The organism is Shewanella sp. S1-49-MNA-CIBAN-0167 (genome assembly GCF_040310145.1).
Taxonomy (GTDB): Bacteria; Pseudomonadota; Gammaproteobacteria; order Enterobacterales; family Shewanellaceae; genus Shewanella; species Shewanella psychromarinicola.
The window spans coordinates 57,672-143,294 of sequence record NZ_JBEOPO010000006.1 but is presented as its reverse complement, the minus strand read 5'-3'; the positions used below and the strand labels follow the sequence as shown (position 1 = coordinate 143,294).

Genomic DNA, 85,623 nt, shown 5'->3' with positions numbered 1-85,623 from the left:
GTCTTAGGGGCATCTGGTGATACAGATGGTTCACTCTTATCGCGGTGAACAGCGCTTCATACGACCTCAGGTCGCACGGGCATAAACGCTTTAGGACTATGACTCTAATCATGCTTGTTTGGGTTAGACGAAGTATGGCTGTTTTAAACTTTAGTAAAGCTTAATTCTAAAGTCCAGACGTCCTTTTTAGATGGATATTTTGCAATTCCTTGATAGTTATTTCTTCAAGCCAAAACTCAACTTCCCCTTGTGACTTGAGTATTTCATCTTCTGACAACAAAGTCTTAATGTAAGATAGGTATTTATCTACAGAAGTATTGCCTAGTTCTTTCGATACGATGAAGAGACTATAGGCTTTCATTATATTTTTCTCAACGCCCCATCCTCTATAGAAATGATTGGCTAATCTTTGCGTTGCTTCCGCATTACCATTTATTGATGCTCGCCTACAATACTCAAACGATTTTTTGTAGTCTATTTTCGTTCCCCAACCATTTGTATAATAATCACAGACTTTGAGCTGTTCTGTATCGTTATCTTGTGCGGCGGCCAAATGCCACTTAAGAGCTTCTTTATAGTTAATCTTAACGCCTTCTCCAGTTTCATATGCTGATGCCAAAAAGATCTGCGAAGGGCGATCTCCTAAACTAGCTCCAGAAGAAAAAGCTTCAAATGCTTGTATAAAATCAATCTTACCGGCTATCGAGCCATCTTTATGCATAATTCCGATATGAAAATGTGCACTACCAATGTCATATTTTGCAGCAAAAGAAAAAAGTTCAAATGCTGCTTGATAGTTTTTCTCTACTCCCTTCCCATATAAATAGAAAACCCCTAAAGATAATGAACAATAAGGGTTTGTTCCCGCACAGACTTTTAATTTTTCAATATCTACCAGCTTGGAAGCAGCCTCAACAGTAATCGAAGCTGTGATTCCTTGACTGGACTCCTCAGCAGGAGGTTTATAGTCAGCTTCAACAACAGCGCTAAAAATGACTAAAGATAAAATAATATTTAAAACTTTGATTTTATTGTCTCCTCACGAAGTTAACAGGCTATCATCCAGCGTCTTGAATAAATATCTACTTCACTTTCATTAAATATATCAATGTAACCTATTGATGTAAATAGACTAATCCATCATCATCATCTAAGAATTCCAGGTTGGTCATTCCGCAAAATTGGACAAGAATATTTATAGGGTCTATTGCTACTACACATGGAAAATTAAGTTGTTGAAATATAGATGTTATATTTTTACACGCTAATTTATCGATGCCATTTGAGCTGATTTTTGCATCGCTAATAGTGGCCAATTCTTAGGGAATAATTATAACTGTACATTTACAGCTTGTAGGGAGTATGTCTGTAGCAGGATTTATTGAATAAATTAGTGACATTTAAAATCGGCTACTAACACATTTTGGGGCATAAACGTGTCAGATATACTGACTTTAAAAGGGACAAATTCAACTCTGAACTTGAGGACGTTGAAGAAAATAGCGTGAGCCTGACAGGACGTCAGGCTAGCTTTCGTTGGCCAAGGATGGCCTATCGGAAGCGTTAGCATTTTCGAATAAGACCGAGGCAAGATTCAAATGAGGTTAAAAGCTGGATCTGACCCCATGGCGACCTTTTCGCTGTTTGAAAATGTTGCGGGGCGGCTGGGAGTTCCAAGAGGGAATAGCCGTTGATTTCCTCTTGGTCTGGTGTGGGCGAAGCGCCACGACGTTGATGTTATTTTTTAAATTGAATGATTACGACCAGTTAATCGAAGTATAAAATGTTGCCACCCAAAAATAGACAAACAAAAAGGGCTTAGCATTGCTGCTAAGCCCTTCTATAAATTGGTGGAGGCGGCGGGACTTGAACCCGCGTCCAGAAAGCCTACATCCTCGGCACTACATGTTTAGTCTCTCTTTTATTTAACCAAGCAGTCTCCGAAAGACAGGATGCTACTTGGTGAGTCCGGTACTGTTTCGCGGTTCACCCCCGGACGGAGTTCCCTCGCTAGCACACTGTAATATGACCATCAGAATCCACTGTCCACGTGCGAAACGTGTGGTTGATGGCTAGCTAGCCTAAGCTGCTAGAGAGTAGTTAGAGTCGTTTGCAACTATAACGGTGCGGCTTTTTACGAGGCCAACCGCCCCTCGACATGCTCCTTGGGTTTCGTGAATCCTGTCGAATCCAGAATCGCCCCCAATTGAGTTAACTATAGCGTGTTGTTAGATGAATACCTAGCGTCCATTAACAAAATATAATCGTTTGTTCACTATCTGTTCGTAATAGGCTCAACTTCGTAATAGAGCTCTGTTAGTTAAAGACTTATCAGTGTTATTCACTTCAAAGGTCTATTGATGAGATTAAGCGTTCTCTTTGTCTTTTTTCATGACACGCGCTTTTTCAATTTTCCATTCGCGTTCTTTGGTGTCTTCACGTTTATCGTGATCTTTTTTACCTTTACCTAAACCTATTTCTACTTTTACCCAAGCGCCTTTACGCCAGTACATTGATAATGGCACTAAGGTGTAGCCTTGACGTTCAATTAGGCCGGCAAGTTTGTCAATTTCTTTGCGCTTTAATAGCAGTTTTTTTGTTCTGATGGGATCACATATTACATGTGTTGAAGCGGTATTAAGTGGTTGAATAGTACAACCATGCATAAAGGCTTCACCCTCTTTAATATATACATAACAATCAGATAAGTTGACTTTCCCCATACGAATGGACTTAACTTCCCAGCCCATAAGTTGTAATCCCGCTTCGACCTTTTCTTCGATGCGGTATTCAAAGGTCGCGCGTTTATTACGTGCGATGCTCGCTGAGGAATTTTTTGCTGATTTCTTTTTTACCATAGTTATTACCGTCTGATTGCCGTTATTGACCTGAAGGATGGTGCTGGACAACCCGCAGTGAGCCCATTTGATAAACTCTATTAAGTTAATCTATTAACTAATAGATATGGGGGAGATTTTTGATCTTTCAACGATTATACCCAGTTTCTTAGTGATTGTGTTATTTCCAACGTGATTTAACACTCTCAAAGATGCCTTTTTTGTTTAACGTGATAAAATCGGGCTATTGTATTAAGGATAGTGATGTCAGATGCCCAAGATTTCCAAGAATGTACTGGTTAGATTTAGTGCCTTACAGATGTATGATTTAGTCAATGATGTTGAATCGTATCATGCTTTTCTACCCGGATGTGTTGGGGGGAAGGTGCTTGAGTTTGATGGTAAAACCATGGTGGCTTCGGTTGATGTCAGTAAAGCGGGGATCAGTAAAACATTTACCACGCGCAATCAAGTTGTTCGCGCCAAATCGATTTCACTTGAATTGGAAAATGGCCCGTTTAAGTATATGCATGGCTTGTGGACATTTACCGAGCTGACTGAAGATGCCTGTAAAGTTGAATTCGATTTAGACTTCGAATTTTCTAGTGTGCTTGTTGATATGGCGTTTGGTAAGGTATTTAAGGATTTAATGTCGTCGATGGTGATGGCATTTACCGACAGGGCAAAGGTGATTTATCGTGATTAATGCAACAGAAAAATTCTCGGTAGATGTTATTTATGCATTGCCAAAACAACAGAAAATTATTCCGATTATGGTGTCGCCAGGAACCACATTTATTGAAGCCGTTAAGCAAAGTGATATGGTGCTATTTTTTCCTGATATTAACCTTGAAGAGGTTAAGCTTGGGGTATTTAGCCGTCAGGCTAAACATGATGAAGTGCTCGTTCCTGGGCAGCGTGTCGAAATTTATCGCCCGTTAATTGCAGATCCTAAAGATGTGCGTCGTAAGCGCGCCGAAAAGGCCAAAGATGAAGGTCGTATTAATAAAATTACCGGTGCCAAAGTCAACTAACCTTCGCTTAGGATACTAAACGGTTATCAAACCGCCCTTATGCCGAACTAAGGTTAATCAATCTCAACTCGGGCTAAGAGATGAGCTATATAGCAAAAAAAAAGCAGGCTCCTCAATAGAGGTCCTGCTTTTTTTTGCTTAAATCACATGGTGGCATTTGACTTATAACGCTTCATTATCGGTTTTAGCTTGATTTTTTAACGTCGGACGTTGCTCTTCAACCAAAGGTTTCGCATCTGGGCGAACTTCAGGTAATAAAGGCTTAAGATCAGGCTGGTTGACCGAGGGTAATGAGCTTTGCCCAAGCGGGGTATTAAAATCGTTACTGAGGTCATAATCACCCACAACACTGGAAACTTTGTCGCCATTAAAGTGAATAATCAATTCTTTATGGGTAATGCTAGCATCTCGACCACTTTTGAAATGATACACATAATACCAAGTGTCATCGGAGAAGCTGTCGCGCAATACTGGGCGACCTAAAATATATTCGGTTTGCTCTTTAGTCATGTCGATACGAAGTTTATCGACTTGCTGTGTTTCCATGTAGTTGCCTTGCGGCACGTCTGGTTTATAAATCAACCAATCAAACACACTGCATCCGCTAAGAGATAATGAAAGCGCTACTGCGCTTACAAGGGTAAGACTTTGTTTTTTGTTTATCATTGTCTGCGCTACTTCCTAAATTCTGTCGGTCATCATACCCAAGCTGTCCCTATGCTGACAAGGGGCTATTAGAAGATGTTGTGGCTTTGAGTCAATTTAGCGCGCTAAGTTCCATTTTTCGGAGAAATAAATTTATAGTAAATTTTCATTTTTATTTATCGTTACAGCAGAAATGTTGGTAAGATGTTGTTAAATTGTTCGATTTAAAACGCTCGAGCTAATATTTGTCGATATCAAATGCTATTTATGTATAAGTCACTGATAATTTATATTTTATATAAGTTGTAGTGATTACAATAATAAGAAACCACCATGACTATTCATCCATCGCAGGTAACAACATTAGCTAGTGCAAACCAAGGTAAGCTTATTTGTGTTGGAACCGGGTTACAGCTTGCTGGGCAAATAGGCTTATTAAGTTTGAGTTATATTGAACATGCTGATGTGGTGTTTTCGTTAGTGCCCGATGGTTTTTCTGAACGGTGGCTGATGTCGCTTAATGCTGATGTGCGTTCACTACAAGTTTACTATGCTCAACACGATGAGATAAAAAATCGCCGTGATACTTATGCTGAAATGATCAATGCCGTTTTAGATGAAGTGCGCCTAGGGAAATTAGTTGTGTGCGCATTATATGGGCACCCAGGGGTGTTTGCTTGTGTGGCGCATTTATCCATTAAACAAGCCCGTGCTGAAGGTTACGACGCGAGCATGTTACCGGGGATTTCAGCCGAAGCGTGTTTGTGGGCCGATTTAGGCATCGATCCTGGCAATAGTGGTCACCAAAGCTTTGAGGCTACTCAATTCATGCTTTATCACCATGTCCCTGATCCTACCACGCACCTGTTACTTTGGCAGATAGCCCTTGCTGGCGAACACACCTTGACTCAATTTAGTACCACTGAAGCGAGATTGCAGGTTTTGGTTGAACATTTATCTCAGTGGTATCCGCTTAACCATCAAGTGATTATATATGAAGCAGCAAATTTGCCATTTCAATCACCAGTGATAGAGCGTATATCGCTGTCGGCATTGCCAGAGGCTAGGTTAACGACGATTAGCACATTATTGATCCCTCCTGCGAGCCAAATCACTCTTAACCATGAAATGTTGGCTAAATTAGGCATAACAGCATTAGATATGGGGTAAGTGACTGTTAAAATTAAAAGATTATACGATACAATAAGAGAGTTATTATGGTTAACATGACGATTTTTTTATAAAGCTGGATATGGATGCAGCAATGATGGAATACCCTTTTGCCAATGTTAATCGGCACATTTAGAATATGGCTCATTGAAATTGTCAGCTAATGTAAGGGTAACAACTAGCACCGTTTGTTGTTAATTCCACTGGAGTGTAAAGTACACTCCAGCTTATGAACGCTAGCTAAATCAGTAGCATGCTCTTTAGGTGTTGAGTTGCAACCTGTTATGTCATTATGATTATGAATTAACAATAAAAAACTATAATAAATTCTTAAAATAGAGAGCAATAACATGTCGAACATAAGTACATTTTTTACTAAACTGGGGACTAATGCTGCGCTATTAGAAGCATATAAGCGTGATCCTCGCGGCGTAATGAAATCAAATGGATTAACAGAAGAAGAGATTGAAGCGGTAATGTCTGGCGACAAAACGCGCATCAGCCAGTTGTCCGGCGACAAAGAAATGGCGATGTATTTGATTGTGCTAAATCCAACAGAGTAGTTATTTTGTTAAAAAAATTACCCTACATATTTATAATCTTTGTATCGTTTTTGAGCTGTACGGCGATTGCCGCTAGCATTGATTATGATAAAGGCTTAGATGCTATTGAAAAGTCATTGCAGACTGATATTAATCAAGCCATTGAACAAATTGATGCTGCATTATCTTCTGAGTCATTGTTAACGGCTCAACAACACAGTCGTTTGTATGGGTTATTAAGTGCAAAGTATATTTATTTGGGCGATTTTGTTGAAGCGGATAAGGCATTAGATAAAGCGTTAACGTTTAACCCAACAGGGGAAGTTCTGACAAATATTTATTTATTTAAAATTACCGTAAATATAGCGCAGCGAAACTATCAACGAGCTTTTTCTCTCTTAGAGGAAAATTTTTCTCGTATCGAAAATTATCAAGATAACAGCATAAAAATAAAGTCTTATAATCGCTTGTCGAACGTGTACTTACAACTCGGTGCTTATGACGAAATGCTACGAATTTCACAATTAGCACTGAGTTTAAACCAGGGTGCAGATCCACGAAATCAATGTTTTTCAATGCTACTCCTTTCTGTAGCGCATTTAAAATTACAGCACTTTGATCAAGCTGAAACATTATTCAAAGACACCCGAGTGTATTGTAAAGATCATGGCCTTCCTTTAATTGAGATTATGTCTATTAAGGGGCAAGGCAATGTGCTGTTTGATAAAGGACAATATGCGGCAGCCGAAAGTTTGTACCTAGTGGCTTTAGAACGCTACCAAAAGTTTAAATTTAAAGTTGAAATAAATGAAATACAGTCTTATTTAAGCGTTATTTATTTTCATTCAGGCGATTACCAACAAGCTAAAATGTTTGCCCAATTAGTCAATGCTTTACCTAATAAACCCAGTAACATGCAAGTAAAAAAGCGTGTTAATGAAGTCCTTTCTTTGATTGCAGGTAAACGTGGTCACTTTGATAAAGCGTACCAATATCAAGTTGTCGCTTCTGCACTGGCTAAGCAATTGCTTGATGAACAGAAAGTAAAAGAAAATGCTTATCAAATGGCCCGCTTTGATAGCGTTGAAAAAAATCGTGAGAATACCAGTTTGATCCAAGATCACGAGTTACTGATAAAACAAAAAGATTTAGTCATGAAGGAAAAAAGCTCCTCCATCATGATCTCAACGTTACTTGTGGGTCTTTCTGTTGGTTTATTATTGTTATTGGTATCTGCTTGGTTGCAACGTAATCAATTTATGAAACAAGCGCAGCGAGATGGATTAACGGGGATTTTTAACCGCCGTACAGGACAAGAGATGGCGGAAAATGAATTCATTCAAGCTCAAACGCTTGGCGAGTCATTCTCAGTTATGTTGATGGATTTGGACTTATTTAAAAATATTAATGATCAATATGGCCATGCCACCGGTGACTGGGTATTAAAAAAGGTGACTCATGTGATTGGTGATATGTTGAACTCTACTCATATTTTTACTCGAATGGGCGGGGAAGAGTTTGCTATCTTTATGCCCAAGCAGACTGAAAATATAGCTGCTGATTTAGCCGAACAGATCCGCAGTGAAGTTGCCAATATTAACACTCGTTTCTCTGGCCACGATTTTACGGTTACCATCAGTTGTGGCATTAGCAGTGTCGATAAAAATGATTTAAGCCTTGATCCATTAATTCACCGTGCCGATTTAGCCCTTTATAAGGCCAAACATAACGGTCGAAATTGTGCGGTATGTTACAACGACACCATGAAACCGCCGTCATCAGACAAGCTGACAATAATCGAATCAGGCTTATGATAGCACCCCATGTCATTGCGGCTAAAATCGGCCCCCAGCTGTTGTGGTTAAGAGGGTAAAGTCTCTGCCCCAAGTTGCTTAAAGCAAAATCCTATCAAGCCCCCTTGTAGCAAACATTAACCGCCCACCTTATGACTCTCTTTGTTAGCTCTTTCTCAACGCTTTCTCAATTTTTCCCGCCACGTAGCGTATAAGCATGACTCTGTTCACGCTAGAAATGGTTGATGAATTATCGATAAGTCGATAACTGCCATGCAGTGAGCGTAGCGTTGCGATCACCGCTGTTTAATACTTTCGACTGCACCATTTTGGTTCTCTATTGCCCCATTCGTGAACTTTTTTCATTTTTTAAAAAAAAATTTAATTTTATTTAAAACAGACCAATCTGCTTGATCTTGTTGATCGGGTGACGTAACTCACACTTTTAAACGTCCTAATGTCTTTTTTTATAACGTTTACGTGAACGTAAATTTAAAACGGTTGTTTAAATTTTTGAGTTGACTGCTTTAGTTTAGTATCCTGTTTTTAAACAATAAAATGCAGTTACGTATAGGTAAGTTAAAAACGTTATCAAATTGTTTAATTCAACAATGTAGACTAAAGTTATGTAAATTTATATTTACATCAGGTAATTAAATTACAAGCTTTTATACTATTTCAGTTTGCTGGTCAATTGGTAAGATGAATTTATACCCACTCATTTAAAGTATAAGCTCTAATTATTAAAGTTAATATTAATCATTAGCTTAATTGGTTTTAATTCTTTGGTATTACCAATTTGTGTGATCGTCGACACTGTGTTTAAGGCAGTTTGGTAAAGTATTAACTGTTGCAATTACAAACGTTTTTGGTTAGTTTTTAGTACGAAACAAACATTTGAACGTTTGTATTATTAACTTTCAGGTTAACCATCAGCTTCAGTTAACTATTATTTGCATACTCTTTATTGAACTTGATTTGAAACATTTAAGCGTAAGCCGTGATAGTGGTGCTTAGCTTTACGATTCAATGTGAGTGATAGCAATAACTAGCCTGTTTAAGTAATGAAGCATGACAACCAACATCAACACATATAGCACTATCAACACTGATAGCACTTAGGGAGCCAAATATGACGGCAGAACAATTGGTAGCTCAACACAGTAAGTCCACAGCAAATGCTGATGATTCGCTTAAAACCGATCTCACGTTTATTGGTCCCACTGTCAACGGCCAAGACGAGGTCTTTAACTCTGGCGCCGTGACTTTCCTTGATTCGTTATGCGCAAAGTTTGTTGATGAAGTACCTGAGTTGTTAAGTAAACGTCAACATAAACAAGCCCGTATTGATGGCGGTGAGTTGCCAGACTTTTTACCTGAAACTCGTGCGATACGTGATGGTGATTGGACTATTCGCGGCATGCCTGAAGATCTAACTGACCGACGTGTTGAAATTACTGGTCCCGTTGACCGTAAAATGATCATCAACGCGATGAACGCCAATGTAAAAGTGTTTATGGCTGACTTTGAGGACTCCTTAGCACCAAGCTGGCTAAAGATTGTAGAAGGTCAAATTAACCTTCGTGATGCCGTACGTGGTGATATTGATTTTACCGCCCCAGAAACAGGTAAGCATTATTCGCTTAATCCAGACCCAGCAGTATTAATTGCACGTGTACGTGGTTTGCATCTTATTGAAAAACACATTGAATACAAAGGTAAACCTATTCCTGGTGGTTTAGTTGATTTCGCAATGTACTTTTATCATAACTATCGCCAACTGTTAGCTAACAACTCAGGACCTTACTTTTATATTCCTAAGCTAGAAAGCCATCTGGAAGCGCGTTGGTGGGCGAAAGTCTTTGCCTTTGTGGAAGAGCGTTTTTGCTTACAGCCTGGCACGATTAAATGTACGTGTTTAATTGAGACTTTACCTGCGGTGTTTGAAATGGAGGAGATCCTTTATGAGCTTCGTTCGAACATTGTCGCGCTTAATTGTGGTCGTTGGGACTATATCTTTAGCTATATTAAGACATTAAAGAAATACCCTGATCGTGTGTTACCAGACCGTCAAGCCGTGACCATGGACACTAAGTTTTTAAGCGCCTATTCACGCTTACTGATTAAAACCTGCCATAAACGCGGCGCATTAGCGATGGGTGGTATGGCGGCGTTTATTCCAGCCAAAGATGAAGCGACTAACGAACTCGTATTGCAAAAAGTACGTGGCGATAAAGAGTTAGAAGCCCGAAATGGTCACGATGGTACTTGGGTTGCTCATCCAGGTTTAGCCGACACCGCAATGAAAATTTTTAATGATTATATTGGTGGCGATAGAACCAATCAATTGCATATTACCCGTGATGTGGATGCGCCGATTTTAGCCAGCGAATTACTTGAGCCTTGCGATGGAGAGAAGACGGAAGCGGGAATGCGTTTGAACATCCGCATTGCTTTGCAGTACATCGAAGCATGGATCCAGGGTAATGGTTGCGTACCGATTTACGGTTTGATGGAAGATGCTGCTACAGCAGAGATATCGCGCACTTCAATTTGGCAGTGGATCCAACACGGCAAGAGCTTATCAAATGGCAAATTAGTCACCAAAACATTATTTAAAGACATGTTGAAAGAAGAAATGGCCAACGTGAAGAAAGAGCTCGGTGCTGAACGTTTTAATGCTGGCAAGTTCACTGTAGCAGCAGGGCTGTTCGAGCAAATTACCACTTCAGATGAGCTAGTCGATTTCTTAACATTACCAGGATATGAACTGCTAACGGCTTAATACGCCAGTTATCAGAATATTAATTACAACACTACTGAATTAGGCAAAGTCGAAAAATTCACTTTGCCGACCCATTACACAGGAAGGAGCGACATTATGACTACACAACTAACTCGTCAGCAACAGGTTGATGCTATTAAGAAAGATTGGGCTGAAAATCCACGTTGGAAATCGGTTAAGCGTCCTTTTACCGCTGAAGAAGTCGTCGCATTACGTGGCTCTGTCGTGCCAGAAAATACGATTGCGAAACTGGGTGCCGCAAGATTGTGGGCTCTGGTTAATGGCGGCGCTAAGAAAGGCTACGTTAACTCTCTTGGTGCACTTACAGGTGGTCAAGCTGTACAACAAGCAAAAGCGGGTATTGAAGCGATTTATTTATCAGGCTGGCAGGTTGCTGCGGACGCTAACTTAGCGGGCACTATGTATCCTGACCAATCACTATACCCAGCTAACTCTGTACCAGCAGTAGTAAGCCGTATTAATAACTCATTCCGCCGCGCTGACCAAATTCAATGGGGCAAAGAAGTCAATCCTGGTGATGACAATTACACTGACTATTTCCTACCTATTATTGCAGATGCAGAAGCGGGTTTTGGTGGCGTACTAAATGCTTTCGAACTAATGAAGTCGATGATTGATGCTGGTGCTGCTGGGGTTCACTTTGAAGACCAACTCGCGTCTGTTAAAAAGTGTGGTCACATGGGCGGTAAAGTTCTAGTGCCAACCCAAGAAGCAGTACAAAAGCTTGTTGCTGCCCGTTTAGCTGCAGATGTGAGCGGTGTAGATACGTTAGTTATTGCACGTACTGATGCTAATGCTGCCGATTTAATGACTTCAGATTGTGATGAATATGACCGTGACTTTGTGACAGGCGAGCGAACTAACGAAGGTTTCTACCGCGTTAAAGCTGGCTTAGACCAAGCGATTTCTCGTGGTCTTGCCTACGCACCTTATGCTGACTTAATTTGGTGTGAAACCGCTAAACCTTGTCTTGAAGAAGCGAAGAAGTTTGCTGATGCCATTCATGCACAGTACCCAGATCAACTACTTGCTTATAACTGTTCTCCTTCGTTCAACTGGAAGAAGAACTTGGATGATGTAACAATTGCTAAATTCCAGCAAGAGTTATCAAACATGGGCTACAAGTACCAGTTCATCACGTTAGCAGGCATTCATAACATGTGGTACAACATGTTCGATTTAGCCTATGACTATGCACGTGGCGAAGGCATGAAGCATTATGTTGAAAAAGTACAAGAACTTGAATTTGCTGCAGCTAAGAAAGGTTACACTTTCGTGTCGCATCAGCAAGAAGTGGGTACTGGTTACTTCGATCAAGTAACAACATGTATCCAAGGCGGTAAGTCTTCAGTAACTGCACTAACGGGCTCTACTGAAGAAGAACAGTTCTAAGATAGTTGCCTGACCATTTTACAAGCTTAGTCACTTTGTGACTGTTGTAACCCCGTGCGGCTCACCTACAGGTCGTACGGGATTTTTATCCAAGTATGATGGATTATAAGTATATGCTTAGTTGTTGATCCTGATTGTTTGGGTACTTCCTCCCGGTAAGCTTTTTTAACCACATTATTTGTGATTGCGGCTCTTGCGAGCCGTTTTTTTTTACCTACTCATTTATCCAAAAATCCCACGGATTGACCTTAATATGGCATTGGTGGGTTGCACCTCAGACCACTCCTAAGCAAAAAGATAAGCAGAGCCTAAATAAAGTGATTAATCACAATATAAATTGTCGTTTATTCAGTGTGCTAGAGTCAATTTTGTTAACTTGCCAGTCAGTATGATTGAGGATGCCGAAAGTGTTGTTTTTGCGTTGATACGTGAGCTAGCTTGAGCGAGTAACAATATCTACAAGACACTGTGATGAAATTGAGTATACTGAAAATAATATTTGTTACATTTAGGCTGTTTTTTTGAAACCTATGACTCCGCAAAAAGGGGCTGATTACTGGACTAAACGGATCAGTGATCAAGAAATGCCTGCATTATGTTCAACCGTGCTTGATTTAGAAAGGCTGGCAAAAGACGATGTGTCTTCGTTATCTTTATTAGGTCGAAGTGTGATGCACGATAACGCATTAACGTCACGTATTTTACGAGTGGCTAACAGCGCCATATACAACAAAGGCATTAGTCAAGTCTCAACGGTTAGCCGCGCGGCTGTGGTGCTAGGTTTTGATACTATTCGCAATATCTGTCTTACCGCTAAATTACTGACCAGCTTATTAGAAAATAAACACCTTTCAGAAGGTGTTTACCAGCGTTTATTAAAGCTGATGGCGCAGTCATTTCAAGCGGCGATGTTGGCTCGAATGATGATGAGCGACAAGGGCGAGTCGTTGCGTGAAGAAGTGTTTATTGCCTCTTTGTTATATCGGATAGGTGAAAGTGCTTTTTGGAGTATGGGTGGTGAGCAGACCGAGCAACTGGATAAAAAATTATTAACCATTGAGGATAACATTGAGCAAAAATCACTGATCCGAGCTGAACTTGGCACCTCATTTCCTCAGCTTACCCAAAGTATTGCCAGAAGTTGGGGTTTAGGTGAAGTATTGATTAAGTCTTTAGCACAACCTGATGAGCGCATGCCTGAGATCCGTTGTATATTTTTAGCGAATAAGTTATCAGAAATTGTTTCTCAGCCTAACGTTAATGCTGAAGAATTACATAAGCGCTTATCCCAAGCCGCAGACATGTTAGACATCAGTGTGGATGAGTTTACACAACGATTCATTGATTGCAGTGACATCACCCATAAGTTAGCCATTGAATATGGTGCCAAAGCCATAGTGTCTTATTTACCTAATACTGGCGACGTATTAGAAAAAGCCGATTCTCCGATTGAGCCCACAGAGATACGACAAACCAACCAAGGTTATCAATTAAGCAAATTGAGGCAACTCACTCATTATGCGGTGGAGAAAACTGATTTTAATCAAATAATGCACACCACATTAGAAGGGATGCTAACCGGTGTTGGCTTGGATCGTTGTGGCGTGTTGTTACTATCACCGAGCCGTAAATTATTACAACCCAGAGTGATGATGGGTGATGGTGCAGAGTTATTAAAACAAGCCTTTGTGATTGAACTTGATGATCCAACATCGGTTTTCACTCAATGTGTGGGGCAAAAAAAGAGCTTTTGGGTAAATACACCAACCAGTAATGAATGCAAAGTACAAGTTGATGATGTGCTAGTTGAACGTTTTTCTCAACATGGTTTTTTATTAGCGCCACTCTGTGTAGGTCATAAAGTGTTAGGGTTATTCTATGCCGATAGGCAGGGTTCTGAACGTCATTTTGAGCAAGAAGATTTCGACAGTTTTACACACTTTAGTGAACTAGCGAATGTGTGTTTTAGGGTGTCAATGACATAGAAGGATTATTGATTCTTGAATGCTGAATGTTGTGCAATTACCGACAATCTTAAAAGCTAAGCTTTAGATATTAGGTATTAGGTATTAGGTATTCAGTTTTATGGTGGTCATGATAATCGACAATGGCCACCATATCCTTAAATCCTTATTGCATAATTAAGCTGGTAATACGTTTAGCTTTGTCGTTTGGGATTGGGAAACTCAAATGATACTGAGCAATTTTCCAACCATCAACTGTTTGTACTAACGCGCCAGTACCACGGCTGACGCCATAAGCTGGGCTGTAGAGCTGTTCGTCAAATACAATCGTATCGTCAATTTGTAACAAGTGACGCGATTTTACATCGTAGTGCCAACCTTGAGTGGGTTTAGCATAGCGCTCAAATTCAACCATATTCCAACGCTCTGATGCATCGGTGCCAATAAACACGGCTTGTGGGTGATAAAGACTAAAATAAGTACTCCAGTCTGCTGCAGCAGCACTTTCATGTAATTGATTTAATAAGCCACTAACAGCTTGGCTGTCTTTTGCAGATAAACCTTGGCTGTCAATTAACTCGTTTTTTTGATTGATGTCTTTAATCACAGCTTCGCTTTCGGAGCTCACTTGTTGACTCACGTGTTCATTTTTCGGCTCGGTTTGACTTTGTTCTGTGGTTAATTCTTCCGCCTGCGTTGCGTGTAAGTCAAAAGCCGTCACTGTGGTCATTAACACGGCAATAAAACCGAGTCGGTGGATAATTGATTGCATAGTATCCCTTTTCATATTGTGAATTATTATGATGTTTTTACTATTAGTATTCTAGTGCCAATTTATGGGATCTAGCTGATAAAATTGGCTCAATTCTTTATACAATTGTTGATGTTGTTGATAAAACTCTACAGGTCGTTCGAAAAAAGTTTCACTGATCACCGCAAAAAACTCCGCCGGATTGGTCGCGCCATAATAATTGAATAATGACGGGATATGATGCTGAGCGCAATACTGAAGTTGCTGAAACTCTTGCCCCAGTGTTGTTGACCATGAGCGATATGAAGTGATATCTCGCAGTGGAGGAGCGCCATTGGCGCTGCCATCTTCTTGATCAAGTTGATGAGCAAATTCGTGTATGACCACATTACTGCCATCAAATGGATCTGCCGCGCCTTCTACAGTGCTGTTCCATGATAAAACAACTTTACCATACTCCCATGATTCACCTAGCAAGACATTACGTTGGGTCGATTGTACTCCCCCGAGGCCAGTTCGGTTTTGCTCAACAATAAATGCACTTGGGTAGACTAAAATTTGCTTCAGTTTAGGGTAATAGTCGGTTTTACGGTTGAGTAATAATAAACAGGCTTGGGCTGCGATGGTGACTTTTACTTCGTCATTAATTTCGAATCCGTTACAACCCACAAATTGTTTTTCATCGATAAAGATTTGAATATGTTTTTTGAGCTGAAGCTGCAAATCCGTCGGCATGGCTTTAAAGTATGGAAAGCGGGTTTTCAATATGTTACGCCATCGTGTGGGAAATGGCTGACGGGTGACGATATTACGTTGACGGTTGATACGCCATTGACTACTGACGATCCACCCCACGGCTATCATTGATATAACGAGCAATATTATAATCGCGATCATAGACATGTCCTGGTGGTCGAAGGGGAGTTAAATTATTGTCTCGAACCCATCATTATTGATTACTGGAGCTTGCCGATGAGTGCATTGCTCATTTTTTCATACTGTGAGTATTAATAATTAATGGGGTAGCGATTGAACAAATTCAAGCTTTAGTGAAAACTAAATAGTGATCAGGGTGTCGGCTATTAACTTTTTGGTTGGAATGAAGGCATTAAACTTTAAAAAAAAGCACTGACTAACAAATATTAACCTCATATTTGTTGCCAGCAAAAGGGTGGGGAGAAAAGAGTACTTATTTGCAATTATTAGGTGTATTTAAGATGTATTACTGGTCTGAAAAATTAGCCTCTAACATTTTTTGTTGTTGTGGTGATAGACTGAAATGTTGTGAAATCAATTGCCTGATGAGTTTTGATTTTGCTATGACTCCTTGTTGGCTCAGTAATGTTAGTTCATTTATTGCCGTTTCACTTAAGGTAAATGTACAGTGTTTGTAAGGCTGTTTTTTGCTTTTATTCGCAGACACCATTGGTTCAAGATACTGTGGATATTTACGCTGTAGAAAATCGATTATATTGCTCTGGTTATCGGCATTGGTTGTCGTAATTGTTTGCTTTGCATCATGTTGAGGACGGTCTTGACCCGCAGCATATAAATCGGCTGCCGCAATAAAGTCATCAATCGATACCGCAATGTTAGTGGTATTTTTACATAACGAAGCGTTTTTCTTGAGATCGGCTAGTCCCATAATTTCCTCTCAATGTGGTCACATTTGATGCAGTATTGCGCTGTTCGATGAGTTGTTTTGCATCAGTAATTTCGAGTAATTCGCAGGCAATACTGCGCATTTCTAATGCCGCTTTACCTTTTGGCTCTAATTCAAATACAGATAATCCCGATTCTTCACTATCGTCGTAAATATTACGACTGTAGTTAACCGCATCTAACACGTTAATGTCGTAGGTACGACAAACATCTTTTGCTTCTATAATTCTGCTTGCCTGATTAGGTAAACTTGGGCACTGCGTGATCACGAATGACGCTTTCATTTTTGGGTTAATCATCAAACAAGTGGCGACGATATCGTCTAAATGACTGACGGTTTTTAAGTCGCGTCGTTTGGGGCGTAATGGCATTAACACATGGGATGCCACTGACATGGTTGCTCTAAGGGCTAAATTATCTTGGCCACCGCAATCGACAATAACGTAGTCGTAATGTTGCTCTAAGCTGAGTAAGTCATTACGAATTTTTCCATAGAGTTGCACGCAGTTAATAGCAGGTAATTTAGGATTATTGTTACGGGCTTGGATCCAGTCTGATGTGGTTCGTTGTGGATCACAGTCGACCATAATCACGCTTGCATTCGCCTCTTTGGTCAGGAATACCGCAATATTTTGCGCAAGACAGCTTTTACCACTGCCGCCTTTTTCACCACCAACTAATATGATCATGGACGTTGCCCTCCCAATATAAATTAACTTACATCGTTAAATGTAATTGATAACTCACTGTAATTATGGATGCGGGTTTAGTCAATTAGTTGATTTTTGACAGTTTTTTATTAATGTCATCTGGGCGGTTATTTGACTGTGTTGAGTGTTTAGACAGAAAATTGACGGCGCTAGTTTACATGCGTCAATGTTACTTAAAGGTTAAATTTAATAATGACTTACGCCAGTTAAATACGGTTAACAATCCAGTGTGCTGACACCGTTTTAATATTGGCAGCAACGAGATAACCAATTTATATACATTAAATGACTATAGGATGATTTTAATATAGCTAATTGATATAACTTGATGATGCAGCTAAATGGGTTATTTTTAAGCTAAGGGCTGTTTGATAAGCGTTTATTAACCAGAATTGAGGTCAAATAGGGTATTTAACTTTAGCATTTACTTTAGCAGTGGCTTTATTAGTCGCTTTATTAATGCTCGATATTGTCACTTGAGCTTGTTTTTGAAGTGAACTTGGTGCTGATTTGACATGAATGGCCATTAACTCGACATCCGTCAGTTATGCTATTCCGTTGCTGGTGCCTTTACGGCCCGCTATAGCAAACAGATCCATTATCTGTTGATTTGGCGTAGCCTAAAGCAGTTTTGAAAATGACTCTGAGCTGATAAAATAGTTAATGTGATGGGTAATACAATAACCTTATTGATAATCAAAGGCCTGGAGCCATAGTGATGAATGAGCAGCAATTGTTAGAAGCGATTAATCAAACCATGCCATTTGGTAAATATGCTGGACGTAAATTATTGCATTTACCTGAACCGTATTTGGTCTGGTTTCATTCTAAAGGTTTTCCAGAGGGCAAGCTCGGTGAGCAACTCGCATTAATGTATGAAGTGAAACTCAATGGATTGGAAGAAATGCTACAACCGCTGTTAAAGCGTTGAAGCGGGTAACAAGCGATGACAAGCGATAACAGCCTAGAGGCTAGGGCGGACTGCGTCCTGCTAGATCGCTACGCTGCTAAATAAAGCAGGGAAGAGCGATAACAAGCGTAACAGCCTAGAGGCTAGGGCGGACTGCGTCCTGCTAGATCGCTACGCTGCTAAATAAAGCGGTCAAAGCGTTCGCTCGTTAGCGCCCTTTTTGAGGCCACGCAATGGCGTGCAGTTATCGTTCTAGCTCTAGTTCTACCGCTGTTATAGGATCTAGCCGCGAAGCGTCCTAGCACCTAGGCTTTTAGAATAGGTTTTTTCATGTAAAAGCCGGTAAAGGTTTGACCGCGTTTTTGCTGATAGCTTGTGTGTTGCAAGATAAAGCCCATGGTTTCAAACAAGGGCTTAGATAAGCATGATGCATCAACACTGAGGTTGGAATATTGTTGCTGTATTGCCCAATGCTGTAAGTGACTGTATAAGGCGCTGGCGATGCCTTGGTGTTGGTAGTTGGGGTGCACATATAAGCAGTCTATGTAACCTTGATATTTAAAGTGTGTTTCCACACTAATAAAGCCAATAACGTGCTGGTTATCAAGCGCTAACCATGCTTTATTTCGTTTGTATCTTAGTTGCCAAAATTTAGCGGAACGGGGTGCTGAGGACCATGCATTGAGTTTTAATTTTGGGTATCTTGGATGAATAATACCTTGCACGGCACAATGGTACAATTGACTGATTTGAGTTGCATTTGACGCAGAAAAATCCACGATTTGATAAGGATGAGGAAATGAATTTTGCATAAAAAAGACCAATCGATAAGATTGGTCAATTATGTAAGGTTTTAGCAATAAAACGTACTATTTTTTATTAATATCACCAACAAACATGATTTTATCAAATGTTCTGTTGAGGCTTGAGCTTTTAAAGTCACTCATCCACATTTGCTCTGACACTTCGACCTTGTCACCTTTGCTTACTTCAGTTTGCGGACCTGCTGCCCAGTATGTTTTGTCAGCTTCTTTTAACTGAACATAGGTATAACCACCGCCATTCATGGTGTCGAGAACTTCAGCTTGATGTAAAGCGCCTTGTGCCCATGCTGAAGATACACCTATAGCCAAGGTGGCCGCTGCTGCAAATGCGATTAATTTAGCTTTCATGTATGTATTCCTATTTTTTATCTACAGATGATAATGGATAACGAGATTCGCTCAACTTTATGCTATTTAACCATCTCTGTTCACTGAGGTCTGTGATCTACTACGAATTATTGCGGTCTCCCAGCTGTTAGGCATGCTGGTTTAATCGCGGTGGCTAATATAATGTACATTGGCCAATAGTAGTCCGTTAATGAGGTGTCCATATTGACTGACAAAATCGATAAACGCTTCTGGTAATGTTTGATCCGTTATCGATTGTTGCCAATGTGCCAGCAACAATGCCTCATATCCTTCTTTACCCGCAGCGGTATAAGAACTTGATACCCCGAGATACAGCTTTTTAGGATCAAGGGTTTGCCATTGATCTTGTTTGTAAATTTCGACTTGGGTGATCCGTTGCCCTTTAATTTGCTTACCATCATAGAAGTAACGCAATCCGTAAGGATAAGGAAAACTACCTGCGCCAGTACCCATAATACCATTATTGGTTGCCGAGTTAATTGAAGACTCAAGCGCTTCAATGACATATTTCCCTTGGATTTGGTACAAGGTCAGGGGTAACTCAAAAGGTAAAATCCGTCCTACTACATCCGCTAATGACAATTGGCCTTTATTCAACGACTGTCTAACACCGCCAGCATTATGGAGGGCAAAATCAATATTCGGTTCAATATTTTTTGCGGCTTTATACATGCTTCTACTGACCCAAGGCGCAATTTCACTGCCGTGAGGAAAATGTTTACTGGGCAGGCGAGTATGGACAAAATCGCGCGGGATATGGGTTAGAATTTGATTTTCTATTGCGTCTAATGATGGTCTATATTGGGTGTGAATGACCGAGTGGATCTCTTCATCATGTTGGGCATCTTTAATACAAGGGTGACTAAAAAGTTGTTCAATTAATGCCGCTGAAGTATGACTGTCAGCAACAGTGCCTTGTTTTGTGGTTACGGTAATCTTGTTATCGAGCATAAAGTAATTGTTACCCAACAGTTCGACAACCTTACCTTGTTGGTCAAAACATATTTCAGCTAAACCAACCGTTTCAGCATATTTACCGGCATGTAAAATCGGCGTTGAATTAATTGTTTCGCCATAAGGGATATTACTCAGGCCAATATCACTCAGCTCGCCTTGGAGCGTATGCGAGTGACCACCTACAATCAGGCTTATGCCATCAACTTTTGCGGCCAGTTCCCTATCTTGATCTAAGCCTAAATGGCTCAGGACGATAATGTGATGAATACCTTGTTGGTGCAAGCGTTGTATTGTTCGCTCCGTGGTCTCGATGGCATTGACAAAGTGGGTATCAGGATCCGGTCTGGCAATTAAGCGCATTTGATCAAGAGTGATGCCAATTATCGCTAGCTTGGTATCATAAAACGGCTTAATTAATACTTTGGCCGTTTCAGTTGAGTCATCAAAGTCGTATAGCATTGGATGGCCATAAAGTCGGCCTGTTTTCTGGCGGTCTTCCTGACTTAAATCCATATTACCGGCTAATATCGGAAAATCGATACGATTTAAAAACGCTTGAACAGGGCTGTTACCCGCATCGATTTCATGATTACCTATGACCATAGCATCGGGCTTTAGCAGGTTTAGTAAATGGGCATTGGCTGCACCTTTAAACTCTCTAAAATATAAAGTGCCTTGAAAGCTATCGCCGCCATGTAAAAATAGAAATGGAGTTTGCTGGGCCGCGGCTTGCTGTCTTGCCTGTTCTATTTGATAACCTAAACGCGCATAGCCACCAGAATGGGCTTCTAGTTTATAAGTGTGCTGTTGGGCTGTCAGGCTAAAATGGACTGGACTAGGTTCGAAGTTAGAATGAGTGTCATTAATGTGAGCAATAGATAAACGATAAATATTTGGCATTTTTTCCCTCAATTTAATGTCGGTATATTATACCCATTTCATTAAATATGTAATCACTCAGCGTTTCCCCTGGTCTTTCAATTTAAGCTTGTTGGCGCAAGAGTTGCCATGTAACGCAGAAACAGAATACCTAAGAGTCTTTTATTGATCGTACTTAACTTCAATTCTGGTATAAGTAAGATAAAGTGATATAAATTAGCGTGTTGTCTGGTTTATTAACCTTGCCTTTTGTTTTGCGAGTAAAGGCGATAATAGCGCTGTTGTTGCAAGTCAATGCCACTTCGATCGCGGGACAAAAAGCGATTTGAGAACGGTTTATTATCTTAAGGATTGTCCAGAGATGAGGTTATAGATAATAATGCGACATATTTACACTGTACTATGGTATGGATTGAGGCTAACGCAGGATTGACTATTAGCCCCGTGATCACAACAAGTTTAGTGGGTTAACAATGGTAAAACACCTTTTTTAACAATTAGTTAATCGAATTGCTGTTAACATTGTTAATGATTAAGATAAATTTGAATATACATCATTCAGTTGGTATAAAAAAGGCTATAAATTGAATGTTAATAATTGGTTAGTCTGATTTTATAGCCAATAACGGAGGCTCAATTAACCCATATTATTTTCATCGTATATGACTAAACCTTTACTTTTTATCCGTCGTTGCCAAAGTTTGCGCGCCAATGCTTGCATATTGGGCGTTAAATCCTTTGAGTCAACGATTTCTAAACCAATTAAGGTTTCGATGATATCTTCAATCGTCACAATGCCTTCGCTTGAACCGTATTCATCAACCACCAAGGCGATTTTTGAACTACGATTGATCATTAATTGAAACAGCGGCAATACTCTTACGGAAGAGGGGACGACGAGTAAATTTTTTAAATGCTCTCCAATTTCAGTATCTGGGGCTTGGCGAGACTGAAGTATAATATCATTACGATTGACATAACCAATCACATTGTCACGATCACCTTGATAAATCGGGATCCGGGTAAAAGTACTGGACAAATACTGGTCGATAAATTGCTCATTAGTGATGTGAGTTGGTAATTTAAAAATCACTGTGCGGGGGGTCATGATGTCACTGACGTGCATGTCTTTCATCGACAACATTTGCGTTAACATCTGTGATTCTTGCTCACTTAATTCGCCACTGTCTTTCCCCATTTGGGTCATTGCGCTGAGTTCTTGACGAATGTATTGACCTTTTTCGCCTTTGCCGAAGAGATTGGTGACTTTTTGAGTCATCCAAATTAAAGGCATCGTCATCTTTTCCATCCAATATAAACATAGTGATACCGATGGAGCCAATTTGCGCCAGTAATTAGCCCCTAAGGTTTTAGGAATGATTTCTGAGAAGAATAAAATTAAAAAAGTCAGAACAGCAGAGAATACGCCAAGCATTTCACTACCAAATATGATGGCCGCCTTTGCACCAGCAACAGAAGCCCCCATGGTATGTGAGATGGTATTTATCGTTAAGATAGAGACTAATGGAGAATCAATATTTTGCTTTTGCTTATCGAGGCGTGCAGCAATAAAGGGGTGAGTTTCTTTGAGGGTTTCGATATAACTTGGAGTAACAGATAAGAGGACTGCTTCAAAAATACTGCATAGAAATGAAATGAAAATAGCAAAAAAGACAATCAAAAAAAGAGTTAACATAAATGTAAGTAGAAACTTCCTCGAGGTAGACTAAATAAACTGTATCAATTCTATCATAACATCCGATGCACTCGCTACAGTGGCTAAAACACGACATGAACACGACAATAGCGATACTGAGTAAACATCCGATTCACTCTCTACAGTAACTAAAACACTATACTAGCGATACAGAGTCAACTCGATGGACTCGCGACAGAGGCTAAAACACGACACGAACACGACAATAGCGATATTGAGTAAACTTGATGGACTCGCGACAGTGGCTAAAACACGACATGAACACGACAATAGCGATATTGAGTAAACTCGATGCACTCGCGACAGTGGCTAAAACACGACACGAACACGACAATAGCGATATTGAGTCAACTCGATGGACTCGCGACAGTGGCTAAAACACGACACGAACACGATACTAGATATATTGAGTAAACTCGATGCCCGAGATACTGGCTAAAACGTGATGCTAACTGTATAATTCGCCGCCCTGTTACAGGTTTTGGTGTTTTGAGGTTAGGCAGATGAGTGTAAAAAAAATCAATTTATTAGATTTTAATCGTAAAGGACTACGTGCGTTGTTCAGTGAAATGGGCGAAAAACCGTTTCGTGCCGATCAGTTAATGAAGTGGATTTATCACTTTGGGGCCACTGATTTTGAAGAAATGAACAACATAAACAAAGTTCTACGTGGAAAATTGGCTGCGAAATATGAAATTGTTGCGCCTGAAATTGCTAATTTTCAAGAGTCTGCTGATGGCACCATTAAATTTGCGATCAATGTTGGTCAGGGTCAAGAAGTCGAAACGGTATATATTCCAGAAGAGGACCGCGCGACGTTATGCGTGTCGTCGCAAGTGGGTTGCGCTTTAGAATGTACTTTCTGCTCTACTGGTCAGCAAGGTTTTAACCGTAACTTAACGGTATCGGAGATCGTCGGTCAAGTCTGGAGAGTATCGCAATTTTTAGGTTTCCATAAAGACACCGGCGATAGACCCATTTCTAACGTAGTGATGATGGGTATGGGTGAGCCTTTGCTTAACCTTGCCAATGTGATCCCTGCGATGGATATTATGCTTGATGATTTTGGCTTTAGTTTATCTAAACGTCGCGTGACCTTATCAACCTCTGGTGTGGTACCTGCGCTTGATAAACTCGGTGACGTTATTGATGTGGCATTAGCGGTTAGTATCCACGCCCCTAATGATGAACTGCGCGATGTGTTGGTTCCGGTTAACAAAAAATATCCATTACAAGAATTTTTAGCGGGCATTCGTCGTTATTTAGCAAAGTCTAATGCAAATCGCGGCCGCGTAACGGTTGAATATGTGATGCTTGATCATATTAATGACAGCACAGACCAAGCGCATGAACTTGCAACGTTAATGAAAGATACTCCATGTAAGATTAACTTAATTCCGTTTAACCCGTATCCTGGTTCTCCTTACGGCCGTTCATCTAACTCACGCATAGACCGTTTTTCTAAAGTATTGATAGAACATGGCCTCACCGTTATTGTGCGTAAAACCCGTGGGGATGATATTGATGCTGCTTGTGGCCAGTTAGCGGGTGATATTCGTGATAGAACAAAGCGTTTAGCAAAAAAACAAATGCAACAGAATCAGATTTCAGTCACAATGGAATAACTCGTTGTTTACATAGATAATAGGCTTATAAATGATGCACGGAATGCAAAAGGTTGGTCTGATTACCTTATTGGCTTTGTCTGTCACTGCTTGTGTGACTGAGCGTACCTACAGTGGTACTGATATCCCTGTAGCTGAACGTCAGTTTGATAAGCAGGGGGCCGCTAGAGAGCGTATGCATCTCGGACTTACTTATCTAAATCGTGGTAATAGCGAACAAGCTAAGTATAATTTAAATAAAGCAGTTGAATATGCACCCAATACCAGCGAAGTTCATATGGCAATGGCTTATTATTACCAAACCGTAGGTGATTTAGAGCGAACCGAAGCATCATACGAAAAGGCCATTAGCTTTAGTGATGTCACTGGTGATGCGCGGAATAACTTTGGGGTGTTTTTGTGTCAACAAAATAAATTTGTCGAATCTGAGAAAATGTTTCTTGCTGCGATTGAAACACCTAAATATACCCGCACAGCATCGAGTTATGAAAACTTAGGGGTGTGCAGTCGCAAAGCAGGTGATAAAGAAAAAGCGCGACAGTATTTTAATATGGCGTTAAAGTATGATAAAAGACGGCAAGTAACGTTGTTAGAACTAACCGAGTTAGCCATGGAAGATGCTGACTACGGCAATGCGCGCGAACAACTCGCAAGATACCATCGAGTTGCTAGTGAATCAGCAGAAAGTTTAGCCTTAGGGATTAAGATTGAGCGGGCGGCGAACGATGTAGAGGCCGTAAAACGATTTGGCATTTTATTAATTGCGAAGTTTCCTGCATCTCCACAAGCCAAAAATTATAGAGCTAACTTGAATTAATGACTAATGAATTCGAAGTAGAACAAGACGCAGAAAAAGCGGATTTGTTAAAAGACGTAGTGACAGCCGGCACCATTTTAAAAGCGGCTCGCGAAGCAAAGGGGATCTCGATTGAGACCGTTGCAACCCAATTGCATTTACGTCCCAAGATCATCGATGATCTTGAAAATGATATTTTTATTAATATAGCTTCTATCACTTATGTGAGAGGCTATATTAAGAATTATGCTCGTTTTGTTAGCGCCGACATGGCTGTAATACAGCAATGTTTAAGCCGTCAAGTGCCTGAAATCGTGGCACCGGTAATGCAAAGTTTTTCACGTAAGACGATCCATCAAGCTCGCAATAGTCGGCTTAATTTAGTGACTTACCTTATTGTTGCCATATTAATAGCGATGCTGGTGTTATGGTGGGTTCAAAAATCATCGTTACTGACAAATGTTGATTTATCACAGCCAACCGTTGAAGAAATTGCCGCGGAAAGTAGCATGCTTGATCCGCAGCAAATCATTCGCAGTGAATCTGGACAATCGCAAGCTGAAAACACCACCAGTGAGTCAGATTATGTGACTGAAGGCATCGATAGTTCAACTGATGCAGCTAGCAGGGCTGCGATCGAAGCTGAAGATAATCTTATCCAAACAGCGCAAAACGCGGCGAGCTCAACTCAGGCATTAACTCAACCGAGTACGCCATCGTCAACCATAATAGAGACGAGCGTATCAAGTTCTGAGAGTGTGTTAACGATTGAACTTTCGGGTGACTGTTGGGTTAACGTAACTGATGCCAATGGCAAAGTGATGGTTGATGGTGTGAAAAATGCGGCACAAAGAATAGAAGTCCGTGGTACAAAACCTTTTAAAGTGATCCTGGGTGCGCCTCAAGTAGCCAGTATCAGTCTCGATGGTAATAACGTCAGTTTAGCTGCGTTTTCCGACGGCCGAGTAGCAAGATTAACCCTGCCTAAAGCGTCATAATGCTTTAGCATAGCAATAGAGCATATTCGCATGTATAACGAATCCCCAATTATTCGCAGACCATCTACACGTATATATGTGGGCAATGTGCCTATTGGTGATGGTGCGCCGATTGCTGTGCAATCGATGACGAACACTAATACCAACGATGTTGAAGCAACCGTTGCGCAAATCCGGGCGTTAGAAAAAGTCGGTGCTGATATTGTGCGTATTTCTGTACCGACGATGGACGCAGCTGAAGCCTTTAAAATGATTAAACAGTCAGTGAATGTTCCCTTAGTGGCCGACATTCATTTTGACTATCGTATTGCCCTTAAAGTGGCAGAATACGGTGCAGATTGCTTACGTATTAACCCGGGTAATATTGGTAATGAACAACGTATTCGCAGTGTTGTTGAGTGCGCGCGCGATAACAACATTCCAATCCGTATTGGAGTGAATGGTGGATCGCTTGAAAAAGATTTAATGGACAAATATCGCGAGCCAACGGCTGAAGCCTTATTAGAATCAGCAATGCGTCATGTAGATATTTTAGACCGTTTAAATTTTGATCAATTTAAAGTCAGCGTTAAAGCCTCAGATGTTTTCCTTGCTGTTGCATCATACCGCTTACTGGCGAAACAAATTCGTCAACCCTTGCATTTAGGCATTACCGAAGCTGGCGGCCTGCGCGCAGGCTCAGTCAAATCAGCGGTCGGTTTGGGTCTGTTATTGGCAGAAGGCATCGGTGATACCATACGTATTTCGTTAGCGGCCGATCCCGTTGAAGAAATTAAAGTGGGCTTTGATATTTTAAAGTCTTTACGCATTCGTAGCCGTGGGATTAACTTTATTGCTTGTCCTTCTTGTTCGCGCCAAGAATTTGATGTGATTAGTACCGTCAATGAACTTGAGCGTCGTCTTGAAGACATTACCACTGCAATGGACGTGTCCATTATTGGTTGCGTGGTTAATGGTCCAGGTGAAGCACTGGTGTCAGATATTGGCTTAACTGGCGGCCATGCAAAGAGCGGTTATTATGATGGCGGAGTGCGTCAAAAAGAGCGCTTTGACAATAAAAATATTATCGATGGCTTAGAAGCCAAAATCCGTGCTAAAGCAAGCATGATGGCAAATCGCATCGCGATCACCGACAAAACTGAATAATCATTAATCCTGTGCATGACAACCTAAGTGTTGTCTATGTTGAGGGTATATTTACATTTTATTAGTGCAAGCTAATTCAAGAATTGGGCAAGTTAACAGTGGCAAAGCAAATCCAAGCTATTCGCGGTATGAATGATATTCTGCCAACGCAAAGTCCTTTATGGCAAAAAGTCGAAGCCGTATTGCGCTCATCAGTTAGTGCATTTGGTTATAGCGAAATTCGCACTCCTATTGTTGAAAGTACTGATCTTTTTAAACGCTCTATTGGTGAAGTGACCGATATTGTTGAAAAAGAAATGTACACTTTTGGCGATCGTAACAATGACAGCTTAACCTTACGCCCTGAAGGCACCGCCTCAACCGTTCGCGCGGGTAATGAGCACGGCCTTCTGTATAACCAAGAACAACGTTTATGGTATATGGGACCCATGTTTCGTCATGAGCGTCCACAAAAAGGTCGTTATCGTCAATTTCATCAGTTTGGTGTTGAAGTTTTCGGGATCGGCAGCGCCGATGTTGATGCTGAAGTATTAATGTTATCTGCCCGTTTATGGGACCAGTTAGGCATTAAAGAACATGTTGCGCTGGAGCTTAATACCCTAGGCGATCCCGCTGAGCGTGCTGCTTACCGCGATGCGTTAATTGCTTTTTTAGAGCAACACAAAGACAAATTAGATGAAGATAGCCAACGTCGGATGTATTCAAATCCATTACGTGTGCTAGACAGTAAATCGCAACAAGTGCAGGCTATTTTAAGCGATGCACCAGTATTGATGGAATACCTTGGTGAAGAATCAAAGACACATTTTTCAACTTTGTGTGAACTCTTAGACGCTGTTGGCATCCAATACACCATCAATCCGCGTTTAGTCCGTGGTTTAGATTACTATAACCGTACTGTATTTGAATGGGTTACCACTAGTTTGGGCTCGCAAGGTACGGTATTGGCAGGTGGACGTTACGACGGTTTAGTCGGTCAACTTGGTGGTAAAGATACCCCCGCTGTTGGTTTTGCTATGGGTCTTGAGCGGATTGTACTATTGCTTGAAACGCTCGAGTTAACCAGTGACATTGCCGCTGAAGTGGATGTTTATGTCACAGCAATGGGCGATAACTGCGTAGTAGAAGCCATTAAAGTGGCTCAAGAGTTGCGTCAACATTTACCAAGGCTTAAAGTCATGAGTCATTGCGGTGGCGGTAACGTTAAAAAGCAAATGAAGCGTGCCGATAAAAGCGGTGCTCAGTTTGCGTTAATTATTGGTGAAAATGAATTGGCCAGTAATCAAGTCGCTATTAAGCCATTACGAACTAACAACGAACAACAATTGGTTACGCGTAGTGAACTCGTAACTAAAATTGCAGAACTGATTTAAAAGGGGAAGTGCCAGTGGAAATTTATAGCACAGAAGAACAACAAGTAGATGCTATCAAGCAGTTCTGGAAAGATTATGGTACCTCGATTGTCGTGGGTGCCGTGGTAGGCCTTGGTGGCTTATATGGATGGAATACTTATTCAGACATGCAAGTGACGGCGGCTGAAGAAGCTTCAGAGTCATTTCAGTCTATCGTGACACAGGTGAATAATCCTGCTGCATTATTGGTTCAGGCAGAAAGCTTTGCATCAGAACATGATCAGCAAGGTTATCAAGCGCTACTCGAATTGATAATAGCAAAATCGGCAGTTGAAGCGGGTGATTTGGCTAAAGCAGAAGTTTCATTTACCAAAGTGATTGCGGCGCAACCTGGTGCTGGTTTGGGCATGGTCGCGATGATCCGTTTAGCGCGTATTCAAGCTGAGCAAAATAATGTAGGCATGGCGTTAGCCACGTTAGATCAAGTGACTGATAAAGCATTTGCTTCTCAACGTGAAGAATTAAAAGGTGACTTTTTAGTGCGTCAAGGTGACTTGGATAAAGCCAAATTAGCTTATCAAGCAGCAGTGGATAATGGTGGTGCGTTAACCAGTCCAGCGCTGACCATGAAGTTAGATAATCTAAATAAGGCATAAGGAACTTAGCCGATGAAGTCGTGGTGCAAAAATTTACTTGCCGTTGGGTTAAGTGTTGCTCTTATGTCTGCTTGTTCTTCAAGTGATGTTGAAGAAGAGCCTGTTAGTGAATTAGTTGATATACAAGCAACGGTGTTTCCTGAAATTATTTGGGATACCAGTGTTGGTGATGGCGTCGGCGATTATTATTCGCAACTTCGTCCCAGCGTCCGTTATGGCAAAGTGTTTGTTGCTGATCGCAACGGTATAGTTGTCGCTTTTGACGAAACAAGTGGTGATGAGCTTTGGAAGCAAGACTTTAATGATGTCTTCGAACAGCAGCTTGGAACCAAAACTAAAGGCATTCGTTTAGCTGCGGGTGTTACTGCGGCACGCAGTAAAGTGTTTATTGGTGGCGAAACGGGCTTATTAGTCGCGCTTGATGAGGCAACGGGTGACGTTGTGTGGTCTACGCAAGCTAATGGCGAATTATTATCGGCACCCACAGTGGCAGAAGATGTTGTCGCAGTGAATACCAGTAAAGGCACATTTGAAGCATTTAATGTCGATAACGGCGAAAAGTTATGGAGCTATGAGATGCAACTGCCAAACCTCACTTTACGGGGTACGGGTTCTGCGGTTTATGAAGCGGGCGGTTTCTTTTTAGGTTCTGCAGATGGCAAAATAGCTGTTGTTGTTAAAAGTAATGGTCAAGCAGCGTGGGAACAAACCGTTTTTAGTCCGACCGGTGCCAATGAGTTTACCCGTATGGCCGATATTGATATGACACCATTAATATTGGGTGAGAATCTGTATGTTGCTAGTTACAATGGTAATTTAGTCTCTATGGAGCTTCGCAATGGTCGCGTAGTTTGGTCGCGTAAATACTCAAGCTTTAATGATTTGGCCGCAGCAGGTATCAGCCTGTTTTTAGTGGACGATCATAGCCGTATTTACTCAGTCGATCGCCGTAATGGTTTAGAGCTATGGAGTAATTCTGAGCTTAAAAATCGTCAGTTAACGGCTCCAGCAGTAATAGATAACTATATTGTTGTCGGTGACTTCGAAGGTTACTTGCATTTTATTGACCGTATTAGCGGTGAGGTTGTTGGCCGCATTGAAGTTGACAGCGATGGCTTATATGGCCAACCTTTAGTGGTGGATGACAAAATTTATGTTCAAGGTCGCAGCGGCAAAGTCGCCATTGTGAGTTTGAACAAACAAGAGCAAAAGAATCTTGAGGAAGATACCGAAACAGATGCGGAATAAGTCCTAGCACTATTGTTGCGTTAATTAAGGTATAATATCCTTACTAGAGCCCCTGGAAGCGTTCCGGGGGCTTTTTATTGAAAAGTTTTTTAGAGGCAAAATCATGATCCCTGTTGTGGCCCTTGTTGGGCGACCGAATGTCGGCAAATCGACATTATTTAACCGTCTTACTCGTACTCGTGATGCGTTAGTCGCTGATTTCCCTGGCTTAACACGTGACCGTAAATACGGCCGTGCATTTTTAGCTGGCTACGAGTTTATCGTTGTTGATACTGGCGGTATTGATGGCACTGAAGAGGGGATCGAAACTAAAATGGCTGAACAGTCATTGGCTGCGATCGAAGAAGCCGATGTTGTATTATTTATGACCGATGCCCGTTCCGGTCTTACCGCTGCTGATTTAGCGATTGCTCAGCATTTACGTAGCCGCGACAAGGTGACCTTTGTTGTTGCCAACAAAGTTGATGGTATTGATGCTGATTCAGCTTGTGGTGAGTTTTGGTCTCTTGGTTTAGGCGAAGTATATCAAATGGCTGCGGCACAAGGCCGTGGTGTCACCAACATGATCGACTATGCGTTAACGCCTTATGCTGAAGCTATGGGTATTGTTCGTGAATTAGACGAAGAAGGCGAACAAGTTGAGCGTGAATATACTGAAGAAGAAGCTGAAGCGGAACAAGAACGCCTACAAAACTTACCGATTAAGCTTGCCATTATTGGTAAGCCTAACGTAGGTAAATCAACGTTGATCAACCGTATTTTAGGTGAAGAGCGTGTCGTAGTTTATGACGAACCCGGAACCACCCGTGACAGTATTTATATTCCAATGTCGCGTGAAGGTAGAGAGTACGTGTTAATTGATACAGCAGGTGTTCGTCGCCGCAGTAAAGTCAATGAAGTTATCGAGAAATTCTCGGTGATTAAAACCTTAAAAGCGGTTGAAGATGCTAACGTAGTATTGTTAGTGATCGATGCGCGTGAAGGGATTGCAGAGCAAGATCTGGGTTTATTAGGCTTTACCTTAAACGCAGGTCGTGCATTGGTTATTGCCATAAACAAGTGGGATGGTATTGATCAAAAAATCAAAGACCGTGTTAAAAGTGAACTTGATCGCCGTTTAGGCTTTATCGATTTTGCGCGTATCCACTTTATTTCGGCGTTACATGGCACCGGTGTTGGCCATTTATATGAGTCAATTGAAGAAGCATACGACAGTGCGACACGTCGTGTGAGTACTTCAATGCTAACTCGCGTTATGCAAATGTCTCAAGATGATCACCAGCCACCATTGGTTAATGGTCGCCGTGTGAAATTGAAATATGCTCACGCTGGCGGTTATAACCCTCCGATTGTTGTTATCCACGGTAACCAAGTTAAGAAGCTACCTGATTCGTATAAGCGTTATATGATGAATTACTTCCGTCGTTCATTAAAAGTTGTCGGTACGCCCATTCAGTTACGTTTCCATGAGGGTGCTAACCCGTTTGAAGGTAAAACGGTGAAATTAACCGTAGGTCAAGAGCGTCGTCGTAAGCGTGCAATGAGCCATATTCGCGATCGTACTAAATAACCCGCGCTAAGGTTAAGTAATCTAGCATGTAGTTAAGTTATTTATTGCTCAAAAAGCCTGACTCGTTCAGGCTTTTTTGTGGGTGTTATCGACATGGTATGGGCTATTTATTGAGCCAGCAGAAATATAATCCATTGTGTCGCAATGTAATACATTAACCATTGGGCTAACCAATATGCAGCAAAAAATTATCGGTTATCATTTGGATAAAGAGCATCATTGGGTGGCAGAATTGGACTGCGGCCATTTTCAACATGTGCGCCATAATCCGCCGTGGACCGTTCGCCTGTGGGTAACAACTGTTGCCGGTCGGCAACAGAAATTGGGTATGGTTCTCAGTTGCAAAAAATGCGATGTCGCGGCACCGCCAGATAGTATCGGCTAAATTAAGTTTGCTTAGCTTAAGACGTTAAATCAGCAGTGGCTCGGCAAAACCATAAATAAGCGGCTATGTAAGCACATATAATACTGTCCATTATCATTGATAACCAAAAGCCATCGACAAAAGATTGATTGGCATTGCTCAATACTAGGCTAATAAAAAACAGCTTTTCAATTAGCGCAATGCAAAACAGTGGTTTTATCCAAGTTGAACGGACCATGGCAATAAAAAAACTGCATCCGAGCATTAATACCATAGCCCTCCAATGCTGAATAAATATCGTATCGTCGACCACATAGATTAGTTGGTTCATATTTTCGACGGCCCATAGGGGGAACACAGTATAAAGTCTACCTAATGAGGTTCCTGTACTTGCAGAAATAGGCCACAAGCAGGAATATGGCCACTTGTCGGCTTTGATTAAAAATGTATGTCGGGTGTGACTCACTTCAAGGTTATTTTAGCGCCATAATGTCATGTTTTAGATTATTGTTCGATTAATGTTCGATTACTGTTCGATTAATGCTATTCATAAGTAATTGTTAAGATTCGGGCGTGATAATGGCGCCATCATCGCAATCCTATCGAGGTTTTTTATGCAAACACAAACAACTTATCCACTGCTACACCGTTTACTCCATTGGGGACTTGCCTTGACCATGATGGTCATGTTGTTAACCATATTATTGAGGCTTGGCTGGATGGAGAAACACCATATGGCCGCCATTATTCATCAAGGTCTGGCCAAAATAGATCTCATTATTAGCGATCAACAATCGGTGAGCATTGCAAAAAGTATTCGTGGAGTGATGTTCCAGTGGCATATTTATTTTGGTTATGCCGTGGGCGTATTTTTGTTGGCTCGTTTTGTTTATATGGCTAAATTTGGTCTGCACTATCTATCCCCTTTCTCGCGCCAAGCTAGTACAAAACAAAAGTTTCAAGCGTGGGTGTATTGGGGGTTTTATGCGGGTGTTGCGCTATCTGTGATACTCGGTCTGTTGCTCAAGTTTGGCCCTGAAGCGATAGAAGATCAGGTTGAAACAATTCACAAGCTAGCACTTTGGTATTTCGTCCCTTTTATTGGTTTACATTTAGCGGGGATTTTAGTGGCTGAGTCGGGAAACGATAAAGGCCTAGTGTCTAAAATGATTGGTGGCTAGTGTTAGTGCCTGTTGATCGTTAAAGATTAATGTTGCAGTAGTTTGTAGTGATGTTATCAAGGCGGAGTTTATGACGTATGGCTGTTCTCCATCAATAAGCATAACCTAATAGAAAGAAGCCACAAAAGCTGCCCATAAGATATGTTGCCATTGCTTAAGTAAATCTTAAGATTGGTAGCTTATGTTGTGGGCAATCTGTTCATTAGGTGAAAATATGATGTCAATTGGGTTATTTTCTCATTTTCGTAAAATCAAGTTTATAGCGTTAAGTTTAGCTGTAGGGTTAGGTGTTAACACCCAAACTCAAGCGGCTCCCTCATTAGAACACAATGTATTGAATCAACAAGGCGCAAGCGTTAGTTTGCAAGAGTTTGCTGGCAAAGTGGTTTATGTCGATTTTTGGGCATCATGGTGTGGCCCATGCCGTAAATCATTTCCTTGGATGAATGCAATGCAGGCTAAATATCAACAGCAAGGTTTAGAGGTGGTAGCGATTAATCTTGATGTTGATAGCGCATTAGCTCATGAGTTTTTGAGTAAGCTGCCGGCACAATTTAATCTTCGTTTTGATCCAGAGGGTGATGTTGCGCACGCCTTTGAATTACAAGGTATGCCAAGTAGCTTTTTGTTTAATCGCAAAGGTGAATTAGTGCAAAGCCACGTGGGATTTTATCAACAAAATATTCCCGCATATGAACAAGAAATCCAAATGTTGTTACAGGAGTAATCATATGACAAAACCGTGGTGTCAACAATTAGCCAAGACAGTTGCTGTTATCGCTGTCGTGAGTAGCCTGGTAGGGTGTTCGAGCCTAGGTGTACAACCTTGGGAGAAAGATCAATTAGCCCGTGCAGACATGGCCTTAAACAGCGAAAAGCTCGATCTCGCGTTAGATGATCATATTTATTTTAGTAAAGAAGGCACCAGTGGTGGTCGTTCATTAGCGGGCGGAGGTTGTGGATGCAACTAACATCTAAGCAAAGTATTGCCAGTGCATTGGCGTTAGCAAGTTGTAGTTTATTGAGCCAACAGGTCAGCGCTGCAGATTCGGCAGAGTCTGGTGCTGTGAATGATGATTGGAAAGTCGACGCCGCCATTATGTATTATGGTGAGCAAGATAGAGTTCAAGCTGCTGAAGCGATTGGTAATGTGCAAAAAGCGTTTGGTGACAGTTCGCTATTGGACATGAAAATTGTGGTCGACAGTTTGACCGGCGCATCTGCCTCAGGTGCGGTTGCACAAAGCGAAAGCCAAACCTTTACTCGTCCTTCTGGTGACGGCCAATATAACGTTGCCACAGGTGATACACCGCTTGATGATACTTTTCATGATACTCGTGTTCAGCTGAGTGCGAATTGGCAAGAAGTGATTAATCAAGATTGGACCGGTAATATAGGCGTTTATGGCTCCAAAGAGTTCGATTACCTATCGATGGGTATTAACGGTGGCCTTGAGCGTAGCTTTAATAAAAATAACACCACGTTGTCGTTATCGGGTGCATTTACTAATGATGTGGTTGATCCTGTCGGTGGACGCCCTGTGGCAATGTCTGAAATGGTGTTTCGTGGTGATTATGGCAACGATGCCGATTATCAAGCTGCCTTTGATCAAACTCGTTTAGCGGGCGATGATACCAAACAAACTAGCGATATCATGTTTGGCGTGACACAGATTATTAATCGTAATTGGTTGATGCAGGCTAACTACGGTTTATCCAGTGTGTCAGGTTACATGACTGACCCGTATAAAATTCTCAGTGAAGTCGATATCAACGGTAAAACCCAAGCTTACCGCTACGAGAATCGTCCTGACTCACGTCTTAAGCACAGTGTGTTTTTACTCACTAAAGGTGCCTTGGATTCTGGTGTAGTCGATTTTTCATATCGTTATAGTACGGATGATTGGGATATTCAGTCACAGACTTTAGAAACTCATTATCGATACTATTTTAGTCCAAGCATGTACGGGCAATTGCATTTGCGTTATTACCAGCAGCAAGCGGCTGAGTTTTATCAACCCTTTTTGATGAGCGGCGATGCCATACCTGAGTATGCCAGTGCTGATTATCGTATTAGTGATATGACGGCTTATACTATTGGGCTTAAGTTTGGTCAGCGTTTATCGGGTGGCCATGAATTGAGTTATCGTCTTGAGTATTACCAGCAAAATCCTGAAAATAATGGCACAGAGATACCTGGTCAGTTGCAAAATTACGATTTATTCCCTGCGGTAAAAGCAATCATAGCCCAAGTGAGTTATTCGTTTTAAGATGAGAGTATCATCAATAAACAGAGTGATTTAACTTGCTTAAACCACTAACTAAAGTGTCAAAAGCCCCAACAGTGATGAGCTTACAGCCTCGTCCTTGGGGCTTTTTAGGTTCATTTAACGCCATGGCAAGTCCGTGTGAGTTGTTAATGGCGGTTAATGACGAGCACATTGCTAGGCAAATGCTAAATCTTGCTTATGATGAGGCAAAGCGTATCGAACATAAATTTAGTCGTTTTATTGAGGGTAATGTGGTGTGGCAGTTAAACCATGCTCAAGGTGAAACGACACCGATTGATGCCGAAACGCTTCATTTACTAACGTTCGCCCAGCAATGTTTTCAATTAAGTGAGGCGGCGTTTGATATTAGTGCTTGCCCATTAATGGCATTATGGCGCTTTGACGGCAGCCATCGTGTGCCTAGCCAAACTGATATCGATGATGCCTTGCAACATGTCGGTTTTGCTCATATTGAATTGACTGACACGACGGTTTTTATGCCTGCAGGTATGAGTGTCGACTTTGGCGGTATTGGCAAAGAATATGCGGTCGATCGCACCGCGCAATTATTGGCTCTACGTTGGCCAAAAACGTCGGTGCTAGTCAATTTTGGTGGTGATATTGCTTGCCCTATTAGCAAGGATGATGGCTGGCAAGTGGGCATTGAAAATCCGCAGAAGCTTGATAACGCTGCAGCATTATTAACCATTCGCCAAGGTGCATTAGCCACCAGTGGCCATACCCGCCGCTATATTGAGGTCGCTGGTAAGCGTTATGGACATATTATTAATCCTAACAATGGTTACCCGGTTGAACAGGCGCCATTATCTGTCACAGTGCTGGGGCCCAATTGTGTCATGGCGGGAATGTTAGCCACCATGTCGATGTTAAAAGGACCTGATGCTGAAGACTTTTTACAGCAACAAGGTGTCGATTTTAAGGTGTTTCGGTAAATAATAAGGACAATCAATGCGGGTATTGTTAGTTGAGGATAATAAGCTTTTAGCGCAAGGCTTAATGATGGGCCTTGCCAAAGAGGGTATTCAAGTCGATCATTTACCGTCCTATAAGCAGGCGCAGGTAGCGTTAGAGAATGAAGATTTTAGTGCGATTATTTTGGATCTTGGTTTGCCCGATGGCAATGGTGCTGATTTATTAAAACAGTGGCGTAGAAACGGTATCTCATTACCGATTATTGTGTTGACCGCCAACACGGATTTTGACACGCGCTTGATGTGTTTAGACATTGGCGCTGATGATTATTTAAGTAAGCCCTTTGACGTAAGGGAATTAATTGCCAGGCTCAAAGCGATCATTCGTCGTCAGCATGGTTTAGATCATAACCAATTCAGTTATGGGGCGTTAGCGATTGATTTTACCCGCTGTGACGTGCATTTTCGTGATCAATTAATTTCATTGTCTCGGCGTGAATATCAACTCTTGTTAGAGTTTGCTCAGTCAGCTGGGAGAGTGTTAACTCGCAGTCAACTCGAACAATTAACGTATGGCTGGGATGAGGTGGGCAGCAACTCGATTGAAGTCCATATTCATCATCTACGAAAAAAAATGGCCACTGAATTGATTAAAACCGTGCGCGGTATTGGTTACATTTTAATGGAAATTGTATAATTTACACGTTAAGCTAAACCATTAAAAATAATAAGATTATGTCAATATCATAAGGATGTTATGTTTTCGCTGCGACTATTATCAAGCTTGCTTATGTTGGTAGGTATTATATTAACCGTCACATTTTCGAGTCTATTAAGCACGCGAGATTCTATCTATGAAGTGGAAGAATTATTTGACGCGCAAATGGTTCAAACAGCCAAAATGCTGGAACAGTTTTATGTGGATCAGCTGACCGAAGAGCAACTAGCACAACTGATCTCAGTGCCAATCTTGTTTCATGTCGATGATTCCAATATCGAAACCTTTGCAGATCAAACTAACCCTGAAACATTATCCTATGAACATAAGCTCTCATTTCAATTACTGTCTGCAACGGGGGCGTTGCTGGCTTATTCTGATAGTTCAGGTAAAGAGCTACTGACAGACTTTACCCCAGGTTATGCCATCAAAATTATTCAAGGCGATAAATGGCATGTTTACAGTCTGTTCTCTAAACCTAATCAAGTATGGATAGTTACAGCGCAACGGGATGATGTTCGCCGAGAGTTAGTATCATTAATCATCAGTAACACTTGGCGATCGCCATTAATCATTACCCCCATCATAATGTTTTTTATGTTGCTGCTAACCTATTATTTATTTAAACCGGTTAAGTTATTAGAGCGCCATTTAGATAATCGTGCGGTTCAAGATCTCACCCCCATTGATATCAAATTACCGAAGGAATTAATTTCAACGCAATATGCATTAAACAGTTACTTATTACGCATTGCTGACACCATGATCCGTGAACGCCGTTTTAGCGCAGATGCTGCCCACGAATTAAAAACCCCTTTGGCGATTATTAAATTGCACAGTGATGGATTACGTGATGTGTTAATGGGGGCAGATGATGCAGTGCAACAAGAAGCTTTGCCTTATATTCAGGCCATGAGCGAAGGTATTAATCGTGTAAGCCATACCGTGGAGCAACTGTTGCTGTTGTCGCGTGTTGATGCCATTGAGGCGTTAAATATAACCGATTGTAAGCTGCAAAATATTATGGAGAACGTGATTAATCAGCTATTACACGTGATTGCAGATTACGAATGGCATATCGTTATTCCCCCAGAGATGACCATCAATGCCGATCAATTTTACCTCGAATTGGTACTGAAAAATATTATCGAAAACGCCTGCAAATACAGCCCTCTAGAATCATTAATTACCATTAAGGTTTCTGAAGATGATAAGCAGACGATGATTTGTGTGATGGATCAAGGTTGCGGTATGTCTGATGAAGAAATCAATTTAGCAAAAAACCGATTTTATCGTGTTGATGAAAATGCCTCACAAGGAGCCGGTTTAGGCTTGTCTATTTGCCAGCACATTATCAGCTTGCATCATGGTGAGCTAACCTTTAATCGGCTAGAACCTGATGGACTAAAGGTGTGCATTGTATTACCTCACACTCAGGTTTAGCTTGTATCTCCTCTGCCGCACTGATTTTCAATCAAAAAAAACAGCATGAGAGGGGGATACTACTCATGCTGTTTTTACGCGAGTGTGTTATTGAGCTACTGTCTTTCTCTTGAGTGTTTACTGTCTCTTGATTGGCTTGCATGGCGTGATGATGAATTATCTCGTTGCTGACTCTTCGAGCGTGAAGCGTGTTGAGGCGCCGATCTCGTTGTTGAGCGAACTTGCTGGTTTTGCGGTTCGCTTCTGCGTGTTTGTTTAGCTTGCTTTTGCTGATGGCGCATGGCGTTAACTTGTGGCTGACGCGCTTTTTCAACTCGGGTATTACGTTGAGCTTGTTGTAATGCTTGAGTGCGTGGTTTATTTGTCACATTAGCCACGGGTTTCGCATTATATTTACGGCCTGTTTGAGTCACGTCGCGTTGACGGCTGTAGTGGGATTTTGTTGGCTCGCCTTTACGATCAAACGATTTACCCTGTGCCGTCGGGTGGCGCTGCTGACTTAACTCGCGCTTTAGCTGAGTACTTCTGTGTTCAAGTGGCTCATTACGGTTAACGCCTCTTACCACTGAGTTATGGCTGCGCTGGTCCTGTTTGCTGTTATGGTTTACCTGTTTACGCTGATCGTTAACCTTGGTTGAGTAATGACGAGATCCATTGGCTCGCTGACGTTTAGGCTCACGGGAATAACTCACCGGTTTATTACGTTTTTCATAATGGCCATTGTAACGTTTGCTGAGCACTTGGCTGCGATAGGCGACGCCTTTGCGATGCTTAGGCTTATGTTGCCAATGCTGTGCACCATGGCTGTAGGTTATTTTTCGTGGCGTGTAGTAACGGTAGTGTTGACGCACTGGCACCGCAATCACACGACGATCATGCCAATGAAAACCGCTAAAAAAGTAGTTAAAGCTAATCTGTATTCCGCTGTTCCAAAAAATGGCACTGTGGTTAGGGCGATAATTCACATAAGCAGGCGCATGCCAATAAACGGGTGGATAACGGTTCCAGCGCCAGTTTCCGTAAACAATACGGCTATCGTAATAAGGCACATAAACAATTTCAGGGCGAGCCGATTCAATAATGATCTGCTGCTCAACCCGCGAGACTTTTACTTGCTCAAGGTTGGCCAAGTTATTGGCTTCATCAGCTTGCTGTCTTAGGGATTGAATGGTGTCTAACATGCGACCTTCGTCTTGTAAAAAGGCATCACCTATGTTTTGTGTCCAAGCTAAATCATCATTTAAACGCTGCAATACATTTGGAAATGCCACCAAGGCTTTAACGCTTGGGTCCCAGTCTTGCGACTCTACCTCGGTCATGATTTGGTTAGTGTCGCGATCACCTTGGTTTGATGACCAACGTTTGGCTTGGACAATTTCTAACGGATACGTTGACGCAATTAAGATGTGGGTTAATAAGCTGTCTGGATATAGCGCAATGGGCGCGAGCATTTGTGCCAACTCAGCATCACTGACCACATCCGCTTGGGCGGTGTCAGTGTATGCGTTTGTTGGCTGCGCCGCTTGCACACTCGTTAATGGCATAAAGACCAATACTAAGGCAAGTAGCGCCTGAGCGGGTGCGTGAATGGCTTTTTTCATGTTATCTCCAGTGTCATTAATGACTGTTAACTCGATAATAACGGGTTGAAGATGAACATAAGCTGAAAGCGGATAATTGAAATTCACCGAGTGGGCAGTTAATTTACCGCGCAGCCTAAAGCCGATTTTTACTGTTCAAAGGTAAACTCGAACTTGGCCCCCTGTAATGACGCTGATTGACCGACGGTTAAGTTGCCATGGTAACTGTCGACAAGATCTCTGACGATGGCCAGTCCGATCCCGTGACCTTGGGCATAAGTGTCTGCACGGATCCCACGCTCAAAAATATGTTGCTGTTTTTCTTCAGGAATACCCTCACCATCATCTTCAATGGTCATCCACAGCTGATTGTCTTGCTGTTTAAGGGTGAGTGTTACCCTTGTTTTAGCGGCTTTACAGGCATTGTCGAGCACATTGCCAAGCATTTCGGTTAAGTCTGCTTCATCGCCTTTAAAACGGGCTTGTTTGTTTGGATGATACTCGATGGTAAGATTTCGATGTTGGTAAATCTTACTTAACGTTCTGACTAATCTGACGGCAATGCTGTCAACACTGATCCCTATATGCCAACCGCTACCAGCGGCACTTTGTGCCCGCCTGAGTTGATAGGCAATAATCTGGTTGATGCGATTAATTTGTTCGAGTGATGCTTCGCTTAAATCGGCTTGGGTTTGAATGACCGCTAAAGGTGTTTTTAAACTGTGGGCTAAATCAGCTAAGGCATTACGGTAGCGTTTACGTTGATTTTGTTCGGTTTGTAATAAGGTGTTTAATTGTTTGGCTACTTTTTGCAGTTCCACAGGGTAGTGGGTGCTCAGCTGCATCGACGTGCCTTGTTCTACTGCAGTGAGTTCTTGGCTAAACTGACCTAAAGGCTTTAGAGTCCACAATAACCAACTTAGCTGCACTATGACCAATAAGGCGGTTAAGATCAGTAACCAAGTCCACAAGGTATTGGAGAACTTTTGGATTTGTTGCAGGTATTCTTGTTTGTTTTTTATAATGTGCAGCGTCATGGTAAAGGGCTGTTCGCTAGTGGCAAAACTGACGCTAAAACTATATATCAACAGAGGTTTATCATTAATCATTATCGAGTCGAACGTGCTTCTGCCCGTCGCGGGTTTAGGCAAGTTAATGGGTGTGTTGAGACCGAGAAATGAATTGGAAGTCCACAGTAATTGATTGTCTTTGGTGGTGATCAACGCATAAAGGCCAGAACCAATCACATTGAACTGATTTTCAAGTAAATGTGACGGCATTTGTAACTCATTATCTTCCACTTCTGCCATGGCTAAAACAGAGTAAACATACGCCTTTAACTGGTTTTTGGCGGCAACATTTACCTGTGTCTCAAAGGCATTGTTAAGGGTAATGCCAATAATGGGCAGCAACACCAAAATCAGCAATAAGGCACTGACAACAATGCGAACTTTAAGCGAACTCAGTAGGTTATGCATCTTGGTCTAATTGGCGCAGACGATAGCCTTGACCACGCAAGGTTTCAATCAATTGGTATTGATTATCTGGGTCGAGTTTTTTACGTAACCGACGAATGAAAACTTCAATCACGTTGGAGTCTAAATCAAAATCTTGATCATAAATATGTTCGATTAAACTGCTTTTTGAATGCACAGATCCCGGATGTAACATCAGATATTCAAACAACTTATATTCTGAGCCACTTAAATTAATCACTTGCAAGTGCTTTTTAATTTCAAAACTGCGGGTATTAATACTAAATGGCCCGTTGTGGATTACTGGGCTGGCTTTACCTGCCGAACGTCTAATTAAGGCATTAACACGGGCGACAAGTTCTTCTAGCTGAAAGGGTTTACTTAAGTAATCATCTGCGCCGGCATCTAAACCAACCACTTTATCTTGCCAACTGTCTCGAGCGGTTAAAATGATAATCGGGTAGCTGATGTTTTGCTGACGTAACAGGCTGATTAATGATAAGCCATCGAGCTTGGGTAAGCCTACGTCGATAATCGCCACATCATATTGATATTCTTGAGCCTGAAATAAACCTTCTTCACCATCACTGGCGACATCAACGGTATATTGCGCCTCGATAAGATGGCGTTTGATGTTATCTTGCAAAGCTAAATCGTCTTCGACGAGTAATAATCTCATGGGTTAGTTCCTTGTGACCGCGCCATTAGTAGCATCCACTGACACATAAAAAATCACCCCATCATTGGTGAGTAATTTAATCCGATAACCCGGGTGTCCATTGACGTTAGCTGATTGTACTTTTAACACTTTACCCGAATAGCGACGTTGAGCTATCTGTACGGCTTTTTGGGCGCTAGTGACCACCAGATTATTATTTTGATTATTGTTCTGACGACTATTGTTGAGGCCGGGGGAGAAGTTAACGCCTGTGGAATAAGATAAAACAGAAGCGTAAGACGAAACTGAACACGTCAGTGACAGTATCGCTAACATCAGGCTTAACATGATGGCATTTACGTTGAGCATACGCTGCATATTGTGATCCCTAATAACCTCATTGTTGCCAGTGTAAAAGATCCCTTTCGATATAGAAACATCTACTTAACTCAACCTAATTGAGAAAAGCCTCTACAAGTATAGATAAACGTAAATTTTTGGATAATTTGCCATTGCAGTATACGTTCCAGCAGATGAACATTAACTGAATGGTTTTCAGGTTATGCTGAGCCTCAGCTGTATCGGTTTATGGTAGGGGCGTTAATCGGTCGGTGTTTTCAAGGTAGTCAGCCTCGTTGTTATGATCAGCTTATGTTCAGCTTATGTTCATTTTGAGTAGGTTTTAATGGCCTTAATATCAAGACTGTGAGGAATGAACATGAAACATAATACTGCGAAAACAGCTAACGTATCGACACTGAATACCCAAGTGAAATGGGGGCTAAGTTTGTGTGTTGCCAGTGCGCTTTGGTTAAGTTCGCCAGCAGTACATGGCGCTGAGCGGTTATCTGAACAAGCTTTGGGTACATACAGTCAGGCAAGAGTCATTAATCTCCAAACACCCGAATCTGAAGCCGATAAATTGGCTAGGGTGGATGCGTTGCATAAGCAAGCTAAGTTGCTAAGCAGCGCCGACAATGTGACTAAAAAAGTCACCCGTGAACAGGTGATGGCCAAAAATCAAAAAGTCGCTGCCACTGCAGCAAACCAACAACAGCGGGCATTAGCTCTGCAAAACCAAGTTGTTTACTACGATTTTTCATTCTATGGTGCCGATTCTCGCTTATATGATGACTACGATTACGATGGCTTTTATCAAACATTTAGTGTGACTTTTGATGCAGACATTAATAGCAGCTCGGGTGACATTCAGGCCGATGTATTTGCCGAATTATATTTAAGCCAAGATGGTGGACCGTGGATCCATTATTACTCGACGGATGTATTCACCTTAAATGCAGACGCTAGCAATGATGATTATGAAGTGCTTACGACATTGGCCAATGGTTATCAAACTGATCATTACGATGTATTGATCGATTTATATGAATTAGGTTATGCCGATCCTGTTGCGACAATCAGCAGTGATGAATCCAATGCACTATACGCTCTGCCACTTGAAAGCAGCGATCGTGATCTGGTTTATGTCGAAGAGGTGTATATCGAAACTGAACATTCAGGTGGGGCGTTATCTTGGTTAAGTGTAGGCTTGCTTGCGGGATTTGCGAGGTTGCGTCAACGTTTGATTAATAAAAAATAACGTCATGTTTAGGCTTATGTAAGTTATAATAACTATATTATTACGTCATCTTTTTTTAATTTCATCATTTTTTGATTTTGGCAGTTTTTGCTTATTCATCAGGGATAAGTATTTAGGAGTGTGTATGTTAGTAAAGTTAAATGCATCATTGTTATGCAGTTCATTAATTGGTTCGGTGCTGTTGTTGTCAGGTTGCCAATTACCTAATCCCTATACAGGTGAATCAGAAAATTCTAAAGCCACTAATGGCGCCATGATTGGCGCCCTTTCAGGCGCTGCCATTGGTGTTCTGTCATCAAGCAAAAGCGACCGCGGTAAAGGTGCTTTGATTGGTGCAGCATCTGGTGCTGCCGTTGGTGGCGGTGTTGGATATTACATGGATGTGCAAGAAGCTGAGTTGCGTAAGCAGTTAAAATCCACTGGCGTCAGTGTGACCCGCAACGGTGACACGATTGTACTGAATATGCCTAATGAAGTGACCTTTGCAGTTGATCAAACGGTATTAAGTGGACGGGCTAAATCAGTATTAAACAGTGTGGTATTAGTGGCAAAAGAATACGATGACACCCGCTTAAATGTGATTGGTTATACCGACAGTTCGGGTTCTGATTCTTACAACTTACGTTTATCTCAAGTACGAGCAAGCGAAGTTGCGCAGTATCTTACCAGCCAAAAAGTCAGTGGCTCACGAGTGTCATCTACTGGCATGGGCGAATCAAGCCCGATTGCGAGTAATGCTTCCGAGCAAGGTCGTTCGCAAAATCGTCGCGTTGAAATTGTACTCACGCCAATGGGTAAATAACCATTAGTCAGTAGTCAGTCGATGAATAATAAGTATTCGGTTTATATCACTGAATACAAAAAAAGGCACTAAGTGAGATAATCACTTAGTGCCTTTTTTATGATTATGGCTGACGTTAGGCTGAGCCGTGGTGCTATGTTTTGGCTTGCGATGGCTTGCGATGGCTTGAGTTGCAATTGACGTAGCGTAAGTCATCACCTCACTATTTGATAACCGTCACTTATCCCGAGTTGAGGTTATTTAACTACCGAGGCGATGTGACCTCGGGCAAGTTGGGTCTGAATTTCATCCCCAGATTTTACACTAGCGCCATCAAATAATACTTTGCCATTATTGTCTTTGGTGATCGAATACCCACGACTTAATGTGGCTAACGGGCTCACGGTATCAAGCTGATGTGCGGTGTTAGACAGCTTTTGTTCTGATTGGGTCAATTTGTGCTGTATCGCATCCATTAAGCGTGTATTGAGGTATGACAATCGATTAGTTTCCAGCTTTAGGGTATTAATGGGCGAGCGCTGCTGTAAGCGATTATGTAATTGCTGGTGGCGTAAGGTTAAGCGACTGAGTTTATGCTGTAAGGCGTTTTCTAGGCGCATTTGCATTTCGTCAAAACGTTGTTCAAATTGCTGTAGTTTGCGTTGAGGTTCATGGCGTTGCAGTTGATGTGATAGCTGAGTTAATCGTCCATACTGCTGCAATTGGTAATGTTTCATGCCCTGTTGTAAACGCGATAATAATAGCGCTAACTTTTCTGCCTTATTGCCTTTATCTTTTGATAATAGTTCAGCGCCAGCAGAGGGGGTCGGTGCGCGAACATCGGCAACATAATCGCTGATAGTGGTATCAATTTCGTGTCCTACAGCGCTGATGACCGGCAGTGCACTGTTGTATATTGCATGGGCAAGATCTTGGTGATTAAAACACCATAAATCTTCTAATGACCCTCCTCCACGAGCCAGTAACAACACATCGACTTCCATGCGTTGATTAGCGGTGACAATAGCTTGGCAAATTAATTGATAAGCTGCTGCGCCCTGTACCTGAGTGGGGTAAACAATCACTTCGATAGAGGGATCTCGACGTGCTAATACATGTAAAATATCCCGCAGTGCAGCCCCCGTTGCCGACGTAATAACACCAATACGTTGAATATTGTCTGGGATAGGGCGTTTAGTTTCTAATGCAAATAAGCCTTCAGCGGCTAATTTTAGCTTTAATGCTTCAAATTCTTGTGCCAGTAATCCATCACCTGCTGGCTGCATGGACTCAAGCAGTAATTGATAGTCGCCACGGGGCTCGTAAACACTGATAGCACCTTTAACCAATATTTGCTGGCCATTAATAGGTTTAAAGCGTACCGATTGATTACGGCCTTTAAACATCGCACAGCGAATTTGTGAATGAGCGTCTTTTAAGGTGAGGTACCAATGGCCAGAGCTGGGTGACGAAAAGTTTGATATTTCACCGTTTAACCATATTTTACCGACTTGACCTTCAAGAATATGCTTAACTTCGCTATTCAATTGCGACACGCTGTAAACATTGTTTTTTGTGGCACTCATGAATATTCTCATTCTAACGTTAATAAAAATCTATTTTCCATTTACCAACTGCAATATGCAAGGTATAATCTCGCCGCAATATTTACCTCAAATCCTACTTAACTAGGGGGATGTTGCCATGCTACGTTTACTGAAAGATGCACTCACTTTTGATGATGTTTTGTTAGTGCCTGCCCACTCGACCGTACTCCCAAATACCGCGGTTCTTAAAACTCGTTTAACGACTAAAATCGAATTAAATATTCCACTTGTGTCTGCGGCTATGGACACTGTGACTGAATCTCGCCTTGCTATCGCGATGGCGCAAGAAGGTGGTTTAGGGTTTATTCATAAAAACATGAGTATTGAGCAACAAGCCGAAGAAGTTCGTAAAGTTAAAAGTTATGAAGCCGGTATTGTTCAAGATCCCGTCACCGTCACGCCTACAACAAGCTTAACTAATTTACGTTTATTAACTGAACGTAATGGTTTTGCCGGTTACCCAGTGGTCAATGAAGCGCACGAACTTGTGGGTATTATTACTGGCCGTGATGTACGTTTTGTCACCGATTGGAGCAAAACCGTCGCTGACATGATGACCCCCAAAGATCGTTTGGTTACTGTGACTGAAGGCACTAAGTTAGATGAAGTGCAAAAATTAATGCATTCTCATCGTATTGAAAAAGTCTTAGTGGTAGACAACAACTTTAAACTCAAAGGCTTAGTCACCGTTAAAGATTTTGAAAAAGCTGAGCGCAAGCCAAACGCATGTAAAGACGAATTAGGTCGTTTACGTGTCGGTGCTGCGGTTGGTGCAGGCCCTGGTAATGAAGAGCGTGTCGATGCCCTCGTTAAAGCCGGTGTTGATGTGTTATTGATAGACTCATCACATGGTCACTCAGAAGGCGTATTACAACGTATTCGCGACACTCGAGCCAAATACCCTGATTTACAAATTGTGGGCGGCAACGTAGCAACAGCTTCAGGCGCACTAGCGTTAGTTGAAGCGGGTGTTAACGCGGTTAAAGTGGGTATCGGCCCTGGCTCAATTTGTACTACTCGTATTGTGACGGGTGTCGGCGTACCGCAAATTACCGCCGTATCAGATGCTGCAGAAGCAGTACTGGCATTAGGTATTCCAGTGATCGCAGATGGCGGCATTCGTTTCTCTGGTGACTTAGCTAAAGCATTAGCCGCGGGTGCATCATGCATCATGGCCGGTTCGATGTTTGCCGGTACTGATGAGGCGCCGGGTGAAACTGAACTTTACCAAGGCCGTGCTTACAAGTCTTACCGTGGCATGGGATCACTTGGTGCAATGGGCCAGACTCAAGGTTCATCTGACCGTTACTTCCAAAGCGATAACGCTGCTGACAAATTAGTCCCTGAAGGTATTGAAGGTCGCGTACCGTACAAAGGTAAGTTGAAAGAAATTATCCATCAGCACATGGGCGGCTTACGCTCATGCATGGGCTTAACGGGTTGCGCCACCATTAAAGAGTTAAATGAAAAAGCACAGTTTGTGAAAGTGACGTCTGCAGGAATGGGTGAGTCGCATGTGCATGACGTAACCATTACCAAAGAAGCACCAAACTATCGTTCTGGTTCATAATTTCTGTGAGGGTAACAACTGTCGCCCTCCTGTTATTAACGTTAATTTGCCCACATCGATTTGATGTGGGGTATTACACTTAATCAATATGTAAAGGTTACCCATGAGTAATATTCACGATCATAAGATTCTAATCCTCGATTTTGGTTCTCAGTACACTCAGCTTATTGCGCGTCGTATCCGTGAAATTGGTGTGTATTGTGAGTTATGGGCCTGGGATGTGAGCGAAGCGCAAATTCGTGAGTTTGCCCCAAATGGTATTATTTTAGCGGGTGGTCCTGAAAGCGTCATTGCAGATAATTCACCTCGCGCCCCTGAATATGTATTTACTGCAGGTGTACCGGTATTAGGTATTTGTTACGGCATGCAAACTATGTCAGAACAGCTTGGCGGTAAAGTGATTAAAGGTATTGGTGAAGGCGAGTTTGGCTATGCCCAAATTGAGCTGCAAACCACATCAACTTTATTTAAAAGTATTGAAGATGCCGTCAGTGCTGAAGGCAAGCCATTGCTTGATGTGTGGATGAGTCATGGTGACAAAGTGTCGGTGATCCCAGAAGGGTTTGTGACAGTTGCGACCACGGCAACGTGTCCTTTTGCTGCTATGGCCAATGAAGAGAAAGGTTTTTACGGTGTGCAGTTCCACCCTGAAGTCACTCATACTCGCCAAGGCCAACGCATGCTAGAGCATTTCGCTTTAGACATTTGTGGTTGTAAAGCCAATTGGAAACCCTCATCAATTATTGAAGATGCGATTGAGCGTTTAAAAAAGCAAATTGGTGATGATGAAGTTATTCTTGGTCTGTCTGGCGGCGTTGACTCATCGGTTGTGGCTATGTTGCTTCACCGCGCTATTGGCGACAAGCTAACGTGTGTGTTTGTTGATAACGGCTTATTACGGTTAAATGAAGCTGACCAAGTATTAGACATGTTTGGCGATCACTTTGGACTTAATATTGTTCATATAGATGCTGAAAATCGTTTCTTAGATGCGATGGCCGGCGAAGCAGATCCTGAGGCTAAGCGTAAAATTATTGGTCGGGTGTTTGTTGAAATCTTCGACGAAGAATCAAAGAAATGCGCTAATGCTAAATGGTTAGCTCAAGGCACTATTTACCCAGATGTGATTGAATCAGCGGGCAGTGCAACCGGTAAAGCGCATGTGATTAAGTCGCACCACAATGTGGGCGGATTACCAGATGATATGAAGATGGGCTTAGTTGAACCATTACGTGAATTATTTAAAGATGAAGTGCGTAAAATTGGTTTAGAATTAGGCCTGCCTTATAATATGCTTTATCGCCATCCATTCCCTGGGCCTGGTTTAGGCGTGCGCGTATTGGGTGAAGTGAAAAAAGAGTATTGTGATTTATTGCGCAGTGCAGATGCCATCTTCATTGAAGAATTGCATAAAGCAGATTTATATAACAAAGTCAGCCAAGCTTTTACCGTATTTTTACCGGTTCGTTCTGTTGGCGTAATGGGTGATTGCCGTAAATATGATTGGGTAGTATCGCTTCGCGCCGTGGAAACCATCGACTTTATGACCGCGCATTGGGCGCATTTACCCTATGATTTCTTAGGTCATGTTTCAAACCGAATTATCAATGAAGTCGACGGTATTTCACGTGTTGTTTATGATATTTCAGGTAAGCCACCTGCTACAATTGAATGGGAATAACCCAGTAGGGTTACACTTAGTTTGAAGTAAAAAAAGACGCTGCGGCGTCTTTTTTATTTGCTAGAATACTTAACATGACAATTACCTAGGTTAATAGAGTGACAGATACCCCAGAGGCACACGTTTCAAACGATACTTGCCCACCCCCTGATGTTGATAATGATCCAGTGAATGAGGTTCAGCAAGCCATTGATGAAAAGTGGATGCGTTTAGCGATGCAACTTGCCGAGCAAGCTGAGCGAGAAGGCGAAGTACCTGTTGGTGCCGTGTTGGTTAAAGACGATGTGTTAATTGCCAGTGGCTGTAATTTAAGTATTGTAAATCATGATCCAACGGCTCATGCCGAGATGGAATGTATTCGCCAAGCAGGCAAGGTGTTAGAGAACTATCGTATGCTCGACACCACTTTATATGTCACGTTAGAGCCTTGTACTATGTGCGCCGGTGCGATGATCCACAGTCGAATTGCGCGGATAGTCTATGGTGCAGATGATTTAAAAACGGGTGCAGCAGGCAGCGTGATCGATTTATTTGCACATCCAGCCTTTAATCATCAACTTGACGTTACTTCTGGCGTGCTAGCAGATCAATGTGGGCAGCAATTAAGTGCATTTTTTAAGCGCCGCCGTGCAGAAAAAAAAGCACTCAAACAGTTAGCGAGAAAGTAGACTGATTGAGTGGCATGCTTTTATGGGGCTAATATGGAATTATTCTTCAATTTGTGTCAGTAAAAAATGGGCGCGTATACGATTTCGAATGCGGTTTTTGTGTACTTTAAGCATGACTCGACGACGTGACATGGTATTGCTTATAGCTCTTCTTCTCATAAACCTGATCCCTTAATATTGGCTAACTTCACCGAGGTACTGATAAATAACACATTTAAGCAGTATGCTTTCTAACGATATATTCTGCCTATAATACCCTATATTGGTGACGATTATCCGTCAGGATTATGACGAAAAACGGTTGCGCACATTTATCACTCTGCCGATACATGAACATCGGTTGAGACTTCTTCAGCAATGACGTTAATTTGTTCAGTAACTTCAATAGTCTCTAACTTTTTAGTTTGATTATCGACCCAGACTAAGGTGTCATAGTAGCGACGGATACTGTCGACATAATGAACCGCTTCACTGCCGCGAGCATAGCCATAGCGCGTCTGCTTGTAATATTTAGATTGTTGTAGTAAGGGTAATACTTTTTTAACATCACGCCATGCACTGGGATCCATTCCCATTGACTCTGTTAATCGCCGCGCATCTTCAACATGGCCTAAACCGATATTATAAGAAGCCATTGCGAACCAAATTCGTTGAGCCTCAGGAATCGTGTCTGGCAATCTCTCTATCATATCTTTTAAATAAAATGCCCCACCACGTATGCTTTGCTCTGCATCTAAGCGATCATCAACACCGACATAAGCGGCTGTAGGTTGGGTCAGCATCATCATACCTCTAACCCCAGTAGGGGAACGCGCTCTAGGGTTCCAGTGTGATTCTTGATAACTGGCAGCCGCTAATTTACGCCAATCTAACTCGCCGGAATACTGTTCGAAAAAACTGCGGTATTCGGGGAGAATATTGTCAATTGCGCGGATAAAAGCACGCGTATCGACATAGTCAAAACGTTTTACATGGCCAAAATATTTTTCGTTTAAATGCTCAAGCGTACCCGCACGTCTTTCTTTATGCCAAAAAGCCAGTAATTGACTCATTAAACGATCGCTGTTTTTAGGCGGCAATAGCCACACCACTTCGACTTTTTCTTCTAAAATCATTCCTGCGCGTAATTCGGGTAAAAACCGCTGGTTGATCAATAAGCTATTTGAATCTGAAATGGTGTAGATCAGTTCACCGTTGGCAATTAATGCAAACAGCTCTTCATTATCTTTGTTGTTGACTTGGTTCCACATCAACTCCGGATAGTCTTTCTGTAGTTTGGTTAAGGTATTGACTGAAGATGAGTTAGCCATGACGGTAATTTCACCCGACAGAGTGCTAATGTCCTTAGGCTCCGGGGTGCCTTCCTTATAAACCAACACTTGATTGACTTTATATAAGCTAGGTCCGAGTTTAAATTGTTGACCGCGGTTTGGCGTTTTAGCAATACCAGCAGCGATAATATCAATTTTATTTTCTTTTAATGCGGCAAATAATTGTTTGCGATTGGTGTACGGGATCATCTCTAGGGGGAGGGCTAAATAATCAGCAAAACGCTGCGCCATTTCAAAATCGAATCCGCTTTCACCCAATTCTGAATTAAGATAAATCTGTGGGCCATAGAGTGTCCCTACCTTTAATACGGTACGCTTAGGTGCAGGTGCTGCAATATCAACTTTATGAATATCAACAGGTTGACAGGCAGATAGTATCCCGCAAAGTAAAATGATGAGTAAGGTTTTGATCATATTTATTAATTGGTTATCTTAAGTTGTTTCGTTAATGTCACGAGAGTAATACGTAAGAAACAAATGTAATACCGATTGAATAGCCTTTAAATATGTAGGGGAGATAGCGTCTTTTTTGCTTACTTTATCAGGTGTTTTCCTAAACGCCTATAGTTGAGCAAATAAGCAGCATTTGGTGGTCGTTTTTTGTTAAAAGGTAAAGTGTTTATGTTATTCATTTTAGCATTACTTGAATGGGATATTTTCCCTATCAGGAAACACTGTTTTCACCGGTGCTTAAAGGTGATTTGTAGTGTGCAATTCCCTATAATAGCGCCAATTCTGACCCTGCTATTATATTATAAGGTGAATAGACGTGATTGAGATCATTCGCGGAGCCCCAGCACTATCTGCATTTAGAGTTCAAAAACTCATGGAGGCGTGCCAAACTGCAGCGCTTCCAGTATCTCAAATTTATGCTGAATATGTTCATTTAGCCAATTTGAGTGAACCACTAGATGAAAATGAGCGTCTACAGTTAGAAACCATTCTTACCTACGGGCCGGCAATTGAGTCCCATGCTCCACAAGGTACCCTGTTATTTGTTACTCCCCGTCCTGGTACTATTTCTCCTTGGTCATCTAAAGCAACCGATATTGCCCATAATTGTGGTTTAGGCAAAGTTAACCGTCTTGAGCGTGGTATTGCTTATTATGTTGAATCACCAACGTTAACCCTAGAGCAACAAAAACAGCTGCAAGGCTTATTGCATGACCGCATGGTTGAAGTCATGCTGCCTGCGTTTGAAGCCGCAGAAGTGTTATTTTCCCATACACAACCGGCAAAATTTAGCAGTGTCAATATTCTTGCTGAAGGGCGCCGCGCACTTGTAGAGGCAAACATTAACTTAGGCCTGGCACTAGCTGATGATGAAATTGACTATTTAATTGAAAATTTTGTTCGGTTAAAGCGTAACCCTAATGACATCGAGTTAATGATGTTTGCTCAAGCAAACTCAGAACATTGTCGTCATAAAATTTTTAATGCTGATTGGACCATCGATGGCGAAGTACAGCCAAAATCCTTGTTCAAAATGATTAAGAACACCTTTGAAGTGACCCCAGATTATGTATTATCAGCCTACAAAGATAATGCCGCGGTGATGACGGGTTCGGTTGCGGGTCGTTTTTTCCCTGATCCCGATGGTGTTTACAACTATCACACAGAACCAATGCATATATTGATGAAAGTTGAAACTCACAATCATCCTACTGCCATTAGTCCATATCCAGGTGCTGCTACCGGTTCAGGTGGTGAAATCCGCGATGAAGGCGCTACCGGCCGAGGCTCTAAACCTAAAGCAGGCTTATCCGGATTTACGGTATCTAACTTAAAAATCCCTGGGTTTGTGCACCCATGGGAAGGGGATTACGGTAAGCCAGATCGTATCGTCACCCCACTTGAAATTATGCTTGAAGGCCCACTAGGTGGCGCGGCATTTAATAATGAATTTGGTCGTCCTGCTATTAACGGTTATTTCCGTACTTACGAGCAATTAGTCTCTAGCCACAATGGGGTTGAAGTGCGCGGTTATCACAAGCCGATTATGATTGCTGGTGGCTTAGGTAATATCCGTGAAGATCATGTTCAAAAGGGCGAAATCACCATTGGCGCTAAGCTAATTGTGCTTGGCGGACCAGCAATGAACATAGGTTTAGGCGGCGGCGCTGCATCTTCAATGGCATCAGGTCAGTCTAACGAAGATTTAGATTTTGCTTCTGTACAACGTGAAAATCCAGAAATGGAGCGTCGTTGTCAGGAAGTGATTGATCGTTGCTGGCAGTTAGGTGACACCAACCCGATTCAATTTATTCACGACGTGGGCGCGGGTGGATTATCAAATGCGTTCCCTGAGTTAGTTAATGACGCCGATCGCGGCGGGGTATTCAATTTACGTAATGTTCCTTCTGACGAGCCAGGCATGAGCCCGCTTGAAATTTGGTGTAATGAATCACAAGAGCGTTATGTATTATCGGTCGCGCCAGAGAACTTACAACAGTTTGCTGATATTTGTGCCCGTGAACGTGCTCCATTTGCGGTAGTTGGTGAAGCGACTGCAGAGATGCATTTAACGCTTGCCGACAGCCACTTTAACAACAAGCCGATTGATTTACCGCTTGAAGTGTTATTAGGTAAAGCGCCTAAAATGAGCCGTGATGTAGTGTCTACAAAAGCAATATCACCTGCGTTAGATCAAACTAAGATTGAGCTAAAAGATGCGGTTAAGCGCATTTTAACCTTGCCAACCGTGGCAGACAAAACCTTCCTTATCACCATTGGTGATCGCTCTGTGACTGGCTTAGTTAACCGCGACCAAATGGTTGGCCCATGGCAAGTGCCCGTTGCCGATTGCGCGGTAACGGCATCAAGTTATGACAGTTACTGCGGCGAAGCGATGTCGATGGGGGAGCGTACGCCACTAGCCTTACTCGACTTTGACGCCTCTGCCCGCATGGCAGTTGCCGAATCGATTATGAACATTGCTGGTACTGATATCGGCTCGTTCAAGCGCATTAAGCTTTCAGCTAATTGGATGTCGCCAGCGGGTCATCCAGGCGAAGATGCAGGTTTATACCAAGCGGTTAAAGCGATTGGTGAAGACCTTTGTCCCGAACTCGGTATTACGATTCCTGTCGGTAAAGACTCTATGTCAATGAAAACCGCATGGGAAGATAATGGTACTCACAAATCCGTTACATCACCTATGTCGTTAGTGATCACCGCTTTTGGTGTGGTGCAAGACATTCGTAAAACGGTAACGCCACAGCTTCGCAGTGATAAAGGTGACAGTGCATTATTAATGCTCGACTTAAGCAATGGCCAAAACCGTCTAGGCGGTTCTTGTTTAGCGCAGGTTTACAGTGAGCTAGGTGATATAGCGCCAACATTAGATAACACCGCCAACTTAGCGGGTTTCTTTGAAGTGATGCAGAAATTAGTAGCTGAGCAAGCTGTGATGGCTTATCACGATCGTAGTGATGGCGGCTTATTTACCACCTTAGTGGAAATGGCATTTGCGGGTAATACCGGCTTAGTGATTGATTTAGCCAGCTTGAATGGTACTGATTTAGAACGTTTATTTAACGAAGAACTTGGTGCGGTTATTCAAGTCAGTGTAACTGATGCCAAAGCCATTGCCGCGCAATTTGAAGCTAAAGGCGTAACGTGTCATCACATTGGTGGCCTACAAGCGGCAGACAAGATTAGCATTCACGATGGTGAGCGAGTGATATTTGCTGATAGCCGTACGGCGCTGCGTACCTTGTGGTCAGAAACCACCTACCGTATGCAAGCACTGCGTGACAACCCAGAATGCGCCCGTGAAGAGTATGAACTTAAACAACAAGCTGATGCACCCGGTTTAACGGTTAAATTAGGCTTTAATCCAAGTGAAGATGTTGCTGCACCTTATATTCTTAAAGGCGCTGCCCCTAAAATGGCTATTTTACGTGAGCAGGGTGTTAACTCTCATGTTGAAATGGCAGCCGCTTTTGACCGTGCCGGTTTTGAGACGCGTGACGTGCATATGTCAGACATCTTATCTGGGCGAATTAGCCTTGAAGAGTTCCAAGGCCTTGTGGCTTGTGGTGGGTTCTCTTATGGTGACGTGTTAGGTGCTGGTGAAGGTTGGGCAAAATCAATTTTGTTCAATGATCGCGCTCGTGATGAGTTTAGTCGTTTCTTCGAGCGTGACTCAAGCATTGCCCTTGGTGTGTGTAATGGCTGTCAGATGTTATCTAACTTGAAAGAAATCATTCCAGGCAGTGAGCATTGGCCGCGTTTTGTGCGTAACCGCTCAGAGCGTTTTGAAGCACGATTCAGTTTAGTTGAAGTGCAACAAAATCCATCGGTATTTTTTGATGGCATGGTAGGTTCTCGTATGCCTATCGCGGTATCCCATGGTGAAGGCTTAGTTGAATTTGCTAATGCCCAAGCGTTAGCCAATGCTGAAGCATCGGGCACTATTGCATTACGTTACGTTGATGGTCATGGTCAAATTGCCACTCAGTACCCAGAAAATCCCAATGGTTCAGCCAATGGCTTAACCGGTATTTGTACTACTGATGGCCGTGTGACGATTATGATGCCGCACCCTGAGCGTGTGTTTAGAACCGTTGCCAACTCATGGCACCCTGATAACTGGGGTGAAGACAGCCCATGGATGCGTATGTTCCGTAATGCTCGAGCGAAAATTGGTTAAGCAGTAGTGATTATTATACTCATCATATTAAGCTCATGAACTCTTTCACTCGAAAGCGCTGATAGGTAAAAGGTGGGGATCAAGGGTCTAGGAATAGAGCGCCTGCGGCTGCTAGGACGACCTGAGGTCTTCGAGGACGCTACGCTTCTAGATCCTAAAACCTAGCACCTAGAAGGAGCGAAGCACCGCCCTCTGGCGAGCTTGCGAGTTCCTAGAATCTATCAGTCGCGAAGCGACGCTCTCGGTAAGGCGTCATCATTCTCTTCAATCACTGCCTGGTTCAGTTATCCTACGGGAGCGCTGAAACGAGCATATTGAAGTGGTTTGGGTATACAACGCAGGATCAGTTACCGCAAGTCATGATGTTTTCAAGCAGATTATTTGCCTAGTCAACGCTACTCCCACTGCGATCTTCGACAATGAGCCTCTCTGATTTTAGCCAATAAAAACCCCATCACTAAGGATGGGGTTAATAAGCTGCTGTTGCCAAGGTGGCTAAAAAAACAACTTCAACGAGCAGATAATATTTTGCGCTAACAAAACATCAAATCAAATAGTTAAGCTTATTTCATTTCATGAGCCGTATACATTTCAACAAAAACACGTTTGTATAACTTGGCAATATGTTGGTAAAACTGAGTCATAGCACATTCTCTTTAGGTTAGGTCACTGGAATTAAGACGACGACTCATCGTACAACCACGTTCGTTTTCTTAACTGTGTCTAAATTATACAGTTGCTTCAATTTGCTCTCAAACTAATAAAAATGATATTTGTCATTAGTTAATCTAATCAGTATATTTTAATATTATGTTTTTACGTTGGCTTCGTTTTTATTAAGATTATGTTAATTATGATTATTTTATTTTTTCTATTATTATTTAATATTAAATTATTTTATTCAATATTAAGCAGTTGTTCATTTTATTACTTTGAATTAACAATGCGCATGAGTGATGCATTTTGTCATTTTATCAATAAGTGTATTTTACCTTCCTAGCAATTAAGCGGTTTTTGTCAATATCTCAAATAGAGGAGAGGAATAGATGCGCTAATACCATCAAATTTAATGCGGCAAGTTTGTTTAAAAGTGGGATCAATCTGACAAAAAATGGATTAAAAATAAGAGTGGTATTTTCGCTAACGAACTGATTTTTTGAGTCAAAAAAATATTCATGCGGAAAATCTTATGCTTGTCACATTATTGAGTAAAAAAGGTGATCAATCTAAAGCATATGCCGTAAGATATACGGCGTTAAAGATTGGGCTTGAAAACATAGGCAAACAGGTTAATTTATCATTTTGAACACTTTGGTGAGTTGTCTACTGCTTCAATAATACCGTTTTCAGGTATACATCATCATTATGGCAGCCGGGTGTTGCTGTGTCGTATTTGGTCGTACTGAAGTAAGGAGTCGCCAATGATTATCGAAGAGGTCGTTGAGCTATCGCGTTATCAATTTGCGTTTACAGCCATGTATCATTTTCTATTTGTTCCACTCACCCTAGGTTTAGCTTTTATGCTTGCCATTATGGAATCACTGTATGTGATGACCAATAAGCAAGTCTATAAAGACATGACTAAATTTTGGGGAAAATTGTTCGGGATTAATTTTGCCATAGGTGTGGCGACGGGACTCGCAATGGAGTTTCAGTTTGGCACTAACTGGTCATATTACTCTCATTATGTTGGGGATATCTTTGGCGCTCCACTTGCCATTGAAGGTCTAATGGCATTCTTCCTTGAGTCGACGTTAGTCGGGATGTTCTTTTTTGGTTGGGATCGTTTCAGCAAGCGCCAACATTTAGCGGTCACTTGGCTCGTCGCCATCGCCTCTAATATGTCAGCCTTATGGATATTGATCGCCAATGGTTGGATGCAAAACCCTGTGGGTTCGGTGTTTAATTATGAAACCATGCGAATGGAAATGACCGATTTTGCCGCTCTGGTGTTTAACCCTGTTGCACAAGTTAAGTTTGTCCACACTGTCGCATCTGGTTATGTTGCCGGTGCCATGTTTGTGTTATCTATTAGCGCATACTACATATTGAAAGGCCGTGATTTACCTTTTGCTCGTCGCTCATTTGCTATTGCAGCAAGCTTTGGTATGGCATCTATTTTATCGGTCATCGTGTTAGGCGATGAGTCAGGCTATGAAGTGGGTGAAGTACAGCGGGTAAAATTGGCAGCGATTGAAGCTGAGTGGGAAACTGAGCCTGCTCCAGCAGCCTTTACCTTGGTAGGATTGCCTAATCAAGAGACCATGGAAACCGATTACGCCATTAAAATCCCCTATGCGATGGGCATTATTGCCACACGCTCTTTAGATACAGAAGTGACGGGTATTAAGGAGCTTGTAAGCGATCACGAAGTGCGTATTCGTAACGGTATGGTGGCGTATGCACTGCTTGAAAAACTACGTGCAGGCGATAAATCGGCAGAGGTTAGAGCGCAATTTGAAGCAACTAAAGTTGATTTAGGTTATGGCTTCTTGCTTAAGCGTTATACCGATAAAGTGGTTGATGCTACCGAAGAGCAAATTATAGCAGCGTCTTATGACTCTATTCCTACTGTGGCGCCGATGTTTTGGACCTTCCGTATCATGGTTGGCGCTGGGGTGATTATGTTATTAGTGTTTGCTGCCGCCTTCTGGGAAAGCACTCGTCACCAAATTGCCGAGAAAAAATGGCTACTGCGTGCTGCGCTTTACAGTTTGCCACTTCCTTGGGTTGCCATTGAATGTGGTTGGTTTGTGTCAGAGTTTGGTCGTCAACCTTGGACCATTTCTGAAGTACTACCCACCTTTATGTCGGCGTCAAGTTTAACGACGACGGATCTGTGGTTTAGTATTATTTCGATTACGGTGTTCTACACCATTATGTTGGTGATAGAGGCTTACTTGATGCTTAAGTTTGCTCGTCTTGGCCCAAGTAGCTTAAAGACGGGTCGTTACCATTTCGAAACCCAAGATGCCTAAGCGGAGGACCTAATTATGTTTGATTATGAAGTATTAAGATTTATCTGGTGGGCATTAATCGGTGTGTTATTTATTGGTTTCGCTGTCACCGATGGCTTTGACATGGGCGTAGGTGCGTTATTACCGATTATTGGTAAAGACGATACTGATCGCCGTATTATGATTAACACTATCGCACCGCACTGGGACGGTAACCAAGTATGGTTAATCACTGCCGCCGGCGCATTATTTGCCGCTTGGCCTATGGTGTACGCCGTATCATTTTCAGGCTTTTATGTGGCGATGATGCTAGTGTTATTTGCATTATATTTGCGCCCAATTGGCTTTGATTATCGTTCTAAAATTGAAGACCCAAGATGGCGTAAGACATGGGATTGGGCTTTGTTTGTGGGCGGTTTTGTGCCACCGCTAATCATTGGCGTGGCATTTGGTAACTTGCTGCAAGGTGTGCCTTTTAACTTTGATGAGTTTTTACGTGCAACTTATCATGGCGGTTTCTTTGGTTTATTAAATCCGTTTGGTTTATTGGCCGGCCTTGTGTGTGTCACTATGTTTATGATGCAAGGGGCTTCATGGTTACAAATGAAGACAGATGGCGAATTAAGAGTCCGCAGTGTTAAGGCTTCGCAAGTTTGCGCAGGTTTATTATTTGTGTTCTTTGCTGCCGCAGGAGTTTGGTTAGTCAACGGTATTGATGGATATGTGCTTACCTCAACCCTTGATCTTGCTGGTCCGTCAAATCCAACCACCAAAACAGTCGCCATTGAAGCGGGTGCTTGGTTAACTAACTATGACAAGTATCCTATTTCGATGTTATTCCCGGTATTAGGGTTACTCATGCCATTATTAGTGATTTTAGCCAGTCGTTTTAATCGCAGTGGATTTGCATTCTTGTTTAGTTCACTTGCTATTGCTGGTGTGATTTTTACTTGTGGTGCCGCGATGTTCCCGTTTGTTATGCCTTCATCATTAGAACCTAATGTCAGCTTAACCATGTGGGATGCTACCGCCAGCAAAATGTCACTTAAAGTGATGACAGTTGCCGCGGCTATCTTCGTACCGACAGTATTAAGTTATACTATTTGGACTTATTACAAGATGTTCGGCCGCTTAAATCGTGAGTTTATTGAAAACAATAAAAACTCACTTTACTAAATTAAGGAGCAACGTCTATGTGGTATTTTGCGTGGATTTTAGGGGTGTTGTTAGCGTGTGCATTCGGTATTATCAATGCGTTATGGCTAGAAAATACTGAAAATATGGATCGTAATAACGAACTCTAAACGTTATATAGTTCGAAAAAAAACCGCTTTGGTAACAAAGCGGTTTTTTATTAGGTAAACCTAGACTAGTTAGTTAATTTTTTCAAATGATTTTTTGCAGTTTGATTTATTGGATCTATATTGAGTACCTGTAGAAATACGGATTTTGCATTTTCCTTTTCACCTAACCTTGCTAAGAATGCACCTAACTTCAATAATATTGGAATATCTTCGGGATACCTATCAAGGTAATCTAAATATAAATTCAGTGCGATTTGGTTTTGACCTTGCAAGCTCATTATATGTGCATATTGAGGGATGTACTCATCATTATATTGGATGATACGAGATAAACACTCTTGGGCTAAAGCTGGTTTGTTGAGTTTGAGAGCCAAGGTGATGATATGACGAAGTTCGTGTTCTTCTTTTTGATCATCTTTAATCTGTAATATTGTAGTTAATGCATCATCAAATGAGTTTGTCAAAAATTGATGATAACTCTTTGCTAAATAATATAACCTTTCAATTTGAATATCTTGAGTTATAAACGGTTCGACATATTGCACCATTTTTGCGATAGCAAGTGTATGTTGATGTTGTACTAATATACTCAGTTTTTTGAATGCATTATCCAAGTTTTCGACTGGAGAGTTGCTCTTATTGACATTGGTTTTTTTATTAAATAGGTCTCTATAATCATCAGTAAGTTGGCTGAGGATAAGTTTATCTTCTTTAGATAAACACATTACTGCTTCTGGGTGTTCTCGTTGCCAAATTATAGCTCTACCAAAATGATGGTCATTCTTCCATTGAGGAATAAAAGCATTAAGATCCGTCAATGAAGTATGTTCTGCAATCCTACTGAGTAAACGTTCTTTTGCGGTTAAGGTTAAATCGTATAATTCACTTGTGATAGTATAAAATACTTGGTAGTAAATGTTATTTTGATTATTAACGTCTTCTTGTGTCCATGTATCACTACTCTTCGTAGATAAAAATTGCGAAAACTCGTAAAAGCCATAAAATTTAATCAGATAACAGAAGGTTGTGTATTCACTATTAAGCTCATTTTCTATGGTGTCCAATGCTTTTATCATTGGTATGAGTAACTGATTTGATGTGTTTGTGCTGCTTATTTTGTCACAAATAGATATCGCTTTTTTTAACTTGGACATCATATGTTTAAATAAGTTAAGCGTTTTATCAATTTCTAGGTTTGTTTTCTTTAGTTTAGATAGCTTCTTTTCCGGCGTTAGCATAAATTTGTGGGGCGAAATTAGTGCTAACTGTGCGCTGTCGATACTTGTTAATTGAATATCGGATGTTTTCTTATAAGCAACATTGTCTACTTTTGCAGCATTGATAGAAAGGTTGATGTAAGCAATATCTGAATGATATTTGGCCGTAGCTGAAAGAGCGTTAATTGCATGAAGCAGCTGAATTGGTGTTTCGGCCATTTCGCCTTTATAAGTTTCTACCCACTCATACATTGTACCAATGTTAGGACCTAAATTGGCTTGATAAGTATCAGATGTGTGGGTTTGTCCTAATTGAGAATGGCAATAATCAACGCCGCATAATAAAATTCGTTTAAACCCCATTTCTGCGGCGATATTCATAGCACTATTGGTGACGGTAGGGCCTTCAGTTTGTATATTAGTATTTTTACTTAAATCTTCCCAGGGAGCACGTATTCCGGTATAGAGTAAGCTGCCATTCCATTGAGCAATGATGTCAGAACAAGTATGATATGCACTTATAAGTAAACTTTCTTGACTTAAGCTCATCATTGCATCGTTAACTTCAAAACTATGATCTTGTGGGTCAACTGTCACTATTATATCTGATTTGATACCCGCTTTTGATAGTTTACCTGCGACTCTGGAAACAGAAAATATAATTAGCTTTTCTCTATGTGCTTTTATCCAGCTTAAATGTTCATTTAAGCTGGGGCCACCACCAAGAATGATGCAAGTCTTACCCGTAAAAGTATCTTTTATTAGCTCTGCTGGAAGTAAGTTTTCTGATAAGTTATCTAATTGCCTTTGAAAGAAGTTTTTTTGAGTAAAGCCTATACTACTTTCAAAGTATTCATGTTCTATTGTTTTTTCGACATCGTGACTTAATAATGCATAATCAACATGATTATTACCGGTTGATGCAATCGAATAATGTAACTTAAAGTTATGTTTAACAATAAAAAGATTAAACTCTGTTTGTTGCAGAATATTTTTAAATTGAGTAGCAGAACAAATCGAAACTGTTTTTTGTAATGTTTCCGGAATGTCTACATTCAGTAAAGCTAACACCTCATTTAACTCGACAAAGAGATATCTAGAACCTACCGCTAAGTTATACTCCAGAACATAATTAGCCAATAGTCCTGAATCCATCCCTACAAAAATATGTAACGTATTTTCTTGAGATAAACTCGAGTGGAACTTTTCCTTAAACAATGTCATAGAATCGATTTTATCGAAAGTATGCTTGTTAACGCTTGGTAAATAATATTCATTAAACTCATTGATAGCGAACACATTTATAATGTTAGACGGTTGTGGTGTCATTCTGTCTTCGATCCTATATTCTGCTACGCGTCAATCTAGGGGATCCCCAGGTAATTCTGTTGAAATTCAAAATAGTAGACACGCATGATGCTATCTGATCTAATCAATTTCGCCAAAAACCTACTAGATCCAACACCATGCGTGATATCCACATACTACATGATTTACTCAAAAAACAATGCCTCAAATACATCAAAAACGGATTAATTCGCTCATGGTGGCTACTGAGTCAATACACGATTGTAATCAACTGTCATTAATTCAGCTAGACCGTGACATCATCGGTACGATTGCCCCAAAGCACAATATCAAACGCATAGACCGTCTATTGGGTAACGTGCACCTAGCTCAAGATAAAATGCCTATATATAGTGGTATGCTCGTTATTTATGCAGCACCAATCCTATGCCCATCCTCCTCGTTGATTGGTCTGATGTTTGTGAACAACTGCGTATAATGACACTTCGCGCATCGATTAGTGTTCAAGGTCGTTCTGTAACTCTTTACGAACGGACTTTCTTGTTTGAGGGATACTACGCTCCGCGTAGTCATAATGCTTTTCTCGCAGAGCTTGAATAAGTCTTACCCAAAGGCTGTTGTCCACTCATCGTGACCGATGCGGGTTTACTTGGATCAGAGAAGTTGAACACTATGGCTGGTTTTGGCTAAGCAGAGTGCGCGGAGATGTGAGTTTCTCCCTCTGGAGAAAACGTTATAGCATTCAAATAAATCACTTTACCCAAAAGCAAATTCAATAACCAAATACATAGGTAATGTACAGCTTGCATTAAGTCACCGTTAAGTTGTGATTTACATCTGTTTAAAGCTAAGCCCAAGTTACGTAAAGATAAACGCTCCTCGAAAGCAGGTCGAATCCATACGGCTCAAAAGAGCTATCGCTTAGGCAGTAAGAAGCCTTGGCTACTGGCAACTAATCTGCCGCCAGCTTATTTTAGTTCCGAAAAAGTTGTTGAGCTATACGCTAAACGGATGCAAATAGAAGAGACATTTCGTGAATTAAAAAGCCTACAATATGGCATGGGGCTAGGATAAAGTCGCAGCCGCTGTCCAAAACGTTATGACGTGTTATTGCTGATAGCCATGCTGGCTGAAATTGTATTGTGGTGTATATAAATTGCGGCGCAACATCTTGGATGGCAGAAAAACTTTCAGGCTAACAGCATCAAATATCGTGCTTATAAGGGGCTCCGCCAGCGCGTCAATATATTGTCGGTGAGCTAAGCATAGTCGTTACATCAAATGCCAATATTTTGATTTTATAAACAATCAACCATGAAGTAAACGCAGTTTTAATGCCAAAAAATCAATTTTAATCCAAAACTCTTGTCAGGAATTCTAGTGAGGATTGATTTAAGTACCTAATCTTGTGATAGTTTATAAGTTAACATGATGTTTGTACATCAATAGCACATGTAATGGGTTTTAATTAAGATAAACTACTTTTGTTGGTTTAATTTTTGCATGTACTCTATATACCTTTAAGTAGGGTAATGGACAAGAAAGCATATGGTCATCGGGTGACACTGTTGAGCCAAATAAAATAGGGGCGAAATATGTTTGACAACAAATCTATACTTATTACAGGCGGTACAGGGTCATTTGGACACAAGTATACCAAGACAATTCTTGAACGTTATAAGCCTAAGCGCTTGATTATTTTGTCTCGAGATGAACTAAAGCAATATGAAATGCAGCAGAAGTTTAACGACCCTTGTATGCGCTACTTTCTTGGTGATGTCAGAGATGGTGATAGATTAATGCAAGCTTTTAGAGGGGTTGATTATGTGATCCACGCTGCAGCATTAAAGCAAGTTCCTGCAGCAGAATACAACCCTATGGAATGCATTAAAACTAATATTTATGGTGCAGAAAACGTTATAAAAGCGGCAATTGCGAATAACGTCAATAAAGTCATTGCGTTATCGACAGATAAAGCTGCTTCACCTATTAATCTTTATGGTGCAACAAAACTGGCGTCTGATAAGTTATTTGTTGCTGCTAATAATATGGTGGGGCAAGGACAAACACGTTTTTCTGTTGTTCGTTACGGTAATGTAGTTGGCTCTAGGGGATCAGTTGTTCCTTTCTTTAAACAGCTCATCGCCAACGGTAGTGACCATTTACCTATTACTCATAAAGACATGACTCGTTTCTGGATTACCTTGCAGGATGGTGTGAATTTTGTGCTAAAAAACTTTTCTCGCATGTATGGTGGAGAAATTTTTGTTCCTAAAATACCTTCCGTTAATATCATTGATTTAGCAAAAGCTTACGCTCCAAATCTAGAGCTAAAATTCATCGGAATTCGTCCAGGGGAAAAACTTCATGAAGTTATGTGTCCTGCTGACGATTCGCATTTAACCATTGAGTTTTCCGATCATTATGTCATTTGTCCGAGTATAAAATTTTATAATGATGAGCATAATTATTCTCATAATTTAATTGATGAAGTAGGCAAACCGGTAGAGCAGGGATTTGAATATCATTCAGGTACAAACCCCCATACTTTGACGGGACAAGAAATCTTGGAATTTGATAAGTTAGCAGAGCTATAGTGAGTATATAAATGATCCCATATGGCAAACAGGATATTGTTCAACATGATATCGATGCTGTTGTTTCGGTATTGAAGTCAGATTTTCTGACACAAGGGCCTCAAGTACCTCTGTTTGAAACTTCGTTGACCTTTATTACACAAGCCACCCATGCTGTGGCGGTCAATAGCGCGACTTCAGCACTACATATTGCCTGTTTAGCTCTTGGGCTTGGAGTTGGTGATTGGCTATGGACATCACCCATCACCTTTGTTGCCTCGGCAAATTGTGGTTTATATTGTGGTGCTCAAATCGACTTTGTTGATATTGATGCCGACACTTACAATATGTGCCCTCAAAAATTAAAGCAAAAATTGATCAAGGCTAAGGTTGAAGGGCGTTTACCTAAAGTAGTAATTCCCGTTCACTTATGTGGTCAATCCTGTGACATGCAAGCCATATATGCATTAAGCCAAGAATATGGTTTTCATATTATCGAAGATGCATCACATGCAATAGGTGGTAGATACCAACAACAACCTATTGGCAACTGTAAATACTCTGATATAACGATTTTCAGTTTTCACCCAGTGAAGATAGTGACAACTGCGGAGGGGGGGGCAGCATTAACTAATGATCCTTCTTTAGCTGAGAGAATGCGTTTGTTGCGGAGTCATGGTATTACTCGTGAGCCAGATAACATGCAAGGGCAGCCACATGGCGCTTGGTATTATCAACAAATTGAGCTTGGTTTCAACTATCGTATGACCGAATTACAAGCCGCTTTAGGGGTCTCTCAATTAAACCGTCTCGAAGAGTTTGTTCGTCAGCGTCATTATTTTTCAGATCGTTATAATAGGCTATTGGCTCATTTACCTATAACTCGCCCTTATCAACTTCCAGATACATATTCTGGGTTACATCTTTATGTTATCCGTCTAAGTCTGGGTCAAATATCTAAAAGCCACTCACAAGTATTTGATGAGTTAAGAGCCAATGGGATAGGGGTTAATCTGCATTATATTCCAGTGCATTTTCAGCCTTATTATCAGAATATGGGTTTTAAAATGGGTAATTTCCCTGACGCAGAGCATTACTATCAAGAGGCTATTTCATTACCTATGTTTTCTGCCATGACAGACAACATGCAAGATGAAGTGGTGAGTGTATTGACTCGTATACTTGAATCGGAGGCATAATGCGTATAGCTTTCATTCCAGCTAGAGGCGGCAGCAAGCGCATACCTCATAAAAACATTAAACATTTTTATGGAAAACCAATTATTGCTTATTCAATTGAGGCTGCTATAGCATCTGGATGTTTTGATAAGGTAATTGTATCAACAGATGACTTGGAAATTGCTGAGGTGTCAAAACAATTTGGTGCTGAAGTTCCTTTTATGCGTCCAGTAGAACTCGCAGATGATTTTGCTACTACTATGGTGGTGATCCAGCATTGCATCTCATGGTGTGAAGCAAAAGGGTGGCCTCTTGAATCTGCATGTTGTATTTATGCTACGGCGCCATTTATTCGGCCACAAGATTTACAGCAAGGTTTGAAACAGCTTGAAGCTTCTGGTTGTGATTATGTATTTAGTGCAACCTCGTTCGAATTTCCGATCCAAAGAGCCATCGCATTGTCTGCAGACGACAGAGTGTGTATGTTTCAACCTCAATATATGAATACACGCTCTCAAGACTTAATCGAGGCATTTCATGATGCAGGGCAATTTTACTGGGGGAAAGCGTCTGCATTTAAGTTGGGACTGCCTTTTTTTTCAGAAAGATCTGAAGTCGTTAAACTTCCTCGAAAAAGAGTTCAGGACATCGATACCCCTGAAGATTGGGAGTTTGCAGAAGCGTTGTTTTCGCTAATGTATAAAACATCATGAATAGCGTAGTCATTCGCGTAGACGCATCAGTATGGATTGGAAGTGGTCATGTTATGCGATGTTTAGTGTTAGCCGATTCACTCAATCGATTTGGTTATTCAGTGCGTTTTGCTTGCCTCGAACAAGAGGGGGATATGATAGGTTATATAGAGCAGCGTTGTTATAAAGTTATTAAGTTGACTCCACCTGATATGTTTCAAATTCCTAAATACAGTTCGGATTATGAGGCTTGGCTTCACAAATCACCTTTAGAAGATGCCAGTGATTTTCTTAAAAGTATTAAAAATACTGATTTAGTGATTACTGATCATTATGGAATCGGTAAATCATGGCACAACATTGTGAAAGTTGAATTAAGTTGTCTCATTGTAGCTATTGACGACTTAGTGAGAGAACATAATGCCGATCTAATTATCGATCAAACTTTAGGAAGAGTTGCTGATGAGTATAAAACAAAAGGGCGAGTGCTGTCAGGAACTAAATATGCACTATTAAATGACTCTTTCGCGGTAGCTCGACCTCAAGCAGAAAAACGACGGTTTTGTTTAACAAAACCCAAGGTGATGATTTCGATGGGTGGAATCGATAGACCCAATGCAACAATTTCGGTGTTGAAGTCATTAGTTGGTAGTGTTCAAGCGGAGTTCACCATATTACTCAGTAAACGAGCTCCACATTATCAAGAAGTTACCGATTGGTGTTCTCAATATGATGATGTTCATCATATTGAGTTTGTCGAAGATATGGCTGCAATTATGTTAGAGCATGATATAGCAATTGGTGCCCCTGGAAGCACTAGTTGGGAAAGAGCATGCTTGGGCTTGCCAAGTATTATTATTTCACTTGCTGATAATCAGCGAGAAATCTGCAAACAATTAGTTCATCATGGTGCCGTGATAGAAGTAAAGCTCGATGACATAGCGGAACAAATACCTGGTGCTTTTAATATGATTAGTACTAATTGGACAGAATTTAGCCGTAGAAACCTTTTTTTGTGTGATGGTAAAGGTACTGCAAGAGTAACGGCAGAGATTATGAGGCTTATGAATGGAAATAACCATTATCTGCAGTGATCCACAACATCCTGTTTATACATATTTAGAGTTGTGGAAAAATGAAAATAGTGATGGGTATCATATTGAATTATTAACAAGTATAAGGGATATTTCCAAGCAAGGAGATATCTTATTTCTTGTGTCTTGCTCTGAAATTATTCCACAGTGTACAAGAGATTTTTTTCGCTACAATTTAGTGTTGCATGCCAGCGACCTGCCTGAAGGAAGAGGTTGGAGCCCACATATATGGGATATTATTAATGGGAAGAATACGCTAACGTTGAGTTTGTTGAGTGTTGTAGATCGCGTTGATCAAGGCGATATTTGGCAGAAAAAAACAATTCAACTCACTGGTGATGAACTGTTTAATGAAATTAATCACCGGATTTTTATTGCAGAGTTAGAGTTAATGACTTGGGCTTGCAATAATATAGATACATCGATTGCACATCCTCAGAAAGAAGCTAAGCAAGTTAACTATAATCAAAAACGAACACCAGAAGATAGCAAGCTAGACGCAGATGCATCTATTCGTTCGCAGTTTAATTTGCTAAGAGTATGCGATCCTGATCGTTTTCCTGCATACATATTAATTAATGGTAAACGATATAACATACGATTAGAGAAAGTAGATGATTAATAATTACATAGAAATAAATGGTCGAAATATTGGTGCAGATTACGAACCATATATCATTGCTGAATTATCTGCCAATCATAATGGTGATATAAATACTGCTTTTAAAATAATTGAGGAAGCAAAAAAATCTGGGGCAGATGCGATAAAACTACAAACTTATCGAGCTGATACTATTACCATTGATTGCGACAAAGAAGACTTTCAAATTCATGGAGGTTTGTGGAATGGCCGAAGCTTATATGAACTTTATGAATGGGCGCATACACCTTGGGAATGGCACCAAGAGCTCTTTAATAAAGCAAAAGAGGTTGGGATAACTATATTTAGTTCACCATTTGATTCTACTGCCGTGGATTTACTTGAAGAATTAAATGCGCCAGCTTACAAAATTGCTTCATTCGAGCTGGTTGATCATGCTTTGATTGCTCTAGTCGCAAAAACCGGTAAACCGATTATTATGTCTACGGGTATGGCAAATCAAGAAGAAATTAAAGAAGCCATTAATGTTGCTAAAGTTAATGGCTGTAAAGAGTTAGTTATTCTGCACTGTGTCAGTGGTTATCCCGCGCCTGCAAGTGAATATAACTTAGCAACCATTGCTGATATGTCACAGCGTTTTGACGTTATTGCTGGGCTGTCTGATCATACCATCGATAATGCAACCGCTGTTGCTGCTGTTGTATTGGGCGCGTGCATTATTGAAAAACATGTCACTCTCGACCGTAACGGTGGCGGTGCAGATGATAGTTTCTCAATTGAACCTTTAGAGCTGGCACAGCTTTGTAAAGATACAAAAACGGCTTGGTCTGCATTAGGTAAAGTCAATTATGAAAGAACACCAGCTGAATTAGGCAACATTAAATTTAGACGTTCATTATACGTGGTAAAGGATATTGCTAAAGGGGAGCTATTAACTCCTGACAATATCAGGAGTATTCGGCCAGGTTTTGGTCTTGCACCTAAATATTATGAACAAGCTTTAGGGTGCCAAGCTAATCAAAATATATTAAGTGGAACCGCATTATCGTTTGATTTTTTTGATTAAATGATCAATTGTTTACGCACCTGCATTAGGCAGGCTAGGAGAGTTATGTGACTTATAAGACTGAACAGGAAGTATTTTGGGCGGGTGAATTTGGTGATGAGTATTTAAAACGTAATCAAGGAAAGTATACAATTGCGGCGAATGTAGCGTTATTTTCCAAAATACTTGCCAGTGTACATAATCCTGAGTCAATTATTGAGTTTGGTTCTAACATAGGCTTAAATCTTGAAGCATTATCTATACTATTGCCTAATATTAAATTATCAGCGATTGAGATTAATCAAAAAGCGGTTGAAAGTTTACAGCGTTTCGATAACCTTACTGTTCACCACTCCTCTATTTTAGATTATACCCCGCAGATAACGCATGATATGGCATTGATTAAAGGCGTGTTAATCCATATTAATCCTCAAGAATTACACAATGTATATGAGCGCTTATATCAATCTAGCCATCGTTATATTTGTATTGCAGAATACTACAATCCATCACCAGTAGAGATAAGCTATCGAGGCCATGATGGAAAGTTATTCAAACGTGACTTTGCAGGTGAAATGTTGGATAAATATCCAGACTTAGCTTTGGTTGATTATGGCTTTGTATATCATAGAGATATTAACTTCCCACAAGACGATACCAATTGGTTCTTACTAGAGAAAAAAACGCTAAGCTGACATTGTATAGCATGAAATGAGAAGTGATTTGATAGGTGAATAACTAGAATCATTGAGTCTGGAATATGGTGAACCACCAAGGTTTTCTGACTAGTCAGATGAATACATTTATTCTTATTTAATTTCGCCGTTTTGAGTTGCTTCTAAGGCTTAGTACGTTGATGAAAAAATACAACAAGGCAGGCTTTTGTAGTCACAATATCAACCTTATTTATTCATAAAAATTCTTCTATTTAAGCCTAAATGCTTCAATTTTGAGCTGGCGTTGTTAATTCAATCGCATCCTTAACGGTTTTGATGGCTCTTTCATCATTATTGGATACTAACGATGAGTTAGTATGTAAATTATTTGATACTTCGTCAGAGACTGTGCTTTTCTGATTATAATGAATCTATTATGATAAAAATAGGATATTGATTACGACTGTACTAATAGTGGAACGAATATAGCGATCCTCCCAGCTTGCCGCTTGCTCATTTAGCGATTATTGCTGTTCATTTACGCACTAGCTAGCCTTTATGCGACCCTAACCCAATCGTTGAGTCTGATCTCTGCAACAAATTTCACTCAGTTAAACGACTTTATATCTGCTCAACTCAGGATAAAAGAGAGGATAAACAGATAGAAACTAGTCTATTTCTACGTCATCAATATCAAGCTTGCTTTCACATAGCGAACAAGGTGTGCTCACAAGGCATATTGACGAGCCTATAGCGTGTTAATAGCGTATCTAAAGCAAGTCAGTTAAACGATGATAGCGGGGTGGGGAAGGGCTGGAGAATAAACGGGATGAGAGATAAATAAACGCCGTTGAATGACTCAGAGTTCAAGTCTGTAATCTCATACTTGAACTCTGAGCATATAACATGACGATTTTATGCGTCAGTAGCGCACCTATAGCAAGTCAATATGTGCAAATGGCTGTATTTTATTAATTTACGATCCCTAACTGAGATTAAATACAGCTATCTGTTGTTTGATACTGACCGCAAGCGCGGTTAATTGCTCTGCATCACTCACCGCTTTTGTGGCTCGTTCATCACTATTTTGTGCCAGCGTAGCGATGGTATGTAAGTTGTGAGACACCTCATCTGCCACTGTGCTTTGCTGTTTGGTGGCACTGGCTATACTGGATGAAAATATCGCCATTTCGCCGATATTCTGATTAATCTGACTGAGTTGGTTATTAACAGTATTAGCTTGTTCAGCTGACGATGCCCCCAATTGCTGGCATTGGTTCATTTGTGTGGCGGTGTATTTTACTTGTTGTTGTAATGTGCTGATAGTCGAGCTTATTTCACTAATTGAACGCTGCGTTCTTTGTGCCAGTGAGCGTACTTCATCAGCAACAACCGCAAAACCACGGCCTTGTTCACCCGCTCTGGCGGCTTCAATCGCGGCATTCAAGGCGAGTAAGTTGGTTTGTTCTGCAATACCATTAATGACCTCTGTCACTTGACTAATGGCTTGGCTCTCATTGCTGACACTTTCAATATTTTTTTGACTTTGAATGAGTTGCTCACTCAAGGATTGAAGCGCGGTAACCTCTTGGGTTAACTGAGCATGTCCTTGAGCGGATGCGCTATCAATTTCTTGCGCTTGTTGGGCTCCTTGACTGGCATTTTGTGCCACATCTTTAATCGAAGAAGACATCTCTTCGATAGCGGTCGCAATTTGCTCTGTTTGGTTTAACAGTGCCTTTGCCTCATTACCATTCAATTTTGACGTTTCTTGACTAAGGTTTGCTTGGGTTTCTAAGCTGATGACAGACTGTTTTAATAACTCAATTAATTCAGCTAAATTAGCCGCCATTTGGGTGACACTTATAGTGATTTGGTCAACTTCATTGCGACTGTCTTCGGGGCATTGGACAAAACTTTGCGAAAGATCGCCTTGGCCTAATTTAGCGATTTGGCCCTGTAGGAGCTTTAATGGCTTCATGGCACGATTAATCACAGTAAACAATAAAATGGAAATAAACACTATCCCAAGTAACGCCAATATTGCGTTGGTTTTTAACATTGCTACGCTTTCATTACTTAATTGTTTTTCGGGAACAAAACCGACCAAAGTCCAATTCCAACCGGGAATATTGACTGAATGAGAATACATCTGTTGATCAGACAATGAGGTGTAAACCCAGCTGCCTCTATCCGTAAGGGCCTTTTCAAGTGATAGACCATCAAACAATGCTTCATCGAAAGGCGCTTGGGTGTTTAATTCACGATGAGAGATCACGTAATTATCGGCATTACGGATAATGGCATAAGAACCTGATTCTTCAAGTGTCAGCTGTTTAAGCGAGCTTTGAATTTGTTCAACCGATTGGGTGATATCAAAACCGATAAAAAGGATAGCGTTGACTTTACCGCTGTCATCTTTTAACGGACGATAAATGGTCATGTAGTCTTTGCCAAAAAGCTTGGCATAACCTTCAAATTCTTCACCGTTAATCAACCCCTGATAACCTGGGTGATTGACACCCAAATAAGTGCCTAATGCACGGTTACCGTCTGTTTTTTTCAGCGATGTTGACACGCGAACAAAATCATCATTATCGCGAGCAAATATCGTGGCAACGCCGCCGGTAAGTTGTGAAAAGCGATCGACGTTATTGTTTGAATTATTAACTTGCTCATTATCATGGACCAGTACAGGAGTCTTAACCCCTAACACTTCAACGCTGCGATCTTCTATTGAGAATGTTCCTGGATATAAGGTGCGAAGAATATCGGCATTTCGTCTGGCTAAGGACTGCATACTGTTGTACTGCAGTTCAATTAAATGAGCATTACTCTGCATTTGCGACTTGATGGCTTGAATCGCTTTGTCATGTAATACAGTGGTTGCCGATAGATAGGAAAACCAAGACATGGCGCTAAAGATAATGATAGATAACAATATGACAAGAGAGGCTATCTGTTTTGATATAGGCCAGTTTTTATAATTCATATACTCTTTCTTATAATTATATTGGTGATTAATCTAGAATAGATATGATCCCTGCAACGTAATTTACATTGAAAGTGTACTGATTATCGAGTATTTAGCATAAAGTGTGACACGGATAGATATTAATATTTTATAAATAAACTTATTCCGTTACACGATTTTGATCTTGAAATTTAAGCTGTTTTTTGGGCTTCATTAATAAGGTATACATTACCGGTACCCAAATTAATGACAGCATGGTGGCCAATAATGTGCCGCCGGCAATCGCAATGGCAAACGGTGGCCAAAATCCACCACCGGCAATGATTAACGGTAAAAAACCGCCTATGGTGGTGATGGTCGTGGAGCCAATATGACGCCCACAAGTGCTCACGGTACTAATGATTAACGGTATGTGTCCATTTCGGGCTTGAGGAACATCTTCCAGTTCAGCCAAAATAACAATCGCCGCATTAATGGCTAAGCCCATTACCCCTAGTAACCCGATTATCACGGTAAAACCAAACGGATAACCAAATACATACACAGACAGTAAACCTAAACCGGCCGATTGAAATGCACTCAGTAGAATGATTGCCGTTAATCTAAACGAGTTAAACGACAACACGACAGTGGTGAGTAACAAGGTCACCACTACCACAATGTTGGATAATAAATTACCCACAGCTTCATTACGTTTGGCGCTTTCACCACCTATTTCAATATGATATCCCGTCGGAATGGTTAACTTATCGATAGCATCTTTGACGTCGGTTAATACCTGAGCTGGCAATACACCACTGGTGATATAAGCCTCGATGGTATTGACTCGTTCGCCGTTTCTGCGCGGTATTGCCCCCCGACTAACGTTGATTTCGTTATAAGATAAAGCGGATAACGGTATACCTGAGCCCGAAGGGGAAACCAGATTTATTTCAGCTAAGCGAGTCGCTTGTTCACGGCTGTTATCACCTAAACGAACGCGAATTGGCAGCGATTCCGTTTGTTCTAAAATACTGCCACCAATAATACCTGTGGTCGCCATTTGAATTTGATTGGCAATATCGGTCAGGCTTAACCCGCTCATTAAGCTGGCGTCTTCATTGACCTGTAACCACACTTTTGGCGCACCTGAACTGAGCGTTGCCCGGGTGTGAATGACATCGGGGGTCGCGGCGAAGATCCCGCGCACTTCTTCACCCAATATTTTCAGGGTATCAAGATTAGGGCCGTAAATACGCAGTTCAACAGGGGCGTTAAAGGGTGGGCCTTGTTCAAGTTTAAGGACTAATATTTGTGCTTGCGGAAATTGCGCATCTAACTCTTTTTGCAATTGTAAAATTAATCGATTTGCCGCGGCAAAATCGGTCACTTTAATCATTGCTTGGGCGTAATTGGTTGCCCCTTGTTGTCGCTGAGTTAAGTTGTAATAAAAAGAGGGTGTATTGCCGCCAACAACCCAGGTGGCCTCAATAATTTCCTCAATTTGTTGCAGTTTATGATCAATCTGTTTGACCTGTTCGAGGGTGTTCTCGATACTGACATGAGGCGCCAAATAGACTTCTATTTGAAACATATCGCGATCAGAGGGTGGGAAAAATTGTTCAGTCATTTTCCCTGCGGCAAAAAAGCCTGCCATAGGCAATATACCAATAACGATGGCGGTCAGTATTGGCCGAGTTAACGCAAACTGTAAACTGGCGATATACGCACGGCTTATCCGCGGAAACGCCATGCCTTGCTGATACCAAGCCGTTGGTTTTTCACTGCGACTGAATCGACCCGCAAGTCCTGCAATAATGGTATGAGAAATAATGTATGAACCCAGCAACGCAAACATCACTGAGATCGCAATACCCCCCACAAACTCACCCGCTGCCCCTGGCATTAATACAATAGGTGCAAAGGCTAGCATGGTGGTAATGGTCGACCCCGCCAAGGGTAGCCATAAATGGTGTAGCGTTTTAGACACCGCTTCAAGTTTACTCAACCCTTGTTGACGACGTTGGGCTATCGCATCAACAATCACAATCGCATTATCGACCATAATGCCCAGCGCAACCACCAAACCTGTCACCGACATTTGGTGAATAGGCAGTCCGGTATATTTCATACAGGTGAGGGTAAAGAGTGCCGTTAGTGGCAGTGATATAGCCACAATCATCGCATTGCGAAGTCCTAATGTGAGCATCAATACTGCTAAAATAATCACAAATCCCTGTAACAGGTTAATCACCAAACCGCCTAATCGGTCACTGGTATAGCTTTGTTGGTCAAATAGCCATTGCACCTTAATATTAGCCGGCAAGTTAGTTGAAAACGTATCTATGGTCTTGCTCACGTGCTGTTGCCACACATCGACTCGATTATTATTCAACATGCGCGCAGACACTAATACGCCTTGTCGGCTGTCGATCAAAGCGATACTCGACGCGGGGGTTTTGGCTTGGCGAGTAATGTTGGCCACATCACCTAAGCGAATAATTTGACCGTAATCGTCTACTTTTAATGGCACTTGGCGGATACGGTTTTGTGAGTCTAATTCGCCAGAAACCTCAACTAAGGCTCTAAATTGACTATTGTTGATTTCACCGGCTGAAATTTTGCTATCGGCATTATTTAAAATTGCCGCAATTGCGGCAGGAGTAAGATGCAATTGACTGATTTTATTGCCATCTAACTCAACTAAAATTTCTTCTTCAGGTGCGCCATAAAGTTTGACAAAGTCAGTGCCGCTGAGCAGCCTTAACCGGCTTTGTAATTCTTTGGCGTAACGATTCAAAATATCGGCTCTTACCGGGCTGTCATCTGCCCAAACAAGCCCTAAAATAGCAGTGTTGGCATAACCGAGTTGATCATCTAACACACTATTTTGTGCCTCTACAGGCAGCAAGGATTTACTGTCGGCGATAAGATCCCGTGCTCGAGACCACACCGGATCGGTCTCGGTGACAGTGTCTTTTAATTCTAATTGAATCACCGAAATCCCAGGGCGAGAAGTCGACTGGACGAGCTTTAAATCTTCTAAACGGCGTAATTGATTTTCGATGACTTCGGTGACTAATGCTTCTACTCGTTCAGCGGACGCCCCTGGGTACTGAGTGATAACCGATGAAAAGCGATTGGTTATATGCGGATCTTCGGTGCGTGGCAAGCTTGAAATAGCACCTAACCCAGCCACAATTAATAACGCAATAAATAAGCTCGTTAGGCGGCCATTTTCTAAAAATGCTTTAATCATAACGCTCCCTCGTGCTCAGTTTGAGCAAGGGTGACTTTTTGGCTTACCACCAGTTTATGCAATCCTTGCGACACAATCATATCCGTTGCTTGAATGGCGCCCTGAATATACGCTTGTTGTTCATTGGTATAGATAATGTCTACATCCCGGCGTTCAATCAGATAGTAATCTTGCTCTGCTTTGGCTAATAAAAATACGTTCCATAAGCCGCGCACGCCATCAGTTAATGCCGACATGGGCACCCAGTAACCAGGTTGTTGCACATCTTGTTGATAAGCGAGATAGGCTATTTCGCCATTGATCACTCTGGCTGAATCAGGCAAAAGGATCCGTAACTGAACCGTGCGGCTAATGGTATTGACTTCGGCACTGATCCCCGCAATTTCAGCGCTAAAGGTTTGTTTGCCTACACGGACATCCACCATTTGTTGGGTGGTTAATTGCTGAGCAATATCAATCGGCACACCAATATACGCTAACGGCTGACTGTTACCGATTAAGGTAAAAACCGGACTGCCTAATGCAATAACTTCGCCGACATTATGAAAACGTTGACTGATTTTTCCACTGAACGGGGCAAGTAATGTTGATTTTTCAAGTTTCAACGTAGTGGCTCTTAAGCTTGCTTCTATACGTTTCTGGTTGGCTTGTAAGCTAATAACTTGTTGCTGGGTTTCATCGAGTTGCTGCTCAGAAACATAGTTTTGTAGCTTCAACTTTTGAGTGCGTACTAAGGTATTTTTGGCTAAATCTATATCCGCTTGGGTTTGTAATAAACTGGCTTGTAGCTGTTGTTTTTCTGCAGTTAATAAATCGGTATCAAGCTGCGCTAATGTTTGGCCTTTTGTCACCGTATCGCCGCTGTCGACCAGGATATTATTGAGCTTACCCGCCAACTCGAAACCAATCCCGGTGGTATTTGCCGAGCGAATGGTACCGGTATAGGTTTGCATGTGCTGATAATGGTCATTTAGCACTAAGGTCTGTGACAATACCGTTTGATACTCAATTGTTTGCGAATGTTCTTTTACCTCAGAGCCACAACCGCTTAACACTATTAAGCTTAACCCTAGCGCCCAGTATCGAATAAATGGGGTGAATGTCTTTGACGCGTACATAAGTTTATTCCTTGAAAAGCAACAGATTGTGTCAATGTTGATTTATCTTCTGAGCAGAGGTTAACATCAATAAGTGAATGCATTAACAACAACCGCAAGATGTAATTTAAATGTTAACTAGACTCGGTAGTCTAATTTTATAAAACTAGACTGTCCAGTCTATTTTTGGTTACTATGACACTAAATAGTGAGCAGTACGCAGACACTCGATATGGCTTAATGGCTAACTTACGGAAAAATCATGACAAAAGATCTTATATCGCTTAATAACGACGGACAGATTCATTTGAGCTGCAGTGAGCAAAAGCGGGCTCAGATACTCGAGTCTGCCATTACACTTTTTTGTCATCAGGGTTTTCCTCATACCAGCATGGATGAAGTGGCAAAGCATGCCGGAGTGTCAAAGCAAACCGTGTATTCTCACTTTGGTTGCAAAGATGATTTATTCGTTTCCGCGATTGAGTCTAAATGTGTTGTGCATCAACTCACTAACAATGCTTTAATTGATGCAAGCCAACCTCAACAAGTTATTTTGCTGTTTGCTCTGCAGTTTGGTGAGATGATTGTCAGCAATGAAGCCATGACCGTATTTAAAACCTGCGTAGCTCAATCTGATACGCATCCTGAAGTGTCTAAACTATTTTATGACGCGGGCCCAAAGCATATATTAGGCTTGATCAGAAACTATTTAATAAAAGTCAATGAGCATGGGGTATATCTGTTTGAAAACCCCCATGAAAGCGCGGTAAGATTGTGTTTGATGTTATTTGGCGAACTAAAATTACGCTTGGAGTTAGGCCTAGAAATAGGCGACCTACTGCTCACCAGACAGCAGTACTTACACGACACAGCTGACATGTTTTTACGGGCTCATAAAGTCGGCTTAAAATAAACTCAACTCAAAATTGAACTTAATTGGCCAGATCACAGTATCAGTACAGCAACTAAGCCAAAGTAATATTGAGTTTATCTTATTATTTGAAGGGAAGCAGATTGATATGACACGTTATAACGCTAAGCTAGATGATGTTAAGGAAATCGGGTCTAAATCACTAAAATTATCATTATTATCAATAATGTGTGCATCTGGCCTGCTGTTAAGCCAGCAAGTGATTGCCGCACCAGATCGTTCACCGTTTTCATTCACCGTGGCTCGTACATCAACCGCCACCGCTAATGTTGGGGCCGATAATACCAACCCAAATGAATTACAACGAGATGCATGGAAAACCAGCTTTTCGGCAAGCATGCCACTCAATCGTCAGTGGTCTATCGGTGCCAACCTTGGCTACGATAACCTCGATTATGATTGGCGCATAAACCAAAATACCCCGCTACGCAGCAGTGCTCAACCTTGGTCGAGCATAAATCAGTACAGTGGCGGTTTATCATTATCTTATCGTCCTGATAATCATTGGATGTTTTTAGTCGCGCCTAAACTGCAATATGCTTATGCCGACACCGCCTCAGCGTCAAATGCGCAAAGTTACGGTGTGGTCGCATCGGGAATGTATCGTTTCGACTCCGGCAATATGCTCGGCCTTGGGGTTGCGTATTTAAATGATATTTCAGAAGTGCGTACCATTCCTTATTTAGCGGTTCGCTGGCAGATAAGCGATAAGTGGGTACTTGCTAACCCGTTCCAAGCCGGTTTTAGTGGCCCAGCAGGTTTGGAGTTAAGTTATCAATACAATCGTGATTTAAGTTTTGGTGTTGGCAGTTCACGTCGCACCGAGCGTTTTTTAATTGCCGATGATGATCAAACTATCGAAGTGACTGAGTGGGTCGGATTTTTGCGCACCGGATGGCAAGCTACCAACAATGTCAGCCTTAATGTTTATGCTGGTTATTATTTTGGTGGTGAAATGGAATTAAGCAATCCTGATCTTACTGACGATATAGAGAATCAAGCGGCATTCGGCTTAGTGTTCGGGGTTAAATTTTAATTCCAACCACACTCGCTAAAAGACAGATTAAATCTTCATTGTGGTGTTAAAAACCTCGCAAAGTCGGCTCAAACATAAAAACATAAAAACAAAAAATGCCGCTGATATTCGATATCAGCGGCATTTTTATTACTATTTCGTAGACGAATTTGGCTTAATGTCTGTCAATCAACAATCACTAGTTACCTATCATAACTAATAACGCTTAACGCTAAAGTCCGAAGTCTAAATCTTGGATCTTAAGCTTGAAGCTGAACCTTAAAAGTAAGTCACATTTTTCAAGCGTGTAGGGCGATTTTGTTGCGCGTACAATTGCCATACTTGTTTAAAATCCAGTTCGAGTTCAGTGACATAAAATTCACCTGCAGGGTAGGTCTTTACCACCTTTGCGCCGCGGATAATGCCGCTAACACTGGACTTAACCTTGTCATCAGTTAATAACCACTCACTAACGTTACTGCTAGCAGATATTTGTTGGCCATAAACTTGTTCCGCTAACTCACGGTAGGCGGCAATTTTTGATGCCTGCATCGCCATTAAAATACGGTGTGATGGCTCCTTGCTGGGCTGCGTTGCCAGTGGTGCATACCCAATAGCGGTTAAGGTTGGAAACGCAGCCGGCGCGGGGTTTTCCAACTGAACATTTTTACCATGGCTCATACAGCCCGTTAGCAGCAATAACATAACTAACATCATAGATTTCATTGCTTATCTCCTAATACGGTGTAACGACTGTCGCCTCGTTTTTGGTGGCGATACAGCAAACCATCGCGCGACTCGATTATTTCAGAAGGCTGCAAATAACCTGACAAGCTCGATGCCGTCACAAATGACTGCACCGCAGAAAGGACCCTATTATTGGTTATATTTACCACTCGGGCGTTAAATACAATCCCTTCAGGTGTTAGGGTCATGGTTGACACTAATACGTGTGACACGGGCAAATCTGTTCGCAATAGCTCCCAATTTCGGCTCAGCATAAACTCGCCTTGTTCGGTTGCGCGTAAATTAGTCGCCACGTTTAAATCGACTACATTAAATTCATGAGCGTGAAACGCTGTGAGTAATCCTTGCTGTAACTGTAATGCTAACTCATTGGTTACATTTAAATCGCTGGTCATTACCGGCGTGGTAATTAACAGTGGTTGATCAGGGCGTAATACGTCATTTTGTAACACTAATTCGTTGACGAGTTTTTCTGCCCATACATTCACCTGGCCTTTAGGTGATAATCCTGCGGCTTGAATATCATAAGTGAGCTTATCCCGATAAACCTCATCTTCATCGGCCACTTTGATATAGCTACCATTGTTACTAAAGGCAAGGTTACTGGCAGCATTAGGCGTTTGGGTACATGCCGCTAACGACAACGACGCCAGCATGACAGTGGGGATAAAAAGCCTGTTAATCATAATAATTCCTCTAACAAATCATGCTGCAAGTCTTAATATAAATGAGTCATTTAATCGCCTTTGACATCGATAACTAAGGTCAATTGTTTACTCTTTATTATTTGTACCCTTATATCGGCAAATGCGCTAAAAGCTTTACTGTAATTGAACAACATAGATAATACCCACCAAGATAGGTAGTCGGCATAATTCTTGCTTTAAATAAACATAGAGTAAGCTTAATTTACACAATTGTGCAAAATTGACGATTTTTTGACATTAGGACAAAGTATGTTGATCCGACACCGCCCTGTTAACCGAACTAAAAGCTTCAGTCATCTTGCTGCAATAGCCATGCTATGGCTGAGTGCCTTGTGTGTTTCTCCGTCGGTATTGGCAGAGCAAATGGAAGTTACCGGCAAGGCTAAAATCGTTAATGGCGATATTGATAAAGCCCGCGAAGAGGCCATCAGTCAGGCATTAAACTATGCCAGTTTAAAAGCCGGGGTTAACTTTTCCAGCGAACAACAAGTCAATCAAGGGCGACTCACTCAAGATAGCTTTCAAATTCAGCGCATGGGATCGGCTAATAACGTTGAATTAATGAGTGAAATGATCAGTGAACACATGATTACAGTGGTTTTACAGCTTGATCTCAGTGAACAAGCATTCGATGGACAATGTAAAAGCCAATCCCTCAAAGCCGCCATTATGTTGCCGCAATCCTATTTACAAGAGCGTGAACAGCTACGTTATGGCCAATTAGCACACTTTGAACAACGGATCACCGAACAATTAGGCAAGGTTATCAACGCGCAATCGCGATACAGTTTTGTACGATTACATGCCGATGAAAAAATTGATAACACCAATCAGTTGGTTAACTTTAAAGGTTATCGCATACCCAGTTGGTTAGGCGAAATCACCGACAGCCAATATGTGCTGCAACCCGAAATTATTGATATCTCCACCGAGCCTGTGCAAAGCAGTTATATGGGGTTGATCGATGATGATCCGCAAAGGCAATTTATTTTTAAATTAACCCTTTACCATGGCATCAGTGGTGAAAAAGTATGGACAGAATCTTTCGCAACATCAGCACCTTGGGAATTTGAAAGACAAGAAACAGTATCACCTGCTAACCAACGTTTTTGGCGTTCATCTTATGGTCAGGCTATCAGTGATATTTTTCAACAAAGCGTGATATCACTGGATAAACAACTAAACTGTCGGCCATTATTAGGCCAAATTGTCGCCAGGCAAGGGGACCGCATTATCATTAATTTAGGTCGAAAAAACGGCGTTAAAATGGGTGATAAATTCCAAATCGTACTGCAAAAAAATATCCCAGATAGATTTAATTCCATGCGCGCCATCGCCACTAAAAGTCGTGCCACTGTGGTCATCGAACAAGTCACCGAAGACAGTTCAACGGCAATGCTTGAGGGCATAGACAGTGCAGATAACATTCAACTGAATGACATTGCGATTAAGAATTAGGCCAATAAGCATTAAAGTCTAAGAGAAGTGACTTTTAATAAAGAGACTTTTAATAAATCGATAGTTAAGACATAGCTTGTTAATAAATAGCTCGTTAATAAATAGATGTTTGATAAATAGATGCTGAATAAATAGACCAGAACAAAAGGGATGGTTAAGAATTAGTTGGTTATTAATCAAGCAATTAAATTTAAAAGGTTTAATTCGACTCTAAACTCAGTATAATCACTGAGTCTCTCTATAGCTCAACAGGATAGAGCAGCCGCCTCCTAAGCGGCCGATCGGGGTTCGAGTCCCTGTGGGGAGACCATATCAACTGTTTGCAACCTCATTTTATGGTCATTTTTAAGCTTTAGTTTTATCGAATTAAGGCTTTGCTGGATTTAGATATTTACCCTCAGTCGTCTTTTTAGCTTCAGCTTTAATATTCTTATTATTGTCGTAATCATTTATCTCTGTTGCTATCGCAGTCTGATCCGCTTTAGCGCTATAATTGCGTTTCATTTTTAGTTGCTAGGAGCAATTGTTTGTCACATTCATATATTCCGTTTGATCTTTATAAGCGTAAGTGGATTTTTAACCATAAAGATTTGCCTGTGTCAGATGATGATAAGGCCTTGATTAAGCCATTGACCGATAAAAGTGCCATGGAAGTGTGGGATAAGTGGATAAGCAATAAAAGCAGCCGTGCGGAACTATTCGAGAAAGGTGATTGGCCAGCAAAGCAAGATGCTTGGACTGCAACGGATCATTGGCAATCGGCGTGGGACTCTGATGATATTGCGATGCCTGAAGCTATGACTAAACATATTCAATGGCCTGATGATACGGTTGTATATTTTTGCTATGAAAAGTATCAAATCATTGAAACGCGCTGGTGTGTGTTTGTGCGCAATTGGAAGAGCTTTTTATTTTTTGATGATGGTCCTATTTTAATGGCGCCAAAGCACAAGCAAGCATTGATGTTTCAACAAAATGGCCAATATAAGTTAGGCGTTCGTGGTTAGTTTATGAGTCGTTAATCTAAGCGTACTTAAGCTAATAATTGAGCTAATAATTGAGCAAGTTAATGGGATGAATGGCAGATATTGCAGTCGTTCATGTTGTAATGGTTTATACAGTGGTTATTTATATTGCTGTTTTTTTAGAGAGTTTAGATGAAGTTATTAGCTTTAATTGGCTGTTTAGTGTTGACGCTGCCGTTGTTGGTGCAAGCAAGAATGATTGCCGATGTTGATGTTGCTGAGCAAATGAATGTTGCAGAGCAACCATTAATATTAAATGGTGCGGGCGTGCGCAGTAAATTTTTTATGGATATTTATGTAGGCAGTTTGTACTTACCTACCAAAGTTTATACGCTTGAAGATGTGCTCGCTCAGCCTATAGCGGTAATCCAATTAACAATTACTTCTACGATGGCCACCTCAGAGAGAATGCGTGACGGCATTACGAAAGGTTTTGAGACTGCTACCGACAATGACACCCATTTTATTGCCAAAGAGATTGAACATTTCACTCAACAATTTGCTTACGACGTTGTCGACGGGGATCAATTTACTTTTGTGACCCAAAAAGGCAAGGGCGTGAGCAGCATTAAAAATGGTCAAGTTCAAGGTGATATTGCTGGAGAGGCTTTTCGTCAGGTATTGCTTAAAATTTGGTTAGGTGAAGAGTCTGCGCAACAAAGTTTACGCCAGGCAATGCTAGCTCAGTAGCTCACCTGCTAGGTTCTAGGGCGGACTACGTCCTGCTAGGGTCGCTTCGCTGCTAGGGCGGACTACGTCCTGCTAAGAACAGCTTCGCTGTTAAGACTTTATAGCCTCTATGCCTTCCGCTTTATTTTTTCCGTTTATTCGCTTGTTATCGGATGCGGCTCAGATTTTATAGTCTCTAGCCGCGAAGCGTCCTAGCAGCGAAGCGCTCTAGGCTGTTGCTCTATAGGCTTTATTAGGCTGTAAAGTCA

The 85,623-nt window shown here is 41.4% G+C and carries 72 protein-coding genes, 1 tRNA gene, 1 other RNA gene and 2 pseudogenes (1 of these 76 cut by a window edge); 48 read left to right on the top strand and 28 right to left on the bottom strand.

The features are described 5' to 3' along the window. Positions 1–166: 166 nt before the first annotated feature. The 4 genes and pseudogenes from AAEZ00_RS04500 to smpB all read right to left on the bottom strand — a co-directional run bounded on the left by AAEZ00_RS04500 (position 167) and on the right by smpB (position 2,858). Positions 167–721, bottom strand: coding sequence for a tetratricopeptide repeat protein (locus AAEZ00_RS04500; RefSeq protein ID WP_351088395.1), 555 nt, complete (start codon positions 719–721; stop codon positions 167–169). A 48-nt stretch (positions 722–769) separates the two neighbouring features. After that, a pseudogene (locus tag AAEZ00_RS04495) lies at positions 770–889 on the bottom strand (SEL1-like repeat protein); the annotation flags it as partial. 959 nt (positions 890–1,848) lie between these two features. Beyond that, positions 1,849–2,204: a transfer-messenger RNA gene (gene ssrA / locus AAEZ00_RS04490) on the bottom strand. Positions 2,205–2,366: 162 nt separating this feature from the next. Next, positions 2,367–2,858, bottom strand: coding sequence for an SsrA-binding protein SmpB (gene smpB / locus AAEZ00_RS04485; protein ID WP_101032420.1), 492 nt, complete (start codon positions 2,856–2,858; stop codon positions 2,367–2,369). Between the two features lie 250 nt (positions 2,859–3,108). Between smpB and AAEZ00_RS04480 the strand changes: the two genes are divergently transcribed. Both AAEZ00_RS04480 and AAEZ00_RS04475 read left to right on the top strand, forming a co-directional pair. Continuing rightward, positions 3,109–3,543: an SRPBCC family protein gene (locus tag AAEZ00_RS04480; RefSeq protein ID WP_101032419.1), complete on the top strand. Its 435-nt coding sequence runs from the start codon at positions 3,109–3,111 to the stop codon at positions 3,541–3,543. Continuing rightward, entirely contained in the window at positions 3,536–3,871 is a 336-nt protein-coding gene (locus tag AAEZ00_RS04475; protein ID WP_101032418.1) for an RnfH family protein, read from the top strand. The genes AAEZ00_RS04480 and AAEZ00_RS04475 overlap by 8 nt, the downstream gene beginning before the upstream one ends. A 162-nt stretch (positions 3,872–4,033) precedes the next feature. Here the strand turns inward: AAEZ00_RS04475 and AAEZ00_RS04470 are convergent, their stop codons facing one another. Continuing rightward, positions 4,034–4,537, bottom strand: coding sequence for an outer membrane protein assembly factor BamE (locus AAEZ00_RS04470; protein ID WP_101032417.1), 504 nt, complete (start codon positions 4,535–4,537; stop codon positions 4,034–4,036). Between the two features lie 312 nt (positions 4,538–4,849). On the opposite strand from AAEZ00_RS04470, the gene AAEZ00_RS04465 reads away from it, so the two are divergent. The 6 genes from AAEZ00_RS04465 (at position 4,850) to AAEZ00_RS04440 (ending at position 14,204) form a co-directional block, all read left to right on the top strand. Continuing rightward, entirely contained in the window at positions 4,850–5,686 is an 837-nt protein-coding gene (locus AAEZ00_RS04465; RefSeq protein ID WP_124012000.1) for an SAM-dependent methyltransferase, read from the top strand. A 350-nt stretch (positions 5,687–6,036) separates the two neighbouring features. After that, positions 6,037–6,249 (top strand): hypothetical protein, encoded by a 213-nt coding sequence (locus AAEZ00_RS04460; protein ID WP_101032415.1) that lies wholly within the window; start codon positions 6,037–6,039, stop codon positions 6,247–6,249. A 50-nt stretch (positions 6,250–6,299) separates the two neighbouring features. Next, on the top strand, positions 6,300–8,042 hold the full coding sequence (locus AAEZ00_RS04455) for a tetratricopeptide repeat-containing diguanylate cyclase (protein ID WP_124011999.1): 1,743 nt from the start codon (positions 6,300–6,302) through the stop codon (positions 8,040–8,042). A gap of 1,111 nt (positions 8,043–9,153) precedes the next feature. Further along, a complete protein-coding gene (gene aceB, locus AAEZ00_RS04450; protein ID WP_351075357.1) occupies positions 9,154–10,806 on the top strand; it encodes a malate synthase A in 1,653 nt (550 codons plus the stop codon). A gap of 96 nt (positions 10,807–10,902) precedes the next feature. After that, positions 10,903–12,219, top strand: a complete 1,317-nt coding sequence (aceA, locus tag AAEZ00_RS04445) for an isocitrate lyase (protein ID WP_124011997.1) — start codon at positions 10,903–10,905, stop codon at positions 12,217–12,219. 521 nt (positions 12,220–12,740) lie between these two features. Then, the gene (locus AAEZ00_RS04440) at positions 12,741–14,204 is read left to right on the top strand and encodes an HDOD domain-containing protein (protein ID WP_502959317.1); all 1,464 of its coding nucleotides are present in this window, start codon (positions 12,741–12,743) and stop codon (positions 14,202–14,204) included. Positions 14,205–14,349: 145 nt separating this feature from the next. On the opposite strand, the gene AAEZ00_RS04435 is transcribed toward AAEZ00_RS04440, so the two are convergent. The 4 genes from AAEZ00_RS04435 to AAEZ00_RS04420 all read right to left on the bottom strand — a co-directional run bounded on the left by AAEZ00_RS04435 (position 14,350) and on the right by AAEZ00_RS04420 (position 17,285). After that, a complete protein-coding gene (locus tag AAEZ00_RS04435) occupies positions 14,350–14,955 on the bottom strand; it encodes a nuclear transport factor 2 family protein (RefSeq protein ID WP_351075355.1) in 606 nt (201 codons plus the stop codon). 51 nt (positions 14,956–15,006) lie between these two features. Then, positions 15,007–15,831, bottom strand: coding sequence for a M90 family metallopeptidase (locus AAEZ00_RS04430; RefSeq protein WP_101032410.1), 825 nt, complete (start codon positions 15,829–15,831; stop codon positions 15,007–15,009). A gap of 325 nt (positions 15,832–16,156) precedes the next feature. Further along, entirely contained in the window at positions 16,157–16,579 is a 423-nt protein-coding gene (locus AAEZ00_RS04425; RefSeq protein WP_101032409.1) for a hypothetical protein, read from the bottom strand. Beyond that, on the bottom strand, positions 16,539–17,285 hold the full coding sequence (locus AAEZ00_RS04420; RefSeq protein WP_124011995.1) for an AAA family ATPase: 747 nt from the start codon (positions 17,283–17,285) through the stop codon (positions 16,539–16,541). The genes AAEZ00_RS04425 and AAEZ00_RS04420 overlap by 41 nt, the downstream gene beginning before the upstream one ends. 739 nt (positions 17,286–18,024) lie before the next feature. Between AAEZ00_RS04420 and AAEZ00_RS04415 the strand changes: the two genes are divergently transcribed. Continuing rightward, positions 18,025–18,237: a DUF3820 family protein gene (locus AAEZ00_RS04415; RefSeq protein ID WP_101032407.1), complete on the top strand. Its 213-nt coding sequence runs from the start codon at positions 18,025–18,027 to the stop codon at positions 18,235–18,237. A 284-nt stretch (positions 18,238–18,521) separates the two neighbouring features. Here the strand turns inward: AAEZ00_RS04415 and AAEZ00_RS04410 are convergent, their stop codons facing one another. The 4 genes from AAEZ00_RS04410 to AAEZ00_RS04395 form a co-directional block, all read right to left on the bottom strand. Beyond that, complete coding sequence (locus AAEZ00_RS04410) at positions 18,522–19,028, bottom strand: GNAT family N-acetyltransferase (protein WP_124011994.1); 507 nt, start codon at positions 19,026–19,028, stop codon at positions 18,522–18,524. 57 nt (positions 19,029–19,085) lie between these two features. Next, positions 19,086–19,388 (bottom strand): NrfJ, encoded by a 303-nt coding sequence (locus AAEZ00_RS04405; RefSeq protein WP_101032405.1) that lies wholly within the window; start codon positions 19,386–19,388, stop codon positions 19,086–19,088. A gap of 141 nt (positions 19,389–19,529) precedes the next feature. Next, positions 19,530–21,266 (bottom strand): bifunctional metallophosphatase/5'-nucleotidase, encoded by a 1,737-nt coding sequence (locus AAEZ00_RS04400; RefSeq protein WP_351088394.1) that lies wholly within the window; start codon positions 21,264–21,266, stop codon positions 19,530–19,532. Positions 21,267–21,882: 616 nt separating this feature from the next. Then, positions 21,883–22,941: a hemolysin family protein gene (locus AAEZ00_RS04395; protein ID WP_124011992.1), complete on the bottom strand. Its 1,059-nt coding sequence runs from the start codon at positions 22,939–22,941 to the stop codon at positions 21,883–21,885. Positions 22,942–23,465: 524 nt separating this feature from the next. Here AAEZ00_RS04395 and rlmN point away from each other — a divergent pair. The 9 genes from rlmN to AAEZ00_RS04350 all read left to right on the top strand — a co-directional run bounded on the left by rlmN (position 23,466) and on the right by AAEZ00_RS04350 (position 32,738). Then, complete coding sequence (gene rlmN / locus AAEZ00_RS04390; RefSeq protein ID WP_351088393.1) at positions 23,466–24,587, top strand: dual-specificity RNA methyltransferase RlmN; 1,122 nt, start codon at positions 23,466–23,468, stop codon at positions 24,585–24,587. A gap of 31 nt (positions 24,588–24,618) precedes the next feature. After that, entirely contained in the window at positions 24,619–25,404 is a 786-nt protein-coding gene (gene pilW / locus AAEZ00_RS04385) for a type IV pilus biogenesis/stability protein PilW (RefSeq protein ID WP_101032401.1), read from the top strand. Beyond that, positions 25,404–26,381, top strand: a complete 978-nt coding sequence (locus tag AAEZ00_RS04380; protein ID WP_351088392.1) for a RodZ domain-containing protein — start codon at positions 25,404–25,406, stop codon at positions 26,379–26,381. The genes pilW and AAEZ00_RS04380 overlap by 1 nt, the downstream gene beginning before the upstream one ends. 30 nt (positions 26,382–26,411) lie before the next feature. Next, positions 26,412–27,527 (top strand): flavodoxin-dependent (E)-4-hydroxy-3-methylbut-2-enyl-diphosphate synthase, encoded by a 1,116-nt coding sequence (gene ispG / locus AAEZ00_RS04375; protein WP_101032399.1) that lies wholly within the window; start codon positions 26,412–26,414, stop codon positions 27,525–27,527. A gap of 98 nt (positions 27,528–27,625) precedes the next feature. After that, on the top strand, positions 27,626–28,900 hold the full coding sequence (gene hisS / locus AAEZ00_RS04370) for a histidine--tRNA ligase (protein ID WP_101032398.1): 1,275 nt from the start codon (positions 27,626–27,628) through the stop codon (positions 28,898–28,900). A 14-nt stretch (positions 28,901–28,914) separates the two neighbouring features. After that, a complete protein-coding gene (locus AAEZ00_RS04365; RefSeq protein ID WP_101032397.1) occupies positions 28,915–29,535 on the top strand; it encodes a tetratricopeptide repeat protein in 621 nt (206 codons plus the stop codon). A 12-nt stretch (positions 29,536–29,547) separates the two neighbouring features. Continuing rightward, positions 29,548–30,783 carry an outer membrane protein assembly factor BamB gene (bamB, locus tag AAEZ00_RS04360; protein WP_124011989.1) on the top strand — a complete coding sequence of 412 codons (1,236 nt, stop codon included), beginning with the start codon at positions 29,548–29,550 and terminating at the stop codon, positions 30,781–30,783. Positions 30,784–30,886: 103 nt separating this feature from the next. Continuing rightward, positions 30,887–32,353, top strand: coding sequence for a ribosome biogenesis GTPase Der (der, locus tag AAEZ00_RS04355; RefSeq protein WP_101032395.1), 1,467 nt, complete (start codon positions 30,887–30,889; stop codon positions 32,351–32,353). A gap of 175 nt (positions 32,354–32,528) precedes the next feature. Beyond that, positions 32,529–32,738, top strand: a complete 210-nt coding sequence (locus tag AAEZ00_RS04350) for a DUF3565 domain-containing protein (protein WP_351075343.1) — start codon at positions 32,529–32,531, stop codon at positions 32,736–32,738. 16 nt (positions 32,739–32,754) lie between these two features. Here AAEZ00_RS04350 and AAEZ00_RS04345 read toward each other — a convergent pair whose 3' ends face one another. Further along, positions 32,755–33,048, bottom strand: a complete 294-nt coding sequence (locus tag AAEZ00_RS04345) for a hypothetical protein (protein ID WP_351075341.1) — start codon at positions 33,046–33,048, stop codon at positions 32,755–32,757. Positions 33,049–33,331: 283 nt separating this feature from the next. Between AAEZ00_RS04345 and AAEZ00_RS04340 the strand changes: the two genes are divergently transcribed. The 7 genes from AAEZ00_RS04340 to AAEZ00_RS04310 all read left to right on the top strand — a co-directional run bounded on the left by AAEZ00_RS04340 (position 33,332) and on the right by AAEZ00_RS04310 (position 39,260). Further along, on the top strand, positions 33,332–33,898 hold the full coding sequence (locus AAEZ00_RS04340; RefSeq protein WP_351088391.1) for a cytochrome b/b6 domain-containing protein: 567 nt from the start codon (positions 33,332–33,334) through the stop codon (positions 33,896–33,898). Positions 33,899–34,112: 214 nt separating this feature from the next. Further along, positions 34,113–34,625 (top strand): TlpA disulfide reductase family protein, encoded by a 513-nt coding sequence (locus AAEZ00_RS04335; RefSeq protein ID WP_232772063.1) that lies wholly within the window; start codon positions 34,113–34,115, stop codon positions 34,623–34,625. Between the two features lie 4 nt (positions 34,626–34,629). Beyond that, positions 34,630–34,869, top strand: coding sequence for a DUF4266 domain-containing protein (locus tag AAEZ00_RS04330; RefSeq protein ID WP_164839513.1), 240 nt, complete (start codon positions 34,630–34,632; stop codon positions 34,867–34,869). Next, positions 34,860–36,167, top strand: a complete 1,308-nt coding sequence (locus tag AAEZ00_RS04325; protein WP_351088390.1) for a DUF3570 domain-containing protein — start codon at positions 34,860–34,862, stop codon at positions 36,165–36,167. The genes AAEZ00_RS04330 and AAEZ00_RS04325 overlap by 10 nt, the downstream gene beginning before the upstream one ends. Positions 36,168–36,244: 77 nt before the next feature. Continuing rightward, on the top strand, positions 36,245–37,120 hold the full coding sequence (locus tag AAEZ00_RS04320; RefSeq protein WP_351088397.1) for an FAD:protein FMN transferase: 876 nt from the start codon (positions 36,245–36,247) through the stop codon (positions 37,118–37,120). 16 nt (positions 37,121–37,136) lie between these two features. Continuing rightward, positions 37,137–37,796 carry a response regulator gene (locus AAEZ00_RS04315; RefSeq protein ID WP_101032389.1) on the top strand — a complete coding sequence of 220 codons (660 nt, stop codon included), beginning with the start codon at positions 37,137–37,139 and terminating at the stop codon, positions 37,794–37,796. A gap of 60 nt (positions 37,797–37,856) precedes the next feature. After that, positions 37,857–39,260, top strand: a complete 1,404-nt coding sequence (locus tag AAEZ00_RS04310) for an ATP-binding protein (RefSeq protein ID WP_351088389.1) — start codon at positions 37,857–37,859, stop codon at positions 39,258–39,260. Between the two features lie 95 nt (positions 39,261–39,355). Here AAEZ00_RS04310 and AAEZ00_RS04305 read toward each other — a convergent pair whose 3' ends face one another. The 4 genes from AAEZ00_RS04305 to AAEZ00_RS04290 form a co-directional block, all read right to left on the bottom strand. Further along, entirely contained in the window at positions 39,356–40,861 is a 1,506-nt protein-coding gene (locus AAEZ00_RS04305; RefSeq protein WP_351088388.1) for a DUF3300 domain-containing protein, read from the bottom strand. 128 nt (positions 40,862–40,989) lie between these two features. Further along, positions 40,990–42,318, bottom strand: a complete 1,329-nt coding sequence (locus AAEZ00_RS04300) for an ATP-binding protein (RefSeq protein ID WP_124011980.1) — start codon at positions 42,316–42,318, stop codon at positions 40,990–40,992. Further along, positions 42,311–42,994 carry a response regulator transcription factor gene (locus AAEZ00_RS04295; protein ID WP_124011979.1) on the bottom strand — a complete coding sequence of 228 codons (684 nt, stop codon included), beginning with the start codon at positions 42,992–42,994 and terminating at the stop codon, positions 42,311–42,313. Before AAEZ00_RS04295 ends, AAEZ00_RS04300 begins: the two co-directional genes overlap by 8 nt. 3 nt (positions 42,995–42,997) lie before the next feature. Beyond that, the gene (locus AAEZ00_RS04290) at positions 42,998–43,351 is read right to left on the bottom strand and encodes a PepSY domain-containing protein (RefSeq protein WP_351075328.1); all 354 of its coding nucleotides are present in this window, start codon (positions 43,349–43,351) and stop codon (positions 42,998–43,000) included. A gap of 340 nt (positions 43,352–43,691) precedes the next feature. On the opposite strand from AAEZ00_RS04290, the gene AAEZ00_RS04285 reads away from it, so the two are divergent. Further along, on the top strand, positions 43,692–44,573 hold the full coding sequence (locus AAEZ00_RS04285; protein ID WP_351075326.1) for a choice-of-anchor H family protein: 882 nt from the start codon (positions 43,692–43,694) through the stop codon (positions 44,571–44,573). Between the two features lie 124 nt (positions 44,574–44,697). Further along, complete coding sequence (locus tag AAEZ00_RS04280; protein ID WP_351075324.1) at positions 44,698–45,375, top strand: YiaD family glycine zipper/OmpA-like lipoprotein; 678 nt, start codon at positions 44,698–44,700, stop codon at positions 45,373–45,375. A gap of 236 nt (positions 45,376–45,611) precedes the next feature. Here AAEZ00_RS04280 and xseA read toward each other — a convergent pair whose 3' ends face one another. Continuing rightward, positions 45,612–46,940, bottom strand: a complete 1,329-nt coding sequence (xseA, locus tag AAEZ00_RS04275; RefSeq protein WP_335688477.1) for an exodeoxyribonuclease VII large subunit — start codon at positions 46,938–46,940, stop codon at positions 45,612–45,614. Positions 46,941–47,058: 118 nt separating this feature from the next. On the opposite strand from xseA, the gene guaB reads away from it, so the two are divergent. From guaB to tadA, 3 genes are all read left to right on the top strand, one after another. After that, positions 47,059–48,531, top strand: coding sequence for an IMP dehydrogenase (guaB, locus tag AAEZ00_RS04270; protein ID WP_101032382.1), 1,473 nt, complete (start codon positions 47,059–47,061; stop codon positions 48,529–48,531). A 103-nt stretch (positions 48,532–48,634) separates the two neighbouring features. After that, positions 48,635–50,212: a glutamine-hydrolyzing GMP synthase gene (guaA, locus tag AAEZ00_RS04265; protein WP_124011975.1), complete on the top strand. Its 1,578-nt coding sequence runs from the start codon at positions 48,635–48,637 to the stop codon at positions 50,210–50,212. Between the two features lie 188 nt (positions 50,213–50,400). Further along, entirely contained in the window at positions 50,401–50,880 is a 480-nt protein-coding gene (tadA, locus tag AAEZ00_RS04260; RefSeq protein WP_502959318.1) for a tRNA adenosine(34) deaminase TadA, read from the top strand. A gap of 314 nt (positions 50,881–51,194) precedes the next feature. On the opposite strand, the gene mltF is transcribed toward tadA, so the two are convergent. After that, positions 51,195–52,625 carry a membrane-bound lytic murein transglycosylase MltF gene (mltF, locus tag AAEZ00_RS04255; protein WP_101032379.1) on the bottom strand — a complete coding sequence of 477 codons (1,431 nt, stop codon included), beginning with the start codon at positions 52,623–52,625 and terminating at the stop codon, positions 51,195–51,197. A 358-nt stretch (positions 52,626–52,983) separates the two neighbouring features. Between mltF and purL the strand changes: the two genes are divergently transcribed. The 4 genes from purL to cydX all read left to right on the top strand — a co-directional run bounded on the left by purL (position 52,984) and on the right by cydX (position 61,126). Next, on the top strand, positions 52,984–56,865 hold the full coding sequence (gene purL, locus AAEZ00_RS04250; protein WP_124012142.1) for a phosphoribosylformylglycinamidine synthase: 3,882 nt from the start codon (positions 52,984–52,986) through the stop codon (positions 56,863–56,865). A gap of 1,421 nt (positions 56,866–58,286) precedes the next feature. Next, positions 58,287–59,843 (top strand): cytochrome ubiquinol oxidase subunit I, encoded by a 1,557-nt coding sequence (locus tag AAEZ00_RS04245; protein ID WP_351088387.1) that lies wholly within the window; start codon positions 58,287–58,289, stop codon positions 59,841–59,843. A gap of 15 nt (positions 59,844–59,858) precedes the next feature. Then, a complete protein-coding gene (cydB, locus tag AAEZ00_RS04240; RefSeq protein ID WP_351088386.1) occupies positions 59,859–60,998 on the top strand; it encodes a cytochrome d ubiquinol oxidase subunit II in 1,140 nt (379 codons plus the stop codon). 17 nt (positions 60,999–61,015) lie between these two features. After that, positions 61,016–61,126 carry a cytochrome bd-I oxidase subunit CydX gene (cydX, locus tag AAEZ00_RS04235; RefSeq protein WP_101032376.1) on the top strand — a complete coding sequence of 37 codons (111 nt, stop codon included), beginning with the start codon at positions 61,016–61,018 and terminating at the stop codon, positions 61,124–61,126. Positions 61,127–61,191: 65 nt separating this feature from the next. Here cydX and AAEZ00_RS04230 read toward each other — a convergent pair whose 3' ends face one another. Continuing rightward, a complete protein-coding gene (locus AAEZ00_RS04230; protein ID WP_351088385.1) occupies positions 61,192–63,672 on the bottom strand; it encodes a 6-hydroxymethylpterin diphosphokinase MptE-like protein in 2,481 nt (826 codons plus the stop codon). Positions 63,673–63,809: 137 nt separating this feature from the next. On the opposite strand from AAEZ00_RS04230, the pseudogene AAEZ00_RS04225 reads away from it, so the two are divergent. The 8 genes and pseudogenes from AAEZ00_RS04225 to AAEZ00_RS04190 form a co-directional block, all read left to right on the top strand. Then, positions 63,810–64,869, top strand: a pseudogene (locus tag AAEZ00_RS04225) (IS4 family transposase); the annotation flags it as partial. Positions 64,870–65,246: 377 nt separating this feature from the next. Then, a complete protein-coding gene (pseB, locus tag AAEZ00_RS04220) occupies positions 65,247–66,248 on the top strand; it encodes a UDP-N-acetylglucosamine 4,6-dehydratase (inverting) (RefSeq protein WP_351088384.1) in 1,002 nt (333 codons plus the stop codon). A gap of 11 nt (positions 66,249–66,259) precedes the next feature. Further along, positions 66,260–67,426 carry a UDP-4-amino-4,6-dideoxy-N-acetyl-beta-L-altrosamine transaminase gene (pseC, locus tag AAEZ00_RS04215; RefSeq protein WP_351088383.1) on the top strand — a complete coding sequence of 389 codons (1,167 nt, stop codon included), beginning with the start codon at positions 66,260–66,262 and terminating at the stop codon, positions 67,424–67,426. Then, positions 67,426–68,118 carry a pseudaminic acid cytidylyltransferase gene (gene pseF / locus AAEZ00_RS04210; RefSeq protein ID WP_351088382.1) on the top strand — a complete coding sequence of 231 codons (693 nt, stop codon included), beginning with the start codon at positions 67,426–67,428 and terminating at the stop codon, positions 68,116–68,118. Before pseC ends, pseF begins: the two co-directional genes overlap by 1 nt. Beyond that, positions 68,115–69,191 carry a UDP-2,4-diacetamido-2,4,6-trideoxy-beta-L-altropyranose hydrolase gene (gene pseG / locus AAEZ00_RS04205; protein ID WP_351088381.1) on the top strand — a complete coding sequence of 359 codons (1,077 nt, stop codon included), beginning with the start codon at positions 68,115–68,117 and terminating at the stop codon, positions 69,189–69,191. Before pseF ends, pseG begins: the two co-directional genes overlap by 4 nt. Continuing rightward, entirely contained in the window at positions 69,166–69,813 is a 648-nt protein-coding gene (locus AAEZ00_RS04200) for a formyltransferase family protein (RefSeq protein WP_351088380.1), read from the top strand. The genes pseG and AAEZ00_RS04200 overlap by 26 nt, the downstream gene beginning before the upstream one ends. Then, the gene (gene pseI, locus AAEZ00_RS04195; RefSeq protein ID WP_351088379.1) at positions 69,806–70,858 is read left to right on the top strand and encodes a pseudaminic acid synthase; all 1,053 of its coding nucleotides are present in this window, start codon (positions 69,806–69,808) and stop codon (positions 70,856–70,858) included. The genes AAEZ00_RS04200 and pseI overlap by 8 nt, the downstream gene beginning before the upstream one ends. Before the next feature lie 47 nt (positions 70,859–70,905). Continuing rightward, a complete protein-coding gene (locus tag AAEZ00_RS04190) occupies positions 70,906–71,532 on the top strand; it encodes a pseudaminic acid biosynthesis-associated methylase (RefSeq protein WP_351088378.1) in 627 nt (208 codons plus the stop codon). Between the two features lie 946 nt (positions 71,533–72,478). On the opposite strand, the gene AAEZ00_RS04185 is transcribed toward AAEZ00_RS04190, so the two are convergent. From AAEZ00_RS04185 to AAEZ00_RS04175, 3 genes are all read right to left on the bottom strand, one after another. Then, positions 72,479–74,485, bottom strand: a complete 2,007-nt coding sequence (locus AAEZ00_RS04185) for a methyl-accepting chemotaxis protein (RefSeq protein ID WP_351088377.1) — start codon at positions 74,483–74,485, stop codon at positions 72,479–72,481. A gap of 142 nt (positions 74,486–74,627) precedes the next feature. Then, positions 74,628–77,705 (bottom strand): efflux RND transporter permease subunit, encoded by a 3,078-nt coding sequence (locus tag AAEZ00_RS04180; protein ID WP_351088376.1) that lies wholly within the window; start codon positions 77,703–77,705, stop codon positions 74,628–74,630. Next, the gene (locus tag AAEZ00_RS04175; RefSeq protein WP_101032373.1) at positions 77,702–78,823 is read right to left on the bottom strand and encodes an efflux RND transporter periplasmic adaptor subunit; all 1,122 of its coding nucleotides are present in this window, start codon (positions 78,821–78,823) and stop codon (positions 77,702–77,704) included. The genes AAEZ00_RS04180 and AAEZ00_RS04175 overlap by 4 nt, the downstream gene beginning before the upstream one ends. Before the next feature lie 241 nt (positions 78,824–79,064). On the opposite strand from AAEZ00_RS04175, the gene AAEZ00_RS04170 reads away from it, so the two are divergent. Both AAEZ00_RS04170 and AAEZ00_RS04165 read left to right on the top strand, forming a co-directional pair. Then, complete coding sequence (locus AAEZ00_RS04170; RefSeq protein WP_351088375.1) at positions 79,065–79,715, top strand: TetR/AcrR family transcriptional regulator; 651 nt, start codon at positions 79,065–79,067, stop codon at positions 79,713–79,715. 106 nt (positions 79,716–79,821) lie between these two features. Then, positions 79,822–80,769, top strand: a complete 948-nt coding sequence (locus tag AAEZ00_RS04165) for an autotransporter outer membrane beta-barrel domain-containing protein (protein WP_502959316.1) — start codon at positions 79,822–79,824, stop codon at positions 80,767–80,769. A 258-nt stretch (positions 80,770–81,027) separates the two neighbouring features. Here AAEZ00_RS04165 and AAEZ00_RS04160 read toward each other — a convergent pair whose 3' ends face one another. Together AAEZ00_RS04160 and AAEZ00_RS04155 are read right to left on the bottom strand one after the other, a co-directional pair. Next, the gene (locus AAEZ00_RS04160; RefSeq protein WP_124011966.1) at positions 81,028–81,474 is read right to left on the bottom strand and encodes an LPP20 family lipoprotein; all 447 of its coding nucleotides are present in this window, start codon (positions 81,472–81,474) and stop codon (positions 81,028–81,030) included. Then, entirely contained in the window at positions 81,471–82,181 is a 711-nt protein-coding gene (locus tag AAEZ00_RS04155) for a FlgO family outer membrane protein (protein WP_351075312.1), read from the bottom strand. Before AAEZ00_RS04155 ends, AAEZ00_RS04160 begins: the two co-directional genes overlap by 4 nt. A 270-nt stretch (positions 82,182–82,451) precedes the next feature. Between AAEZ00_RS04155 and AAEZ00_RS04150 the strand changes: the two genes are divergently transcribed. Further along, positions 82,452–83,660: a flagellar assembly protein FlgT gene (locus AAEZ00_RS04150; RefSeq protein ID WP_351088374.1), complete on the top strand. Its 1,209-nt coding sequence runs from the start codon at positions 82,452–82,454 to the stop codon at positions 83,658–83,660. A gap of 234 nt (positions 83,661–83,894) precedes the next feature. Next, a tRNA-Arg gene (locus tag AAEZ00_RS04145) sits at positions 83,895–83,970 on the top strand. Positions 83,971–84,026: 56 nt separating this feature from the next. Here the strand turns inward: AAEZ00_RS04145 and AAEZ00_RS04140 are convergent. Continuing rightward, positions 84,027–84,164, bottom strand: a complete 138-nt coding sequence (locus tag AAEZ00_RS04140) for a hypothetical protein (protein ID WP_351088373.1) — start codon at positions 84,162–84,164, stop codon at positions 84,027–84,029. Between the two features lie 23 nt (positions 84,165–84,187). On the opposite strand from AAEZ00_RS04140, the gene AAEZ00_RS04135 reads away from it, so the two are divergent. Both AAEZ00_RS04135 and AAEZ00_RS04130 read left to right on the top strand, forming a co-directional pair. Beyond that, positions 84,188–84,667 carry a DUF2947 domain-containing protein gene (locus AAEZ00_RS04135; RefSeq protein WP_335689140.1) on the top strand — a complete coding sequence of 160 codons (480 nt, stop codon included), beginning with the start codon at positions 84,188–84,190 and terminating at the stop codon, positions 84,665–84,667. Positions 84,668–84,817: 150 nt separating this feature from the next. Continuing rightward, complete coding sequence (locus tag AAEZ00_RS04130) at positions 84,818–85,375, top strand: chalcone isomerase family protein (RefSeq protein WP_351088372.1); 558 nt, start codon at positions 84,818–84,820, stop codon at positions 85,373–85,375. Between the two features lie 232 nt (positions 85,376–85,607). Here the strand turns inward: AAEZ00_RS04130 and AAEZ00_RS04125 are convergent, their stop codons facing one another. After that, positions 85,608–85,623: the 3' end of a flagella synthesis protein FlgN gene (locus AAEZ00_RS04125; protein WP_351075303.1), read on the bottom strand. The gene runs 470 nt beyond the window's last position; only the last 16 of its 486 coding nucleotides appear in the window; the start codon falls outside the window, past its right edge; its stop codon occupies positions 85,608–85,610.

Bases quoted from the DNA above. Each gene is read 5' to 3' on its own strand.
- AAEZ00_RS04325 (WP_351088390.1), top strand. From the start codon at position 34,860: ATGCAACTAACATCTAAGCAAAGTATTGCCAGTGCATTGGCGTTAGCA.
- rlmN (WP_351088393.1), top strand. From the start codon at position 23,466: ATGAGTGTAAAAAAAATCAATTTATTAGATTTTAATCGTAAAGGACTA.
- AAEZ00_RS04245 (WP_351088387.1), top strand. From the start codon at position 58,287: ATGATTATCGAAGAGGTCGTTGAGCTATCGCGTTATCAATTTGCGTTT.
- AAEZ00_RS04480 (WP_101032419.1), top strand. From the start codon at position 3,109: ATGCCCAAGATTTCCAAGAATGTACTGGTTAGATTTAGTGCCTTACAG.
- AAEZ00_RS04170 (WP_351088375.1), top strand. From the start codon at position 79,065: ATGACAAAAGATCTTATATCGCTTAATAACGACGGACAGATTCATTTG.
- AAEZ00_RS04330 (WP_164839513.1), top strand. From the start codon at position 34,630: ATGACAAAACCGTGGTGTCAACAATTAGCCAAGACAGTTGCTGTTATC.
- AAEZ00_RS04400 (WP_351088394.1), bottom strand. From the start codon at position 21,266: ATGCCAAATATTTATCGTTTATCTATTGCTCACATTAATGACACTCAT.
- AAEZ00_RS04160 (WP_124011966.1), bottom strand. From the start codon at position 81,474: ATGAAATCTATGATGTTAGTTATGTTATTGCTGCTAACGGGCTGTATG.
- AAEZ00_RS04430 (WP_101032410.1), bottom strand. From the start codon at position 15,831: ATGATCGCGATTATAATATTGCTCGTTATATCAATGATAGCCGTGGGG.
- AAEZ00_RS04130 (WP_351088372.1), top strand. From the start codon at position 84,818: ATGAAGTTATTAGCTTTAATTGGCTGTTTAGTGTTGACGCTGCCGTTG.
- der (WP_101032395.1), top strand. From the start codon at position 30,887: ATGATCCCTGTTGTGGCCCTTGTTGGGCGACCGAATGTCGGCAAATCG.
- pseG (WP_351088381.1), top strand. From the start codon at position 68,115: ATGAATAGCGTAGTCATTCGCGTAGACGCATCAGTATGGATTGGAAGT.
- AAEZ00_RS04150 (WP_351088374.1), top strand. From the start codon at position 82,452: ATGTTGATCCGACACCGCCCTGTTAACCGAACTAAAAGCTTCAGTCAT.
- AAEZ00_RS04305 (WP_351088388.1), bottom strand. From the start codon at position 40,861: ATGAAAAAAGCCATTCACGCACCCGCTCAGGCGCTACTTGCCTTAGTA.
- pseI (WP_351088379.1), top strand. From the start codon at position 69,806: ATGATTAATAATTACATAGAAATAAATGGTCGAAATATTGGTGCAGAT.
- AAEZ00_RS04425 (WP_101032409.1), bottom strand. From the start codon at position 16,579: ATGGGACTAGCCGATCTCAAGAAAAACGCTTCGTTATGTAAAAATACC.
- AAEZ00_RS04465 (WP_124012000.1), top strand. From the start codon at position 4,850: ATGACTATTCATCCATCGCAGGTAACAACATTAGCTAGTGCAAACCAA.
- guaB (WP_101032382.1), top strand. From the start codon at position 47,059: ATGCTACGTTTACTGAAAGATGCACTCACTTTTGATGATGTTTTGTTA.
- AAEZ00_RS04345 (WP_351075341.1), bottom strand. From the start codon at position 33,048: ATGAACCAACTAATCTATGTGGTCGACGATACGATATTTATTCAGCAT.
- AAEZ00_RS04410 (WP_124011994.1), bottom strand. From the start codon at position 19,028: ATGCAAAATTCATTTCCTCATCCTTATCAAATCGTGGATTTTTCTGCG.
- AAEZ00_RS04280 (WP_351075324.1), top strand. From the start codon at position 44,698: ATGTTAGTAAAGTTAAATGCATCATTGTTATGCAGTTCATTAATTGGT.
- AAEZ00_RS04500 (WP_351088395.1), bottom strand. From the start codon at position 721: ATGCATAAAGATGGCTCGATAGCCGGTAAGATTGATTTTATACAAGCA.
- AAEZ00_RS04395 (WP_124011992.1), bottom strand. From the start codon at position 22,941: ATGTTAACTCTTTTTTTGATTGTCTTTTTTGCTATTTTCATTTCATTT.
- AAEZ00_RS04415 (WP_101032407.1), top strand. From the start codon at position 18,025: ATGAATGAGCAGCAATTGTTAGAAGCGATTAATCAAACCATGCCATTT.
- AAEZ00_RS04420 (WP_124011995.1), bottom strand. From the start codon at position 17,285: ATGATCATATTAGTTGGTGGTGAAAAAGGCGGCAGTGGTAAAAGCTGT.
- ispG (WP_101032399.1), top strand. From the start codon at position 26,412: ATGTATAACGAATCCCCAATTATTCGCAGACCATCTACACGTATATAT.
- AAEZ00_RS04300 (WP_124011980.1), bottom strand. From the start codon at position 42,318: ATGCATAACCTACTGAGTTCGCTTAAAGTTCGCATTGTTGTCAGTGCC.
- pseB (WP_351088384.1), top strand. From the start codon at position 65,247: ATGTTTGACAACAAATCTATACTTATTACAGGCGGTACAGGGTCATTT.
- cydB (WP_351088386.1), top strand. From the start codon at position 59,859: ATGTTTGATTATGAAGTATTAAGATTTATCTGGTGGGCATTAATCGGT.
- cydX (WP_101032376.1), top strand. From the start codon at position 61,016: ATGTGGTATTTTGCGTGGATTTTAGGGGTGTTGTTAGCGTGTGCATTC.
- AAEZ00_RS04405 (WP_101032405.1), bottom strand. From the start codon at position 19,388: ATGAAAGCTAAATTAATCGCATTTGCAGCAGCGGCCACCTTGGCTATA.
- AAEZ00_RS04310 (WP_351088389.1), top strand. From the start codon at position 37,857: ATGTTTTCGCTGCGACTATTATCAAGCTTGCTTATGTTGGTAGGTATT.
- AAEZ00_RS04185 (WP_351088377.1), bottom strand. From the start codon at position 74,485: ATGAATTATAAAAACTGGCCTATATCAAAACAGATAGCCTCTCTTGTC.
- AAEZ00_RS04140 (WP_351088373.1), bottom strand. From the start codon at position 84,164: ATGAAACGCAATTATAGCGCTAAAGCGGATCAGACTGCGATAGCAACA.
- AAEZ00_RS04285 (WP_351075326.1), top strand. From the start codon at position 43,692: ATGAAACATAATACTGCGAAAACAGCTAACGTATCGACACTGAATACC.
- AAEZ00_RS04340 (WP_351088391.1), top strand. From the start codon at position 33,332: ATGCAAACACAAACAACTTATCCACTGCTACACCGTTTACTCCATTGG.
- AAEZ00_RS04200 (WP_351088380.1), top strand. From the start codon at position 69,166: ATGGAAATAACCATTATCTGCAGTGATCCACAACATCCTGTTTATACA.
- smpB (WP_101032420.1), bottom strand. From the start codon at position 2,858: ATGGTAAAAAAGAAATCAGCAAAAAATTCCTCAGCGAGCATCGCACGT.
- mltF (WP_101032379.1), bottom strand. From the start codon at position 52,625: ATGATCAAAACCTTACTCATCATTTTACTTTGCGGGATACTATCTGCC.
- pseC (WP_351088383.1), top strand. From the start codon at position 66,260: ATGATCCCATATGGCAAACAGGATATTGTTCAACATGATATCGATGCT.
- AAEZ00_RS04460 (WP_101032415.1), top strand. From the start codon at position 6,037: ATGTCGAACATAAGTACATTTTTTACTAAACTGGGGACTAATGCTGCG.
- AAEZ00_RS04230 (WP_351088385.1), bottom strand. From the start codon at position 63,672: ATGACACCACAACCGTCTAACATTATAAATGTGTTCGCTATCAATGAG.
- AAEZ00_RS04435 (WP_351075355.1), bottom strand. From the start codon at position 14,955: ATGCAATCAATTATCCACCGACTCGGTTTTATTGCCGTGTTAATGACC.
- AAEZ00_RS04350 (WP_351075343.1), top strand. From the start codon at position 32,529: ATGCAGCAAAAAATTATCGGTTATCATTTGGATAAAGAGCATCATTGG.
- AAEZ00_RS04320 (WP_351088397.1), top strand. From the start codon at position 36,245: ATGAGCTTACAGCCTCGTCCTTGGGGCTTTTTAGGTTCATTTAACGCC.
- guaA (WP_124011975.1), top strand. From the start codon at position 48,635: ATGAGTAATATTCACGATCATAAGATTCTAATCCTCGATTTTGGTTCT.
- aceA (WP_124011997.1), top strand. From the start codon at position 10,903: ATGACTACACAACTAACTCGTCAGCAACAGGTTGATGCTATTAAGAAA.
- bamB (WP_124011989.1), top strand. From the start codon at position 29,548: ATGAAGTCGTGGTGCAAAAATTTACTTGCCGTTGGGTTAAGTGTTGCT.
- AAEZ00_RS04155 (WP_351075312.1), bottom strand. From the start codon at position 82,181: ATGATTAACAGGCTTTTTATCCCCACTGTCATGCTGGCGTCGTTGTCG.
- pseF (WP_351088382.1), top strand. From the start codon at position 67,426: ATGCGTATAGCTTTCATTCCAGCTAGAGGCGGCAGCAAGCGCATACCT.
- AAEZ00_RS04295 (WP_124011979.1), bottom strand. From the start codon at position 42,994: ATGAGATTATTACTCGTCGAAGACGATTTAGCTTTGCAAGATAACATC.
- pilW (WP_101032401.1), top strand. From the start codon at position 24,619: ATGATGCACGGAATGCAAAAGGTTGGTCTGATTACCTTATTGGCTTTG.
- AAEZ00_RS04180 (WP_351088376.1), bottom strand. From the start codon at position 77,705: ATGATTAAAGCATTTTTAGAAAATGGCCGCCTAACGAGCTTATTTATT.
- AAEZ00_RS04165 (WP_502959316.1), top strand. From the start codon at position 79,822: ATGACACGTTATAACGCTAAGCTAGATGATGTTAAGGAAATCGGGTCT.
- aceB (WP_351075357.1), top strand. From the start codon at position 9,154: ATGACGGCAGAACAATTGGTAGCTCAACACAGTAAGTCCACAGCAAAT.
- AAEZ00_RS04175 (WP_101032373.1), bottom strand. From the start codon at position 78,823: ATGTACGCGTCAAAGACATTCACCCCATTTATTCGATACTGGGCGCTA.
- AAEZ00_RS04290 (WP_351075328.1), bottom strand. From the start codon at position 43,351: ATGCAGCGTATGCTCAACGTAAATGCCATCATGTTAAGCCTGATGTTA.
- AAEZ00_RS04315 (WP_101032389.1), top strand. From the start codon at position 37,137: ATGCGGGTATTGTTAGTTGAGGATAATAAGCTTTTAGCGCAAGGCTTA.
- xseA (WP_335688477.1), bottom strand. From the start codon at position 46,940: ATGAGTGCCACAAAAAACAATGTTTACAGCGTGTCGCAATTGAATAGC.
- AAEZ00_RS04470 (WP_101032417.1), bottom strand. From the start codon at position 4,537: ATGATAAACAAAAAACAAAGTCTTACCCTTGTAAGCGCAGTAGCGCTT.
- AAEZ00_RS04380 (WP_351088392.1), top strand. From the start codon at position 25,404: ATGACTAATGAATTCGAAGTAGAACAAGACGCAGAAAAAGCGGATTTG.
- AAEZ00_RS04335 (WP_232772063.1), top strand. From the start codon at position 34,113: ATGATGTCAATTGGGTTATTTTCTCATTTTCGTAAAATCAAGTTTATA.